The sequence below is a fragment of the Desulfuromusa ferrireducens genome, from assembly GCF_055389805.1.
Genome location: NZ_AP042415.1, coordinates 3,106,685 through 3,222,027, shown reverse-complemented (window position 1 = coordinate 3,222,027; position 115,343 = coordinate 3,106,685). Strand labels below are relative to the sequence as shown.

Sequence of the window (115,343 nt, the reverse complement as noted above, 5' to 3'; positions counted from 1 at the left end):
CAGGGGCTTTGTACTAACTTAGAAATATCTAGTTAGCAATCGTAGTAGAGTGCGAACTCTTCCGGACATGGACGCATCCGGACTGGATCAACTTCTGCTTCCATCTTATAGCTGATCCACATCTCGATAACGTCTTCAGTGAAAACGTCTCCCTTGAGCAGGAAGTCATGATCCTTCTCTAGATTAATGAGCGCATCTTCCAGAGAAGTTGCGACACAAGGGATGTCCTTGAGCTCTTCAGGAGAGAGGCCATAGATATCTTTATCGAGCGGCTGACCTGGATCGATCTTATTCTCAATACCATCAAGACCGGCCATCAACTGAGCAGCAAAGGCGAGATAGCCGTTAGCTGCGGCATCAGGGGTACGATACTCAACCCGCTTTGCTTTCTCGTTGTTGGTAACCGGGATACGCAGGGAAGCGGAGCGATTACGGTTGGAGTAAGCCAGATTGACAGGAGCCTCAAAGCCAGGCACCAGACGCTTGTAGCTGTTAGTGGTCGGGTTAGTAAAAGCACAAAGGGCCTTAGCGTGCTTCATGATGCCGCCGATGTAATACATGGCCATTTTGGAGAGTCCGCCATAGCCGTCACCAGCAAAGAGGTTCTTGCCGTCTTTCCACAGGGATTGATGGCAATGCATACCAGAGCCGTTGTCATTGAAGACTGGCTTAGGCATAAAGGTCACACTCTTACCATTACGGAATGCAACGTTCTTGATGATGTATTTAAACCACTGCAGATGATCACCCATAGCTAACAGGCTGTCAAAACGCATATCGATTTCGATCTGGCCACCGGTGGCAACTTCGTGGTGACCACATTCGATAATCAAACCAGTGTCCTGCAGGACAGTCATCATTTCATTACGCAGATCGACCATGCTATCGGTCGGAGCGCAGGGGAAGTAACCTTCTTTGTGACGCGGCTTGTAACCCAGGTTAGGAAACTCTTCGCGACCGGTATTCCAAATACCCTCAACAGAATCAACCGAATAAAAAGACTCGTTGGTGGTTGAGTTATAGCGCACGTCATCAAAAACGAAACACTCAGGCTCAGGACCGAAGTAAGCAGTATCGGCAAGACCAGTTGACTTCAAGTAAGCTTCGGCCTTCTGAGCGATGAAACGTGGGTCACGGCTGTAACCTTCACGGGTAATCGGATCGATGATGTTACAAATCAGACTCAGCGTAGTCATCTCAACAAACGGATCGATCTTGGCAGTAGTCGGATCAGGCATGATCAGCATGTCCGAATTGTGAATCGGCTGCCAACCACGAATCGAAGAACCGTCGAAGCCAATACCCTCTTCAAAAATCTCATCACTGAACTCACCAATCGGGGTGGTGAAGTGCTGCCAAATACCGACAAAGTCGAGGAATTTATAATCGACAAACTTAACATCATTTTCTTCTGCAAATTTTACTACATCAATCGGGGTCATCAGTCTTTTCTCCTTTGAAAGTCTTTTTCATGCAGAATTTATCTGCAACACAAACATAAACATAAACATAAACATAAACAAACTAGAGCGCGTCTTCGCCCCGCTCACCGGTACGAATTCGCACAACTTCATCAATTGGAGTTACAAATATTTTGCCATCCCCGATACGACCGGTTTTAGCTGCTTCTTCGATGCTACTAACAACCTGTGCGACCTGGTCGTCGGAAACAATGATTTCCATTTTGATTTTAGGAATAAAATCGACAACATATTCGGCACCACGATATAGCTCAGTGTGCCCTTTTTGACGACCGAAGCCTTTGACTTCACTCACGGTAATTCCCTGGATTCCTATTTCGTTCAGGGCTTCTTTGACTTCGTCCAGTTTAAAAGGCTTTATAATCGCCTCAACCTTACGCATATCAGCTATCCTCCGCTATTAAACTTAGGTTTGGCCGGAACTTACGCGGTAATTCCCGACACCAATCGACAAATTAGTTGCAAAGAGCTTGCCACCCACCTCAACCATGAGATGCTACCATTTTAAAGCTATATTTCAAGTAGATACAGGATCTATTAAATCTGACGACGGTCGCTGCAAATATTGATCGATGACGATACGCACAAAAAAAAGGCAAACAATGTGCATGCTGCACAATACATAAGCACTAGCCGCGATCAAAAAATGGACTTTTCGCCGTAACAGACAGGGGGATTCCGTACGCAATTTGAATGTCAGTACCTAGAGTTTTCAAAACGATAGCAGCTTTACCTGCGGAGTACATGACTCGATTGTCGATTCTTAGATCAGCTGCAATACTAACGGCAGAACCGACTGCAATACCCAAATCGCCAACATTAAAACTGCAACAACCACCAGCAGCCAGCATGGTGGCACAATCATCAAAACCACAAAAACCACATCCAGGAATTTCGAGCGGTTCCTTGCGGGTGCCAAGCAGGACCAACAGTTGAACAGCATCGACGTTGTTGGCATCGCGATGGAAAAATGGCAGGTTCTGCTCGTCACCGATCTGTCGCATCTGCCTGGCAATGGCATCCTTTTCGGCTCCGCTTACAATCGCAGTCGTCAGCAGATCTTTACCTTTGCCCTTAGGCGCTGTTCTGGCCGCCATACAAATCTGTCGCGCCGCAGACAATAAACCTTCAGCTTCAATTTGATGATCGAGCAACAACATGGCAATTCCTAACGAATAATTAAAACAGAAAGGTAAAAAAGGAGACTAACCATAGTATCCCTACCATTTAACTGCAAGAAAAACTAGGCAACGCTAATCAAGCGGGTCGATATTCCAACACAGAGAGACTTTCAACATGAAAGGTCTGAGGAAACATGTCGAATGCCTGACTAGAAAGCAGATGATAACCGCCAGCCAACAATGGCTTAAGATCCCTTGCCAGGGTTTGTGGATCGCAGGAAACATAAATAATTTTGGCGATTGGTCGTTGTAATAATTGCTCAACGACCGCGTAAGCACCGCTGCGTGGCGGATCAAGGACCAAGAGATCAAAATCGGTTGTAAATTTCTGTAATGCCTCCTCGGCAGGCAAAGTGTAAAAATCAACATTATTAATACCATTCTCTACGGCATTTCGTTTTGCCATATCAATCGACGGAGCAAAATCTTCCACCCCACAGACACCCTCCGCCTGACGAGCTAAGGGCAGAGAAAAGTTTCCCATACCGCAATAGAGATCGAGTATTTTCTCTGCCCCGGTAAGTTGTGCAGCATCCAAGACGGCTGATACCAAGCGCCGGTTTTGCGCGAGATTGATTTGTGCAAAACCGCCAGCAGCATAGTTAAGGTGAAGTGCCGGCTGGTCAACCTTGATTTTCAAATCACCATGACCGTGAACCTTAATCAGGGATTTTTCTCTACCAGTGCGAATCAGAAGACCGAAACTGAACTGCTCGGCTAAAGGCCTTATCAGCGACGCCAAGTCAGCCGCTTGCGGACCTCGATAATGCACGACCGCACGGGTCGCCATTTCATCATCGATAGCCAAGTCAATTTGCGAAATATGCTGGGCATAAATACTGGGTGCGATTTTTTCTCGCAGTCGAACCAACAACTGATTCAGCCCTGGTGCCATCAGCGGGCACTGATCGATTGCGACAACAAAGCGGCTTTTTGGCTTAAAGAAACCGGTAATAAAACCAGCGGCAGAATTAAAACACTTCACTTGTACCCTGCTGCGGTAACCGAATTCTTCGTCAGAAGGAACAATGGGCTGCAAAAACTGTGGATCGACTCCCGCCTGCCGTGTCAGGGTATCGGCAAACTGGCGTTGTTTCCAATCAAGCTGCTCAGCATACGGTAGTTGTTGCCATTGGCAGCCACCGCACTGTTCAGCAACCGGACAAGGAGCTGTCCGGCGCTGCGGTGATGCCTGCAAAATTTCAACAACTTCCGCTTCGGCGTAGTTCTTTTTTTCTTTGGTCAGCCGAACACGAACGACATCTCCCGGAAAGGCACCGGGGACAAAGATCACCCGCCCCTGCTCTCGAGCGATGCCGTTTCCACCGTTAGCAAGTGATTCGATCTGTAACGGTCCGATCAACAGACCGGTTGTTTTTCTTTTTATCAATACGCTACTCAGGTTGTCTTTGGTTTGAGGTTGTCGGTATCAAACTTCAGGGTGGCGAAGTAATCTTCGACGCTCTCTTCACGACGAATCAACTCGACACTACCATCAGTGCGCAGCAGCAACTCTTTCGGCCGCAGGCGACCGTTGTACTGAAAGCCCATCGCGTGACCGTGAGCACCGGTATCATGCAGCACCACCAAGTCACCTTCTTCTATCGTGGGCAGTTCGCGTTGAACGGCAAATTTATCGTTGTTTTCGCACAGAGAGCCGACCACGTCATAGACCTCAGTCCCACGCTCAGCCTGATTGTCTTTAGCGATGACATCAACATGATGATAGGCATCGTATAGTGCGGGACGCATCAGTGATGACATGCAGGCATCAACCCCAACATACTTGCGATAGGTCTCTTTCTGGTTGATGGCGGTGGTGACTAAACATCCGTGCGGACCGGTCATAAAGCGACCACTTTCCATATACATCCGTGGTGCATAGCCATGCTTTTGACGAAAAGCGTCGAACTGCGCGATGATCTCTTGCGACATTGCGTCAATATCAAGAGGCTTTTGCTCCGGCTGGTAGGGAATGCCGAAACCGCCGCCAATGTTGACGAATTCAAAACGGATTCCTAATTCAGACTCAACCAGCTCACTGATCTCCAGTACCATCCGCGCGGTTTCAACCATGTAAGTGTAGTCAAGTTCATTGGAGGCGACCATGGTATGCAAACCGAAACGCTTCGCGCCACGATCCCGAGCCATACGATAGGCATCGACAACTTGCTCGTGGGTCACGCCGTATTTGGCCTCGACAGGATTTCCGATGATCACGTTCCCTGTGCGCCGCGGACCAGGATTATAACGGAAGCAGATCAGCTCCGGGAATTCAGGAACCTTATCGATCAGCGAAATATCATCCAGATTCAAGACGCAACCACCTTCGGCAGCAGCCATCTGGAATTCAACCGGATCGGTATTATTCGAGGTAAACATGATGTCTTCACCTCGAGCACCGAGTTCGCGGCTCATAAGCAGTTCCGGGATCGAACTACAGTCGGCACCAAAACCCATTTCGAACATCAATTGCAGGATTCGCGGGTTCGGCAATGCCTTGACGGCATAATACTCACGAAAACCCTCGATGGCGGAAAAACTCTTCTTTAACGCTTCACCGGTAGCACGGATGCCGGCTTCATCGTAAATATGAAAGGGAGTTCCATAGTGATCAGCCAATTGATCGATGATCGGGTAGAGACGATCCTGAAATCCTTGTGACATGGGCATGACAATAACTCCTAAATAATTGATTTAGCGATTCAAATCTATTTTTCTGGTTTCTTTAATTGTATTGAGAACGATATGGGTTTGGGTGGATTTAATCCCAGGAAGCGTTGTCAATTCATCGCGAATAACAACCCCCAATTCTGCATTGTCGGTGACACGTAACTTGAGCAAATAGCCATCCACACCGGCAATCTGATGAACTTCCTGAACACCGGTAACGCCACTCAAGCGTGTCGCCAATTGCTCATCTGCTGAGACACTGACCTGAACAAAGGCCATCAGCCCCTGGCCGAATTCCTTGGGATTGAGGCGAACTTCGTACCCCTCAATAAAACCCCGCTCCTCAAGCTTGCGAATACGTTCGAGGACCGCCGAAGGAGCCATGCCGACCTGACGAGCGACCTCAGCATTGGGAATTCGCGCCTTTTCCTGAAGTATCAGCAGAATCTGATGGTCAATATCGTCGATTATTCTCTTAATATCCATATTGTTAGAATGTTATTCGCATGGCCGGAAAATGTCAACTTTACAAGATAGCAATGTCAGCAACATGGAAGATGATACGAGAATATTTGCAGAAGCTGGTGATGAACCCTTCAATTAGGCAGCTGAGATCATCTGGGTAATCAGGTAGCCGTTATAAGTGAGATAAACCATGACTAGTGCCGCCCCTTCCCAGCGATTAATCCTACCTGCCCCGCGAATTCCAATCCCGAAGACAAACAAGGCCAGAGTCAGTCCAATCATTACAGTAGAGTCACGCCAAAGGACTTCCGAGGCGACCTGCATCGGGTGAATGGTCCCAGCGATACCAACCACCGCAAGGGTATTAAATAGATTGGAACCGATCACATTACCGAGGGCAAGATCGTGTTCCCCTTTACGGGTCGCCGCAAGAGCCGATGCCAGCTCAGGCAAGGAAGTCCCGAGGGCGACCACGGTCAAACCAATGATCAGGTCACTGATGCCAAAAGAACGCGCGATCTCGACCGCGCCCCAAACCAGGATACGAGAGCTCAACACCAACAAAAGCATGCCGACAATCAACCAGGTGATCGCTCGCTTCAGTGGCATCGGTTCGATCTCAAGAGTCACATCAACATCGGCGGACAGAGTGTCCTGACGATGCCGCATTCCCTGCCAGATTGACCAGCCCATCAAAACGGCAAATAAGCCGAGAAGGATCCAAGCATCCAGGCTGCTGATATACCCATCGACAAGTTGACTAACAGCAAAGACGGTCACCACGAGCAAAATCGGCAACTCTTTGCGCAGCAAACTGGATTTGACGGCGATCGGACAGATCAGCGCAGTTAAGCCAAGAATCAGTGCAATATTTGAAATGTTTGAGCCATAGGCATTGCCCAACGCCAGGCCAGGATTGCCCTGTGCTGCTGAAAAAGCAGAGACCACCATTTCGGGAGCCGAAGTACCAAAACCGATGACAACCATACCAATCAATAACGTCGGCATCCCCGCGTGCAAAGCAGTTGCGGCGGCACCATCAACAAAGCGATCAGCACTCCAGACCAACAAAAGCAATCCGCCAACCACGGCAATAACAGCGAAAGTGAGAGTCATAAATAATCCTGAGAGAAAACATTGATAATTGTGCGTACGAAAGATGACATAGACACGTTTGCGCTACAATTTGTCAAGTAAAAGGGAGAATCATTGGCTTATAAAATATTGGGGGCAACCTGCCACAGTTCTTGCGTCAAAACATCACAAGCGGTCAAGCTTCCGTTATAACCAGCGCCGGTATCAAGATTGATTTCTAATCGATCAAAATATGGCACCGCAACCGGGGTATGACCATGAACGACCACCTTATCCCACCGCTTATCAGCTTTCCAGAGGGGGGATCGCTCCCACAAGAAAGTCCGGTTGTCAGTTTTTCTTCCTGTTATGTCGTCTGGATCAACCCCCGCATGAACGAACATGAATTGTTGATAGTGAAAAAAGAATCTGGTTTGCCGAATAAAATCAAGATGGGCTTGCGGGAGTTCAGAAAGAACGCGACAGGGATCAATTGCGCTTTGTTTTGCATCATAAGCAGACAGGGTTTCTCGGCCGCCGCAGGAAACAAAAAAATATATTGCTGCTGGCAGACCGTTTATCTGCTTCAAGAAAAAATCATTCAGCCAATTATTTTTGCCATTTCCTTTCTGCTCGGCGGCACCTATCGCATCCAACAACATCTGTTCATGATTGCCGCGCAAAAAAATCGTGCGTGGAAACTGCCGCTTAAAACGGATAAACAGGTCCAAAACCGCAGGAGTATCTGGTCCGCGGTCAATATAGTCACCGAGAAACACCAACTGATCATCGGGCCGAGGAGCAATCTTCGCCAACAATGCTACCAGCAGCTCAAAATGCCCATGAATATCTCCGACCGCTATCAGACGAGACATATTTCCTCTGTCGTCAGCCCTTACTTTCCGGCCAGAGTCAGTTTTAACGCCAACAACACAATGGGCGTCGCATGCAGCAGTAGGTCAAAGATATCAACAGAACGGACAAGCTGACCGTTCAGCAATAACCGCACCTTCTCAAACAGGTGCGGTTCGGGGACAAAAGGCGCAGCACCAAGCAATACCGCCGCCGGCAGCAGAATCGCATATGGAATATTCTCTAAGAACTTCATATAACCTAAAACAAAGCAGTCAACGTAATAAAAACTCTTAACAGGTCTCGGATAAGTTCATCCCCTGCTGCTGGTCAGTCAATAGGACTTACTGAAAATCGTTTTGTGGCAAGCAGGACAAGGCGGAATTTTCACTGTCGATTTAATATGCACCTCTTTTCCGCAGCCCTTACAAGTCAACGTGCCCGGGCTCGTAACTTCGCCAGTCTTAAACTCCAGAACCTGCTCCGATTTTCCAGCCAATTCATTTAATGCGTCGGATGCGGTTCTTAACAAACGAGACAAACCGCTCTGCATTCCAGCAACAAGCCGATGAGGCTCGACTGCATTTATAACTGAATCTCGCGCCTGCTGAGCTTTCTTTCCAACCTCAGTAAGATCACGACGCAGGAAATTGCCGACTTTCTCAGCCTGATCACGCGTATATTCCCCCCCGGAGGTCACTTCATCCCCGGCTTTCTTTAGCGCTTCATCAAGCGTCTTACGCCCTTCCTGCAGAATTTCTGCAGCACGATCAGCTAATTTTTGGTAGAGACCAACATCCTCGTGCTCTTCTGTATTTTTCTTATCTTCTGTCATGACGAACCTCCTGATTTATTTGCAACGAACAATCACTAATTGATCTGTCCATTTTATCAACTCCTGGCCAGTACTCAATCAATGTCATTACGAAGTCATCACAATAAGCTAAATTAAGCTACGCATTGTGCAGCAATCTGAAAATGCGCTATAATGGCCTCAACAGCTGATCAATGCTGTTAACCCGAGCAAAGGAGGTCGCCTATCGAAGCTAAACCTGATCCGATGTGCTTATGGTACACCCATCTGGTGGCGAAAGCTTGCCGGACAAACCCGTGATTAGGGTACGTAGATAGGTAAAACGAAGGCCCGCGAAAAACTATGCGGGCCTTACATTTTTAGGCGTGACCAAACAATCAGTTTTGAGCAAAAATCAAGAGTACCCCTGATCCTCTCCAGGGGCCGATTTCATCAAAGCGACGGCTAGAATTGCAAAAGGCCCGAGTATTGCTCCAAGAACGGACCACAGCAGGACACTTCGATTCTTGCCTTTAGCCAAAGAGCCGGCAGCAGCAGCGAAAATTGCAGAAACAATAAAATACTCCACAACATCCTCCCTTTTTATCCTCTTGCACAGTCTAACTTTTCAGTTTTCAGTTGGCGGGAAACTTATCACCCACCTGTCCACCACTTGTAGGCAAACGTCCCAATTGCACTCAGCACCACCATTTCCAAGATGAACAACCAGAGAACAAGTTTTTTCTTCCCCTTCCGTTGGCGAAGAGTCTCAGGCAACAGACCATTAAAGTCACTGGACATATTATCCCAAGCTTCCTTAAATACGCTGTCACGTTGTTTTTTCTTGGTCATAACGAAATCCATAAGAAAATATGATTTTATCATTATAGGGACAGAAGTAGAAGTTGAGTTTCTAATCTGAGAGATGACAACAAAGAAGGCAAGCTCTTTTCAGCCGAGATGGATAATCTCAACACCTGGCGGGTGAGATTCACAAAAAACGCAGTGTATCGGTAAAAAGGGGGAAAACATACTCTGACCGGACTCAATCGCGGAGGAATAATTTTTACGATCGAGAACGACTAAATTGCGTAACGATAATTCCTACCACAAATAAAATCGCCGAGACACCCAAGCCGGTATAGAGCGGCGGTAAAAAATCAAAATGAAACACTCCGGCAATAATTACACAGGTCGGAGCGATAAAGATCGACAGAGCGCCGAAGTGGCGTAAATTGTAGCGACTGAGGAAAATCGCAAACAGCAGTGGAAAACAGAGGGTGGCACCACGCAATCCCATCGACAAGAAACTCCAGTCCATTATTGCCGACCCCAGATTGAACAGCAGCAGGACAAAGGCAACCAACACGATGATCGATGTAAGCCCTCTAAAAAGCAGCAGTTCGTTGCGTTGAGCTACGAGCCAACGCTGTAAAACATCAACCCTGAGAGTCGTCGCCACACCCAGCGCCAAACCGGATGCAGTGCCAACGGCGGCAATCAGTAAAGTCGCAAAAGCAACCCCGGAAAGTGCCATCGGGAAGTTTAGCGATATGAAGGTCGGCAAGGCCAGAGCACTCTCCAAACCCGGGGAACTCTGGCGCATGTAGAGACCGACCAGCACACCCAACAAGCCGAGGGGTGGTATCATAACGGCACTGAAAAACGCACCACGACGAGCACATTTACCATCGTTGGCAGAAAAGATCGCCTGCAGGTAGGTTTGAGTGGAAATTACTCCAACCAGCATTGAGAGCAGATCGGACACCCCTTCCCTGACCCCATAGCCAAACAGGCTGAACCAGGGGAAATCTGGAAAACTTGTTCGTAATGCTTCCCAGCCACCGGCCTGATGCAAAGCCAGCAAGCCAGCGCTAATCATGGTCAGGTAGATCAAAAACATCTTGATAAGACCGGTCACCCCGGCGGCCTTCATCCCGCCACCGAGCGTGAATAGGACCACCAGAAAGGCGGAAATTGCAGCACTCCAGAGTAATGACAGGTCAAACAGTACCGCGAGAATGGCGCCACAGGCTAACAGTTGCGCGACAATCTGAATGAACATTCCTAGCGCGGAAAACAGACTGGCGGCAACCCGGGCACGCTCACCGTAATAGCGGGAAATAAACTGCGGAATGGTTTCAACGTTGCTTTGTCGCAAAGGGATAGCGAGGAACAGCGCGAGGAACAAACAGGCCAGCCCCGCTCCAAGGGTAAACCACCATGCTGACAGACCGTAAAGAAATGCCAATTGCGCAGTGCCAATGGTCGAAGCACCACCAACCAATGTTCCGGTAATCGCGCCGGAAACATGCCAACTTCCTGCCTTGCGACCGCCGAGGGAAAAATCTGACCCAGTTAGCGCCTTGGATTTTCCTCCCCATGCAAAAAAGAGGATAACCAGCAAAGTAACAGAAAAGGCAAGCAAAAATGAAGGATCAGTTCCCAACTAAAATTTCCACACCAGAAAAGAGACGTTATCAATAACTGACAAATCAAGTACGGGAGCCGACAAAGACTCACGCTGACAATTTAAAGTGTCGCAAAAACCTTACGAGCAGCATCTACAGTCCGATCGAGATCGGCCTGACTATGTGCGGCGCTCATAAAACCGGTTTCAAACTGGGACGGAGCCAGATTGATTCCCGCTTCGAGCATGCCTGAGAAATAGCGTGCAAATAGTCGGGTATCGCTCTTTAAAGCGGCGGCAAAGTTATTGACCGGTCCGGGATTGAAAAAGAGTGTGAACATTCCGCCGATCCGCTGCCAACATGTTGACAAGGAAGAACCTGCCGCAACTTCAAGCAGACCATGTTCCAAGTAGGCGCTCTTCTCTTCGATCAGGTCGTAAAAGCCTTCCGCTTTGATCAACTTCAAGGTGGCAATACCAGCACTCATCGCCAAAGGATTTCCGGACAGCGTGCCGGCCTGATAAACATCACCTTCCGGCGACAAGCAATTCATGATTTCCCGCTTTCCACCAAAGGCACCGACTGGCAGACCGCCACCGATGATTTTGCCGAAAGTGACCAGATCGCCACGAACTCCAAAACGCTCCTGTGCTCCACCGTAGGCGACCCGAAAACCGGTCATCACTTCATCAATTATCAGCACAATACCGTTTTGGTCACAAAGCTGACGCAAACCTTCGAGAAAACCGGCAACAGGCGGCACACAGCCCATATTTCCTGCAATCGCCTCAACGATAACACAGGCAACCTCATCTTGATTTTCAGCGATCAGTCCGGTCACATCAGCGAGATCGTTATAGGTCGCCGTCAGGGTATGCTTGGCAAAATCAGCCGGCACGCCCGGAGAGGTCGGCACCCCCATGGTCGCCATGCCGCTACCAGCTTTGACCAACAGACTGTCGGCATGACCATGATAACAACCTTCGAACTTTACGATTTTGTCACGACCGGTGTAGCCGCGCGCCAGACGAATTGCGCTCATGGTCGCCTCGGTTCCCGAGGAAACCATGCGCACCTTTTCGACGTTGGGATAGGCATCACAAACCAGCTCAGCCAGCTCAATTTCGACTTCCGTCGGCGCACCAAACGATGCTCCCGAAGCTGCTGTAGTTTGTATTGCCTCAACAACTTTAGGATGGCAGTGACCAAGAATCATCGGCCCCCAGGAACCGACGTAATCGGTATAGACATTGCCGTCGACATCATAAACCCGACAGCCTTCGGCCCGCTTGATAAACAGCGGCTCTCCACCGACCGAGTTAAAAGCACGAACCGGACTGTTGACTCCGCCGGGGATACTTTTTTGCGCCCGAGCAAAGCATTCTGCTGATTTTATATGTTGCACGATATTACCTCTCTGCTAACAACTAAAAATGGCGTCTTATCACACCGAAGCGCGCAAAAAATTATCCAACCACTGATCTTGATTTTCTTGATTGCGCAAACGAACGAATTTGACCAGATCGACCAGCCGATTAGAGTAGCCCCATTCGTTGTCATACCAGGCGATCACCCGCACCATATTGTCACCGACAACGACGGTCGACGGCGCATCGACAATCGCCGACGCTGGATTGCCGGTAAAGTCTTTTGAAACCAGCGGCACCTCACAGTACTCCAGTATCCCGGCAAGGCTTCCTGCCGCCGCTTGCTGCATGGCCGCATTGACCTCTTCGGCAGAAACCGGGCGCTCGGTTTCTACAACCAAGTCGATCAAAGAGACGTTCGGCACCGGAACGCGAACTGCCATGCCGATCAACTTCCCTTCCAATTCGGGCAAAACGGCGGTCACCGCCTTAGCAGCACCGGTGGTAGTCGGAATAATCGACTGACCGGCAGCACGGCCGCGACGCAAATCAGCCTGCGGAACATCATGGATGACCTGTCCGTTGGTGTAGCAGTGCACGGTATTGAGCAGCCCCTTGACGAAACCGAACTGCTCCAATATTACTTTGGCAACCGGAGCCAGGCAGTTGGTAGTACAGGACGCATTGGAGAGGATGCGGTGCTCATCAGGAAGATATTGCTCCTGGTTGATACCCATGCAGACGGTCAGATCGGCATCACGGGCTGGAGCACTGATAATCACATTGGCGGCGCCGGCCTGCAGATGCTTTTGCGACTGCATTCGATTGGTATAGCGCCCACTCGACTCGATGACAATGTCGACATCCAGTTCGTGCCACGGCAGCTTTCTGGCATCCGGCTGGCGAACAACCCGGACGTCTTTGCCGGCTATCGTAAAGAAATCCTCTCCGATCTCGATATTTTGACTGAAGCATCCATGTACCGAATCGTAACGCAGGAAATGCACCAGAGTCGGCACATCAACCAGATCGTTAATCGCGACGATTTCAATCTCTGCGTGATCAAACGCAGAGCGAAAAAAAGCCCGGCCAATGCGACCAAAGCCGTTTATGGCAACCCTAACTGGCATGAACTAATACCTTTTATATGTGATAGTTAACAGGTCATTCTTAATGCAAAGAATTGACTTGCATGCTTGTGACTATTTAAGGATATCGAGCTTCTTCCGCAACAATTGTGAAATGCTGACACCTGATTTTCGTGCTTGCTCAAGCAACACATCCCGCTCTTCATTATTAACCCGGAAAGAAATAACAAACTCGCTTGCTTTTTTACTTTTCATGAACTTTTCCATTCACCTACAAAGATTGTCTTGTCCGCGACCAATGAACTCAGTCGAGAATTCCTTCTAACTGCGGTTCGAATATTTCCCAAACCCGCATCTCCAGTTCGGCGAGAAATTCCGGGCTGGTGATATTCGGCAACTTGATGTTCGGGTTCGGATCTTCATGCACTTCGGCCGGCAGACAGAATTCAGCCTTGCTGTAACCCTGGCGCAACTCTAAGGCCAGACCGCGCAAGAAGGCCCGATGGACGGCACCTCGGATCGCATCGGTCGTTACCTCAAAACCGAACTCGCTTTTCAGGCAATCGACGACCATTTCGGTGCCGATGCCTTTGGCGATATCGAAGAATTTACACAGACCGATCATGTCAAAGCCGACGATATGCAGCTTGTCTTCGGTAATCCCTTTGACCCAGGACTCGATATCCGCCTTGCCTTCGCGGGTTAACAGGCCGTAGGTCCCCATCGACATGTGGCCACCGGCAATCGCCCAGGCGTAACCTGGATTGGTTTCCGGCTGGTAGGCGGCAATCTCCAAACCCTTGACGTGATATGCGTAGGAGGTCTCGCCGCAACTTTCCGACAGACGCATCGAGCCTTTGCCGATTTCCGGCAGTCTGCCCTCCCCGGCTTCGATAATCAGCTCGCGCGCCTTTTGGTAATCGTCAAAGGTCGCGCCGTTGAGAATCGGTTTTTCTGGATGACGCTGGTTGTAAGCCATCGCATAGGAGATGGTGACACCAAGGGAGATGGAATCCATGCCGTAATTGTCGCAAAGTTGAATAAGTCGGGCAGCCTGACCGGCTTCGTGAATGCCGATGTTGGTACCGAGCAGGTTGAGCGGCTCGTAATCGAACTTGGCCAGAAACTCACCACGGCTGCCATCGGCGTTCTTTTCGGAGATATTGTTATGGCAGGTGATGCCGCAACGGTAGCAAGCCTCGGTCTTGATATCGTAGTTGGGCTCGACGTTCTCGCGGAACAGCTGCTCGGGGATAGCGTTGCCCTGCGGCCGGAAGTTATTGACCGGCACGGCGTGGAATTCCTGCAGTACGTCGTAGGCGGCCCAGGTGCCGCCACCGCCGCCACGTTTTAAGGGCTGGATACGCGCCGAGCCACCACCTTTGACGACATTGAGATTGACCTTTTTGACCGCTTCGCTGAGCTTGCTGACTTTATCTGTACTCTGCGCCACCAGGGCGAGAATATTCTTGTAGCCCATCAAAGAACCCATACCGCCACGTCCGGCGAAACGGCACTTGTCTTCCTTTGATTTGAGCTGATTTTCCGTCGACAGGGCGACTGCGCCCATGTAGTTATTCTGCCAATTTTCACCGGCCTGACCGATGGCGGCAAAGTGAGCGTTATCGTACTCTTTTTGCAGCGCCATGATCTTGTCGTGGGTCGAAAGGCCAAGCAGATGCTCGGCCGACTTCAGTTCGACATGCGGGCCGTCGGCGGTCTCTTTGATTACCGCGTACAGCGGTTTGTCGGAACGGTTCTCGAAGATCAGCTCATCGAGTCCAGTCCACTTGAACTTGGCGCCGAATTTACCACTGCCGGTCGCCCACATCGCCGCCGGCAATCCCGCTTTTGAGCCCTTGATCGGACTGTAACCGGAAAAATAGGTACGCATGGCGGTCATAGCACTGCTGCCGGTCAGCAGACCAGTGTTGACAATCAACGGGTTCTGGTCACAATAGGCAGCCTCAATTTTGCGTTGCGCCAGATCCTGAAAAGAGCGGCCGAAACCACCGAGCACATCTTCCAGGTTGCGGCACGGCACATCGGCATAAACCATCTCGCCAGTGTGCAGATCAACGGTGCAACGTTTATAGGTGACCGCAGCAGGGTTTGCGGCAGGATCAGTTGTGGTAAAATCCATAAAAAAACTCCTTCAAATTCAATAGACATTTAGGCGACCCACGGGTCGCCCCTACAAAACCAACAAGAGGCTCGGTAGGGGCGAGGCATGCCTCGCCCGCATGTCAGCAGAAAAAATCGATAGCTTCAGTAGGCAAGGAAGCAATTAGCCACCACCCAAAATCGGCAGCAAGGCCAGAGTATCCCCTTCGCTGAGCGCATCTTCGATGCGTGCGTGCAAACCGTTTATCAGCAGCGTTCCCAAAGATCGCCGGGGGATCTGCAGCTGGTCGACAATTTCAGCAATTTTGGTGCCGACAGGGTACTCTGCTTGTTCTTCTTTAAAACGATCGGTACGAAAGGCCCCGATAAGCCGCACCTTCACCTGCATACCATCACTCCCTTGCTGGACTGTCACAAAGATTCCAATTGACCCAAATGCCCTTCAATCATCTCCATGTAGCTGGCCTCTTCATTACTTTTGTAAATCATCGAAGATGCTATTTCGCTGGCCAGGATCGCATATTTGATTTTTACCGGCAGCTGATCGATGCGATTGCGGAACCGGCCAGTTTTGCCGATCATACGCGGCAGATGCAGCAGGATGGCCTTCCGATAAAGCGGTTTATCACACAGCTCCGGATTGTTCTGGAAAAAACGGAACAGGCGAGAATAATGTTCGTTGATCTCCGTACTGATAGCCGCAGAAACCTCGGTGTAGAGAACCGGCGCCTGACAACGCTGAGCACGGCGGAAGATCAGCTCCGCCTCGTCTTCGGCGCGACGATTGAGAATATCGATAACGTCGGATACATACTCGGCCTTGTTGGCAAGAAACTCTTTTTCGGTCAGCATCAGGTTGGCAAGGATCTCGTACGAGGACGAGATAACCCCGCACTTATTGGCCGAAGCATCACGTAGGATGACAACGCCCCGTTGCTGCAGCTCAATCCGTGCATCAGGGGTAATAAAGGAGTTAGCGCCCTCAACGATAATCTTTGCGCTTGGCACCCCTTTTTCATCGAAGAAACGTGCGCTGTTATTGCTGTCGATGGTTTCCGGACGGCCACCGGCAGGAATAAACAGATCGGTGCTGACGGTGAACATCAGCTGGTTGTATTCGCGATAAAACTCATCATTGGTCACCCACTGTTCTTCAACACCTGCGCCGGTGGCGACCATCTTCTTGAACAGAGTGCGCAGTCCGTCCTGACGAACCTGATTGCGATAAAGCAAGAAACCGCCCGGATGCAACGCTTGTGGGTCAAACCAATCGATGTCCTGTTGCAGGACGATGTCGGCTAACGCCTGATGATCGGCGCCTTGTGGGTCGTAGAAAGCACCGCTCCCATCGACAATCATGCAGATTTTAACCTGTGGGCAACGCTCCAACATCAACTGCATGGCATTGCCAGCGACATCGCCATTCGGTCCACCGGTCAACTTTACGGTGAAAGGATCATTGTGCATGTCGATGCCGAACTTGCCCATTGCCACTTCAGCGAAACGCACGACCCCGGCCGAGGTCACGCCGAATTCCTTGTGATTGATACCGACCTTCTTGCTCGACATGATACCGGTGCCAAGCAGATAGCCACGCCGTACCGCCTGTTTGGCAATCAGCTCAACCATGACATCGTGCATGTTCTCATCCGGGCCCAGTTCGATCGGCTCGTCCTCGCCATAATAATCAACGACACGCGGATCCTTGGCGCGACCATTCTCGGTGACAAAGATATCGAAAAAAGCATTGATAAAACCGTACTGCAGCTTATAGAGACGAGGAATCAGCATCTCTTTATCGAGGTTGCCGCCGGCATCAAGGACCGCAACCATCTTTGAGCCACCCTCGTAGATATCCTTATTTTTCAGATGCTGGGTGTGGGCGAGGACGTAATTCTCCTTGAACACCGTGTTAGCGGCAGTAACATAGTCATCGCGCCCTTGGGTAATCAGGGTTCGCCAGCCACCACGGGCGATATCGGAGAAACCGATATGATAGCCAGTGCCGTAACGGCCATAAAAGAAGGTGACGCGAAAGGGGCGCTCCGGCGGCAAGTCGGAAATAAAATCGCCACCAAGCTGCTCCAGATAAACCGGATCGAGGCGAAACGCCAGAGCATGTTTCTGCGGTACGAAGAAATTGGTTTTTAAGGTATTGCGAATAAAGATCAACGCACAGTTGAAAATTCGCCGCCGATATTTATCCAGAAAACGCCGACCGGTATTGTACTGCTCGATCAGCTGCTCAGTTTCGACCAACAGCTTGGCATATTCTGCGTCACGCTGCTGCTGGGCAGGATCAAACCGGACGCGGAAAAGTTTAACCAATTGAAAAGCAATGTCGGGATGGTTATGGAAGGCCCGCATCACCCCTTCCAGATCATAACTGTCAGGGTGGGTGTGCGCCATATTGGTGTGACAGAAACCGACCATAGCACAAACCAGCGATGCGTCGGTGCCACTGGCCAGCCCGGTCGGTACCAGCTCGCGATAGGTCTGCGAACAGGAGCGTAAAATCTGAGTATTATACAGTTCTTCCTGCAAGAGACCGTAGAGATCCGAATCTTTATCGATCCGCTCGCCATCAACAGTGGTGACGTAAAATGAAGACAGAAAATAGGGATGGGTGCCGTTACTGATGGTCAACCCGTAGGCTCGCTCAACCGAAACCTCGAGCCGCTTGAAAACCTCCATCACCTGAGAGAGAAAATCTTTCTCAGGCGGGTTGCCGACACCAAAGAAGAGCCGTGATTCATTCTCCAGCCCTTCACTTTGGTCAGGCACTTCCAGATCAAGATAAATCCCATCGTGGACCCGCGTCTGCTGATAGATCCAAAGCATCCGGGCAACCCGGCGGGCCGGCGAATCCAGAACATAAGGCTGATTATTCAACCAGAGGATCGACAGTAATTTATCGCGCTGAGCATGATCAAACTCAGGATAATAGGCTTTCAGGGCAGCGCTTATCTGCTGCTTTATCTTCAGCGGAATCTTCGGCGCTTCGGCATCGGCGATCTCGCGATGCTTCTTGCGGTCAAATTCATATTTTTGAATTCCGAGGAACTGCTCAGTCCCCGGCAGCTTTTCTTTCGAATCGGTAAATTCGGCAAATGAGATCTGTTTTGCCTGCGCTATCTGTAGACTCTCGCAAAGTGATCCGGGCTTATTCAGTCCCGCCAGAATAAGAGTTTTCTCGCGGTCAGCAAGAATCATCCGCCGGTTGTTCTTTATCCCGGTCAAGCCATAGGCCAAAGTCGCCAGCGCATCCTTTTCGTCCTGCATGGAAACGAAAAAATAGGGATGCATTTTCTCTTTTAGCCAGAGCAGATTGTCATTCATCTGCGCATACTTGTCATTGATTGACTGCAAAAAGTCTGGACTCTGTAACTGAATCTCATTTTCGATGGTAGCGCTGCTTGCGTTACTCATTTTGAAAGCTCCTCTTTCGCCTTGAATGATAGCCCGTAAATGAAACCTGAATTTCAGCGAAGAGAACGAGCATAAGGCGTGCCAGCAGTATACGCTTTGGCAAAGAAATTCGTTAAGCAGGACAAAGGCGATAGGAGTGACGGCTGAAAACCATTACCGCAAATGGATTTATCGCTATTTTACAGTCAGTTACGACGGCCAATAAATATCGTCAACGTGGCAAGAAAAACAACGATGGAATTGATACGCAGCCAGCAGACCAAACCAACAGCCGCAAACAGCAAAAAACGCCAGTCGACGCGGATGCAGTTCTGCATTCGTATCGACTGGCGCAAGTTGTTCTGAACGATAATTGAGGCTTTTCAGGAAATTCCGTAACGCTTTAACTTGCGGGCCACAGTCGATTGATTAATACCGAGCGCGTCGGCAACCCGATATTGATTTCCATGTTCCTCCATCGACTCGGCCAACAAAGACCGCTCAAAACTATCCATCGCCTGCTGCAGAGTCAAACGTTCGGTTGGCAACGCCCCTTTCGAGGCATTACCGGCAATCCTTTGCGGCAGATCCTGGATATCGATGACATCACCATCGGACATAACCAGAATACGCTCGCAGACATTCATCAACTGGCGGACATTGCCCGGCCAATCGTAAGCCAGCAGAACATCCATGGCCGCTCCGCTTATACGCTTATCAATGCCATTGCGCTGACTGAAGAGCTCGACATAATGCTGAATCAGCGGGACGATACAATCTCTGCGCTCGCGCAGCGCCGGAATAGTCAAGGGGATAACATTCAGACGATAATAGAGGTCGAGACGAAATTCCTTTTTCTCAACCATCTCTTCGAGATCACCGTGGGTGGCAGCAAGAATCCGCACATCGACCTGCTTGGCCTTGGTGCTGCCCAGCCGCGTCACCTTGCCATCCTCCAAAAAACGGAGCAATTTCACCTGTGATGAGAGTGGCAATTCGGCGATCTCATCAAGAAACAGGACACCGCCATCGGCAAGCTCAATATGGCCTGGCTTGGCTGCCTGAGCACCGGTAAAGGCACCCTTTTCGTGGCCGAACAGCTCCGACTCAATCAGCGTTTCCGGTATCGCACCACAGTTGATCTTAATCAGCGGTTTGTCGGTCCGCTTCGAACGCATGTGAATCAGGTCAGCAAACAACCCCTTACCTACCCCTGACTCTCCGAGAATCAACACCGAAGAATCGGCCTGACTGACCTTCAACGCTTGGTTTAGCGCCCTGATCATAGCCGGACTCTTGGCGATTATCTTGGTTGAGGCAAGTTCAGCCTGCTGCATCTCTAAAATCTGATGCTGGAAATGACTACTGATCGCCGCCTGCTCCTCCAGTTTGCGCTGCATCTCGTCCATTTGCGTAATGTCGCGCTCACTGACAACAATCTTTACCAACGTCCCTTCATCATCAAAAATCGGCGTGCCTGACTTGATCAACTTACGCCCTTCCCTGGTCGAGCAAAGAAAGCTGACCGCTTCTTTCTTTTCGATCACCTCCAGGGAGGCAGAGCGTTCAATCAAGTCGGTCTTTACCAACTCATACATATTGCGGCCGATATAATCCTCTGCCCGAATATTGTTAATCCGCTCGGCAGCAACATTAATGCGCAGCACATTCGCCTGACCGTCGAAGACCCAGAGACCTTCATAACAGGAATCGATTATGACCGAGAGTTCCCTGGAAAGTTCCTTAAAATCACGCATTTTCCGCGCAATAACTTCAATGTCAGTATTCTCGGAAAAGACACAGATCGCGCCGAAAACCTTAGAACCAGAAAGAATCGGACTCACGGTGACATGAAATTCATGCCCTTCTTTCAGCACCGCAAGTTCGGAGCGCGGAGTTTTATCCCGCAAGGTCGCCTCGACCTGAGCCCATAATTGCGGGAAATGGTCAACCAGAGAACTACCGGGATGAATATCCAAATTCTGCCTGATAACCCGGTCAGATAAGAGAACAGCACCTGCGTTGTCGACCGAAAGTACGCCATCACCACCAACATTGCTCTGCGTCTGATTAAAGGCATCTCGGTGCTGCAGATGATCTCGTTGCAGCTCAGCGTTACCTGTCAATTCCAAACCACCAGCCATATTTAACAATCCTTTTTCCAAAGCCCAAAAATCACAACCCAACAATTCCATTTTGCATCGACACATGCAGTTGCGAATCATATAAGCATGGCAGCATCAAAAATTCAAGCGGCGCAACATTTCATAGCAAAACCAGTCTAACCAATCTGACATTTAACGGCATAAAAATCGACAAAAACAATAGACGAGATCTAAAAACTGCATTACGATTGTGCGGATGAAAAGAGACCTACTATTTGACCATCAACCCGGCGTTGACTTGCGCAAGGAAAAAGCACTGAGAATGATTTCTGAGGGCTGCAGCCATGCCGAGGTCTGCCTGCAACTTCAGGCCAGCCACAACACACTGACCAACTGGATCAAGTCCGGACTCCCCACAGGAGATCCCGATCTCGACCAACTCTCGCTGGTTGACGGCTTGAGCGAGCGTGAACGCCAAAGCGGATAAATCCGGATAAGCAAAACGAAGAAACCTACCAGCCATCCCCACCCAGCAACTGCCCCACAAAACCCAACATTTCCCCCTCGAAACAAAGTGACAAAAAAAGCGGTGCACCCTCGGGCCAGCATTGCCGCCCCCAAAGTACACCGCTTATTCGTGTCAACATTTTGCCTGTTGAACTACCAGAGACTTAGCCCAGGTAACCGATCAGCAAAAATCCGATACCGGTCAGACCGGCACCCAAGAAACCGTACGGCATCTGGGTCACAGCGTGACGATAGTTATCGCAACCCGAAGCGGCAGAACTGAGAATGGTCGCATCGGAGTAGAAACAGATGTGGCTGCCCCAGACACCGGCCGAACAGACGGCACCGATGCAGACATAAGGGTCAGCACCGATAGCAACCGCCAAAGGCACAACGATCGGCACGGCGATGGCGTACATGCCCCAACTCAAGCCCATGATGAATTCAGTGATGCCGAGGACGATAAAGACGATCAGTGGCATCAGTTCCGGAGTCATGATGGTTTTTGCGCTATCGATGACGAAAGTCATGAAGCCGATCTGCTCATTGACATTAGCGAAGGTGAAAGCCAGCACCACCATCAACAGCGGGAAGAGCATGTTCTTGATACCGCTGACACAAGCGTCGAAAAACTCTTCCGGTCCGAGAATACCCTGGGGGATGTAGAGCAGGAACATGAACGCTACAGTGCTCAGCACACCCATCTGCATGTCGATATCAAAATAGATGGTCGAAGCAATCAAAAACGCGATCGGCAAGAAAAAGTTGATGATCTTCGGTTTCTTGACCGTCGGTGACGGGCCCTCGCCATCACTGATATCCATCTTCTCCGAACCGGGAGGAGCAAGAATACCGTCCTCCTTAGCGCGTCGTTCCGCTTCCTTCATTGGTCCGATGTTGGGGACAATCCCCAGAATGACCAACAGCACCAGAAGAACGGCAATCCAGCCATAAAAATTATAGGGGATGGTCTGAATGAAGTACTTCAGCCCTTCACCTTCGGCGGCAGCCCCAGACTGCTCGAGCAGACTGGCGATATAAACCGCCCAGGTGGAGATCGGGATCAGCACGCAGACCGGCGCGGCGGTGGAATCGACGATATAGGCGAGTTTTTCGCGGGAAACACCGTGTTTATCGGTGATCGGCGCCATGCAGGAACCGACCGTCAGGGAATTGAGGTAATCGTCGATAAAAATGACGAGACCGAGACACCAGGTCCACAGCAGGGTGCTTTTTCTGGTTTTCGCCTTGGTGGCGACCCAGTCACCGAAAGCGGCGGCGCCGCCACCCTTCTGAACTAGGGCGATAATACTGCCCATTACGCCGCAGACGATGAACAACCACTGGGTGTCACCATCGGTCAGCACGCTAACCAGAGTCTCATTGACTTGCCCGAAGAATTCCAGCTTGTAAGCCATAAAGAAGGCCAGCAGCGAGGCCAGGGTCAGGCCTTCGAGAATTCGCTTGGTGTAAAAGATAAAGGCCAGCAGAAAGATCGACGGAATCGCTGTAAGAGCGCCGAAGCTTTCCACTTCCGCCGGGGTCAAAACGGTAATAAGTACAAAAGCGATGGCCAGAACGATATACTCGATCACGGTTCTCTTGACCGAGGTCGGCTCCATTTCCGCGCCGACCTTTTCTAGTGTTTCTTCACTTCCATAACTCATACTACTCTCCTTCCACGGAGTATAATGCTTACCCCGCGACAAAACTTACTCCAAATCCACGACAGGAACCAGCTAAACATTCCCGTCAGCCGTTGTTGACAACAGCCACGTCAATTTCTTTGCCGATCTCAGGTTGCCCCGCCCGGCAACAAGAGATCAGAAACTGAAAGTGATGTTCAGGCCACCAACAAACTCATCGTCAACGCCTTCGTCTTCGGCATCATCAGACAGGGCATCCGAAAAAATAGCTTCACCAGTCAAGCTCCAGTTATCATTTAAGACATAGTCGAGAGTAGCTGTGGCTTCGTAGTTGTGGAATGCGGAGTAATCACCAGCAAAGTAACTCTCCTGGTTGTAGCTGACCAGTGCCCCAAAAGTCAGAGCGGTCTTTTCGTTCAGCTCAAACCCATGACTTGCGCTAATGGTATAGAAAAGCCCGGCCATCCCGTCATCACCAGGAACGTCCCAACCGTAGGTGACATAAACTTCCGGAGCAAACAGGACATCAAAAGCGACTCCCACATAGGCCTCATTCTCTGACTCATTGGCATCATCTGCAAAGCTGTAGGTATAGTGACCGGTACCCAGGCTCACGGAGGTAATTTCCCCCGCGCTGAAAGTGTAATCGATATAGAAATCGGTCTCGTTGACCCCACTGCCATAATCATCAGTGGCGCTGAGTTGCGCGTTATTCCAGACGCTGAGGGTAAACCCGTAAGCGCTCAGATCCATGCCGCCCTGAAGGACAGCCTTACCATCACTGTAATCAAAACCCTTGGACAGATACTTGCTGTAGACACCGACATAGGCATCACCTTCAACTTCGATGGCAGCTGTCGCAACAGAAGTCCAGCCGACCGCCATGGCCAGCAAAAAAGCCAGCACAATTCCAGTTCTTCTCACCTGATACATTTCACAACTCCTTTGAAAATGGGAGAGGTTAAACCCTCGCTATAGAAAGAAGAGCCTTGCCTAGCCGAGACCTTTTTTCAGCTGGGCTGCCCTCATTTGCACGTTGCTTCATCTGCATCCCCTTGAGTTTGATCAACTCAGGGGTCTTCTCGGTAAAGACCAGCGCACCGGGGAAACATTCCTTAACGCAGGCAGGATCACCACCGCAGTTGTCACACTTGGCAGCGACATTTTTCGCATCCAGTTCGATCATGCCGTAGGGGCAAGCAGCGACACAGTCACCGCAGGCGGTACATTTATCCGCGTCTATCACCACCACATCGTCGGCATTGCGCGAAATGGCAGCGCTCGGACAGGCCTTGTGGCAAGGGGCGCCCGGACACTGAAAGCAGACGCTCGGCGCCGCGAACCCTTTATGCGGAAAGTTGTTAATCTGAATCCGAGCCTGGGTCGGCGCAAACCGTCCGATCTTCATGGCCGAACAGACGTAGGCGCAACGGCCACAACCGGTACATTTATTCTGATCGGCAAATAGCGCTTTACTCATAGATTTATTCCTCCCGTCCTTAAAGTTGATCCAGGCCCAGTTCAGCCAACTTGGCTGCTCCGGGCTGTCCCTGTTCGTCCCAACCACGCTGTTGGTAATAGGACTGGAGGGCGGCAGAGAAATCTTCCGGATTAAAAGTCCGGCCGGCGTTCGGTCCCTTTTTCAAAGGATTCTTCAGCACCTTTTCCGGCAGACTGTCGTCCTTGACGCCAAACCCGTTGCGCTGATTAAACAGTCGCGACAGAGTCCAGATCCGCTCTCCGGCCTGATCCAGCTCAGCGGCAGTGACTTCCTCACCAAGGCCCACCGATAACAGATCGGCGGTAATTCCGGAGTTGACCGAGCCCCAGAAATCGCAGTAGCACATCGACCATTTGATGGCGTTGAAGTTCTGCCCGGCAATGACATCCTTGATCTGTGTTTCGATATCGAAGGGGGTTTCAGAGAAGATGGTAAAGGCGCGCAAGTGACAGGCACCGCGCTCGCTGGTGGCATAAGAGAGCCCCATGCCATAGTTGCCGCGCGGCTCATAGGCCGGCATCTCCAGCCCCTTGACCTCCATCGAGAGATCGGCGCAGTGATATTTTTCAGCCAGTTTCTTGGCACCCATGGCCAAGTCGCGACCACGCTCGGTCGACAGGGTGGCGATCTCGTCAACCAGAGTCAGATATTCCTGGGCATCGCCGAACTTGATACCAAAATCGTGGCGGCCGCTCTCGGTCATCTCCATCGCCATACTGATGGTGCTGCCACAGCTCATAGTGTCAAGGCCCAGATCATCGCAGACGCGGTTATACTTGATGACCGCTTCCAGATCGTGGATCTCGCAGTTGGTACCACCCAGGCAGAGGGTTTCGTACTCCGGCCCTTCAACTTCTGCCTCACCGATGCGGGTGAATTTACCGCAGGCCAAGGGACAGCCGGCGCAGGCACGGTCGGAGAGCTTGGCCGCCTTGATGGCGTCGGAATTAAGACTGTCCTTCTGCTCGCTGATCCCGGCCGTATAATTTCTGGTCGGGTGGATACCGAGCTCGTTGGTCGCATCGACCAGCACCGCAGTGCCGTCGCTCTGCGCCCAGAGGTTGTCTTCGGTAAATAGGTTTTGGGTTTTATGGTGTGTGATGCGCTCGATAAACTTCGGCATGTCAGCTACCGCGACAGACTGGCTGCCCTTACAGATGACTGCCTTGAGATTTTTCGAACCGAACAGAGCACCGGTGCCACCACGCCCAAACTGACGGTAGGACTCGGAACCGATCATGCTGTAAGTGATCTGGTTTTCACCAGCCGGACCGATGGCCAGGGTCTTGGCGCCGATCAGACCGACTTCCTCTTCGAGACATTCTTCGGTTTCGAAAATCCCCTTGCCCCTCAGTTCACTGGCATCTTCCAGCGTCACCTGATCGTCAACGATCTTCAGATAGACCGGCGAATCAGAAGCACCCTTGATTATCAGCCCATCGTAACCGGCATATTTAAGTTCTGGACCGAAGGCGCCACCGACATTACTGGTGAAGATAGTTCCGGTATGGGGGGATTTGGACACCAGACTCAAGCGTGAAGTCAAAGGAACCAAAGTACCTGAAAACGGCCCGGTCATAATCACCACGGCGTTATCGGCCGAGAGCGGATCAACTTCTGGTTGAACTGCATCCCAATAGTAACGTAGCGCCAGCCCCCAACTTCCCCAGTACTGCCGGATCCACTCCTGGCGCAGGGGTTCGGTGCTGATCTCCTTCGTGGTCAGATCAACAACCAGAAGCTTGCCTGCGTAAAGATTCATGCTTTTCTCCTTCGTTCATGGCGAACTCTAGAACCCTGTATTACTCAGGAATTCAGAGGTAAAAAAAGCCGGTCAACGACAAACATGTTGTCGCTGACCGGCTATCGTCATTTAGGCAATATCCTTAAAGGTGTCCTCGAGGCGGTTGAGAATCTCGTCGATCAACTCATAGGGGATGTTCAGCGCCGGCTCAATACGGATCGCCTTGGCGTTGGTCAGGGTCCCAGCGGTCAGCACCTTGCGGTGATAGAGGCCGGAGGCAACCTTGTAGCCGGTCTCGTCGGTAACGAACTCCATAGCGATCAGCAAACCCTTGCCACGGTAACCTTCGAGAACGGTCGGGTACTTGATCTTCAGTTCTTCCAGCTTGGCCATGATGTAGTCACCCTTCTCGGCAGCCTGACGTGGCAGGTCTTCCTTGAGCATGACGTTGATGTAGGCCAGAGCAGCGGAACAGGCCAGCGGGTTACCACCGGTGGTCGAGGTATGCATGAATGGGTTCGGCTCCATCACTTTCCAGATTTTCGGCGAAGCAACAAAGGCCGCCATCGGCATCACGCCGCCACCGAGGGCTTTACCGAGGGTCATGATGTCTGGAACCACGCCCCAGTTATCGACGCCGAACAGTTCACCGGTCCGACCGAGGCCAGTCTGGACCTCATCAGCGATCAGCAGGATGCCGTAACGATCACAGATCTCGCGAACACGTGGCCAGTAATCGGCTGGCGGTACCACTGCACCTGCTTCACCCTGAATCGGCTCGGCGATAAAGGCGGCAATGTCGTCACCAACCTGCTCACAGATGGACAAAAGCTGCTCAAGGGCGTCAGCATCACCAAAAGGAACGTGACGGGTGTTACCCAAAAGCGGCATCAGCGGCTTGCGGTAGCAAGCCTTGCCCATCACCGACAGAGAACCGAGGCTCTTGCCGTGGAAGGCGGCGGTGGTAGAGATGAAACCGGTTTTTCCGGTGTAAAACTTGGCTAACTTCAGCGCACCCTCAACCGCTTCGGTGCCGCTGTTATTAAAGAACATGTACTGCAGGTCGCCCGGGGTCAGGTTGGCCAGCACCTTGCCGAGGTGAGCACGCAGCGGGTCGAGCATTTCCTGAGTGTACTGGGGACTGCGATCGAGCTGAGCCTTGACCGAAGCAACGATCTCCGGGTGACGGATACCGGCAGAGTAGATACCGAAACCACCTAAGGCATCAATAAACTCGCGACCCATGGCGTCTTTAATCAGCGAACCCTGCCCTTTCCATTCGATGGAAGCGAAGTCGCCAGCCTCGGTGACCGACTTGCGATACTCGAGAAAACCTTTATTGATGTAATTGGCAAAGTTTTCGGTCGTTTCGGTGGTCAACTGCTCACGATCTTGTTGGGTCACCTGCTCTTCAGGCTTGGTGATCAGATCAACCATCCGTCCCGCTTCGGCACCGGCAAAACTGATATTACGAAATTCAACACGCTCATTTGCCGTTGCTTCTGCTAATGACTTATCTCCACCGTCAGACATTCTTTTCTCCTTTAAATCATGATGTTTACGGAATCTCTGCCTGCTTGACTGCAAGCGATTTCCGCTATGAATGGACACCTTAAAAACACAATAGCGTTCTATTTCCTCTGTCCACTTGAGCATGAGCCATGCCATCAAAGAAAAAGAGCGCCGCCAGACAGGCGAAAGGGAGTGGTAAATTTACAGCAGAAGAAGACAGCTTAACCAAACAGGAGAAAGGACTTCAATTCAGTCACTTAAAGATTCTTTAGGCTTCTTATCTCGATAGAAATAAAAGAGTTTATCGAACTGATAAATTTTCTTTTTTTTACTTCAATAAACCACAGGTTTGGATATTTCCAAGCAGCGCAAAAAAGATGCAACCATGCATTAAGGAACGAAACGGTAACGCAGATAAATAAGCATCCAAACCTAAACATCAGCGGACATATTCGAGGCCAATCGCTACACGACCCAATAACAAGGCAATAGACATAGCGACTAAGCTACGTTTGAGTTACCCTGAACAAGAAGCCGTAAACGTCAACGACTCACCGCGACAACCTGAGATTTACAATTCTGACAGACAAAGATTGCATTGAAATCGTATACAAGTCCGACAATTGCTGGACGATGGAGTGAAAGTAACACCTATTGATTCCACAATGCATCGACAATGCGTTACGGAATCACAATGACCACCATTATCAACCCCGCCCAAACCTTCCAGCACGAAACTCATTTCCACAAAATCAGCTAGTTACCGCCCCTATTACGATTTATGTACGCATTGGTACGTTCCTTGATCATTAGCCATCTCTTCAAGTACCAACCTGCTGAATACGGTTTGCTGCGAACCATTCGCGCTGGTCGGTAATCTACGGCTCTACAGTGGCACCTTAAATGATCAATTAATTGTCTCTTAATAACCAATGAAAGCGACTCACGGAAAATGTCTGCAGTTAGCGATTTTCTCGAAAACAGTGCCACCGACGGGCGGCTTTCCATCGCCTGCCAAGATGAGGCCATGTTGCGCTTTTCGTTGAGTCACGCCGAAATCGAACGTCAATCGCTGCAAGCCGCACTCCTGCCAGTGCGCTACCAGCGCAACAACTCAACCATCAGCGTCGCGCAGCAACTGAAGCTGTTTTCCAGCCGAGTTGCCGTGGTCGGCTGTGGCGGGCTGGGCGGCTACATCATCGAAGAACTGGCCCGACTGGGAGTCGGTGAGATCACCGTCATCGATGACGATGTTTTCGAAGAACATAATTTGAATCGCCAACTATTTGCTCATCCCCAGGTCCTTGGCCAGGCCAAGCCAACGGTTGCCGCGCAACGGATTAGCGAGATCAACCCTGCGGTCACGGTCAAACCGATCACACAGCGATTTACCGGCACCCTGAACTCTGAGCTGCTCGCTGGAGTGGATGTGGTTGCTGATGCGGTCGATAACGTCAGCACCCGCCTTGAATTGGCACAAACCTGCCGGGAGCTGAACATCCCGCTGGTGCATGGCGCGATCGCCGGTTGGTACGGACATATCTGTACCGTCTTTCCCGAAGACCGATCGCTGGAAAAGATCTACCGCAACTGGCAAGGCGGAGCAGGAATCGAACAGGAATTGGGCAATCCAGCCTTTACCCCAGCAGTGATCGCCAGCCTTGAGGTTGCCGAAATCTGCAAAATCCTGCTCGGCAAACCGGGACTGCTGAGAAACAGAAAACTGACCATCGATCTCCTCGCTATGGAAATCGAAGAGGTCCCGCTCTAAACAGCAGAGGGAAAAGGTCGATAATCTCTTTCAGTAACGAAGCGCAGACCTGCTGTTGAGGCGCAATAAACCGGTCGTCGCACGTTGGACCAGTAATGGCTACAGCTACCAGGCAAAGGGCTCAATCAGCTCCCTCGGCCAGGACCATGTCTTTGTCACGCTGGCGGAAACCGTCGGCAGCAACGCGCAATTCAAAAAAGGAAAACAGCTCAGGATTCCACGCTTTGCCGACCAGACCCGCTGGTCATCACGCAACGGTGTACAGCTGATCAATAGAAACGAGTCAGGCTAATCGAAACCAATTGCATTGGGCACCGCTGCCACGAGCAAGCATCAGGCAGAACGGTCATTCAACAAAAAAATAGAGGAGATAAAAATGCTAGATGGAGATCTCGCACCAAAGACAGGTAACATTCGCAGCAATAAGTCCCTGACCCTGCACGCAAAAAAAGAGAAGTACGTTGCCAGAGGGATTTCAAGCCTGGCGCCGATTTTTATTGAAAAAGCCGACGGTGCCATCCTTGAGGATATCGACGGCAACAGCTACATCGATTTTTACGGCGGCATCGGTGTCATCAATGCCGGCCACTGTCCGGAGACGGTCGTAAACGCCATCAAAGAACAGGCGGACAAGCTGCTGCACAGTTGTTTCATGGTAGGCATGTACGAGCCCTACGTGCAACTGGCGGAAAAACTCTGCCAGATCACACCCGGCAAGCACGACAAAAAAGCGATGTTCGTCAACAGCGGTGCCGAAGCGGTTGAGAATGCCATCAAGATCGCCAAGGCCTACACCAAACGGCCCGGCATCATCGCTTTTGAAGGCGGCTTTCACGGTCGCACTCTGTTGACCATGACCCTGACCAGCAAGGTCAAGCCGTACAAACACGAATTCGGCCCTTTCGCCCCTGAAGTTTATAAGGCACCGGCCGCTTACTGTTACCGCTGCGCCTACAAGTCGAGCTACCCGGAGTGTGGCATGCACTGCCTGGAGCACTTCGAGCGCTTTTTCATCTCTGAGGTCGATCCGGAGAATATCGCCGCTATGATCATCGAGCCGATCCAGGGCGAAGGTGGTTTCGTCGTACCGCCGAAGGAATTTCTCGTCGGCCTGAAAAAAATCTGTGAAGAGCACGATATCGTCTTTATCGCCGACGAGGTGCAGTCCGGCTTCGCCCGCACCGGCAAAATGTTTGCCTGCGAGCACTTTGACGTCGTTCCTGACCTGATGACCTTGGCCAAAGGGATCGCCTCTGGGATGCCGCTGTCTGCCGTGGTTGGCCGCGCCGAAATCATGGACGCACCGACCGCAGGCCGTATCGGCGGTACCTACGGCGGCAACCCGGTGGCCTGCGCCGCCGGACTGGCGACCATCGAGCTGATGGAAAAGGAAGATCTGTGCAGCAAAGCCGAAGCGGTCGGCAACAAGATCGTTGCGCGCCTGAAAGAGTTGCAGCAGCAGTATCCGCAGCTCGGAGACATCCGCGGCCTCGGTGCGATGGTCGCGGTCGAACTGGTCAAAGACCCAGCAACCAGAGAGCCGTTCAAAGCGGCCGTGCCGGTGATTATCGAAGAATGCTTCAAGCGCGGTGTGCTGACCATGGGTGCCGGCATCTACGGTAACGTGGTGCGATTTTTGCCACCAGTGGTGATCAGCGACGAACAGCTGAACAAAGGCTTGGATATTTTCGCCGAAGCGCTTGAGATCGCGCTTAGCTAACCGGCTGATGTTACTGGCGGGCGGAATTGTATAGCGATTCCGCCCGCCGCTACGTAAAACAGGGTAATTCGATGAGCCAAGGGATAACTATTCACAGCCAACCGGCGGTGAGCGAATCAATCTCAGTAAAAAAAATCGTCAGTCCTTATCAGTCGATCGAGATAAAGCGTCACGCCAGTTACGGTCACCTGCTGGTTATTGATGACGACCTGCAGATTGCCGAATCGGATCACGCTTACGGCAAAGCGATGGTTGCTCCGCTGCTAGAACTCGATCAGGTGGGACGGGTGCTGATTATGGGTGGCGGTGATGGCGGCGTACTGCAGGAATTGCTCAAGGCGGCTGACACTTTCGGCTGGCCGTTACACGAAGCAGCGATGGTCGACATCGATGGCGAAGTTATCGAGACCTGCCGGAAACACCTGCCGCGCTTAAACGCTGGGGCCTTCAATGATTTAAGAACTAAAGTGTTGATCAAAGATGTCTTCAGTCACATCAAGCAGCAGCAGGGACTTGATGCCGTGATTTATGATCTGACGATGAATCCAGTTCGCGAAGGACAATCGCGCAGCGAGTTTATTGCCGAAACACTTAAGGACATCGCTATCAGCCTGCGGCCTGGAGGATTACTGAGTATGCAGTGCTGCGGCGAAGGAAAAATCGGACCACTGCTGGGCAAAGAGAATCAACTGTTGCTCGACGAGATCCGCTGTCAGGTCGACCACTTTTTTATCCAACGTCAGGAACAACAGGTGGCCGTGCCTTCATACCATGAAGACTGGACCTTTCTCAGTGCCCATAAGCGCTAAAGCAATCAAGCCCAAGTTAACCGCGAGGATAGTCCGGACCATAGCACCATCTCCGCACCCACAGTTCACACAATGCAATGGCACCGCAGAGACATAGCGTCCTGCGGTGTATTTTTAATCCCAAGGAGAAACCACATGTCGAAACGTCAAGAAGCCCTCGATTATCACAGTAAGGGGCGCAAAGGTAAGATCGAAGTTATCACCACCAAACCCTGTGCCACCAGTCGCGATCTGTCGTTGGCATACAGCCCCGGTGTCGCTGAGCCCTGCTTGGAAATTGAAAAAGACCCCAATACTGCCTACGAATATACCGCCAAAGGCAATCTGGTTGCGGTTGTCTCCAACGGCACCGCGGTGCTCGGACTCGGCGATATCGGTGCTCTGGCCGGCAAGCCAGTCATGGAAGGTAAAGGCGTGCTGTTTAAAAGCTTCGCTGATGTTGATGTCTTTGATATCGAGCTGAACACCAAGGATTCTGATGAGCTGATCCGCACCGTCAAGCTGCTCGAGCCGACCTTTGGTGGTATCAACCTGGAAGACATCAAAGGGCCTGAGTGCTTCTATATTGAAGAAGAGCTGCAGAAGATCATGGATATCCCAGTCTTCCATGACGATCAGCACGGTACAGCGATTATTTCGGCGGCTGGCATGGTGAACGCCGTGGAGATTATCGGCAAGAAGATTGAAAAGTGCAAGATTGTCGTCAACGGTGCCGGTGCCGCCGGCATCGCCTGTGCCAATCTGGCGATCACCATGGGGATCGACAAGAATAACGTCATCCTCTGCGATACCAAGGGCGTTATCTACAAAGGCCGCACCAACGGCATGAACGACTACAAAGAGCGCCTGGCTGCCGACACCGAAGCAAGGACTCTGGAAGAGGCGATGGTCGATGCCGATATCTTCTTCGGTGTTTCCGCCAAGGGTGCCTTGACCACCGATATGCTCAAGTCGATGGCCAAAGATCCAATCGTTTTTGCCATGGCCAACCCCGACCCGGAAATCACCCCTCCGGAAGCCAAAGCCGTACGCAGCGATGTCATCATCGGCACCGGTCGCTCCGATTACAACAACCAAGTTAACAACGTGCTCTGCTTCCCATTTTTGTTCCGTGGTGCCCTCGACGTTCACGCCAGTGCCATTAATGACGAAATGAAACTGGCTGCGGTTCACGCTCTGGCCGCGCTGGCCAAAGAGGACGTCCCCGATTCAGTGCGTCGTGCCTATGCCGGCGAAGAGATCAAGTTCGGCCGCGAATATGTTATTCCAAAACCCTTCGATCCTCGGGTGCTATTGCACGTTGCTCCCGCTGTTGCTCAAGCAGCAATGGATTCCGGCGTCGCCCGTCGTCCGATTGAGGATATGGACAAGTACCGCGAGCGTTTAGAAGCGATGCAGGGTCGTTCGAAAGAGATCATGCGCACCATGATCAACAAGGCCAAAGCGGATCCGAAGCGTTTGGTCTTCCCTGAAGGCGACGAGGAAAAAATCCTCCGCGCCACTCAGGTCCTACTCGATGAAGGAATTGCCCAGCCGATCCTGCTCGGCAACCAGCAGGAAATCCTCAGCAGAATAGATGAACTGGGTCTGGAATTAGAGGGCGTAGAAATCATCGATCCAGAAAAATCTGACAAGCGCTGCAACTACATTGACGCAATGTTTGAAAAACGTAAGCGCAAGGGAGTCACCCTCGCGGAAGCTAAAAACAAAATCAAAACCAACCGTCATTACTACGCTTCGATGATGGTCGAGATGGGCGATGCCGATGTGGTTCTGGCTGGCATCAATCACCACTATCCGGAAACCATTCGCCCTGCCTTGGAAATCATAGGCAAAAAAGAGGGCCTGTCAAAAGTCCACGGCCTGTACATGATGGTGACCAAAAAAGAGACGGTTTTCTTTGCTGACACCACCGTCAACATGGATCCGAGTGCCGAGGAAATGGCCGAAACCGCAATTCTAACTGCGGAAAAAGCCAAACAGTTTGACGTCGAACCGAGGATCGCCATGCTTTCCTTTTCTAACTTCGGCAGTGTCGACCATCCACAGTGCCAGAAGGTAAGAAAAGCCACAGCCCTGGTCAAAAGTCAGGCTCCAGAGTTGACCGTCGACGGAGAGATTCAAGCCAATGTCGCCCTCGATCCGGAACTGACCGCCGCCCAATACCCCTTCTCACAAATCAAGGGTGACGCCAACGTCTTTATCTTCCCTGACCTGAACTCGGGCAATATCAGCTATAAGCTACTCAACAAACTGGGCGGCGCTGAAGCGATCGGGCCGATTTTGATGGGAATGAAAAAGCCGGTTCACATCCTCCAGCGCGGTGACGATGTATCAGACATCATCAACATGGCGGCAGTCGCCGTGGTCGATGCGCAGGAAGCTGCTGAAAACTAAACCAGCGCCTGAACCGGAGTTACAGAAGGCTCTGTTCGCGAATTGATCAGATTGCTTGAATCTCAGCAATAATTCGCGGACAGAGCCAGTTTTTTTATTGGCTCCGTTGGTGAGTTATTGCTGATGCCAAAATTCCTAAGGATATGTGCGAACCTTTTGATAGGATATTTGAGGTTCGGATTAAAGGGTGGTTGCCGAGTTGAGCCTATTGCGGCCAACGCTCCATAGTTTTGGCACAAGGTGGGTGGAGATCATAATTTCCTATATTTGCGAATGCAAGACTCGAACAAAAATTACCACAAAGAACTTTCTGCTATTTTTAAATTGTGATAAAATGGGTCGTAAATTGATTTCTCTTTTAAGTTTGATGCCTTAACATACAAAATGAAAAGGAGTTGTCAAATGGAAAGAGATCTTGTTTATGACACGATTAGAAGTCATCAACGTTTTTCCGGAAAGCCTCGCGCATTGGTCTTGGTGCAGGACGAGGACGACAATCTGCCTTACCACATTGTTCAGATTGGCAATGGCGGACTCTCCTTCCGTTACCTAGGGGAAAAACTAAACTATTCGGGAATTTCCAAAATAAGCCTCTATCACGAAGATCAGCTCATTGTCGATTCAATCCCGGCTAAACCGGTCGCGGATTTCCGTATTCGCGACGATTATTTCGTGCCGGTTCGTTGCCGTTGCGTATGTTTTAAAGAACTGGCAGACGAGCAGAAGCAAACTTTGGACTATTTTATCCAGAACTATACTGTCGCGTAGCTCTGGATGGCGATTTTTGTTGGGTGTTGAGTATTCGAGAAATCACCATCCGTAAGACAAAAAAGGGATTCCGGCCCGATAGACTGTTGGCCGCATGAATCCGGAAACTATTTGGGGCGACTTGGCTACGAAATGCCCTGGTTTAGCCGATCCGCGGTTGATGAACACCATAGTTTTGAGACAGGCATCCGTCACATCTTCCACGATTTAATTCTAACCACACCCAGAACTGATCGTGAATAGTTAACGCCTGCAGTTTGTTTATTTATGGTGGTTTGAGTGGACGCTATTTGAAATGAATTTTCTGAACACCTTCTATTTTTGCGAGATCCTTACTTAAGGCTCTACCAATTTTGTCGCTGTGTTGTGTTAGGACTAACCTATAGAGAATGCTGTTTTCAATAATGTTTATGTCAGCTTCAATACTGGAAATGCGCAATTTCCGCTCTGAAAAAACATATTCAAGTCGGGGGTAGATATCGGGTTCCGCTGTTACTGTTACATTGAGATGTAAATAGCGATCTTTTTTGAATTTCGGTTCCAGTTTTTTGAGAATGAGCAACGAAAACAAGGCTACAAAGGTTGCTATCGTTCCCGCACTTACCATCCCCATACCGAAAGCCATACCGATGCCTGCGACCATCCATAGGCAGGCTGCAGTAGTCAGCCCGCGGACATTAAAACCCTCTTTAATAATGACTCCCGCACCAAGAAAACCAATACCTGTGATAATTTGGGCTGCGGCTCGACTGGGATCAAGACGAACTACTCCAGTCGCAGAGAGATCTCCATATTTAAGGTAAAATGCCTCGGACAGAATCATCATGAGACAAGATCCCGCTGAGACCAGTAAGTGTGTTCGTAATCCCGCAGGCCGACCGTGCTTTTCCCGCTCAAAACCGATGACCCCACCGGCCAATGCTGCCAGCATAATCTTGAGAAAGACCACCAGTTCGTAACTATCTAAAAGAGTTGCAGAAAAAAACATAGGGATTCCTGTACGGTAAAGGGTTAGTAACTGTAGCATCTTCTTGTGCGGCCCCAACAGAGAAAATATCTGCTTAAATCATTCGTTGGCATGACAATGCTGTGTACAAACACGAGGAGAGGTCACGGAAAAAACGGTGGAATGGGTGGAGCGATTGAAGTCGTGACTTATGGCAGGACATTTAATGGGAAAAACAAAGACAGATTGGCCTGTCACAGGGGGAATTGTCCAAAACTAGTGACTTAAACCTCACCCTTCTATTTTGAAACACCAAAATCGGCCCTTTCGCTTTACTGTGATTTCAATAGGTTAGCGGAAGGACCTTTTTGTTACGGACTTTCGAGACGATCCAGGGGAGAATAGTTGTGTAATACCGGATAGGTATGAAGTTGAGTGGGGCCGGCAGGTAATGATTTTGGTTGAAAGGGCTTCTGAATCGGATATCTGGACGGTTGGATGTCGATCAGTTCCATACTTTTGAGACAGCCATCCCGTCACATCTTCTAAATTTTGACAATTGTTTTCAACCAGCCATATGTATCCCTGCGAATGAGCGATATTTAACAAATCCAGTACTGACCGACTTTCAGATCCATAAAACAACCCAGGTCAATTTACGAAACGATTTCATCAGAATAGGCAAATAGGAAATGATGCCGACCTGTCTCTGTTTAGTGCTCTGAAAAGGCCCATACCCGTAGCATTCTTCTTGAATTAGTGTATATTAATCGAACGTGGTCTTGGGGCAGCTTAGAAGTGTGATTCTGTTACTCTACGCTTCTGTTTTAGATTATTACTCGTATTTGCCAACAAAAGGAGAATGCTGATGCACTTACTAAAAAATGGATTGGTTGTAGCGTTATTGTTGCTGGTGACGGTTTTTTCCGGGTGTATTCCCACTGGACAACCATTCGCACCAATCAAGGAGATGACTAACGACCAAGCAGTTATTTATCTCTATCGCCCCTTCAATATGGTTGGTGGGGCCAGAATGTACACGATATGGGTCGATCAACAGGAGATGGGGAAGCTTTCCAATGGAGCTTACGAACCCTTTGTCGTTGTCCCGGGTACTCATACTGTAGAACTGAAAGAGGATGCAATGCTGCGCAAGGGATATGAATTTGAAGTCACCGTGCAGTCCGTCGCCAATGGAACCAGTTATTTACGTTTTGGCAGTGAGTGGGCAGGTGGCAAGGCTGACCTAAAGACAGTTGATGCCTCAATAGCAACCCCCGATCTCGAAAAGTGTAAAAATTACTAAGAGAACCCTTGTGAAGATACTTCACTGGTAATCTGGTTATAGATTCTGGATAGAGAGAGCTTCTCTCTACCCCCTGTTGCCCCGGAAACTACCAATACCAGAACAAGGCGAGTCTCGGCCTGCTTAAACAGGCTGAGGCTTTCATACAAAGTTAATCACAATGCATTCCTGTTTGAATTAAGGAAAAATCGTACAATTTCGACATCAAAAACCAGAATTTTACTTCTGGAAATGGATTTTGGGTCGATTCCTTCTGGGGATGGTATGGGTCACGGACCAGATGTTGGCTCCGGCGAATGGAAGTCTGTTATTGAGTTCAAACTCGGCATCCGGGGCAATCCGAACATCCCAGATCGTAATAGTCCAGAATGGTGCAACGATATCAATGCTTCCATTAAAAGTAGATGATCCTAACCAACCACTGAAGCGGACTAACCGATGCTGTAGTGGTTCGGTAGAAGGTTTCTACTCAATTGAAAGTTTTCGGGCAGCCGCTTACGGGGAAAGGCAATCTTAAATATGGTAACAAAATGAAAACAGATCCTAGCTGGGGCTTTTTCGTTTTTTTATCTCGAATATAGTAATTGAGCCGGTAAGATTGTCTCGCTGCGGGGTAGCTCAAACTTTAGCAGGATCTTTGCTGAATACGGTGACGTTCACATCGATCTGAGTGGTGAGAACACTGAGTTTTTTGAGTGCGTCCTGTCGCTCCAGCGAGGTGTGCCAGACATGGGGCGTCATGCCGAGAAGTTGCTGGATGGACTCACCCTGGAGATCGAGGGTGAACCGAACCCGCTCTTCGGAGATGCGGCGGAAGTGGCTGGCCAGCTTATCCACGGGGGCGAAGGGTTGTGGGCGGATCTGATCGTAGATCAACTCGCGCAGGGATAGCAGGTGATCAGGGCCGGTTGTCGTAACCACCAGAGGGGCGTTGGCCTTGAGGACGCGGGCATACTCAGCGGATTCGAACAGAGTAAACAGGGCAGTCATGCCGTCGAGTGAGCTATCCGAAATGGGGATGCGGGCGGCGGAGGCCACCACCCATTCGATACTTCGACTTCGCTGGTTGGCGGTTCTAATCGCCTCCTTGGAGATGTCGATTCCCATCCAGTCGGCCTGTTGACCGTTCGCTTCCAGTGCCTCTTGCATAAAGACAGTGTAGTAGCCTTCGCCACAGCCCATGTCGAGAAGGCTGCCGCTGCCCCCATCCAGGTGCGACAACAGTGATCGGGTCACCGCTTCTGCAATGGGCTGGTAGTAACCTGCGTTAAGAAACGCTCTTCGGCCCCAGACCATGGCCTTATCGTCGCCGGGTTGCCGGCTTTTCTTGTGCTGGACGGGGAGCAGGTTGAGGTAGCCCTGACGTGCTCGGTCAAAGCGGTGCCCCTGCCTACAGGCAACATTTTTCTCATCGGGGGCAAGGGGTTCCTGGCAAAGCGGGCAAAGTAGCATCATACGGTGATCCTCATGGCTGTGAACTGTTGAGCACCAAATCGGACACTCTACATGCCGTCAGGCTTGGAGTCAATTCAGCCACCGGCTTCGCTTTCCAAGAACGAAATAAGCCTCAGTCCAGATAAACTGACTGAAGCTTTGTTGCCCGTCCCAACAAGACGCTCCTAGACCTGATATAGCTCCAAGGTAGGTAGGCACGTCAGAGCTATATGACAGACATAAAGGGCTATTTGCTGCCGCATACGCTACAGCGAAAATTCGGAGAAAAAATAAACCTAAGAGCGATCCATATTCCCGCGGTGAAAAGACCCAGAATTAAATCTCCGCCGCCTATGGGCTTCACACGGCGTTTAAATTTTGTTTTCTTACCACAAGCCTTGCATAGCTTCTTTATGGATTGCGTTCGATGCATAAGCCCTCCTGTTGAGATAACATATTTTGCTGTGAATATATTTAATCATATCTTTTGAACTTGTGCTCTGGATTCCTGAACATCGGCTGAAAAGGATTTCATGAGTTAGACACAACTACTTCCAAAAATCTCTCAGCAAAAGTTCCTTATTTGAATCTGTGAATTGATAGTTAAACCTCATAGTATTACTACTCACTTGATCAACCTCTTCTGTGAACATCCCTATTTGAAAGCCAGTAGGGTTTAAACCTTCTAATAACTTGTAAACCTGGGCATTAACTTCGTCAGGGGTTAAGTGCCGATTATTGATTTCAGATTTCATGTTTCTTGCGTACAATGAATTCTCACAAGGACGAATAGAGAGTAAGGTCAAATAATTTATGTCAATGTTATGTAATAGCTCCAGAGTGCCAACAACGTGCTCTTCTGATAATCTCAAGCCACCCACCCCTGGCATTAACATCGCGGACACTTCGATTTCAGCTTCAACCAACATCTTCGAAGCTTCAATCATTTCATTGCGTGTGCAATCCTTACACACATAATTTAAGACGTCATCAGCCCCACTCTCCACCCCCCAGTAAAGCATGGAAAAACCCGCTTCCTTAAGCATTTTCAATTCGGCAACAGACTTCTTCAATATCGAAGCAGTCCTGCCATAAAGTGAAATCCTCTGCGGGCGAAAGATGCCACTCGCATAATTTAATGATTCCAGTAATAAATCGGTATCAACCCCTAACGAGTTCCCACTGCCAATAAACAGCCTCTGAATCCTTGATTTTTCAGAACCTATAGAGTCAGCAACCCTATCTGTGTGTTCTCTGAACTCGACAAGCGATTTCGTTACAGGGTCCATCCCAGAATATTCAGTGCAGAAAGTGCACCTATTATAATCGCACCCTGTGGTTAACTCTAAACGTAAAACATGAGATTTTCTCTCAGAAGGAGGCGAAGACAAACTATGAGAGCTAAACAAATTAACATTCCTATAGGTCTCATCCAACTTAGGAGCAATAACGGAAAAGATTCGGCTAGGAACACTAATAAAATCATCACCTTCAGTTTTTATGAAACCTTCTTCAACTAAGAATTTAACCGCGAGGTTCGCCGCAAAAGAATAAACCGAAGAATCAATACTGGATCTCATAGTCCTCAGTATGGAATCATTGTAAAAATATTGGGCAACGCCACTAAAATCTTGATGTCTATCTAGAAGGCTATCAACGGTTAAAACCTGAAGTTCTTCATCAGGGATTTCCATTGAAGGCATATTTACGCCATAACGCCCAGCACTGGAGTAAAACCTAACCTTTGAGACACCATCTGATTTTGCTGTGATAAAACCTTCACTTCCAGGCTTAACATAGCTAGCATCACTATCCAGCCTCACACTAACCCTGGCACCTTTTTCTAAAGTGGTAAAATCATCAATTTTTATGTATTGAATAAAAAGTGGGAGCAAATAATTTTCAAACTCGCGGCAAGACATGTATCTTAAACTATCATCATGACAATCGATTTCATGATTTATTCTGGCTGCTAAATCAAGAACAACATTTTCTATAACTCCATACCTGTCATTTGATTTATCAAAAAGTGACTCTATGCCATCAAAGTAAGGCAATAAGCTAGAAATGCCATGATTCGTAAATTTACGAATTAATTTATCTTGGTTGACTCTCTGACCGTCAACTTGTCTTAACATCCACAATAATTCATTATGACTAACAAACATATGTTCACTGCTCGACAATATTTTTAAATAAATTAGATTTTTGCTAAAAGGTGAAGAAATCAAGTTTCACAATACAATACTATTATTAACAGATGAAGCGATAATAGTTGTGTCCGATATCGGCATTGGTACGATATCCCGAAATTTCATCAACATATCTTGGACCTACCAGTATGCGAATATTCCAGGAGCCTAGGAGGGACGGGCATAATTTTATAAGTACCGCAAATTTCCAAACTAGCCCCCTCCCCCGATTTGTCGGTCCCAGATTTCAGTATTTCCATGTCTCATCATATGGTCTCCCCCCTTAGGCAAGTTCTTTGTGAGGAATGAGAGGGACAAGCTTGATGGGAAAAGCTGTTTTATTCTGGCTAGGTAGGCTTGTTGTCGCATCGATCCGGATACCCTTTTACTCGATCTGCCCACAAAACCAGCCGACCTGCCCATTCCCCCTCCACAAGCGTTTGGTTTTGGGATGGCATCGGCAAACGAATTGTCAGGATCATCCGATGATGATATCAACATTGTATTGACTTGGCTGTCCGTGTTAAGGTCACTTATCTTATACGTTTGTGCAGAGATAATTTGTTGGACGAGATTTAAAGTTAATCAGTCACGAATATGCCACGCAGACAACTTATGGTTGCGGGGTGTTTTATTTTTACATAGATATTGTTTGCACAACAAAAAACGCTCCCACAAGGGAGCATGGAGTTAAAAATGGCTGAAGGTACTGTTAAATGGTTCAACGATGCAAAAGGTTTTGGTTTTATCGAGCAGGAGAGTGGCGATGATGTGTTCGTTCATCATTCCGAAATCCAGGGCGAGGGCTTTAAATCTCTAGCTGAGGGCGACCGTGTGGTTTTTGATGTCACCCAGGGCCAAAAAGGGCCTCAAGCATCTAATGTTCGAAAATAATAGAAAAAGTTACAACCGCTAAAACCCTCAAGAGCCCTACGGTCAATCCGTGGGGCTCTTTTGATTTAGGTTCAATGGCTCAATCATAACAAAGAAGGTATTGAGGCCTGCTCACATCTCAACTGGCATAATTTTGAGATGAAGTCGCGAAGGGGACCTGGGCCACAAATCCATCCCCCTAAACCAGTCAACGACGTATCTCAATCATTGTTTTAGGTTAAAATCTCGCCATCTGCTCATTCGAACGATTTCCTCTTTCATAACCGCTAGGTTTTTCTTTGCGAATTGCCGGCGAGTCGATAAGATCTTGCGTTATGGAGAAAATCGAAACAACAGCAGCAGCGCCACCGCCCAAAGGCATCCATTACGGCTGGGTCATCGTTCTGGTCGGCACCCTAACCATCGTCGCCTGCCTTGGGTTGGCCCGTTTTGCCTTCGGAATGTTATTGCCCTCGATGCGAGAAGCCCTGGGGATGTCGTATGACGAGATGGGACTGCTTGGGACGGCAAACTTCGCCGGCTACCTGGTCGCCGTCGGAATGACCCCCCTGCTACTCCGCCGGCTAACTCCACGCAAACTGATCGCCGGCGGACTGATGATGATCGCCGTCTGTATCTTTGCTATCAGCGCCTGCAACCGTTATCTCCCGGTACTGATCCTCTACACTCTGGTGGGAGTCGGAAGCGGTCTAGCGAATATCCCGCTGATGGTTCTAGTCTCCTACTGGTTCCGGCGGGATTGCCGTGGCCGGGCCGCCGGCCTGATCGTCATCGGCAGCGGCTTCGCTATCGTCTTCTCCGGCTTTGCCATCCCCTATTTCAACATCCATTTCGGAGTGAACGGCTGGCGAGCCAGTTGGTTTCTGATTGCCATGATCGTACTGGCAATCGCTGCCGTTGCCGCTATCCTAATTCGCAACAACCCGGCAGAAAAAGGGCTGGAACCGGTTGGCAGCAAAGAACCAATTGTCTACGATTCGGCTGAAACTAAGGGACGCTTCACGACCGTACAGATCCTTGCCCACCTGGGTGTGCTCTACTTTGTTTTCGGTGCAACCTATGTCATTTACGGCACCTTCATTGTTACGACCCTGATTGAGGAATACGGCTTCGCTGAGGCAAGCGCCGGTCATTTCTGGTCGTGGGTCGGCTTTTTCAGCCTTTTTTCCGGGATTGTTTTCGGCACGCTCTCCGATCGGATCGGCCGTAAAGGTGGGTTGATGACCGTTTTCGGCGTTCAGACTCTAGCCTACCTGTTCGCCGGATTAAAGCTGGGCACAACGGCCATCTTCTGCTCAATAGTTCTGTACGGCATCGCTGCATTCGCCATCCCAGCGATCATGGCGGCAGCGATCGGTGACTATCTGGGCAAAGCCCGAGCGGCGGCCGGCTTTTCGATCATCACCTTCTGTTTCGCCATCGGCCAGGCCCTGGGTCCGGCAGTGGCCGGCGTAGTGGCCGAAACAACTGGCACCTTCACCGGCAGCTATCTCGCTTCGGCGGCCCTGACAGCTAGCGCCGTCATCCTCGCGCTATTTCTTCCCAAACCTTCTGGGCAACTCTGACGCCAAATCTTCATGAATCCCCCCTAGTGCCTTGTAACTCTTAAAGTGTCGCAAGATTGCGAAGGGATTTGGCGTACCAATAAGGCGTGACAAAGGGCGCATAGCACCGCTATGCAACTGAAGTCCCAACGCAGGTGGCGCGTCAAACAACAAGCAAGATGCGACGATTTAGGGGGTACAAGGTACTAGGTCAGGAGACAAGTTGCCAACTGAACGTACTCGAATTGCGGGAATCCTAGAAAAGCCGCTGGCCGCTCATCGTCACCGTCATAGGTCAAATCCTATTTTCAAAGGTGCCTATTCCCTTGGGGAGCCCACATCCGCCTCAGGTTGACATTTTGCCATCCGCACCTAATCTTTATTCAATGTCACTGCATTCTAAAGAGGAATCAAAACCACATCGGAGGAGGTTGCCTATGAAAACCATCAGACAGGTACTAGAAGCTAAAGGGAACGAAATTTTGTCCATCAGCCCTGACCGATCGGTCTATCATGCGGTGGAGATCATGGCCGAAAAAGGGGTGGGATCGTTGATTGTGCTGGAGAAGGGAAAGGTCGTTGGGCTTGTCTCCGAAAGAGATTATGCCCGCAAAATCATCCTCAAGGGGCTCTCGTCGCCCAAGACTCCGGTCCGCGACATTATGGCTACCCGAGTAGTTTATGCCCGGCCTGAACTGACCATCGAGGAAGGGATGGCGCTAATGACCGACAAGTGTTGCCGTCATCTGCCCATCATGGACAAAGGCCAACTGTTGGGCGTTCTTTCGATCGGCGATCTGGTCAAAGCCTCTCTTGCCGAGAAGTCGTTTCTGATCGATCAATTGGAAAACTACATTACCGGGACATTCCCCGAAGCCGCTTCCTGATGGGGTAATTTTTTCAACACACAAGGCCTGCTTAACCGAATGGGCCTTGTGTATTGTTTTCTGGGAAAACCCGGCTATGCAGTAAATGATTAGAATTTATCTTCCACTAATTAATCAGACACAGAAAAGCTCTTCTGGCGATCGGAAGGGCTGTTTGAATCGCCTCACAGGGAATCGATCGTTGTGAGTTATAAAAACTGTCTTCAGGAAGTTTCCTATTCTGGATCGTAAACTGTTTTTTTGCTACCTTCAGAATCGGGCTTTCGCATTTATGGCGGCCTTATTTCGATCTGGTCAATTGTCAAAAGCAGTTACATGTGAAAATCCCCGCCATCTACTCTTTCGAGCGATGCATCCTTTTGTTCCTCGTTTTCGGCGACAATGGCCCGGTTATGTCGGGACAATCTCTGTTATAATTTTGGTCACATCTTAGCCCCTATTTCCATGTCAAGGAGTCCACCGATGTCGTTGTTGAAACAAACTTCCCTGATTTTCGCTACCGTCCTTCTCTGTCTTCCCCAGTTTGTTCTGGCTGTTAGTCATGAGCATGACGGAAACAATGCGAAACCGGATGCTGAACATGCTCACCACATGAAACCGCTGACCACTCAAGGGGTCCAACTTTCCGCCGACCTACTGGCCTTGCTCAACAAGGAGATGGGATTGATCCAAGAGGGTATGATGAATATGGTTCCAGCTATCGCGGCTGGTGAGTGGGGCAAGGTGTCGGCCATCGGCCAGAAGATCAAGGCGAGCTTTATTCTCAAGCAGAAACTGACAGATGCACAGAAAGAGGAATTGAATCAAGTGCTTCCGCAGCAGTTCATTGAAATGGACATGGATTTTCACAAGTCGGCGGGAATGCTGGCCCATGCCGCAGAAAAGAAGAATGCGGATGTGGTCAATTTCTACTTCTACAAGATGAACACTGCCTGTGTTTCCTGCCACGGAAAGTATGCAGCAAGGCGCTTCCCTGGGGTAACTAATGGCGGCGATGAGGAGCATCAACACTGATTTCGTTCGAAAGCCAGTCACAAAGATAGTAAGATTTAGCCGTTATCGAAGAACTGCAAAGCATTACCCGTGAGATTGACGACCTCACCAAGGCGGTTTTGGATACAATCACCCTGGAAAAAGCCCTCAATAGATCACGTCTTCGGGCCAAGTTCTCCACACCCGAATAGTCAAATCCCACCAAAGTAAGGGACTTGGCGTGATCAAATCGATCAGGAAGTAAAGACCTTTGAAACAACCAATTGCTACAGAATCTGAAACCGGCTGTGAAACCGCTACAAAAATGGGCAAGATCGGCGACCGTCCCTACTGGGCTCTGGTTCTGTCTATTCTGATCAGGGCCGCACATCAAGTTGGGGCAGCAATTTTTCTTACTGTCTATCTTCTCGAACTCATTCCTGAACCGCCGGTGATCTTTACCGTTGTAGCTCTGGTCACTGGCGTCTTGTTGGTTATCACTGAATGGTTGCGCCATCACCAAATTTTCAGAGAGTTCTCAGGTATGATCACCACTTCAAAACTCATTCTTCTTGGCGCTGCATATCATGGATTTCTGCCGATGCAGGGCATCGTGCTACTCGCTTTTGTCATCGCCTCGGTTGGTGCCCATGCACCGAAAAAAGTACGCCACCGCCTGCTGTTTTAAGCACCAACCCCTGCGACTCAAGCGACCGGAAGCAACCGACATCCTTGACGATGCAAACCTCAATATTGTTCTTAATGACAAGATGATTCTGGCCGGAGAAGACCAGACCGAAATTCCTGACGGTAGCGAGATCAGCCTGCTCTCCTACGTTTTCGGGGGCTAAGTACCGACTAGCAACAGGAGGACTTTTTAGAGCAACAACTGGTGTGTGGTTGGTCAAACAACATCTCTTCGATGTTAGCGTCAAAAGACTGCTCAAGCTCAGCGATAATCGTGCTGAACTGGCTGGCAGCAAGACCATTTTCACAGGCAGGACAAGTGGAATAAGTTTTTTTGAACCAGCTCAGCGCTTCATAAATAGATGCGCCACAACAGGGACAGTCCAAGGCTATCTTTGGATCAACATGCAAGGTTTTGTTCTCCCAGTGTTCAGATTGCGGAAACTGCTGATACTCACCATAGCAGAAGTTAACTCACTTTGAATATGGCTGTTTCTGCCGACCTCATTTCTTCCCAGCAGCATAATCGGTATATTCTGCAATATAATATTCAGCCGATTCACTCCCCAACATAACCGCATCGCGCCCCTGCATCGTTTCGATCCAGCCCAGCAAGTAATCGAGATGTTCAGGAATCCTCAGCCCCCGATAATGCTCCAGCACTGCCCAGCGCTCAAACCAGGGATAGATGGCGATGTCGGTCAGTCCGACCTGCCAGCCAAACCAATAAGGCCCCTCTCCTTTACGACGCTGTAATTCCCCATCCAAGACCGAAAGCACCTGGATCATTGGCTCAGTAACGCTGCTCTGGTCCTCTTCCTGTTGTGCTTTGAGCAAGCGATAGAACAACGGAACAAAGCTCGACCCGGCATAATCGATCCAGAGCCGGGCCTCAGCTCGTTGCTGTACGGTCGTCGGCAATAGCGGCGGTTCGGCACAGCATTCGTTGACGTACTCATTGATAACCAAGGATTCGTGCAACAGAAAGTCTCCCTGCCGCAATGCCGGTACGGCACCAGCAGGATTGACCTTCGAGTACCAGTCCGGTTTATTACGCAGGTCGATTTCGATCAGGGTGAAAGGAAGGTTCTTTTCCATCAACGCCAAACGGCTACGGTGGGCAAAGGGACAAACCCGGGCACTGAACAGTTCGATGTTTTCCATAGCAGCCTCCATGAGCAGAGAAACATAACTCAGGATAACATTTTTGCCCCACCTCTGGCCCCGTCAGCGAAGGAAAAACTATGTAAAGAGGGACACTCCCACATTGATACAGAAGCGCAGCCAATGGAAGAGTTTCCGCTGAACCGGTTTTGCCCGCCGCCAATCAAGACCGACTGCGTAAAAGCAGATAACGGAGCGTGTACCAGAGAAGCATGATCAGGGCAATCAACGGCAACGCCGGGATAAACAGACCGGTCAGCTGCGCCAGCACCGTTGCGACGAACAACGCGACCACCGATACCGGCAGGTAGAGACCGATCCGCCCTTGGCGCGCCAGCGTTTCACCGGACGCTCCGAGCAGATTGTCGTTGACCCCGTGGCGACGGGCAACGATGGCGAAGAAAACGACGATAATCCAGTCCGAGATACCGAACACCGGGGCCAGGCCGATAGAACCGGGGAACACCAGCTTGATCAGCACCATGTCGATAAGCGGCGGCGGCCCCACCGGGGCCAGGTAATACTCTTCGATCTGCCGGGTGAAAGCGGCGGTCGGACCGTAGAGCCAACTGGAAAAATCGGCCAGGGTCATTGCTATACCAATCGGCACGACCTCCCAGAGCCGCTGAACATAGCGGGCCAGAGCCGCGCCAATGAGGGTCGCGACCAACAGCAGCAGCCCCGACTTGATCACCGTCAACAGCGACTGCCAGGAACCACCCAGAGGCAGTTGGTTGATCAGCCAGACACTCAAGCCCAGGGTGAACCCCCAGAAGAGATAAAAGCCGCGGCTGCGTTCTTCGGGGTGCAACAACAGAGCAGGCAGCAGCAGTTGCGCGGCGGCGTACAGTTGCAAGGCGATAAAGCCGGCGGACCACAAAGGAGTCGCCGCTTCAAGCAGTCGCCCGGTCGACCAGAGGCCGTAGATGGCACAGCTCCACAGCAGGTGGCTGGCGATCAGCAACAGGATCAGCCGCCGGTTTGGTCGGCTGAAGGTGGTGAAAGAATGTAGCAGCATGGGTCGGTTAGGCCTCGGCTTTTAGGATAGTTGAACTCGAAAGTGTAATAGCGGCGGGTTTTATATGCAAGTTGCCAATGCTTGGGTCAGTTATCTATGGCTTTGCTAGGCAGGCAGCAGGAATCATTCAGTCCGTCGGCGCACCGATTAAAAAGGACGCCCTGTTAGGGGCGATCTTTTTTAAATTGGTGCAATCAGGGGGGGACCCGAATGGCACTAGTTTAAGGGTAGGCACCAGCAAAACCGGGACTGTCCCCGCGCCGTTTCACTTTGAGGGGGCTGTCCCAGGCTTTTGCGATGCGAACCGCCACATTTTCAAGGCTCGTAAACATCTTGGGACAGCCCCCGAAGGTGCTGGGGACAGTCCCGAGTTTACTACAAAATTTCTTAAACCAGCGCCATTCGGGGGGTGACCCTAGTTTTCTCAAAAAGCAGGCAAAAAGGGGCCACATCTGTGGAGACGCGACCCCTTTTGCATTTTCCCTGTTGATTTTTAAATTACATAAAGCTACGCCCAGATTTCTTCATCGGTGGGAACCGTTCTGTTTTTTTTCGGATAACCGACCCTTGAAATATTGATCAAGTGCTGGTAGTCGAGATTTTCCGAGATTGAATTGTTTCCCCAGGAGCCGCAACCGAGCGTCGTGGTCGGCGCAAAACCATTAGACAGACTGCCTCCGGCTGTTGTCGAACTCGGTTCATTGACGACAAGACGGCTGATAGGAAGTTCAATGCCAGCGGCTTCGATGTGTTTATCATTATTTGAATGAATAGCTGCCGAGTGGCCGGCACCTTCGATAAGAAGATTCTTTTTGGCGATGGCAATGCCCTCAGCAAAAGAATTGTATTTAAAGCTGACCATAACGGGGAACATCTTCTCTTTACGCAAGATGTCATCGTCTTTATCGTTCGAACGAAGCAGGATGACTTTTGTGTTTTTAGGGATATTTACTCCCGCAAGCTCACCCATTTTGGCCACGCTCTGTCCAACCGCAGCGACCAAAAGATGTCCGTCTTCAAACAGCGCCGTTCTGAATTTATCGACGATCGCTTGATCATCGACATAGAATGCGCCATTCGTTTTAAATGCGGCAATAACTTCCTCATATCTATCTGCCGGAGCAATAATCGACTGTTCTCCAGAACAGATGATGCCATTATCAAATTTACGACCGTAGATTACTTTTTGTGCCGCGTCGTTATAGTCGATGTCTGTGTCGATTAATACCTGAACGTTTCCCGGTCCGACGCCATAGGATGGTTTGCCACTGCTATATGCAGCTGCAACCATTGCGGGACCGCCTGTTGCCACAAGCACATCAACAGACTTCATAAGCTCCTGAGTTAACGGGAGTGATGGCTCTTCGATACACTGGATAAGATTTTCCGGCGCACCGAGTTTTGCGATTTTTTCTTTTATCAGGAGGGTCGTTTTACACGTGACGGCTTTTGCCCGTGGATGCGCTGCGATAATGATCGCATTCCGCCCCTTGAAGGCAAGCATGGTATTACACATGAGGGTTACAACGGGATTTGTGGTGGGCATTATCGCTCCAACAATACCCTTGGGTTTGGCGACGAACACGAGACCTTCGCTCTCATCTCGGTCGATGATCCCAACTGACTTTTTATCTTTCAAATGATTCCAGATGACTTTTGACTTGCCTTTGCATTTAGCCACCTTGTCTTCGTAGACGCCCATTCCGGTTTCTGCAACAGCATCGTACGCAAGCTCCTCGGCATGGTCATAAACAATTTTCGCAACGGCTTTAACTATTGCATCCACACCTGTCTGATCAAAAGATTCAAACGCATTTTGGGCAATGCGTGCTTTTTTGATCATTTCGTCAATTTGGATTTCCCCAGACATCTCACACTCCCTTTCAATATACGAACGCGCCCAGCGAAACACAGGCTCCTGTTTCCCTTTGTTCCCTTGCGCTTCTCACTGATCTGATATTTCTTACCATATATCTTAACGTGAGTGTGTAACTATTAATGTTAATCAGAAATACTTTTACAGGTTTTTGTTTCTGCGTTTGGCGTCGAGGCAGCTTGTCAGCAGTTGAAGCCATTTGAGAGAATGTTCCGTGGGGAGCCGAAAGGGGACGCTGTTGACAAACTAGGGACAAACCAGGGAAACTCCCCATATTTCCAAAATCATGCAATTACTGCATTCCTAAAAGATCACCTAGTCGAACCTTTGCAAAAGTACGGTATGTAGTGGTCAACTAAAGAATCAAACGGGCAGGCTTTAAAACCTGCCCGTTTCAGGTTTTATTATTTGCAGAACTGGGGTCCATCGTGGTTCAAATTCCAATGACAACCACAGCAATCGAGGGTCAACTCTTCGGTAATGAACTTTTGTGGGACGTTCACATCACTTGGAACCGGAAGGAACTGATATTTTGCCCATTCTGACTTCGCATAAACACTCCCAACAGAGAACAACACTAGACCACAGACCAAAAACAGAACCACTTTTTTCATGTTTAGTCTCCCCTTAAAATTCAGTAATTTGCCGACAAGAAAGGACCCACCGAAGGTTACCGATTGTCAACCAGAACCATTTAGCTCCAAGGTATAGATTGAAGCTAAAGTTGCCGTCAATATTTCCCTCGTAAAAAGAGTGACTTTGATCGCGTAATATTTTCTCATAAAAGTCAAAACGGTCCAGACGGCTGATGCCATCCAGACCGCTTTAGATGCTAGACCCAATTGAGCCACGATTGACCGGTCAGTCCTGACCCGGTCAATCAGCAAGCCCCTGCACCCTCCCGACCTGACCGTCCTCCAACCTGACCTTAATCCCCCGGGAATGAAACGGTGACTTGGTCAAGAGGTCCTTGACGATCCCCTTGGTCAGCTTACCTAAGCGCTGGTCAGCTGGCCCCGCCACCCAGAAGCCCGAACAGCAGCAGCATGATGAGGGTCTGAATAATCCAGCCGATCACGCACACGCCCACAGCCCGCAGGGTGCTCGTATAATCCAGCGCCTGCCGGACCGCGACCACCATGGCCACCAGCATCCAGAGGGATGCCAGCGCAAAAATGATCGGTCCCAGCCCTGGGATGATCCCCAGAACCCGAATCAGGCCGGGAGAACTGGAAAATCCGGTGGTGCGCAACAATTGCCCGAGATCGGCTTCGGTTTGCGGTTCGGCTAGAAATCTGGTACCGATGAAGTAGGTGAGCCAGGCCCAGATGTACCAGCTGCCAAGGGCGGCAAGGGTTCCGAGCAGAATCCCACCAAGACCGAGGTTCGCGATACTTCCGATCCCGGCCGCCAGACTGGAAAGTACAACCACCCCCATGGCCTGAGGCATTGCACTCTGGTCGGCTTCGACCTCTTCATAAAAGGGAACGTCTAATTTCGCTGCACGCAGCATCCGCGTAGTAAAAGGGTTCATTGTCACTCCTTTGGTTGGTTGATGATAAAGATGGAATATGGCCAGACCCTGTCACACTCAGAAACTTAAGGCAACATGACCGCCGGCCGCCTGACCCGGTCAATCAGCAAGCCCCTGCACTCTCCCGACCTGACCGTCCTCCAACCTGACCTTAATCCCCCGGGAATGAAACGGTGACTTGGTCAAGAGGTCCTTGACGATCCCCTTGGTCAGCTTACCTGAGCGCTGGTCCTGCTTGAGAATGATCACCACGGCAAGCCCGGGAGTGATCTCCGATCTATTCTGTCCATTCATCGTTTCGACTCGTCTCTTGTTTGTGGTTCAATTCGTGGCCAATAGTCCCCTGACCTGTTTATTTGCGCTTCAGAGGGTGAGGCCCTTATCCAGACACCATTTGCGTAGCAGCTCTTCGATCCGCTGCTCTTCAAAGAGATCCCAGAGGTCGAGCAGGTGGAGGCGGCGCATCAAATCCTTCACATTGCGAAAGGCCCCGGAACGGGTAAAGATCGCCTGTACCTGCGGCACCTCCGATTGAGCATGGGTATTGAAGAACTCGAGCATCAGTCCCTTCCCCGGATCGAGATCTTGCCTGCGGGGGATGAGGAGATAGTCGGGGTCGTTATCGGCCTCGGGTGGAGCCTGGTCGAACCCGGCTTCAACCGAGGCAAGAAAGACCTTACCGGTGACGCGGTGGACCATCGCCCTGCGGTCACCTGGTTGGCCGTTACTGATGTAATTGAAAGCGTCTTCTATCGTGTCGTAGGACATGCTGGCTCCTTAGGGTAGAAGTTCTGCTGATTGATTCCGGGGAGTGAATCCTACCACGCCGCGTAATGACATAGGGGTCGCGTCTACACATTCCACATTATGGAAGAAATCAGGATTCCCACGACGACAGCGCCGATTTAAAAAAAGACCGCCCTTATTGGGGCGATCTTTTAAAATTGGCGCAATCTGGGGAGTGACCCGAATGGCGCTAGTTTAAGCAATTTTGTAGTAAACTCGGGACTGTCCCCAGCACTATCGGGGGCTGTCCAAAGAGTTTACGAGCCATGAAACTGTGACGGTTCGCACCGCAAAAGCCTGGGACAGCCCCCTCAAAGTGAAACGGCGCGGGGACAGTCCCGGTTTTGCTGCATCCACCCTTAAATTGGCGCAATCTGGGGACTTTCCCTTTTTCTCACATCAACGGTTATGAGCAAAGCCTGGACCAACTTTATCGCCGCGGTTTCGACCGAGGCAGAATCCTGAGAATTGTTGACGGTGTTAGTTGGTTGCGTCTTGGCCGAGAAAGCTGCCCATAAAAATAGAAACAACGGAACCGGGGTCTTTTTGCAGCTCAGCCAATAGGGTCGCCTCTTCTTCAGGGCTTACTTCCTGATCGAGTTTCTCTTTTACGCCGGGGGACATATTTTGATCGGCCCAATCCTTCATTTCACTTTCGGATTTATCCGAAAGCGTTGCAAAAGCTTTGGTGATGATTTCGAGTTTGGTCATGGATTTTCCTCCTTGTCACCTAACAGGGATTAAGTGACACCGATACACCTCTGTATTGAAAACAGCCCTGTTTTACCAATTACCTAAAGGTAACGCAAATGGAAACCATAAGTGTATTAGCCGAAAACATGCAAAAAAGCTATGGATGCCAAGGGGCTGAATGCCTTTAAGGGGACGGGCACCGGAAGTAACGGTGCCTGTCCCCTTAAACCTCTCCTGGCTGACATAGGATCTCCGAAGACATGAATCGCAACCGATGTGGTCCTTTAGTGCAGGCAGGCTGGTTGACTATTTCCCGGGCAAACTAGAGACATCCATGATAAGTAAAGTCAATGGATGTCTCTAGCTTCACTTTCCTATTTTTTCCGAACGCGGAAGTTTTTATCTATGCAAAGAACCATTGAATTACTGGCGCCAGGAGGAGATGTTGATTCCATCAAGGCTGCAATCGCAGCGGGTGCGGATGCTGTCTACTGTGGCCTGAATAACTTTAATGCTCGGAATCGGGCAACCAACATCGAAGTTAAAGATTTAAATGGGATTTTAAATCTGGCCCATCGGAATAACTGTAAGGTTTATCTGACGATAAATATCATCATCGTCGAGAATGAATTCCGGGCGCTGGTCAATCTGCTGAATAAACTGGTCAACACCAGTATTGATGGCATCATCGTTCAGGATTTAGGTCTATTTTATCTGTTAGCAAAACATTTCAAAAATCTCGAAATCCATGCCTCTACCCAGCTAACGACGCATAATTCTGGCCAGATAGAATTTCTCCATAAACTGCGCGCCAGCCAAGTAAATCTCTCCAGAGAGTTAAATCTTGCTGAAATAGCAGAGTTGACTTCGGTTGCGCATAATAACCGGATTAAAACTGAAATATTCGTCCAAGGCTCCTATTGCCTCTCGTTTTCCGGGCTTTGTTATATGAGTTCTGTGCTGGAGGGGAAGTCGGGCAATCGCGGCAGGTGCAGCCAGCCATGTCGAGATGAATATCTAACGACGCCTGCGGGTAAACACTTCCCCTTAAATCTCAAGGACAATTCGGCCTATTTTGATCTGCCGGAAATCGCGGCAGCCGGGGTTGATTCCATCAAGCTCGAAGGTCGAATCAAGAAGTTTCATTACGTTTATACCGTCGTCGAAGCCTGGCGGGACCAGCTTGATCGGCTCTATCAGAAGCATAAACAAAACGATGCGTACGGTGCGCTGCAAAAGGTGTTTAACCGGGACTTTTCCAACGGCTTCCTGAAAAGCAGGCTCGATAAAGATATGTATATCGACAATCCTCGGGATAATTCGGCGCGCCATTTTTCAGCAATAGCTGGCTGCTCAACTGAGGAAGGGGTTGAGAGATCCAAACAGGAACTGCACGCGCTAAGAACTGAGATTATCGTCGCCGTTAAAGACAGAATTAAACCTTTGAGTATAGAAAAACTACCCCTGGATTTGGTCATTGCAGGAACCGTTGACAACCCGTTAACTGTAACGGTTAAAACTGCCGAAGGCTCATTTAACTTCTCATCAGTGGCTCCGCTGATCGATGCCAGTGCATACTCCTTAAGCCTGAACAATCGCGATCAAAGGGATGAGAAATCAACAGCGCACCACCAGCGGCCCGCCAAAAAAATATCCATTAAACCTTTGACTGAAGAGGTTTTTTCAAAGAAATTCAACGCAATAAACGACACTGAATATGCGCTTCGGAAAACCGAACTAACCGGTCTCCAAGCCGGCCTGTTTATTCATTCGAGGGAGCTGACCTCGATAAGGGATAGAATTATTTCTGCCCTGAATGGTGCAACGCAAACGGTTGAACCGGTGACCATTCCCCGTTTGAAAAAAAACGACCGGGCAAAGGTTAAACCAACCCTCGCCGTACTGATCTCCTCAGCAAAGCAGCTAGCCGCCTGCACCGAGAATTCGGCTGAGATCTTCTTTCAGCTTCCCAGTTGCTTTAACGGGAACAATTCCGAGCTTGTCGATCTATTTCTGAAAAACAAACAACTAACCCCCTGGTTCCCTTCGGTTCTGCTCGGCAATGACTATGATGCGGCGCTAGATATTCTGCAGCAGATTAAGCCTCAACGGATCGTAACAAATAACAGCGGCATCGCTTATGAAGCCTTTAAACAGGGGATTAAATGGATCGCCGGCCCTTACCTGAATTTGGTGAATTCCTTTAGCCTGATCTGTTTAAAAGAAACCTTCAACTGCGGTGGCGCATTTATTTCGAATGAAATCAGCAAGCAGCAGATAGCAGCCATCGTCAGCCCTGACAACTTTGAGCTCTACTACAGTATCTATCAGCCACAGTTACTACTGACCAGCAGACAATGCTTATTTCAGCAGGTTAGCGGCTGTGAAAAAGAGCTGATTGACGGGGATTGTCGGCAAAGTTGTCATAAGTCCACATCGATTACAAATTTGAAAAATGAATCTCTTCGGCTAACAAAGACCAAGGGCGACTATCATCATATTTATAGTAGTGACAATTTTTTTAACCCAGGGATCGTTACCGACCTGCCGGGTGTTTTTTCCAGTTTTCTGATCGATTTAAGGGACGTCGATCAGAAAATCAATACGGCGATAGACCGCGCCAGAATCATCAAATTATTTATCAAATTTCTAGCTGGCGATCCTCAGCCGATAAGCGAACTAAAACAGCGACTACCCCCAACAACTAACGCGCAATACAAAAATGGGATCTGAGAAACCCTCAACTCCCTAGATTTAATCGCTCGCTGCGCTTCGATTAACACGACGACGGCGCACAATTAAAAAGGTGGAAAATAATGGGCAATAACAGACTTCCTGAAATTGGTTTTCTAAGATTGTCACAAATCATAGGGAACCCTAAAGCAGGTCCGCCAATACCACCAATCATACCGGTATCAAAAACAACTTGGTGGCAAGGGATTAAAACAGGAAGATTTCCAAAAGCGATAAAACTCACGGAAAGAACGACGGTATGGAGGACTGAGGACATAAGAAAGCTAATAGATAACCTTAAACCTCATGACTGACAACGCTGCTATTGCAAAGGAAATTATCGTAGCAGGGACTTCTCCCCTGCCCTATTTTTCCTAAGGCAAAGTAAGACCCCGCGGCAGGCGTCAAGGTAGTTGTCGCTTCAAACTCATTCATGCAGTTTCTGATCTCAGGGCCTATTCGGAGGTCTTTTTTCGTTCCGGGGTGAGTCGAACAATATCGATTAGATTCCAGTTACTACCCCTCTTCTGGCATTCAGTGGTGAAACGGTGCCACACAGGACCAGAAAGATCGGAATAGCCCCCAGGGGCTGACGATTGCCAGAACTCCAACCAGAGACTTGATATACAAGGTGTATTCAGAGGGGGCTGTTATGAAGTGGTAAGTCCTCTAGGCTGAACCCACTTTTGAACAGGACCAGGCAGGCATCGACGACTTGAGGGGCGTAATAATGGCCCTTGTGTTTTTTTATTTCATCTAGAGCAAAGGTAATTCCGTTGGCAGGCCGGTAGGGACGATAGGACGCGGCAGCTTCAACAACATCAGCTACGGTCAGGATGCTGGTTTCCAACAGTATCTCAGCGCCTTTTAGACCCAATGGGTAGCCGCTTCCATCTTGGTGTTCATGATGTTGTTGAACTATCCGGGCAATCGGCCAGGGGAATTCGATCCCTTCAAGGATTTCATAGCCCGTTTGCGGGTGGATTTTGAGAAAGCTCTTTTCAATGGCTGACAACTTTCCCGGTTTGCTGAGGATTTCAACCGGAATGGAAATCTTGCCGATATCGTGAACAATAGCTGCAGTGTGAATGCCATGGATCTGCTCTTCGGGAAGGCCCATTCTTTTCGCTATGGCGAACGCCAACCGGGCAACCCGACGTTGATGCCCAGCGGTGTATGGATCCCTCTTTTCAACCTCAGAGGCTAGAGCATGGATGGTTTCATCAAAAATTCTCTGCGATTTCTGCAGACTCTCTCGCAGTGCTTCTTCCATCCGCTTGCGTTCGCTGATATCTTTGATCACGGCCATGAGACCAAAAATGCCCCCAGCTTCGTCCCGCAGCGGTGCCGTGGAAATGCTGATCTCTACTTGCGAGCCATCCTTCCTGCTCACACGCATATCCATGTCGGTGTAAACCTCTCCAGATAGGGCACGATTTCGCAACTGCTGGAATTCTTCTTCCCGTTCCTCTGAAATAATTGGGTTGGTTCGACCCAATATCTCCTGCTCTTCCCAACCAAACAGACGCTCGGCTGCCAGACTCCAAATCAGAACTGATCCCTCCTTATCGACGGCGAAGATTGCCAACGGTGACCCCTGTAACAGTGCCCAGAGGGTCTGAAGCCCAATTTTTTCTGCGGTCATTCGCCGAGTTCTGGTCGATTCCTGAGGCATGCGTGCTCGTTCCCAAATTTTATTCTGGTCCACTTTTCCTCAACTAAGCTTAGCGCTTACCAGCTAATTTGCATCCCTCTTCTCCTCACTGCCCCATTATTCAGGAAATCAGATAGAGGTGACAACTACGCTGACACATAGGGTTGTCATTCATTTACGAGATTATTGAGGTAAGATGTCAAATTAACCTTGCGATGGGTTAGTTCGAGTTTACGTCGGATACTTTCCCGATGTCGATTAACTGTCGCGGGAGAAATCCCTCTTAAATTGGCTATTTCCTTAGTCCCCAAACCATTTTTAACCATGTTACAGATCTGAAGTTCTACAGGGCTAAGCTTGCCCATAACTACTTGGCTCCCTTCAACAAAAGGGGTAACGATGTCCGATAGATTTTTTTTAAGTAATGCCAAATACTCCTGTTGACTAGGATTCATTTCCGTTTGCAGTGCATAAAGTATCGGCGTGATGATTTTATCGATCTTGGCCTGTATCGACCCTCCAAGCATTTTCTTTTCTTTCTGACTCTGCACCAATGAGTCGTGAAGGGCAGCATTAGCATCTTGCAGCGCCTGGCGTTCAACCTGAAGTTGCCTTTGGGTACTTATCCTTTCAGCCGCTTTGGCAATGCGATTACTAATGGCATCAATCAGTTGTCGCTCTTCTTTAAGAAACGGACCTTCATCCAACTGCGGCCTCTTTTTGAGGTAATGGACCTCAACAACTCCCTCATTAAAAGTTGAGATCATAATAGGAGCTTTCTGCCGCCACTGAGTTGACCTGAAATTGCTCGACTGAAAAGTTTGCTCCCGAAAACGGATTCTTGCACAAGCGATTTCTGGATATTGCCAGGATCCAGGAAGGAGGGAAACAGTGCCATGCAGGATGGTATCAAGCGAATTCTCATTGCGCTCAATCAGCTTTGTCAGCCTATAAAGGCAATCAAGCTCCTTGACCCGTTCACGTAATTGAGATTCTAACTGGTTTTGAGCATTAACATCATGCGCTTTCTGCAGCGATTGCAGTTGAGTACGCAAAGACTCAAATTCTTCACAGATTCCGACAGGACATTGCCCTCTTTTTTTCATTGTTTCTCCTCTCAGATCTTCCGAGCAGAACCCCTATATTGCATATGCATTATATGTGTAACATGATTGTATTTACGTTGAAAGCGCTTAACCATAGACTTCAGGTAAAAGAAGTGGATTTACAGCTCTGATTAGTTCTCCAATAACGGGCGGCTGATGGCTACCAACGTCCGGGAGCTTCAGTCGGGGCAACTTAAAATTCGGCGATCTAAGTAGAGGCATGTTTATCAGCCATCATTTGGTGGCGAAACCACATCCAGAGGAGGCTCTGAATCGAAATGAAAACTGAAGGGTTGATTAATCTCTCTCAAGCAGTGGCACACGGCAACCTACGCCGGGTCAAAAACTTCAATTCGGAAAAACAGGGCATTGTCGTCAATGTCAATGGGGATGGGCTGACAGTCAGTGTCGGTTCGAGCACTGAAATCTGGGACTACAACGATTGTGAAGAGATTGCTTGGCAATAAGATAACGTGAAGCCCACGGGTAAAAGTCCGTGGGCTTTTTTTAGTCTCTGCACAAAGTAAGGATTTCTATTCATATTTTACGTTTCTTTCTTGGCTTGCCTGGAATGGATTAATAAAAGAGAAGAGGGATGATGATCGACAACCTATTTAACCTCAGCAATTTTGATCGGAAATTATCGACCGGCATGGCTGTAGAGGCTAGCTGGTGCCAAGGTGGTTTCTTCTATAGTGGAAAAGCGACCATTGTTAAACTTCACCGAGAAAGCGTTGAGGTGAAGCTACTGTCTGTAGTTGGTGCCGAAGAAACTCACTTGATCGGCAAAACAATTGAGTTGCCAAGGTTCAAAGATCAGACGCGTTGGTCGTCTCGCAATTGCATTCTGCCTATCGATAAAAAAGTCTTAAGGCGACCTTCCTGAACTTTGCTGGATCTAATTTAAATTGTTCCCAGCACCCTAAACACTTACGATTTTATCGCGCCGAAACTGTTTTCCAAGCATTTGATAGGAAGAATCGCCCACAATTTATTTACCAAAAGACCTAGTTTTTGTACGATTATTCCTGTAAATGGCGATATTCAAGACATGCTCGGCCTGTCCAACCTTCCGACCTGTATTTCAATGCGGAGCAATTTTCGAGAAGTTTACGATTGTTTGTCGGGTTTGGAGCAAAAACACCCACGATCAACTTCCGAAAAGCCTTGATGTTTAGAGGTGAAAAGAGATGGCCACCGCCAACCAGTGGTCATCTCTTGTTCATCGTGTAAACTATTAAATGATTACGTTGTTTTCGTTCGCAGGAGTCTATTGCTTGACGAGGTGTTTGCAATGCCATTGAGAATCGATGTTGAGTTGAAAGATGGGGCTGTCTGTCTGATGGGAAAGAAAGCCTTTAATGTATTTCTATCCCTAGACAAAGTCGCCAAATTCAAGCGGTCGAATGGTTGGATTGATGTTGGTGAGGGGCCGCAGAGAGACTTGGGAAAAGACAGAGATTTTAATTTTTTTGCTGAACGCAGGGGATTCTTTTAAAGCTCGCGTGCAGCAAAGACCTCAAATATTCATAACCACATAGAGACAGGTGTCCTTTTTATTATAGGTCACTCCTTTAAACACGCGAAACCCGCATGATTAACAGATCATGCGGGTTTCTTGGTTTGCTGCATTAATCAGACATATTTGGCTGGCGCTCTTTGTAGATTCGATATACCGATGAACGGCTAAGGCCATAGAACTCAGCGAGTTCCTTTTTGCTTACATCGGGGCTTCCATAGTCCTTGATAAGCTGATTGATTTCTAGTTCTGTTAATTTTGCTGGGGCTCCAAACCTCACACCGTTGGCAAGTGCTTTTTCTCGCCCCTCCCTGGATCGTTCCCTTATGATCTCCCTCTCGAATTCACCAATGGATGTCAGGATATTGAATTGCAGTCGCCCGTACATCGTTGTCGTGTCGATCCCCTGATCAAGGACGACAAGATCAACATTCTTCTCCGTCAGGCGAGTAATAATCATCGCCATATCGACAACGGAGCGAGCCAGTCGATCCAGCTTGGTCACAACCAAGACGTCATCATCCCGAACGAAATCTAATGCCTTCAAAAGTTCTGGTCGTGATGTCGTCGAAGAGGCGGATGCTTTCTCAAAATAGATTCGATCACAGTCTTCCAGCTTATCAAGCTGAACATCCAGCTTCTGTCCGGCACTGCTAACCCTCGCGTAACCAACTCTCATTCCCATAACAACCTCCATTGATACTGGTTTCTGACAGTCCACCCAGGGTGTGGTGCAAGAGGATTATGGTTTGAAGTTTATCGAATAATCTATTCAGGGGGTAAGGTAGGTTACTGGAAATGGCCATTTATCAGACACCCAAAAGAAGCTCTTCCGGAAATCAGAAGGGCTTTTATCCTTTGTCGTTAATTTCTCTTCTACTTTCCACTTACTTCGTACTTTGATTGCACAAACCCATTATCCCATGTCTGGGTACTTAAATGACGCAGCCTGACATCTTCTTGCAGCTCTCCAAACAAAGGCAGACCTTGACCGATCAACAGGGGCAACTGCGTTAGGGTGATTTCGTCCACGAGACCGACACGAAGAAAGGCCTGGATGACGGCCCCGCCATCGAGATAGATACGCCGGAAACCCTCCTGGAGGAATTTCTCAATAAGCTCTTCAGGCGAGGAAGCATCAACTCTGACCCGGTCCCGCAGGTCTTCGGGAACCTCCGTTAAACTCTTGCTGAGCACGATGACCGGCTTAGATCCATAGGGCCAGTCGCCGAATGACAGAACTTTTTCGAATGTATTCCGACCCATGACTAGGGCATCTACCGAAGAGAAGTGTTCTTTGTAGCCATAGTCTTCGCCCTTTTCCGAGCTTTCAATGCTTTCCAGCCAATCGATACTCCCATCTCGCCTGGCAATAAAGCCATCTATACTAGTGGCGATAAAAACGGAAACTTTGGTTTTTGTTACTGAAGCCACAATTTACTCCTTATATTGATTGCGCCAGCAGACATTATGCGCTGGACTTGGTTGAAGAAAACAGAGTTGCCTTTATCAACCGATTCATGTAAATTCTACACTGTAGAATAAATAGATAACAGAGGTCAGAATGAGCGTCAAGCAGAAAAAAAGAGGTCGTCCGGGTCGGGACAGCGACAGGTTAAATCGCGAAACAATCGTCAGCGCTGCCAAACAGTGGCTGTTGCAGGAAAACAAAAAACTCAGTATTCGCGCCCTTGCTAACCACTTAGAAGTCGATCCAATGGCGATATATCACTATTTTGCCAATAAGGCTGCGTTACTTGAGTCCATTACGGTTTCAATCATGCGGGATGTCTATATGCCTGGTTCGGGCGATAACTGGAAGAAGGAAGTGACGCAACTTTGTGGCAGCTACTTGACCCTACTGCGAGATCATCCAGGTTTACTTGAAACACTGCTCTCTATGGGGGAGACAGTCGAAGCCCCAGCCAATGTCTTCAGGGAACGATTTTACCTGGCAATTGCTCCCCTGGGGTTAAGGGATGAGCATAAAAAAGCCGCTTTGGATTTACTCGTCGATTATCTACATGGCTTCGCATTGGCGCTACAATGCACAGCAAATAAATCCAATCTGGAGCTTTCTGCTATGGAGGAGTCGCTAGCTCTTTATTTGCGAGCGCTTCAAAGAGAAGCGTTAGAATCGTGAAGAGTTATTGGGCGTGTTTCAAAAGTCACCCTCCATAGAACGTGAAAAGCCCATGATTACCAGATCATGGGCTTTTCTTGGAATGGGGTACATATCGAACACTGCGTTACTGGAAGTGTCGACTTACAGTAATGTCAGATCTAGCCACTCTCCAGACCCAAAATTAGATATGGAGCAACTTCCGAGACGTTTTGCTCCGGTTAGCACTTTCAGACTGAAATTACCCTCGCTCTATGTCCAACAAGTCGACACTTGTCGGAATCTGGCGCTGACTCTGCCGGTCAAACTTACTATTTTGAAAAAGTCGAGTAGTCCCTAGTCAACTATCCCGCAGATTTGATAACAATTGAATTCAGAAGATCCTCCATCTCAGACAAATCCTGAGAAGCGCCAGCAGGTGCTGTGTAGTAAAGATAGAACCAGTATTTGTCAACAAAACCAATTAAGCCAATGAACCTCTTGGCCTCATCATGTTTTACAAATTCAGCATCAACGCGGTAGGCGTATTTCGACCCTTCGATTTTGACCTTGTGGGATTTCTGTTTTACCTGGCTCAATCCTTCTTCATGTTCGAGTTCTTCACCGGTGTATTTTGCGGAAAGGGCGATTGATCTTTTTGATGGGACCTTGTCGTCTTTTTTTAAGGGGCTGAAGTCGATCTCCAGGTAGGATCCGGTCTGCTGGTTAAAGATAAAGAGTTCGTTGGCTTTGAGCTGAACTTCGGCTGCCTTCTCCTTGGATTCGATCCCACGCTGTATAAATCTTTTCATCATGTTGTCGTGGATATGCTTGGCTCTTTCCACAATGAGAAAACGCGGGGCAGTTTCGGCGGTCTGCCAACGGATGCTTGGTAACTCAAATTCAAAAGTTAGATCCCGCATCACCTGGTAGGATTGCGAATAACCGTTCAGAGGGAATAAGATCAACGCAAACAATATGAAAAATAATCTTTTCATTTTTTATCTCCTTACAGCGACCCAGACTAAATCAGGGAGATACGGAGAATATTCAGTTAAAGCTGTAGACTATTCAACAGTTTGAAGCGCTATTTCCTTTCTTCATTCATCTTGATCATACGGGCAAACTTGACCTTCATTCCGGCCAGAATTTCATCGTGGCTGGCCCCTGCGTCCTGCCAAAGAAAAGCCAGCAACGCTTGGCCATAACAGATATTGCAGGCGGAGGCGTGATCATCGTAGCCATTGTTGAGTTTGCCATCCTTTAAGAAGCAGGCCAGCAAATCACGATGCCCCATCGCGTCGCAAAAACAGTAACAGGGAATTCCCTGATCGATTGCCGAAGCATCAATCTTGCCCAGCAATTTCGGTGTAACAACAGCGACACGATACCCCATCTCAATGGAATCATTGAGAAATGCGTAGTCAGGAAAGTTGTATTGATCCCAGTCGTGGTCCGGGAATTTCTGCTCCAGCAGTTCCTCGGTAGCTTCAGTCAATTGCGCCATCTTCATTTTCATAATCTGGTCGTAGCGTTGCTGCTGGACGTTGTCCATGGCTACGGCTGCGATTGGAAACAACAGGATCAAGACCAGTAGAATCTGCATAGAGCGCTTCAGCATTTTTTCTCCTTACGGCCACCAGGTTTAAAATGGCAGCACCAGTTGCCAGTTCGGTCCTCGCATAAATAGGCCAACGAGGATCAATACGATCTGACTAACTAAGAGCAAGGTAAATGCCAAGTTCCAGCGCCAGCGATCCGGGGCAAACCACTTGCCGCCACAACTGCTGCTGCGATCAAGAAAAGGAGCAGCCAGCAGAAACGTTGCCAGCAGCACCGGAACAACGATTCCGCCGATAACGGCTGAATAACTGACCAGTTCCTGGAAGCCGACAAAGTACCAGGGGGCTTTGGCCGGATTCGGTGGATGAGCGGGATCGGTGCGTTCGAAGATCGGGGCATCGATGACCAGGGCTAAGCTGATCAGAATCGCTAGGACAGACATCGCCGATGCGGCCTCAAGTCGATAAAGCCAGGGCACGGTAGGCAGATGCTGTTCGTCTTTGCTCTCCGGGAGAGCCAGTCCGCCATCCTTGCGCACGCGCCAGAGATGGAGTGAGGTAAGGGTTAATAAGAGAAAAGGGAGAATGCCTGCATGCAGAGCAAAGGATCGCGCCAGGGTTTCTTGGCCAACTTCATGTCCGCCGAGCAGGAAGCTCTGCAATGTCGGACCTAATATTGGGAAATATCCAGCCAGACTTGCCCCGACCTTGACGGCCCAGTAGGAGATCTGATCCCAGGGCAACAGGTAACCGGTGAAATTCGCGAAAAGTACCAGCACCAGCAGAATAAGGCCGTAGATCCAGTTCAGGCGGCGCTGCTTGTAACTCCCCATCAGAAAAATTCGGCTCAGATGCAGAACGGCAAGGATCAGCAGGGCATTTGCCGACAGGTAATGCAGATTACGGATCAAGCTCCCAAAACGTAAGGTGGTGCTGATATGCAGAATCCGTTCATAAGCTTGGGCCTGATCAGGTACGTAGTAGAGGAACAAGGTGAAGCCGGTGACAAACAGGGTGCCGAGACAGGTCAGTGCTGCGATTCCAAAACCGCAGGTTGTTAGTGGATGCAGTACCCGACGACGAACCTGACCGACATGCAGATGGTCAAAAAAATTACGCGCCTTACCACTCACGCCGTTTCTCCATTACTTTTCCCCAGGGACTTCCAGGTCGGTTTCTTTAGTTCCGCGACCGACTGAACCCATATTTTTCCGTTATTGATTTTGATATCGTGCCAGAGGAGCGATCGGGTTGCCGGACCGGAGTAGACTTCACCCTGCGGGCCAAATTCACTGCCGTGGCAGGGGCAGAAAAAGCCCTCGTCTACGACATTTAGCAGGCACCCCAAATGGGTACACTCCAGGCTGACAGCAGCAATCGCCTGATTACGCACCAACAGAGCAACCCCCTGTTCCGGAAAGGGGAAAACTCCTTCATCGGCCAACTCTTTCTGCAGGGTCAAGCTGCGCCAGTGGGCAGAGGAGAACCGTCCGGAAGCCAGCCAGACATCGAGCAGGATTGCGGTAATCCCGCCCCAACAGATGGTCAGCCCACCGATCAGCAGGCTCCGCTTGAGAAAACTGCGTCGTTCCGGTTTGGCACTATTCTGCATTCTGTGACCTCGACAGTCTTCGGACTTTGCCGACCAGCCCCCAGAGTTCAGCCGCTTTCAATGCCTGTTTATGGGCCGGCATGGCCGTTCCCGGAATGCCATCAAGAATCGCCCTGGCAACCCGCTCATCACTGAGGGTAGAAAAATAGCGACTGTTGGTCAGGTTGCGCGGACGCGGCAAATACTGCAGCGATTCGCCTCCCTTGCCGTTGCCGCTGATGCCATGACAACGCGAGCAGCGTTCTCGGAACAGGTCGTCAATGGTTTCCTCAGACAATGCTAAACTTTGCTCTGGTAAAGGTGTGAGAGCGATCTTGTCGGCGGCATCGATGCCGATAAATGCCTGGAAGATCAGGCCAAGCACTTGCTCACGCTGCTCAGCCAAGAGGATCTTTTCGTAGCCTGGCATCGAGGTCCCCGGAATACCGTTTTCGATACTCGCTAGTAAGCGCTTATGATCAACCTGTTGAAAAAATTGAGCGTTGCCGGTAAACGCACGGGGAAAGTTCGCCAGGTTCGGTTGAATCGGGCCCAGGCCATTCCCCTCGGCAGCATGACAAACCTGGCACAACCTCATAAACAGTTGCTTGGTGGGTTCTTCGTTCCCCATCTTTTTTGCCAGCATCAGGGACAAATTTTCCGGCGCAACGGCCTGCGTACTCAGATAGTCGACCAGGACGGTCTGCTCTTCCTTAGACATGGCAACCCGTGGCATCACCGCCCCCGGAACGTAACGGGCAGGGTTATCAAGAAAACCGGAGAGATAATCCTGGTCGCGCTGTGAACCGATAAAGCTCAGATCAGGAGCGATCCGGCCATTGACCTCGCGAAACTGATGGCAGGCCAGGCACTGTTTCTCGTACAGCAGCCTTTCCCCCTCGGTAAGCTTACGTCCTTTCGGAGCGAGACTGATGGCAGGCAGCTCTACCTGGCCGGCCTGTATCTGCATCATTGTCGCGTAGAAAGGCTGTTTGATGCGGCTTTTGAGGAAATAGGCGATCTCTCGTGCCTGCCCTTTCGACAACGGAAAACGGGGCATGATCGAGTTGGCGAGATTTGCCTTCGGCTCACGGATGGCCTGCTGGATCAGATCAAGCCCCAGCAACGATCCGATATGACTCAGATCTGGACCATAGCGCCCTCCACGGCCAATCCCGGCAATATGATGGCAGGTGTTGCAGCCCTTGGCGATGAACCTTTGATAGCCTTTCCAGGCTTTCTCGGCCCCTGCCAGTGGACCAACCAAATGGCACTGAAAGCAACTGGCCTGGAGGTCTTTCCCCTTAAGGACACTGCGTGCACCAAGTACCTGAAGGCCGTGTGAGATATCGGCATCCAGAGCCATTCCTTCGCCGAGATGGCAACCAGTGCAGCCGAGTTTTTCCCATTGGTGAGGTCTTATATCCGGGTGGCCTTCGACTGCTTGTTGCGAAAGATCAGGGGATGGTCTGCTTCCTTCAGGATGGCAATAGGTACAATGTTCCCGAACAGGTCCTCCCCCCAAGTTGATGGTCAGGTCAGGAATAGTATGATGCTGTTGAAGAGGATGTTTTACGAAAGACAAGTAAATGGCGAGCAACACAACAGCAGAGAGAACGACAATCGCAGCAGCGAAAAACAGATTTATCCATTTTTTTTGTGACCCCATAAAATACGCCGCTCTGAAAAACTGTTAACTTTGCAAGAGAGAAAACCCATGAAGCTGTGACTTATACCAGCAAGATCAGAACCGAATCTGCAGACCCGCACCCCATTGGTATTCACTGTGCCATTGTACTTTCGCCGACATGGTCTTGTTGATGAGATAGGAAACACCGATGGCCGATTCCCACTTCTCTTCTGTGTCGTATTCAACCTCGCCGACAAGCCCAATGCGTGGTGTCAGTTCAAATTCTTTTTCGAGAACGATCCTTGCTTCGCCATCAGTGGCGACAAAAGCGCTCGATTCCAGGTTGAGTGGCAGCAGATAGTGAACACCGATCAGCCCTCTTTCTTCCTCAACAGCTTCCCCTAATTCGCCGTCAACCAGTTCACCCTCAAAGTTGCCGCCAGCAAACAGGCTGAAAAAACGGTTGATGCTACGTTCCCAAAGTAAGAAAGCTTCCCACTCGGTCTCTTCGACCTCCTGCCAGCCGACCTCGACTTCGGCCCTCAGGATGTTGCGGGTATTGGACAGAACAGCCATCCCTTCAAACATGTTACTCAACAGGTCGACTTCTCCCCAGGCATACCAAGAATCTTTGTAGAGTCCGGGACGCAGATCCACAAGTTCTTGCGGCAGGTCAAAGTTTTCATAGTGGACCATGCGGGCCATGCCGGCTTTCATGTGGTACAGCAGGTGGCAGTGGAAGAACCAGTCGCCTACCTCATTGGCTTCGAACTCAATGACGGTGGTCGACATGGGGGCAACATCGACCGTGTGTTTCAGTGGGGAATAGTCACCCTGACCGTTGACCACACGGAAGAAATGGCCGTGAAGGTGCATCGGATGGTGCATCATGGTGCGGTTGATCATGATAAAGCGAACGACTTCACCTTCACGGATCAGGATATCGTCCGCTTCGGACAAGGCCTGATTATTCAGGAACCAGACGTAGCGTTCCATATCGCCGTCAAGGGTAAGGCGCACCTCACGGATCGGGGCATCTTTTGGCAGTGCTGTGGACCTGGTCGCACGCAATCTCTCGTAAGGGGGCCACGGCCGGGCCGGGCCCATACCATCGACGGCAACAGCTTCGGCAGCAGAGATATCGGTGGCCAGCGGACGGAAAACCCGGCCATACTTTTTTCCGTTACGCATGGAATCAGTCGGCATAGGCTGCTCTTCGTACGACTTGGTCTGGGCCGATTCGGCTTTTGGACTCATATCATGTCCAGTGTGCACTGAATCAGCAGGATCTTCCCCGAAGAGAGATTCCAGCTCCTGTGTCTCTTCTATACTCAGTGGTTCACTTTTCATCATGCCGGGCATAGCGTGGCCACTGTGATCCATTGTTCCGGTCGAGCCGCCCATATCATGCATGTCATGACCGCCATGATCCATCATCATCCCGGGCTGATCAAAACGACCGGCATTTACGTCTGCGTCGGGCATCCCCATCACCCCGGAAGGGGTCAAAGCGAAGATGTTTTCGAGGCTGGAATGACCCATGCCGGCGTAGAGATCCGGCAGCGGCAAACTTGGAGCGGGATGCGCCTTTCCCTGTCCAAGCCAGATGCTGGCGAAACCGGAGCCGTCATGGGCTGTGGCGCGCAGCTCCCAGCGCCCTGATTCAGGGATTCTCACCAGAACATCATAAGTCTCGGCTACGCCGATCAGCAGCATTTGTTCATCGACCGGTTCAACATCCTGACCGTCCGCGGAGATGATCTGCATTGGACCGCCGGAAAACTCCAAGTGAAAGAAGGTGGTTGCCGAGCCGTCGATAATCCGCAGGCGTACCAGCTCTCCCGGCTCTGCAGCCAGAGTGATTTCACTGGCCCCGTTAGCGAAGAAGCGATCATAAGCGACATCGGCGATATCCATCGCCGGCATCCGCTGCAACTCGCGGGTAAAGTATTCCCCAAGTTTGCCGGCACGCGCAGCGCCGAAGATGCTTTGGGCGCTCCCTTTCTCCAAGGCATACCACTCGCTGCCGCGCTTTAAGGTTCTAAGCACCTGATGCGGATCTTCGTCGGTCCAATCGGAGAGGAGAACCACATGATCACGGTCTACAGCAAGCGACTGCTGCTGTGGTTCGATGACGATCGACCCGTAGACCCCGCTTTGTTCCTGCAAACTGGTGTGGGAGTGATACCAGTAGGTGCCGTTCTGGCGGATCGGAAATTCGTAGGTGAACGTGGTGCCAGGCGCGATCGGCGGGAAGCTGATCAATGGCACTCCGTCCATGCCGGGAGGAACCAGCAGGCCATGCCAGTGGATCGAGGTGTCGACTGACATCTGGTTATGAACCTCGATACGGGCCAGATCGCCTTCGGTAAAACTCAGGGTCGGCCCCGGAATCCCGTCGTTGATGGTCATTGCCGAAACAGTCTTGCCGGTATAGTTGACCTGCTGTTCGGCAACGGTCAGTCGATACTCGACAGTTTTGGCCAGGGACAAAGATGAAAAGCCACTTCCGGTCAGAATGATTGCCAGGATAAGAACGCTGAACCTTGCCATTTTGTCCCCCCTACTCATTTTTTTCTTAGTGGTGGCCATGCCCCTTGGTTTCTGCAGCACCTTCCTGCTGTAAATGCAGAATGTAGTTCACCAAATGCCAGCGATCGATCGGGTCAATTTGCGAAAATCCAGGCATCCCGGTCTTTCCTGAACCGTTGCCGATAATCCAGTATTTTTCACCGGGGCCATAGATGGCGCTATGCTTCTTGTCGAGGAAGTTTGCCGGTGGAGTCGACATTGCTGCCGCCGCAGGGCCTTTACCGTCTCCGGCTTTACCGTGACAAACCACGCAGCTCTGTTCAAAGAGTTTTTGTCCCTGCTGCAGAGATTCTTCGTCAGGAACAATCGGCGTACGCTGCATGACGCGGTACTCTTCGGGAATTTTATCTCTTAAGGCATACATCTCTTTCATGTGCTCAGACATCACCTTGCCTGCCTGATGTTTTTCCGTCCCGTGAGCGAAAACAGCTTGGCTAAGCAAAAACGCAAACAAGGCTAGTGTTACACTAGATACGACATAAGCTTTCAACCCCATGATTCCCCCTTTCAATATCAGGCTACACGTAGCGACTACATCCGTTCGATGACTGCTCTTAGTTTCCCCTGAATTTCTTCGGCAATCGTCTGCAGCTCAGGGTTTCCAATTGCCTGCATCGAAGCAAGCGGATCAATGGCCGCCACCTCAACGGAACCGTTTTCCAACTCTTGGACGATGACATTGCAGGGCAGCATGGTGCCAATGTGAGGTTCGGCTTGCAGCGCCCGGTAAGCATAGGGCGGATTGCAGGCCCCAAGGATACGATACTTGCGAAAATCGACATCCAGCTTGTTTTTCAAGGTGTTTTTAACGTCGATCTCGGTCAGTATGCCGAAACCTTCTTTGTTCAACTCTTCGGTCACAGACTCGATCGTCTGCTCAAAATCCATCTGAACTTCTTTATTGAAAAAGTACGTCATTTAAGCTCTCCTCTGCCTGAATAATTATCCGTTCCGCAGTCTATACTGTACTGCATTTAGTTCCTTTTTCACCTCTATCGAAACCACATGCTAAATTCCTGCTATGGATGCAATACCCCATCAAATTTGTCCTTTGCCCGCTTCAAGTGAGGGATAAATGCGGGGACCTTCTGAGCATATTCGGTATATTCAGGATCGAACTCTGCTCGAACCAGTCTTTCTTCCTGCTTGGCCAGCCGCAGATAGATAACCACCAGCACCGGAAACATCAATAATGTAAGCAGGGTCGGCCACATGATCAAAAATCCGACCATCACCAACATAAATCCATCGTATTGAGGATGGCGAACCACGGCATAAGGTCCGGTAGTTGCCAATTTTCCCTGCTGTTGCGCGGCATGCAACACCTGCCAGGCTTTGTAGACAATATAAAATCCGGCCGCGATCAACACATTGCTTAGCAGGTGGATGGGATTCAGGTGCGGGTCCATCTCAAAATCAAAAATAGTCTGCCAGAGATGGCCGCTGCCATGAGCAAAAATATCAGTCTGCGGGAACGTACTCTGCAACCAGCCGGAAAGGAGGAAAATCGTCAGCGGGAAACCATACATTTCGACGAACAAGGCGACGATAAAGGCGGAAAACGCGCCGAGCGACCGCCAATCGAGTTTGGTCTTCGGCTTGGTGAAACTGAAAGCAAAGATGATGAAAATTGCGGAGTTGATAATCACCATCGTCCATAGTCCGTAAGCGGGAAGAGATTCGTTCATGATTCAACCTCCCTTCAATGTTACTCGTTAGTTCTTGTCCTGCTTCTCGCCATGACCTCGATGCATAAATACGTGCATCAAGGGGCATAACAGCAGAATCAGAAATGGAAGAGCATTGATGATTTGTGGTTGATACTCTGGAAACAGGAAGTAGATTGCCCCGCCAGTTAAGAGCGCTCCTATCATCCATTTACCACAGTGGCCTATCCCGGAAAGTTGGTTTGAAGTTTTCATGACAGCTCCTTTTTCTTGCAGGATCAGCTATCGTCTAGTCCATGGCCGGTTTCAAGTGCGTCGAGAATCGGGCAGTCACTGGTCGGTCCGTGGCCATCACAGCTTTCCTCCAGTGTTTCGAGAATTTCTTTAATACGGGTCAGATCGAGAATTTTCAATTCGATAGCTTCGATCTTCGCCTCGGTCTGTAATTTGACATCTGCCTTGGTCGCTGTTGAATCATGTTGCAGGGAGAGCAGTTCCTTGATTTCCCTGAGGGTGAACCCCAGGTTTTTGGCCCGCTTGATAAAGCGCAGGCGGAGGATGTCGCGTTGCGGATAGATCCGATAGTTCGCTTCGGTCCGAGCCGGCGGTTTGATTAGACCTTCTCGCTCATAGAAACGCACTGTCTCAATCCCGAGCCCTGCTTTCTTGGCAACTTTGCCGATCGTCAAACCGTTCATCGTGACTCCTTTGTCTGTCTCTATGACTTACCTATACCCTAAACCCTATAGCACACTACAGAGTCAAGGGCTTGTCATAATACTGGTGCTTTAAAGCGTCTCAACCTGACGGCATTACCAACCACGGTCAGCGACGAAAGCCCCATCGCAGCAGCGGCGAACATAGGGTTCAACAGGAGGCCGAAGGCCGGAAACAAGACACCGGCCGCTACTGGTATCAGCAGGGTGTTGTAGGCAAAGGCCAAAAACAGGTTCTGTTTGATATTACGGATAGTCGCTTTGCTCAGGGCGATGGCAGTGACGACTCCAGTCAGTTCGCCACTGATCAGCGTGATGTCTGCTGCCTCGATGGCGATATCGGTACCAGTCCCGATGGCGATACCGACATCAGCCTGGACCAGTGCCGGTGCGTCATTGATCCCATCACCGACCATGCCGACAATCTTCCCTTCAGCCTGGAGCTGCTTGATCTCTGCGGCCTTCTGATCTGGCAGAACTTCCGCCAACACCTGGTCGATACCGACAGAGCGGGCAATCGCTTCGGCTGTCTGGCGGTTATCTCCGGTCAGCATGACAACCTTGAGGCCCAACTTGCGCAGCACCTTGATCGCTTGCGCAGAGTTATCCTTGACCGTGTCAGCAACAGCGATGATGCCTGCGGCCTGCTTGTCGATAGCAACCAGCATTGGGGTTTTCCCCTCGCGGGCCAATTGAGAAATCTGCTCCACCAATGGTTGTACAGAAATTTCATGTTCAGTCAGCAGTAGCGGATTACCGAGCAACAACTCACGTCCTTCGATCTGTACTTTGATCCCCTTACCGGGGATGGCTAGAAAATCACCCAGGCCAGCCAATTCTAGCTGGTCCTGTTCGGCCCGTTTGACAATCGCTTCACCGAGAGGATGTTCAGAGCCTTTTTCCGCTGAAGCAGCCAAACGCAGCAGCTCAAGCTCATCGAACCCTGCAAGTGGCAATATGTCTGTCACTTCAGGCTCACCCTTGGTGATGGTGCCGGTTTTATCCAGCACAATGGTGTCAAGCTTGTGGGTCGTCTCTAGCGCTTCACCACCCCGGATCAAAATCCCCGATTCCGCGCCACGACCAGTTCCGACCATAATCGAGGTCGGCGTTGCCAAACCCAATGCACAGGGGCAGGCAATAATCATCACCGCAACGAAGTTCAGCAAAGCATAGGTCAGAGCTGGCTCAGGGCCAAAGACCAGCCAGATAACGAAGGTGAGTAGGGCAACCAGGATGACTGCCGGGACAAAATACGCGGCGATAATATCGGCCAGCCGGGCTATTGGCGGCTTGGAGCCTTGCGCCTCTTGAACCATGCGGATGATTTGGGCGAGCATGGTGTCCTTACCGACTTTGGTCGCCTCGAAGCGGAAGCTGCCGGTCTTGTTCATCGTTACACCGATCACTTCATCTCCGACCTGCTTCCCCACTGGGATTGACTCGCCGGTCACCATCGATTCATCGACCGACGAATTTCCCTCAAGAATGATTCCGTCGACCGGAATCTTTTCGCCTGGACGTACGATGACTGTATCGCCGATTACCACATCCTCAATCTGCACTTCCAGTTCCTGACCAGCCCTGATCACTCTTGCGGTTTTCGCCTGTAGACCGACCAACTTCTTGATCGCTTCAGAGGTTTGTCCCTTGGCTCTGGCTTCGAGCAGACGACCCAACAGGATCAGAACGATAATCACTCCTGCGGTATCGAAATAAACCTCAGACACCAGACCTTCAGCGACAAAGAGTGATGGGATAAAAGTAACCAGAACGCTGTAAAAGTAGGCAGCACTGGTTCCTGTGGCTATCAGGGTATTCATGTCACTGGTTTTGTTTTGCAGCGCTTTCCATGCCCCGCGATAGAACTGCCAACCGACCCAGAACTGGATCGGGGTTTGAATCAACAATTGCAGAAGAAAGTTATTCTGCCTCGACAGGGGTAGCAGATTTTCCAGACCCAGATTTTGCCAGTGGACCAGGATGAAAAGCGGCACCACGAGAGACAGCCCGAGCAGAAACTTGCTGCGTAATTTTTTGAACGCCTGCTCTCTGGCTTGCTGTTCTCCGGCCACAGGATCTTCTAGCCGAGCATCCTGGACTTCGTAGCCGAGCGCTTCGATGGCCCGGACCAGATCGTCACGCGCAACCTGTCCGCTGGTAAATTCGACCGTGGCGATCTCGCTGGCAAAATTGACCTGGGCATAGCTAACCCCAGGAATCTGTTTCAGCGATTTTTCGATCTTGGCGACGCAGCTGGAACAGCTCATCCCGGAAATGGCCAGTTCGGTTTTTTCGGTCAGGATATCTGCCCCTGCAGCGTAAACTGAGTCGGTTCTGTATGTCTGAAGGCTCATCTGTTTCCCCTTTCATGCTCGCGATCCACCTGTCGTTTCTGACTTAAGGCAAGCATAAACCCGGTACCATACTTCAGGGTCAAGGGTTCTGTTTCCATTTTTTTTGCCTGTTCATCCTCTAACGTCTTTAAAGCAGAAAAGGGGCTAAGGCCCCTTTTCAAAGTATTCCATTGGCGACTCAACCAGAAAAATATCGGAAAATCCTCTACATCACCTAATTGACGAATTGATGCAAAAAGACCCGTTTAATCCCGCCTGCAAGCGACGTACTGATTTCAAACCGGTATGTTCCTTTCTGCGCAAGGGTTATATCGGCACCGAAACCACCGTCCATGGCCAGAAGAGTCACCGTTTCAACAATTTTTCCAGCTGGCCCCACTACAGTTATTTCTGCAGATCCAGTCTCTATAGGACTGCCAGAAACAGTCTCAGCAAAAGTGACCATAATATGATGCGTTTGTTTCAGGCCGTAGCGAGTCATCAATTTTCGGACATCATTCAGGTAAGCAACACTTTTAACTCCATCAACCTTAGTGGCTCCGAGCATATATTTGGCCCCAGCAGAAGACATGCCGGGCAGATCTGAAAGCTCTTGCGACTGCCATTGCTCATTTTGCTCCCCAGGGAAGCCCAGAGCTGGAACTGCAATCAAAATAGCTAGCAGGAGTAACATTGTTGCTTTCATTTTCGCTCCTCGATCGATCTGGTGTCAGTCATCTGTCTTTTTAAGTTCCGGATGCCTCTTAGTGACACCTGGGTGGTGTACTGCCAAAGCTTTTTTCATTTTCTTTTGCCAGTCTCTCCAGAAGACGTGCGATCATGCCTTTACTCTTTTTCTGCTTCAGGTTCTCGATGTCGCAACAACTCCCATTTCGCTGCTTTGGTCCGTGTAAATCTAAGTTGCTGGTTTTATGAACTGTTTCTGTTCTCATGTGCTACCTGCCCTAGTCCCAATGGCTAAGTTTTGTTTGACGCTCAGCTTTTACGGATTATTGGAAAAGCTCTTCCAGCTTTTCTGAGCTTCCGCCTGAATTCGCTTTTTCGAGCTGCTCTTTGGTCAACACTTTGCGAGCATCACTCAGTGCTTTTAGCTGGCGAACCTGAATATCGCCTTCAAGCTTCTGTGATTTACGAATCAACTCTTCAGCATCTTTCAAAGACCAATCGTTGCTATCCAGCAGATCGGCCAGTTCCAGTCGGGCAATTTTTGCTTCAGCGGAAGTGCGAATGTTCTCATTGCGGGTACCTGAGCGGATTGCTTTGAGTTTGGCAATTTGATCTTCGGATAGCCCTAGGTCTGCTTCCTGGTCAAGAAAGAAGGATTGAGAACTTTGACAGGCCATCTTCCCGGAACCATGCATCCCGGAACCGTGCATCCCGGAAGACGAACTCGTTGCTGCAGGCTGTTTTTCTCCAGGATGATGCCCTTCATGATCGGTGGCAGCAATGCTCATGCTAGCGACCATCATCAGAAAGGAACCAACCAGAACCATTACCATCATTGTTTTTTTCATGTCATTCTCCTTTGGCAGGCCAATTTCTTATCATTCTTTTTAACAATTACTACAATGCGTGTGCCAACATGGAAGTCCTATTAAGTTCAGATAGTTAGGGGTTTTGCTTTTTGTCTGAAAGTTGTGTTTTGCACAATATTCTACACAGTGACAAGATTATTCGCCGCTAATGGTTTCTGCCGTTAGTGGCTCATGCTTATTCTTTTTTTGCCTAGTCAGAGGGATTAGATGACCGAACAGATATTATTGATCGATGATGATGCTTCTTTGCGGCGGGTTACAGAGTTCAATCTGGAAAAAGAAGGCTATCGAGTGCTGACAGCCGCCAATGGAGCGGAAGGTATCGCCTCATTCAAGAGATATCGTCCGGCCCTCGTGATTACCGACGTTAAGATGCCCGAAATAGACGGATATGAGGTCTTGAATCAGGTGTTAGAGCTAGAACCGGAAACACTCGTCGTCATGGTCACCGCTTTCAGTTCGATCGAACTGGCTGTAACTGCAATGAAGAATGGAGCATACGACTATGTGACCAAACCGTTCAGCCGGGATCAGTTGAATATTGTCGTTGCCAAAGCTCTTCAGTATCGAAAGCTGCAACGGGAAAACTCCAATCTGAAGGAGACATTAGGGGGGAATAGCGGCCCACAGCAGATCATTGGCACGTCACGAGCGATGCAACAGGTGATGCAGCGGGTGGCAAGAGTTGCTCCTACCAATGCTTCAGTATTGATAAATGGTGAGAGTGGAACCGGCAAGGAGGTGATCGCCAAAGCCCTTAATCGCCGTGAATTGTGCAGCGATCCCCCAAAATCCGATCGAAAGCGAGCTGTTCGGACACATCAAGGGTTCATTTACCGGCGCGATCAAGGACCGCAAAGGTAAATTTACCATAGCCGATGGTGGGACCCTGTTTCTTGATGAAATCGGCGAGCTTCCTATCGATTTACAACCCAAGCTGCTACGAGCCCTTCAGGAGCAAGCTTTTGAACCGGTCGGAGGGACAACTCAACAAGTCGATGTACGGGTGGTCGCCGCAACCAACCGCGATCTCGAAGAAGCCATGGAAAATGGAGAATTCAGGGAAGATCTCTACTATCGCCTGGCGGTTGTACCGATGGAACTGCCACCGCTACGCGAACGAAAAGAAGATATCCCACTGCTTCTCAATTTTTTTCTGAAAAAACAAAAAGGTGAAGTAGGTGTACGATTTTCTGAAGAAGTTATCAAATTTCTAACAAGTTACAGTTGGCCAGGCAATGTCCGTGAACTAGAAAATGTGGTCGAACAGATGTTAATATTTCGGCACCGAGACTTGCTGCAAATCGCAGATTTGCAGCAACGTATTCGTCGACCAGCAGCACGTGGCGATAGGATCCTTAATTTTCCAGAAGACGGATACCCTTTGGAAACTCTAGTAAAAGAAGCCGTCGAAGAAGCGTTGAACCGCTGTAATGGGAATAAGACGCAGGCCGCTGCTTTTTTGAAAATTCCACGGCATATTCTGCAATATCGGCTTGAAAAGTATGGTGTTAGCAGCCCTTAGAAACTTTTATATACCTAAAGGTCTTCTTCTGGAGGGAGAAATCGGTACTATAAGTCACCCCTTTAAACACGCGAATGGCCCATGATTACCAAATCATGGGCCATTCTTGCTTTGCTGCATTAATCAGACAGTTTTTACTGGAACCGGCGATATTCTATACGCACTCGACCAGGCTAACTTTTTCAGCCACCTAGGTCATGGCTAATCTGACCAATTTTTAGACCTATAATTCAATCCAAAACAACTTCCGAGACCTTTTCGACTGATTTGAGTAAAAACAACCTCTGTCAACGTCCGACAATTCGGCTCTTGTTGAAATTTACGTAGGCCTTGAGCCTATTTCCATGTTTCTAGAAATTAGGTTGACATCTATTTTAGATTGGGCTTAACATAGAATCCATGAAACACGAAGACGCTGCAAACAGATTGGCTGAACTCGGGAACACAACCCGCCTTGCAATATTTCGCTACTTGGTCAAAGCAGGCCATGAAGGAGCCCCGGTTGGCCAGCTCCAGAAGGAGCTTGAGGTTCCTGGGTCGACCCTTTCACACCACATTTCACGATTGGTGAGAGTGGGTCTTATTAAGCAAGAAAGAGAAAGTAACGTCCTTCATTGTTTGCCACAATATGAAGTTCTTGCTGAGCTGATTGAGTTCTTGCAGTCGGAATGCTGCTCGGGCGTAGAGGTGACTAAAGGCTAAAGGTAAATAACAGTAAGGGTAATCCCCTTTTTTTAACTACATATTTCGATTATCCCAGAAATAGGGTAATGGAGAAGTCATCATGAATATGGAAACAATCATCCCCATGGCAAAAGACGCTTTAGGCTTCTTTGCCTTCACCGTCACTGAGCTTGCAGTTCTTTTCATTGCGATCAGCTTCATCGTTGGGATAATCCAGGAATTTGTCCCACCAGAGAAAATCAAAACTCTTCTCTCTGCCCGAAAAGGCCGTGGCTATTTTATAGGAGCCGGGTTGGGTGCTTTGACTCCTTTTTGCAGTTGCTCCACAATCCCGATCATGGTGGGCCTGCTCAAAGCACAAGCTGGGTTTGGCCCAACCATGGCCTTCCTCTTTTCTTCACCATTGGTCAATCCCATCATCGTGGGCCTTTTCTTCATGGCATTCGGTCTGAAGGCTACCGTCGTCTACTCGGTTTTGGCTTTGTTGATGGCGGTATCAATCAGTGTGGTGCTGGAAAAACTCAATTTTAAACGATTCGTCAAATGGGATGCTTTGGACAATAACCAGGAAAGTTGTTGCAGCAAGCCGGAAGCAGAACCTAGTAAAGAGCAAATTATGTCGTCTGACTGCGGATGTAGTCCACCGATCGTCCCTGAACCCGCCGTCGCCTGTTGTGTTGCAACGGGAAGTGCACAGGTGACCAACTATAGGAGCGTTGCGTCTTTCAGGGCTAATACTGCCGTCATTGGTTCTGGACGTTGGGCACGAATTTTAAAAGAAGCTGTAAAGCAGTTTCAGACATTTCTGCCTTACATTGTTTTCGGAGTGGCTATCGGTGCTGTGGCCTACGGGTTCGTTCCAAAAGAACTGATTGTAAAGTACGCTGGCCCCGACAATCCTTTCGCTATTCCGATCGCTGCCGTTATCGGGGTTCCTCTTTATGTACGGGTTGAAACGATGATTCCGATCACAGTTGCACTTATGGGTAAAGGAATGAGCATGGGCGCGGTCGTTGCTTTGGTCATCGGCGGGGCAGGAGCAAGTATCCCTGAAGTAGTCATGCTCAAGCGTATATTCAAAGGTCCTATGCTTGGTGCATTTCTGACGGCAATCTTCTTCATTGCTGTTGTTGCAGGCTTGCTATTCAATACAGTTTTATAAGTGTAAAAAAATTCCAAATGGTCATGATGTCCGATAAGCCACCCCTTTAAACATACGAAAAGCCCATGGATACCAGATCATGGGCTTTTCCTGTATTTGGGTACTTATCAAACACTGCGTTACTGGAAGTTGCGACTTACAGCCGACAGTAACCGATTGTTTTGCCGTTTCTCTGCCCTATAAAACAATCCAGAACAACTTCCGGTACACATTCGACTGATCGATAATTTCGGGCTTAAATCACCCTCGCCCAATGTTCGATAAGTGGGCATAAATCGGACAACATTTACTGCAATGCGCTTCTATGGATTTTAACAACACAAACCTTTTTGATGCTGGCGCGTAGCGGGTCGTGCCCTACTCCAGATAGCCGAGAAACTTCTCCCGAGCCATTGGGACCGGTGCGCAGCAGTGGTTCGGTCAAACGGCGCGGCGAGTGAACGGTATCCTGATAATGATTCATTTTCCCGCAGAGGAAGCCACGGGTGTAGGGGGGCTCAGGATCGCCGCTGACTTTGATGGCGCGATCATCTTCCACCTCGACCAGCAGGCCGCAGGCATCGGGACAAACCGAACGTTTCATTTCAGCAGGCATACTGACTCCTGGCGTTATTGGTGGCTGGTGATTCGCACAGGTCAGCAGAATACTACAAAACGGTCTTCTGGCCATCAGTGAATAAATGACCGGTTCTTTTGCAGAGCGAGACAAGCATGAGCATCAAAGGGACTTCAATTAAAACTCCCACCACGGTGGCTAATGCCGCGCCAGAGGATAATCCGAACAGCAGGATAGCGGTAGCTATCGCCACCTCAAAATGGTTAGAGGCACCAATCAATGCAACTGGTGCGGCATCCTGGTAGGAAAGTTTCAACCACCGGGCGAAGACAAAATAACCGATGGCGAAAATAAACAGGGTCTGGATGATAAGCGGAATGGCAATCCAAAAAATCGTCAGCGGATTATTGATGATGACTTCCCCCTTAAAGGAGAACAGCAGAACCAAGGTCAGCAGCAACGCAGTAATGCTGATCGGGGTCAGCCAATGGAGAAACTTGTCGTTGAACCAGTCCATACCTTTGGATTTAATGATCCATTTTCTCGACCAGTAACCGGCAATTAAAGGGAGTGCGACATAAATTGAGACGGAAAACAACATCGTTTGCCAGGGCACCGGCATGGAGTTTACATTCAGCAGCAATCCGCCCAGCGGGCCATAGAGAAACAGCATCATCAAGGAGTTGATCGCCACCATCACCAGTGTTAAACCGTCATTGCCTTTTGCCAAGTATCCCCACATCAGCACCATTGCCGTACAGGGGGCAATCCCCAGCAGGATCGTCCCGGCAATATAGCTGCGCCATAACTCTACTTCTTCGCCATTTGCCAGGATTTCTGTGCCTGGCAAGAAATCCTTAAACAGATAGCCCAAGAAGAAATAGGCGATGGCAAACATGGTAAATGGTTTGATCGCCCAATTTATAAATAGCGTCAGCAACACAGGTTTGGGGGTTTTTGCCGATTTCATCACCTGCGAAAAATCAATTTTGACCATGATCGGATACATCATGAAAAACAGGCAGACAGCGATGGGAATAGAGACTTGGTAAAGCGAAAAATCATTCAGTCTGGTGGCGACAGCAGGAGCTGCTTTGCCCAAAATAATTCCACCGATGATGCAAAGTAATACCCAGACGGTTAAATAGCGCTCAAAAATGGATAACTTTTTCGTTGATTCCTTGCTCATCATCTGCCCCCTTGGTTCTGCTGAATGTTAATAAAAAAATCACCGGCAGCTGGCGGCGTCTTTTTGTGCAAGATACTGGTTCAGTTCTGCCAGATCAGTTTCAGCATGTTGCTGCTTCAGCATCTGGGCGAGCAGGCTTTGCCAGGAAGTTCTATCCATGATCTGAAGCTGATCTTCCAGGCGGTAATACATCCAGATCCCTTCGCGCCGGTCCGCGATCAGGTCTGTGTTGCGCAAGTAGGCAAGATGACGGGACACAGTCGACTGTGGTAATTGTAAGACCGCCATCAGGTCGCAGACGCAAAGTTCACCATGGGTTAGCAACGCCAATATGCGCAGTCGGGTTTCGTCGGACAGCGCTTTAAATGTATGGGCAAGTTTTTTCATAGCGGCATCGTATCTGTTTATGCGGATACGTGTCAACGGTTAGCATTCAGTATTGTCATGAGTCAAGCATTCAGAGGATCGTGGTTTATATTTATAGCCTTACCCGTTGGCCTTGTGTGGCAGCTTGATAGCGGCCGCTGAGAAGCCGTTGATTCCCTTTGGTGTCTAGTGAAGTGGGGTAAGTCCACAACTCTTTGAATTTTTATGAGTAAATTTATCAAAACTTAGGATATTTGAAAGAATGAGCGGGTTAATCGCGGCCGACGGCAGTGTCCTATAAATCACCCTCTGCAGTACGCGAAACACCCACGATTGCCTGATCGTGGGTGTTTCTTTGAATAGGGTACATATCAAACACTAACTTACTGGAAGTTGCGATATTCAAGACATGACCGATCTGGCCAGTTCCCGACCCCATGATTCAATGCGGAGCAACTTCTGAGACGTTTTCGGCTGGTCGTCAGATTGGGGCAAAATGACCTTCGATCTACGTCCGAGAAGTCGACACTTGTCGGACTCGGCCCTTGCATAAAGGGGGGAGACCATATATGAGACGATGAAACGAAGTAGCCCCTGCGTAGGCTAGGGCTCTGTTTTGTTACAACTTTTTGGTAACTTGTTATGGCAACTTAGTATTCGAGTACTGCACGGGATTGTCATTCTCGATTCATCTGCTAGGCTTTTTCGTAAAAAACGTTCAATGCATCAAAGATCCGGCATGGCAGGCTAAGAGTGAAACGATTGAAAGGCCACGAGAATGAAAAAAACTTGTCTTGTTCTGGCTATATCAACAGCCTTGATGGCGCTACTAATTTCCTGTAGCACGACACCTATAAATATATCGCGATGGTATACACCTGAGCAGGTCGCTATCGGCAAGCCTCTTTATGCAACTCACTGTGCAGGCTGCCATGGTGAGAATGGCGAAGGCGCTCCGAATTCTGACACTCCTTTGCCTAACGGCTCATATCCTCCGCAACCCTTGAATGGCTCCGGCCATTCCTGGCATCATTCATTGACCGATCAGGAAGAGACCATTGAGATGGGTGGTAGGCATCCCGGAGCAACTATGCCCGGTTTTGCAGAGGTGTTAAACCATGAAGACCGAAAAGCGGTGATTGCCGCATTTCAAAGCTTCTGGGGCGATCGAACTTACATGGAATGGTTAGGGCGTGGTGGGGTTGACTAAGAACGGTTGATAAGCTTCGCGTAAAATGAATGTTTTTTTCCTCAAGACTTACTATTTTTGAGATAGAAGAGCCTTATGACTACACCCAGCCGACATAATCGGCTGAGGCTAAATTTGTTCTGGGAATAGTGAATAGTAATTGTCGCTAGCGTTAAGAAACCTGCCCCCATCTTGCAGTCAATTCTCCAGACTCTACGGGCCGTCCAAAAAAATAACCCTGGCCTTGTGAACAACCTTGAGAGCGCAAGAAATTGAGCTGAGCATCAGTCTCTATCCCTTCGGCAATCGTCTCCAAATCCATACTTTTTGCCAAAGCGATAGCTGCTATGGCGATTGCCATATCGTTTCTATCATTGGGGATGTCACGCACAAAAGCACGATCAATTTTAAGCTTTGAAATGGGAAACTTTTTCAGATACGCCAATGAGGAATAGCCAGATCCAAAATCGTCGATTGCCAATGTGATGCCCATATCAGCGAGCTTCTGCATGGTGATGATGGCCGTGTCAACATCATCCATCACCATGCTTTCGGTGATTTCTAACTCCAGATTCTGGGGCTTCATCCCGGTTTTTCGCAATACGCGAGACACCGTAGCAACTAAATTCCCCTGCCGGAACTGGCGCGGCGAGAGATTGACAGCCATTCGAAAACTCGGAAAGCCTTGTTCTTGCCATTTCATATATTGCAGGCAGGCGGTTTTAAGAACCCACTCCCCCATCGCAACGATCAGTCCGGTTTGTTCTGCCAAAGGAATAAAGTCCTTCGGTTGAATCAAACCGCGATCGGGGGTCTGCCAACGAAGCAGCGCCTCTACACCGACCAGTTCTTCCGTATTTAGATCGAGTTGTGGTTGATAGTGGAGAATGAGCTGTTCATCTTCAATGCAGGTGTGCAAGCCTCTTTCCAGCTCAAGTAATTCGTGGGCCCTGGCATTCATTTCCGGAGTATAGCTCCGATAAGTAGCCCCTCCCTGCGCCTTGGCGCGGTACATCGCGACATCAGCGTATTTCATCAGTGTTTCAGCATCGGTTCCATCGACAGGGTAAAGACTGATGCCGATACTCATAGATAAGTAAAAGGGTTTTCCTGCAAAGAACAGTGGAGCCGCCATGCTATCTATGATCTTTTGCGCTAACAATGAAACATGTTTTGTATCTTTAACTTCTTCAAGAAAAACTACAAACTCATCCCCACCGACGCGAGCCAAGGTGTCAGAATGACGGACCAAAGCTCTCAGCCGTGCCGCAATTTCAATCAGTATTTGATCACCTGCGGCGTGGCCGATGGTATCGTTTATGGTTTTAAAACGATCCAAATCGAGAAACAGCAGTCCGGCCTGATGATTGTAGCGAATGGCTTTTTCAAGCCCATGCACGAGACGATCGCCCAGCAAGGTTCGATTAGGCAGTCCGGTCAATGGATCGTGATGCGCCAGGTGGTTTAAGTGCTGTTCCTTCTCCCGCAACTTTTCTTCCGTCACCCGGTGCTCTTTAACTTCGCGACAGAGTTGTTTATTTTGTTGGTTAAGTAGATGGGTTCTAGAGTGAACACGCTCCTCAAGCTGTGCGTGCTCCTGCCGTACCCGAGCCTCATGTTTTTGTAGCTCGTCGAACATTGAATTAAATGTCAGCACCAGACTCGTGACCTCATCACCCTGAGGGGACACTGCGTTGATGCCAGTCAACTGCTCTCCGAATGACTCAGCCCTCTGCCGGAGTCGCTTTAAGGGACGCAACAACCATCCGCCCGCCAATGAACTGACCAGCAAGGTCGTGGTGAGAATGATAAGTGTAACCCACAGTGTCTCTTGACGCTGACCTACTAGCAACTGCTGCGCAGGACGGAGATCTTCTTCAATCACCAGGCAAAAGACTTCATCCGCAACCCGAAACATTTGGTAATAGTAGAGCAGCAATCCATCGTCCGACTGGATGATTTGAACCTGCTCTTCTTCCAGTATCTGATTGATTAGGGATTGATCGAAAAACGGCTTTGAAACAGCGTCCGCACCTCCCGTCTCAGCCTGAACACCATCATAATTGAGCAGGAATATATCTGTTTCGACAATCGCCTCAACCCGCTCCAGCAGGTCAACAAGATTAACCGAAACCATCAGGACACCGAGCACTTCCTGATCGGATTTAACTGGAGCCAAGGCTCGAACTTCCCAGTGGCCCGCATGCTTCGTGGTTATCAGCAATGACTCCCCAGCAAGAGCCTCATTCACTCCCCAGCTAGTTAGAGATAGCGCAAGGTGGTCTGACTCAGATTGATATATCAACGAACCGTGTCGGTTAATCAGAGAGAGATTTCTCTCTTCACCTAGGTCGCTTGCAAGTTGTCCCTGTATTTGCCGTAAGGCATCAGCATTTGATCCGGCTTGCCGTAAGTTGGATAAACTCAATGTGGAGTTCAGCTCCATCGTCACGGACGGTTGCTCGGCGAGAGTGTGAGCCAAGGCCATCATCTCATCGGTCTCTTCGGAAAAAATATTCGCGCACAGGCGATAGCTGTTGGCAGCCCTATCCTGCTCACGCAGCAGCAAGCTCCTTTCCAGAGCGTTACTCTGAATCAGATAAATCGAAACCGAAGTCCCGAGGACTGCAAGGGCCAACAATAGACTCAGGGGGAATTTCAGACTGTGGAATCGCTTCAAGGCGGTCCCCCAAAAGGAATCATCCCGCCTGCTTCGATAATCGCACGGCCTTTTTGTGACTTGATAAAGTTGATGAATTTTGTGGCTTCCCCTGAGGTTTTTCCTTCACGGGAGACAAAGGCATACTCTGATGCCATGGGATAATCTGAAGACTTGATACCTTCTACAGTGAGGGGCAGGCCGGTTAGGGCAACAGCGTGAAACCTTCTCTCTGGACCCAGCAGTGATGAACGCGAAAGAAAACCGATGCTGTAGGTGTACTTATTTAGTAACTCGACCATTTCCGGGTCATGATGGACGATCTTTGTATCGGGAGCGAATTTCAGTGCAGCAAATGGTGACAGGTGACGACGAATCAGAGTCAGCGAGGAATCTCCTTCCTGTCGGCCAATAACCCTGATCGGTTGGCTACTGCCATCTTCAAGTTGCCAACTAACAGTTTGCCCGGCGAAGATTGCGGCAAGTTGTTCTACGGTAAATTCAGTTTGTGGCACCTTAGCACCAACAGCGAAAACGATAGCATCTTTGGCAAAGGGAAGGAGTTCCAGGCCGGTGTTCTTTTCCTCGGGACGTAACGATCGTGCCACCCGACCTAAAACGGCTTCTTTGTCCTGAACCGACTGAATACCGCCATTGCTGCCGGTTGTATCGGGGATGACAACTTTGAAGTCCGGGCCTGTTGCATTGAAACCCGCCGCCAACTGCCGAAGCAGGTCTTGGCAGGCACCGGTGCCAGGGATCACCAGTTCCCCAGTATCGAGCTGTTGCTCCTGTGGGGAGCACCCTGCAATAACCAGCAATGCAAAGAGAAAAAACAAGGGTAACCATTGAATTGTTAGCGAACGGGTTTTCATTGAATCTAGCTCCTCCCCTGCCTGCGGCGGCCAGGACCATCTAATTCATTGATTGTGGCACTTCGGATTGAACCACTGCCCCCTGCGTTTCTGAAAGTGCATAGGTTCTGACGGGCCTAAACACCTTGGACAAAAGTACATAGTTTTGAGCCAGCTGAAATAATAAAGAGGTGGACAGCATTGCCCCCCCCCCAAAAAACATTAATGACAGTCAACTTCAACAAATACCAGATGTTGTCATGGTAAACAATAAAATTAGTTGGGAAGGGAAAAACGTTTTCCCACTATGGCCTTTAAAGGGGTCTTTGAGCTGAAATCCTAAATTTAATGCGCTATCAGAATGCAGCCCGTTCAGCATAAGGTTGTGGTCACCTGAGAGAAAAATCGCCTTATTGCCTTTGAGGGTAGTTTCTAGCAACTGCGGAAGGCAGGGAGCTAGCAATGCAGCACATTCAGGTATGCGACTATCAAAACTTAGACGTTATGAAAGGTGACCAGCGTAACCGACAAATACCTTCATTTCGTTTCGCAAATATCCTGCCAAAAAGGGTTTTCATATATCCATAGGAATTTTGATGGGACCGGATGTCTGATAAGTCACTCCTTAAAACATACAAAAGGCCCACGGTTACAAGATCGTGGGCCTTTCTTGTAGTCGGGTATTAATCAGTCACTGATTTACTGGAAGTGGCGCCTTACAGTAACGTGCAAACTGACCGGCATCTTGATCCATCATTCATTGGCGAGCAACTTTCGAGACATCCATGACAAGTAATTGAGTCAATAACAAACGGAGCTTCCCCCTCAACTGGCATCAGAGCCCGCGAATGTTATAGTTTTCAAGTAAAATAAAAAGGTACGATCATGGTCCGGACTAGAGTAAGAAATGCATAAGCTTAGATACGGGGATTTGAATGCGCAAAGCACTATTGATTACCCTTCTCGTCAATATGTTTATACTTCTGCCGGCCATTTTTTTTGCGAGCTATCAGTTAGATAAACATCTACTTGACGAACAACGAGTATTGTCAACAGACGAACTCAGTCAGTGCGCAAATACTCTCAGCAGGGCAATTCAAAAGCGTTTTGCTTTACTTGAAGGTTTATCCGCATTCGTCATTGCCAACCCGAGTCAAGAACAGCTCGACGCTAAATTTGAAACCTTTGCCTCTGCGCTCCCGTCAGGTGTTGGTGGGATTCGTAACTTTGTTTTGGCTCCCGATGGTGTTAACAGCTACGTTTACCCTTTGAAGAGGAACGAACTAGTCCTCGGCCATAACCTGATTGCTGATCCTCGTCCAAATGTCAGAGTCGATGTGCAACGAGCTATCAGGACACAGAGAATCACGTTGAGCGGACCTTACGAGTTAAGACAGGGCGGTCTCGGCTTCGTAGCTAGGAAAGCTGTTTTTCTGGGAGAAAAATTTTGGGGGTTTGTGTCCATGGTTGTGGATATCCCCCCTCTCTTGGAAGATGCGGGCCTTGGTCTGCCATCAGAAAAATCGGACATCAGCCTCCGTAAAAATGGAGGGGAATACTTCTATGGCGCAGAGCGGGTCGTTGCTGATAGCGCAATTTCACTACGCATTAATTTGCCAGACGGCTTCTGGGAAATAGGAGTAGCAGCAAACAGAGAATTGCTGCCACAGTTTGAGAAACAACAAACCATATTCAATGGGTTTGCTTCTATCTCGTTAGTATTCCTGAGTTTACTTATCTATACGATTGCCAATCGCCAGACTTACCTTTCTGAAAAAGTTAAAGAACAAACCAGTGACTTAGAGGAGAAACTTATTGCACAACGGCTTGCTGAGGATGACCTGCGCGATGAGAAGAATCGCATAAAAACCATTCTTGACTTGGTTGGAGACCCAATATTCGTCAAGGATAACGACCATCGTATTACCGTCGCCAATCGCGCCTTCTATGACCTTTTTTGTATGGATGAAAGCAGCGTAATAGGCAAAACCCTTGTTGAAGCTGTTCCGGAAAATGAGAGGCAACATTTTCTCGAAATCGACCGGAAGGTTCTCGATACCGGGATGCCCGACCTGCGAGAAGAAGAACTCACGGTGAAAGGCTGCACACGGACGATCATCACAAGGAAAATACGCTTCATCGATGAATCCGGGGTGAAATGTATGGTGGGCTCAATCCATGACATTACCCAACGCAAGTTGGCGGGAAAAGAAAAAATCAAACTCGAAGGCCAACTCCACCAAGCCCAGAAAATCGAATCTATAGGCCAACTGGCCGGTGGCATCGCCCACGATTTCAACAATATTCTGGCCGGACTGTATGGCAACCTCTCTTTGGCCAAAGCCAGTCTGACTAAGTCTCTGCCTGACCACCCCGGCTACCGCTATCTCGAAGCAGCCGAGAGATCAATGAATCGGGCGACCGCCCTAACAAATCAGTTACTCACCTTCGCAAAAGGCGGCGTACCAACCAAAGAGACCCTTAGCCTGAGCCATCTGATCGAAGAAGTGGTTTCGTTTACTCTGTCCGGAAGTAACGTCAAACCCATCATAGACCTACCAGACAACCTGTGGCTGGCATTTATTGATCAAGGCCAAATTCAGCAGGTGCTTGGCAACCTGACGATCAATGCCAAACAGGCCATGCCCGGTGGGGGAGAGTTGCAGATTACGCTCGAAAATACTGAGGTTTTAGATAATCAACTGCTGGGTCTGGACGGGGGGAATTATATTAGGGTCACTCTAGCCGATAACGGCACCGGCATAGCTCCCGAGCACCTTGAGCGTATTTTTGAACCCTATTTCACCACCAAACAGGCCGGTAACGGACTCGGGCTGGCCACGGTCTATTCCATCATCACAAAACACGGCGGACACATCAGCGTCGCCTCACAACTCGGCCAAGGAACAACCTTTACCCTTTACCTGCCCGCGGCCAAAAATCAGAAACTGCCCCCAGTGCCCACCGTCAGCGTCACAGCTCCCCTACATCAAGCCGCCCGTGTTCTTGTCATGGATGATGAAGAGATGATCTGTAACATTGTCAAGGCCATGCTGGAAGAAGCCGGACATACAGTTGAGGCAGTCCCTGATGGCGCGCTGGCGCTCGATCGCTATCGCCAGGCATTGGAGACTGACAGCCCGTTTGATCTGGTTATCCTGGATTTGACCATCCCCGGCGGCATGGGCGGTAAAGAGGTTGCCGAGCAGATCCTGGCCCTTCATCCGCTAGCCAAGATCATTGTTTCAAGCGGTTATGCTGATGACCCGGTTAGGGCGAATTATGCCGACTACGGTTTAAGGGCCTTTGTTCCGAAGCCTTTTGAACTCGGTGAATTGATTGATACTGTGAGCAAGGTCTTTATGAGTGACTCCGCTTGAGAGTTTTAACTGGGTCGATAATCCCAAATGTCACCCTCTATAGAACGCTAAACGCCCATGGATACCAAATCATGGGCGTTTCTTGCTTTGCTGAATTAATCAGACATTTTTTACTGGAAGTGGCGATATTCAAGACATGTTCGATCAGGGGTACTTCAGGACCCATAATTCAATATGGAGCAACTTCCAGAACACATTCCCGTGGTCGACAAAATTTGACGTTGAACCACTCTCGTTCAACGTCCGATAAGTCGACACTGCCCGGACTCAGCCGGTCAAAACTTACAAGTTTTGAGACTGGCAAATGTCTATTGGCCTTGTGGCGATTCACTCGGCATGACCTGCGTAACTGTTGCGGGGGGACAAGCAATGAAATTGCAATAGGGAACGCTAATGATATAATGCAGGCATAGGTAGTAACGGTTTCATTATTAAAAACAGGGGGGGCGGGTGGGTTTATGCTGCTATGTGTTGAGTACCTGAATGGCAATCATGGTTTTGTGACTGGGCCAATGTTGACATCCTTGATCGAAACCAGATTGATTACGAAATTCATGCGGTCTGATGGTTGGATTGATATTGATTTGCCGCAAGTTCGCAAGGCTGACATACCAATAAATCATAAGGACCCGGAGAGAAGATCGTACCTAAGTGCAGACCCCTACAGCCTTGTTGATTCAGATTCACTCTTTTAGCAAACATCGAGTAGCCCAATGCGGCTCTTTGACCTGATTCGAAGCCGCCATTCCGCTATGTAGATCAGAGCGACAGCTATCTTAAAAACTTACTACTTTCTGACTAACGGTCATAGGATTGCAGGAAAAGACCCCCGCCGAATCTGGGAGCCTTGAATAAATGATTCAAAAATAGAAATTTACTAGAAAGACAAAACACTGTGATCTTGGCAGTTCCGTCGCGCTATCTCCTTCTTCTGAGCGTTCGTCAAGGCACATTGGATCATCCCTTGTGGCAGCCTTACATCTTTGTAGCGGAACCGGCAGGTCGAACAGATAACTTTACGCATACAGCCCTCCTTCTCAAGTTTTTTAACAGCGCCAAGTCAATTGTAAACAGTGTTTGATAGATAGCAAGCTTTCAGCTATTATTTGCTTATGTTTTCATTTCTCCTTCTCTGAATAATACGGCGCTCGTGGCATGAACCTTATTGTTTTTGGTGTAGGTTTAGGACATTGAAGCCTATTTGGGCGCAAATTATTAGCAATGAAATCACTCAAGTCTCAATTGCCAGCCAGCAATAACCGTGTTTATTTTGGTCGATTTGCTTTGGGTGATGAGAGGATCGATTCAACCAAATACCCTTTCCCATGAAGCGACCATCTCACAAGTTTTGAGACCCGCCGCAGCCTAGATTTACTAATTGATCTGGGAGGGGTGTAATAGTCGCCAGATAGCTGTATAATGTAGGTGTAGGATGTTTTAGATTCGCTAACCCCAGCAAGGAGGTTTGCCTATCGAAACTACGCCCGATCCAATGATGAGTACTACACAGCAACCGGCGACCATTGAGCGCCGGAAGAGCCCGTGACCAGGGAAACTCGCAGAATAGTTAGAAGGCCCGCGCGGCAAGTGGCGGGCCTTTCACTTTAGGCTTTGTCAAAATTTAGACGTTTTGGAACAGGAAACCCGCCGGAAATTCTCCGACGGCTTTTTTAAATGTAACCTGATTAAATACGCAAAACGCCCACGACTACCTCATCGTGGGCGTTTCTTTAAATAGGGTACATATCGAACATTACTGGAAGTGGCGATTTCCAGTAATGTTCGATTTACGCAAGTTTCAGACCCATAATTAGATATGAAGTAACTTCCGAGACGCTTGCCCCAGGTTGACGCTTTCGCGCTGAAGTAACTCCTGCGCGATGTTCCACAGGTCGACACTTTCAATAATCCGGGGGGAGCCTGTCTGTCAAAACTTACTACTTTTCAGAATGATCTAGAATGTGCGGATTATTGTACTAAAAAGTTAAATCCTAACTTTTGAAATGCAAATGGCCACCCCGCGCTTAAGCTGGGTGGCCATAAAAAATTGTGGTTTAAATAGCGTGATTATCATGGAATTTTGACGATTGCTCTGCCTCTGTTTTTTCCTTCCAAGATAAGGCCAATACGCTCTTCGAGCGCTTCCAGAGAGGGTAATTCGGTAGTGATCTTTTCAAGACGGTCAAGCTTCCAATCAGAGGCGATCTTGTTCCAGACCTTCATGCGCATATCGACCGGGCAGTTCACTGAGTCGATGCCAAATAGAGTGATACCATTTATGATGAAAGGGAAGATCGAGGAGTGAAGTTCGGCCGCCCCGACATTGCCGCAGCAGGTGACTGACCCACCGTACTGGGTTGTTTTGATCGCCGTTGAGAGGATGTTGCCGGCAACTGTATCTATGGCCCCGGCCCAGCGTGGTTTCAGTAGTGGCCGACCACTCTGATCATCAGCGTCTTCAATACTGATCACTTCTTTGGCCCCGAGTTCAAGAAGATACTCCGCTTCATCGACAATGCCGTTTACCGCAACCACGTCGTAACCACTTTTCACCAGGATTGATAAGGCGATACTGCCCACACCACCTGTGGCCCCGGTCACAAGGACAGGCCCTTTGTCCGGAGTTACTCCACTGTTGATCAATTTGAAACATGACAGGGCTGCGGTAAAACCTGCGGTACCATAGACCATGCTCTCGCGTAAAGTTAGGTTCTCCGGTAGTTTGACGACCCAGTTCGCAGGAACCCGGACATACTCGGCATAGCCCCCGGAGGTGTTCATGCCCAAATCATAACCGGTAACCAGGACCTGCTCTCCCACCCTAAATTCAGGGCTTTTGCTTTCCGCCACCACACCAGCGGCATCAATTCCTGGTGTATGTGGATATTTCCGAGTAACACCCTTATTCCCTGATGCCGAGAGTGCGTCTTTATAGTTCAGAGATGAATATTGAGTGTTGATCAGCACATCTCCGTCCGGCAAATCATCAATCTGTCTTTGTTTGATCTCGCGAGTGAACTGTTTTTTCGCTATTTCGGTTACGACCATGGCCTTGAAACTGATATTTTCCATGCCATTCTCCTTAAATTGACGCGAGGTTTGACCTGTTGTCATTGACCCGACAAGACGTTTAAACTTTAACATAAACCGGATTACCGAATCGACCCTGGCTACTCGAACACTTTAAACTTTGTCAAATTTCCTGATCTATAAAACAACGCAGAGCAACTTATGAGACGCTTAGCTCCGGCCAGTACTTTCAGGCTGAAATCACCCTCGCTCTATGTCCAATAAGTCGACACTTGCAGAAATTAAAACATTGCGAACCAACAAACTAAACAGCCCAACCATTTCTGGCGGGCAGTTTAATTTGTTGTTGGGGGACTTTAGCAATTTGCCTGTGTCTGCTTGACGACGATCGGCAGATTGCGTTGCTAACAATTATTGATACGCGCCAGACGAATAATGAAGTTCGTAGCTGTGGCTGTAGATTTCCAAAATATTACCGAACGGGTCTTCCATATAGATCATGCGATACGGCTTTTCTCCCGGGTAGTAGTAACGCGGTGCTTTCATACGACGTTTACCACCTGCTGCAACGATCTTTTCGGCCAATTCCTCAACGTTGGGATCTTGTACCGAAAAATGGAATACGCCTGTTTTCCAGTATTCGAAGTTATTCTCAGGGTTAACCTGGTTTTTGAATTCAAACAGCTCGACACCAATGCGGTCACCTGTTGACAGATGGGCGATGCGAAAGCGTTCCCAGCCGGGACCAAAGACATCGGTACACATTTCACCGATCGCACTCTCGTCTTCAACAACATTGGTTGGTTCCATAATCAGGTACCAACCAAGAACCTCGGTATAAAATTTTACTGCCGCCTCTAGGTCAGGGACTGAAATGCCAATGTGAGAAAAGGTGCGTGGATATGGATTAGTCATACTCAACTCCTTGTTTAAGTGTTTATGTTGGAGTCATTATAAATAAACTTCTTGAAAATTAAAAATTATCAAATATTATCTATATGATAACTAATAGTTATGGATGGAGTTTCAGATGATTAACCAACAATGGCTACACACTTTCCTTATTTTGGTCGAGGTTGGCCACTTCACCCAGACGGCTGAAAAGCTCTATATGACTCAGCCAGGGGTCAGCCAGCAGATCAAAAAGCTGGAGGCGCAGGTTGGTGTTGCTTTGTTAAATCGGGTCGGTAAGCGGTTTGAATTGACCCGGGAGGGGGAAACGCTCTACCGCTTCGGTTGTCAGAGAAAGCAAGAGGAAGAGCAACTGTTCGGTGAATTACAATTTGATGACGAACACAAAGGGGAATGCCGGATTGCCTGTTCGGGGGCGATGGCAACCTTTCTCTATCCACATCTATTGAACCGGCAGAAAGACCACTCCGGACTCGCGGTCTCTATTGAAGCGGCCCCTAACTACCGGATTGTGGAAGGGTTGCTGGGAAATACCATTGATCTAGGACTCGTCACTCAACCAGCTCCATCGACTGATCTGACGTACGAGGCGCTCGGCTTTGAGTCTCTATGTTTGGTACTGCCAAGCACCTATGCTGCCCAGACCCCCAGTTTTGAAGACCTAAACGCACTTGGTTTTATCGATCATCCCGATGGTGCACACTATGCTGACCGCCTGTTGAGCGCCAACTTCAAGGGGGCTTACCAAGGTTTAAGAAAGATAAAAAAAACCGGTTATATCAATCAACTCAGTCAGATTTTAATCCCTGTCTCTGAAGGGTTGGGCTTTACCGTCCTGCCGCAGACGGCGATCTGGCAATTCGAATGTCAATCATTGCTTTATGTGCCTAACCTAAATGATCCTATTCGTGACGAATTGTTTTTGGCCAGGAAAAGATATCGTACATTGCCCAAGCGGTATGATTGGTTCATCAAGAAGATAACGGAGCTAATCAGCGTGAAACTATCGGATAATACCGCCTTATAGCAGAACGTTTTATGTGTTTTTCAGACCCCTTTAAGCACGCGAAAACCGCATGATTACCAGATCATGCGGTTTTTTTGGTTTGCGGCATTAATCAGACAGTCTTTATGGGAAGTAGCGATTTGTAAGACATTCTCGACCCAGCCACCCCTCCCCTCCAGACCCATAATTAGATATGGAGAAACTTCCGAGACGCTTGACTGTGACCAGGTTGGCATTTTCGAGCTCAAGTAGCCCCTGCTAAATGTTCTACAAATCGACACTTGCAGGAATTGGACATTCCAAACTTACTACTTTTGCGAATTGAATTCGGCTGAGAGCTTTTTTCTTTAATTTGAAACCGGGACGGGAAATCGTGGTTTTTCAAAATGCCTGGACTTTTGGCAGAAACTTTCCGCTTTGCTAAGCAACCGGAAACTGGCTAGTCAGCAACAATCCAACCTTATGACATGACATTTGCGAAACTCCAGGCCAAGACGACTCTGATTTCAGGTGGTTAGCCGGATCGGCAGCCTGGTTCTGGCCGTTCCAAATGTCCTGTCGCTACCTTCTGCCCTAAAATCTGCCTAAATTCCCCTGCCTGAATGGCTAAGTTTTGCAAATTGCAATGAATCAGCCGAGTGTGCGGTAAATCAGGGATCGTAAAATGAATAGTACCCTCTCTCTAGACGATCTAAACTGGATGGGGCACCTTTCCCGAATTCTAGAATTTATGGTTGGATAATTGATCTGCCATTCCACACATATTGAATTCCTTACTATCTAAGATATGATTTCAATAGTTTTATGCTACTGCGTTTTCTGCCTTTTGCGGGGAAAGCTGAAAATCTGTGATGTTTACGCACAGCTTGTTTTCAAGGGGGCATTTAATGAACAAATTCCTGATTTAATTATGTTGGGAATTATTGTGAGGGTCGTGATGTCTACAATAACTCAATGTGCTTCACTTCGAACCCGGCTTTTCTTATTGATTGTCGTCCTGATGTTTGCCAGCAGTTCTGTGGTATTGGCAGCACCGTTGAAAAAGTCTGGTGAGGTTCAAATCGGCCTGCTGTTTGATATCGATAATGAAACCAGAGAACGATTTGTGACCCAGCTCCGCCAGGAAGTCAGTAGCTTGCTTGGCAATCAATATACGATCAGCCTCCCGGAAGAAAAGCGCCGGACCTCGGGCTGGTCACACGATAGTGTGGTAGAGAATTATCGGGCACTACTGGCCGATCCTCAAATTGATATCATTGTTGCGGTTGGCGCGCTGAACTCAGCGGTACTTGCTCAACACCCCAGCTATCCCAAGCCTCTTATCTTGTTGGGAATCCTCGATTATTTTCTGCAGCAGATCCCGTTGACCACAGATAAAAAATCGGGCGTTCACAATCTGACCTACATTCTGGAATCGCGTGAATTTGGCGCTGATCTGGACTCTTTTTACGGAATTTTCCCTTATCAAAACCTGACCGTTGTTACGGATAAAAAACTAACGGCATTGTTGCCGAATCTCGATAAGTTACTGACTGCCTTCATCGCGCAAAAAGGCAGTCAAACAAAAATCATCACCTATGATGGTGATATCGATTTATTGCTCAACCAGTTTCCAGCTGATGCGGACGCGGTCTTTTTCGGTGGCCTTTATGCGCTGAGCGATGCCGAAAAGCAGAAGCTGATCGATCATGTCAAACAACTGAAACTTCCCAGCTATGCCTTTCAAGGGGTGATTGATGTCAAACGTGGTGTTTTGTCCGGGTCTGCCCCGGAAACCGACCTGCAGAAACTCAGTCGCCGAATCGCCTTAAATATCGAACAGATTCTCGCCGGTATTGATCCGGCAGCTATGCCGACCCTGCTGAGCTTCGAGCGACGCCTGACCCTGAATATGCAGACCGCCAAACAGATCGACTTTTCCCCCACCTGGGAAACTCTGGCCAGTGCTGACCTGATTGACCAAGATCAAAGCCATAGCGACCATGACCTTGATTTTAAGACGGTGGTTGCGCAAGCGCTGCAGGCCAACCTTACCCTGGACATCGAGCAACTCGCGGTAACCTCGGCGGTGGAGAATGTTGCCCAAGCCCGGGCGGTTTTACTCCCCTCACTTAACGCAGCAGTTTCTGCAACCCGGGTCGACGAAAACAGCGCCGCGGCATTCCAGGCGGAAGAGACTTTCGGCGGGTCGTTAACGCTCGACCAACTGCTTTACTCAGAGGGAGCACAGGCCAATCTGGCCGCGCAGAAACATCTGCTGAAGTCATCTCAGGAAAAGTACCGGGAAGTGCTTTACGATACGATACTCACCGCCGGGCTGAATTATTTGAATATCCTGCAGGCGCGGTCTGTCGAACGGACCAATCGTAACAATTTGGAACTAGTGAAGAAAAACTACCAGGTGGCAGAGTATCGCCAGCGGGTCGGCTACGCGGGAGCGGCGGACGTCTTCCGTCTGAAGAGTGAAATGGCGACAGCCACCAGCAATCGGCTTGCGGCACAAAGCACTCTGAGCCAGGCCAAGATCGGGCTGAATGAATTTTTGCGTCGCCCCCTCAACCAGGAGTTCAGTCTGCAGGACGTTGATCTTGCAGGGGACATGCTGAAACGCTATGGCGGTGACGAGATTCGTGCGGCGGTCAACACCTCGAAGGCCCTGGAAAAATTAACCCAATTTCTAGCTTTGGAGGCAATGGCCAACATGCCGGAGTTGCAGCAGATCAGGTCGAATCTGGCTGCTCAGGAACGGTTTCTCCTTAGCAACCAGCGACAGCGCTGGCTGCCGATCCTTAGTTTGCGGGGGAATGTCGATGAGGTGCTGGCTCGGGACGGGGTCGGTTCTAACCTGTTGCCTGATAACGAGACCAGTTGGAATCTTAACCTGAATGCCAGTTGGGAGTTGTACGCTGGCGGCGCGATCAACTCTGAAGTCCGGCAGGCAAGAGCCGAGCGGAATATATTGCGGCAACAGCTTCTCAATGCAGGACGTTCAGTGGAATTGGCTCTGCGTTATGCCCTTCTCGACTTGCGGGTTAAATCGGCAAACTTGAAGCTGACCAAGTCGGCGGCTGAGGCGGCACAAGAAAACTATCGACTGGTCCAGGATGCCTATGCGCAGGGAACCGCAACCATTACAGCCTTGCTCGATGCCCAGAATTCGGCCTTGGCCGCGGAACAGTCGGCAGCAAATTCTGTCTATGATTACTATGCCAGCCTGCTTCAGGTCGAACGGGCGATGGGAAGCTTTTCGATCACCAGTTCACTTGAAGATCAACAGGCCTTTTTACTCCGTTTCCAGAAATTTATGGACTCACGCTAAGTCTTAGCAGAGTCATGGGATGCTGATGAAAAAAATGCGCACATTTATCGGGTTGTTTCTGCTTTTGTCGCTCAATCTTCTGGTCGCCTGCAGTAAGGAGGAGCCAACGGCTCAAGAAATCCTCCGGCCGGTTCGTTATCAGCTGGTTGCAAAAGGCAGCGATCAGAAGATCCGTTCCTTCTCGGGGGTTTCTGTTGCTGCGACGGAAACCAAGCTCAGTTTCCGGGTCAGTGGTTCTCTGCAGACGCTTCAGGTCAAGGCGGGGCAGATGGTGCAACGGGGCGATCTGATCGCTGCGCTGGATGATCGTGATCTGCAGCTGAAATATGAAGAGACCAAGGCGGCAGTGCTCAATTCTCAGGTGCAGGAGAATAACGCCCAGGCAAACTTGGCGCGCATCCGGGAACTGTACGAAAACAATAATGTTGCGCTGAGTGAATATGAACAGGCGAAAAACAATTATGCCTCGGCCAAGGCCGACTACGCCGCGCGGCTCAAACAGCTCGATCTGGCGAAAAGCCAGCAGCAGTACAGTCAGCTATTCTCACCGATGACCGGTGTCGTGACTGAGGTCCCGGTGGCAAAAAATGAAAACATCAACACCGGGGAAGTGATCGCGGTTATCTCTTCGAGCAAGGATATTGAAATCCGGGTTGGAGTGCCGGAGGCCTATATCTCGGATATCCAGTCCGGCGTTGCAGTCAGCGTGCAGTTCTCTTCCCTGACGGAGCAAAAATATCCCGGCGTGGTGACCGAAGTCTCTTATGTCGCCGCTGATTATTCCACCTTTCCGGTGACGATCCGCTTGGATCATCCGGATGCCAGACTGCGTCCGGGGATGGCCGCCGAGGTCAACTTCACTTTTGCCGGAGGTGCCAGTGACACCCTGAAGGTTTCCAGCAGCGCTGTTGCTGAAGATCAGGCCGGCAACTACGTTTACCTGCTAGGGACAACGGATCAGGAAAATGTTGCAATTATTGAACGCCGGACGGTAGTGGTTGGCGAATTGACCCAGCAGGGATTCGTGATACGAAACGGCCTGCAGGAAGGTGACGCGGTTGTGATTTCGGGGGTCAGCAAAATCAGTGCAGGCATGAAGGTGCGGTTTGACAAAGCCTCTCCCGCCAAGTGAAGCGAAAGAGATTATGAATCTGACGGAACTGGCCATTAAGAATAAAAGTCTGTTTTTCTCCCTGCTGGCGGTGGTGCTGTTACTTGGTGTGACGACCTTTAACGATATGCCGCGCAATGATATGCCGCCCTTTATGATTCGGGCAGTCAGTATCGTGACCAGTTTTCCCGGGGCCTCACCCGAACGGGTGGAACTGCTGGTCAGTGACGCCATCGAAAAGGTGGTGCAGGAGGTCCCTGAGGTCGATTTTATAACCAGTGAATCGCGAACCGGTCTCTCTATTGTCACCGTCAGTATCAAAGAAGAAGAATTCAATCTGCAACCGATATTCGATCGGATCCGTCGCAAAGTCGAAGGCTTGGAGAGTTCCCTGCCAAGCGGGGTCAGACCGGAAATCAATGATGAACTAGGTGATGTCTTCGGCATCCTGATCGGTTTGACTGCGGACGGCTATTCCTATGCCGAGCTGAAAATAATCGCCGATGAGATCCGCGATGGTCTGATTAAAATCCCCGATGCCGCCAAGGTTGAAATTGTCGGCGATCAGCCGGAGCGGATCTACCTCGAATTTGACAATGCCCGGCTGGCAGAGCTGGGGCTATCGAAAACCGCGGTCGAAAAGTTGCTTGCCGGGACCAATATCCTTTTCTCCGGGGGGAATATCCGAATTGATGATGAGCGGATAATTCTCGAACCGAGCGGAAGTTTTGAGTCGGTTGCTGATCTGGAGCGGATGCTGCTTTCCAGCAGCAGCGATGATCTGGTCCGCTTGGGTGATATTGCGCAGGTCCGGCGCGGCTATGTCGACCCACCCAAAAGTCAGGTGCGAGTGAACGGAGAGCGCGGTATCGTCATTGGTGTCAATCTGAAACAGGGGGGCAATATTGTCCAACTCGGCCATCTGGTTGATCGGCAGATCGATGACTATAAACAGGTCTACCCGATTGGGGTTGAATTCCGGCGCTCATTTTCCCAAGACCTGGTGGTGGATAAATCGGTCAGTGATTTCACCGCCAACCTTCTGCAGTCGGTGCTGGTCGTGCTGGGAACCATGCTGGTTTTTCTCGGCTTGCGAACCGGCCTGGTTGTCGCCAGCCTGATCCCTTCGACAATTGTCATGACCATCCTGCTGATGACCATCCTTAAGGTCGGCCTGAACCAGGTTTCGTTGGCGGCACTGATTATTGCCCTGGGGATGCTAGTCGATAATGCCATCGTCATGGCGGAATCGATGATGGTGAAAATGGAGGATGGTGAAACGGCGACAGCTTCGGCTATTGCCTCCTGCCGTGAACTCTCGGTCCCGTTGTTGGTTTCCTCCTTAACGACTGCAGCAGCTTTTCTGGCTTTTTTTCTGGCGGCGTCGACCATGGGAGAGATCATGGGGCAGATCTTTCTGGTGGTGACAAGTGCACTGCTCTGCTCCTGGGTCATGTCTCTGACGGTGATTCCACTCTTGGGGATTCTGTTCATTCGCGTCACACCGAAAGCGGAGCAACTCAAATCTAAAAAAGGGGCCTTCGAGCAGGCGCAGGATATTTATGAGAAGTTGATCCGCTGGTGCCTCAAGCGTCCGGCGGTTCTGCTGGTCAGTGTGGTGGTGCTGTTCATGATTTCACTCTGGGGCATGGGTTATCTCCCCTTCGTGTTTATGCCGGACAGCGACAAGACGGTTGTTTCGGCAAACCTTGAACTGCCGATCGGCACGGCAATCGAAAAAACCGATCAGGTCGTGCAACAGATTGAAGGTTTTATCCGAGATGAACTGACGACCTCCCCCGAGCGTTCGGAAGGGGTGGTCAGTTGGTCCGCTTATGTGGGCGAGGGGGCACCGAAATATGATCTTGGCTATTCGCCCCCGGAAGCGAACTCCTATTCGGCGCATATCCTGCTCAATACCACTTCGGATGCATTCAATCAGGTTGTCATCGAACGTCTGGACAGCTATTGCTTGAACAATTTTCCCGATTTGAAGGCGGTCGTCGATCGTCTCAAGACCGGCGGGGGTTCAGCTGATCCGGTCTCGATCCGATTGACCGGGAAAAATCCGGAAATTCTTGATCCGATCGTCACAGCTGTGAAAGAAAAGCTCCGCCAGTTGCCAGGCAGCAAAAATGTCGCGGACAACTGGGGAATGCGGGTCAAAAAAATCGTCGTCAGAATCGATCCGCTCAAGGCACAGCTGGCGGGTATCACCAACCAGGACGTCGCCCTGTCTTTGCAGACCATTCTGACGGGAGCGGATGTCGGTGATTATCGGGAAGGTGATCAGGTGATTCCTATCATCATGATCAACAGTGAGCGCAAGGACCTGAGCATCGAACAGCTCGAAAGCCTGCCGATTAACAGCCAGGGAGGAGTGGCAAATGTCCCCTTGAAGCAAGTTGCCGATATCGACCTGGTCTGGCAACCGGCTAAGATTCTGCGCCGTGATCTTTACCGGACCGTCACGGTGACATCTGGCTTAAAAACTGGTTACACCGCCAAGGATATTACCGAGCAGTTGATACCCTGGTTGGCAGAGCAGCAGCAGAATTGGCCGCCCGGTTACAGCTTTAAGCTGGGTGGGGAGGCGGAGGACAGTGGCAAGGCGATGAGCGCCGTGGTCGACAAGTTGCCCTTGTCCTTCTTCATCATCGTCCTGTTGTTGATCGGCCAGTTCAATTCGGTGAGAAAAGCAGGAATTGTCCTGCTGACCATCCCTCTTGGCCTGATCGGCGTGGTTGGTGGATTATTACTTGCCCAATCCTACTTTGGTTTTATGGCTTTCCTGGGGATCATCTCGCTGGCGGGGATCGTTATTAATAATGCCATCGTTTTACTCGACCGGATTAAGATTGAAATAGACGAATACCACCGGGAACCGGGAGAAGCAATAATCGCGGCGGGCCTGCAGCGGTTCCGGCCGATTATTCTGACCACTGCTACCACCTCACTCGGCCTGATCCCGCTTTGGTACGGTGGAGGGCTGATGTGGGAACCGATGGCGATCAGTATCATCTTTGGACTACTGTTCGCTACCGTGTTGACTCTGTTGTTCGTGCCGACCCTCTACAAAATTTTTTATCGGGTGAAGGTGTAAGAAATCTTGTAAATTTCCTTTTTAAATACGCAAAAAACCACGATTACCTGATCGTGGTTTTTTCTTGGAATAGGCGATTTACAGTAATGCCCGATCTAACCACCCCTTCAGACCCATAATTAGATATGGAGCAACTTCCGAGACGCTTTTCTCCGGCCAGCACTTTCAGACTGAAGTCACCTTCGCTCTATGTCCAATAAGTCGACATTTGTTGGACTCGGCCGGTCAATACTTACACCCTTTTGGACCAATGGGTCATTTATTCAATCTACCTGACAGGGCCACTTGAATTTCGGCTTTTCGGTCCGAGAGCAACTCCAATATATTTCTCTGCAGGGCTTGATTTATGACCACAACGGTGATATTTATAAATCATAAGTTTCGACATCGAAACATTTTGGAGGTCCGATGAAATACAAACAACTCCCAGCGACTCAGCGCCACGCTCTTAATGTCTATGTCAAACTGATGCGTGCCACAAACCGTGCATCGAGCGATATTCACCGCCACCTGAAGCAAGACAATCTCACCCACAGTCAGTTCGCAGTGTTAGAAGCCCTGTTCCATCTCGGCTCCCTTTCCCAAGGGGAATTAGGCCAGAAGATCCTCAAAAGCAATGCCAACCTCACGACCGTCGTCGACAGCCTAGAAAAGAAGCAGTTGGTCATACGGGATCGTTCAGCGAGTGATCGCCGAGTGGTTACAGTGACCTTGACTGCCGAGGGGAAGGAATTAATTGCTAGGGTTTTCCCCAGACACGCTGGAATTGTCACCCAGAAATTTGCAGTGCTGTCTGATGAAGAGCAAGTTCAGCTCGGAGCCTTGCTGAAGAAGCTTGGACTGGGTGGATAATTTCCCCCACTTGTATGATGTCGATTTTTTAAACAACTCGACAGACGGATCATCGAAAGGACAAAGAGATGAATCACATTCTACATAAGGTCGACTCACGCGGCTTGGCCGATCACGGCTGGCTGGTCAGCAGACATACTTTCAGTTTCGCCAACTATCACAATTCCGAGCGGATGAACTTCGGTCTGTTGCGAGTCATCAACGATGACATCGTCAAGCCGGAGATGGGCTTTGGCACTCATCCTCACGAAAACATGGAGATTGTTTCCATCCCGTTTGCTGGTTCCTTGTGGCATCAGGACAGTATGGGGAACAAACATATTATCACCGCCGGTGAAGTTCAGGTCATGTCGGCAGGCTCTGGCCTGACTCACTCAGAATTCAACAACTCGGAGCAGGATGATGTCAATTTCCTACAGATCTGGGTTTTTCCCAAAGAGAAGAACATCATCCCGCGTTACGGCCAGCAACTGTTCGCAAAAAAAGACCGCCAGAACCGCTTTCAGATCCTGGTTTCACCGGATAAAGATTCCGGCGCGGTCTGGATCAATCAGGATGCCTGGTTTTCAATGGCTGATTTCGATTCTGGAACATCTCTCAGCTATCAAAAACACCGGGCGGAAACGGGCCTCTACTTTTTCGTCATCAGTGGACAGGCGGAGATCGACGGCCATGCTCTTGAGCAGCGTGATGGTCTCGGCCTGACGGGCGGAAACGACGTACAAATCAGCGCACAGAGCCAGGCAGAACTGCTGTGCATTGAAGTTCCAATGACATAACTAGGAGGAAGAGATGGATACATTGAAGGTGTTCGGCATTTGCGGCAGCCTACGTAACCAATCGACCAATCGGGGTCTGCTGCGCTACGCTCAAGAACATATCCCTGCGGGGATGGAAATAAACATTGCCGATCTTTCCGAGGTGCCCTTTTATAACGCCGACCTCATAAAAAGGCCAACTGCCGTGCAGACGCTATTGACCGAAATTGACCAAGCCGACGCCCTGCTGCTGGCCTGCCCGGAATACAACTACTCTCTCGCCCCAGCACTGAAAAATGCTTTGGATTGGGCCTCGCGGGAACCTGACAATCTGATGTTGAGTGGGAAGCCGGCAGCGATTATGGGGTCCGGCGGCGGTATGGGGACTTCGCGTGCGCAGTATCACCTGCGTCAGGTGTGTGTTTTTCTCAATCTACACCTGTTGAACAAACCAGAGGTTTTCTGCAATGCCTTCACTGGCAGCTTTGACGCAGAAGGTAACCTGGTCGATGAAAAAATCCAGGAATTGATCATTGAGCAGCTTGAAACATTACAGAAGTGGGCGCAGCGATTGCGTGCTTGAAGTGAGCAATGCTTCGAAAGAAAAGGAGCAGATTTATAGCAAATATTCTTGCACAGTCACTCCTGAAAACACGCGAATCGTCCACGGATACCAGATCGTGGGCGATTCTTGCTTGGGTGCATAAATCTGACAGTTTTTACTGCAATGCGCGACATACAGTAATGCCCGATTTGGCTGGCTTTCAGACCCATAATACAATGTGAAGCAACTTCCGAGACGTTTCTGGCAATCTGACGATTCGAGCTGAAACCACCCATGCTCATTGTCCAATAAATCGACACTTGTCAGACTTGGCCGGTCAAAATACATTTTGAAAAATTGATTAGATCGTCTATGAAGTCATTTCTCAAAACTGTCCATTGCTTGTGGGGAGATTCACTACAAGCAACCTAGTTTTCAAGTGAATCTCGTTTTTGGCTAACATGACTATTCTTTATATTCAAGAATATCTCCCGGTTGGCATTGCAGGTGCTTACATATCTCCTCCAATGTTGATATGCGAACAGCTTTAGCTTTTCCTGTCTTTAGTATTGATAAGTTTTGTTCAGTAATTCCGATCAACTTTGCAAGCTCAATAGACTTCATTTTGCGCATTGCTAGAACAACATCAAGGTTAATAATTATTGGCATGAGAACTCCGGCTAGACGGTTAGATGTTGTTCTTCGGTAATAATACGTCCCTCATCCATGACCCATGCAATAACAATTACAATACCTGCGACCAGAAGATTTGTGAATTCTGAGGAGCCAAAGCTCACACTAACAACTCCTTGTCCTGGAGGGTTTCCGATTGAAAACAAGATGCTTTTGGCGGATTCATAAAGCATTGACAATAAAACCCATGACAAGAGAGCTTTAGACGTTTTTTTAAAAACACTGACATGTTCAAAGGAAAAGAACACACCCTCCATATAGAGGGAAAATAGACGACTAATGTTCATTAGCCCATATATCAAAGCAGAAAGAGGAAGTAAGCTAATAGCGAACCCGATTAGCTGTAATTTTATCGGCAAATGATTAGGGACTAATGTCGTGGAGTCAACATTTACGGTGACTAGCGTTTTGGGTAGAATGTTTATAAACACCCAATAACCAACGTAATATACAGGGCTTGCAGCAAGCATCAAAGAAATTAACAGATGAAATTTTTTACTGAATTTTTTAATTTTTGACAAATTGTCCATGGCGGTTCCTCCTGAATGATTGATTAAGATGAACATAGCAGGAGATTAGCCGTCTTTCAGTAATTAATTATCGCAAAACGATAATTAATTACTGAAAGAGACCCATGGCCTGCTAAAAAACAATGGTCGTGTTAGCGGAGAGGAAGCGCTTTTCAAGGGGCAGTTGTGAGTTATTGTCCCTAGATGAAGCTAGACTCCACTCCGGAACAAAATACAAAACGGCCCAACCATTTAGAATAAGGTTGGGCCGTTACTATCTTGCGGATGGTGCTTAACGTGCCTATTGATCAGAAATCGACAACCTCACCGCTAAAGCAGCACTGGAAGATTCTCTTCATCTCTTCTTGAGACGGCTGTCGAGGGTTGGTGCCGGTACAAGGGTCATCCAGGGCATTTTGCACCATGCTATCAAGCTTTACCTCCCAGATATTGGCATCGAGACCGTAAGCTTGAAAGCTTTCTTCAATACCCACACGTTGCCTGAGACGATCAAGCTCTTGCGCAAAATCCTCAGCACTCTCCTTGCCGAGAGCTTGAGCTAACAAGCGGTACTTGTCAGTATTGCGGCTATTGAAGCGGACAACATTCGGCATCAAAATAGCGTTGGCGCGGCCGTGAGGAATATTGAACATGCCACCAAGCTGATGGGCGATTGAGTGAACAATGCCGAGAATCGCGTTAGAGAATGCCATTCCAGCCAGGCAGGAGGCATCATGCATCGCTTGCCGCACTTCCAGGTTCTGACCATCTTCATAGGCGCGTGGAAGATTGGTGAATATCGAGCGAACCGAATCGATGGCCAGCGCATCGGTATATGGACTTGCCAATGCAGCAACAAAGGCTTCGACATCGTGGGACAGCGCATCCATACCAGTATCGGCAGTGACGTTTGCAGGCATGCTGACGGCCAACTCGCCATCGACGATGGCAATGTCTGGGCAAAGTTCATAAGAGACCAAAGGATATTTGATCCCTTTTGTCGTATCGGTAATAACAGCAACGCAGGTCGCCTCGGTACCCGTTCCACTGGTGGAGGGGATCGCGACAAAGCGTGCCTTGTTGCGTAGAGGCTTAATGGTAAAAGGCTTGGTGATTTCCTCGAATGTCGCTTCGGGATATTCATAAAAGACCCACATCGCCTTGGCCGCATCGATTGCAGAGCAGCCTCCCAGACCGATGATCAGATCCGGTTTTTCGCGGTTTAGAATTTCAACACCACGCATGACGGTTTCGACAGAGGGATCAGCTTCAACCCCTTCGAAAACAACTGAAGCGATCCCTGCTTCCTGTAAAAGTGTAATGGTCTTTTCAAGAAAACCGAAGCGTTTCATAGAGCCACCGCCGGTGACGATAACGGCCTTCTGACCGCTAAGCTCCTTCAGGTTATCCAGAGAACCCGCTCCGTGAAATGTTTGCCTTGGTACAGTGAATGATGCCATGAAAATTTCTCCCTTTTTGTGCAACACAGATATCTGCTAGTTGCGTGTTTACTGTTTTTGTGATGGACGGATTCTATCCATTTCTGACAAAATGATAATCAGGCTTTTTTGTAAAATATTATTACCGAGGAGTAACAATGGCTAAGTGGGCAGGAATAGAAGAGTTCGTTGCCGTCGCAGAAACTCAGAGCTTTACTGCTGCCGCCAAACGGCTTTCAGTCTCGACTGCTCATGTCAGTCGGCAGGTCACTACTCTTGAAGAACGACTGGGAGCCAAGCTGTTTTATCGCACCACCCGCAAGGTGACAGCGACGGAAGTGGGTTCGACCTATTATCAGCACTGCCGACAACTTCTCGATAGTCTGGAAGAGGCCGAGCAAGCGGTGACCTCCCTCCAATCCACTCCACGCGGTAAACTGCGATTGACCTGTTCCGTTGCCTACGGTGATCGATTTATCGCTCCGCTGGTCAATAAATTCGCCAGTGAGTATCCTGACTTAAGCGTGGAGATGGTCTTTACCAATCAAATAGTGGATTTGGTGGAGGAAGGAATAGATTTGGCGATCCGCTTCGGGCAACTGAGAGATTCTTCGTTGATTGCCAGAAAACTGGCACCACGGGCTCTCTATGCCTGCGGCTCACCGCAATACTTCACTCGTCATAGTCCGCCACAGACCTTGAAGGATCTAGCCAAGCAAAATTGCCTGCTCGGGACACTCGACTATTGGAGCTTTTCGGAGAATGGCAAAAGCCACACCCTCAAGGTCGGTGGCAAATGGAGTTGCAACAGTGGTCCGGCGTTACTCGATGCGGCACTACGCGGAATTGGCCTGGTTCAGCTCCCCGATTACTATGTTGCTGAACACCTGCAAAGCGGGGCCTTGATCTCGGTTTTGGATAATTATAGAGAGCCTGAGTCGGCAGTTTGGGCCGTCTATCCGCCCAATCGACATTTATCCCCCAAGGTCAGGCTGCTGGTCGACTTCCTACACCAACGAATCAGCAGCGATCCGATCTATCAGTACCAGAGCCCCCAGCCGATCCCTTAAGTTAAATAACCAAGAACAGATTTTACATAAGGACCTTAGCGAGAAAGGACAGATTCATGCCTTCTGCCAACCTGGATCACCTTGTCATAGCAGCGGCCTCTCTGGAGCAGGGAACCGAGTACCTTCGAGAAACACTTGGCGTGGAGATGCAGATAGGAGGGCAGCACACCAGTCAAGGAACCCACAACATGTTGCTAAAGCTGGATCTAGATCGTTATCTAGAGGTGATCGCCATAGATCCTGCGGGGAGCAAACCTAGCCAGCCCAGATGGTTCGAATTAGATTCTCCAGAAATGCAGGCAAAACTTCGTGAGCGGCCCAGGCTGATTACCTGGGTGGCAAGAACTGATGATATCCACGCAGCAGTTAAAAGAAGTAATATCGATATCGGGCAGGTTCGACCAATGAGTCGTGGACAATTGAACTGGCAGATAACTATTCCCCAGGATGGTGCGTTGACTTTCGCAGGACTGGTTCCACCAATCATCGAATGGGAATTCGACCAGTCTCCCGCGAACAGACTACAAGAATCGGGATGTCGCTTAGTCGCGTTTGAAGGCTACCACCACAATCCAAGCTTATTGAAAGGCGTCATAACGTCCCTAGGTCTTGGACATGAGATAGACATCAAAGAGGCCAGTACTGAAGCAGAGGAAGGGCTGAAAGCACAGGTAGCTACGCCCAATGGACTAGTCGTGTTTGATTGAACATGTTGTCATTCCTCCAAGGGAATCATGACAAGTTGGGGGGGCGGCGTCCCATAAGTCACCCCTTTAAACACGCGAAAACCGCACGGATACCAGATCGTGCGGTTTTCTTGATTTTCGGCATTAATCAGACACTTTTTACTGGATCCCGCGATATTCAATGAATGGCCGACCTGGCCAGTTCTCCTGGATTGGGTCTTTTGTTGTTTAGTGGTCGATAGGCTTTCCACCGTATAATGATTCTCTGACATTGACTGGTTGTGGTGGGAGGGATGTAGCTTTTTTGTGCTGTAGGGGGACATTTCCTGATGACAATATATCTGCCATCAAAGTGATCTGTAGTCTCTTTTCTACAGCGTTATCTCTTATTATTTTTGACCACAAATTCATACATGTAACATCTTGAGAGGGACTTCTAAGTCTACTCAAGATCCTCAAGATGACCATGGTTTCCAATATTAAATAACACAGAACATAAAAAAGCTCAGAACAGCGAAGAGGGGGGCTCGGTTTGCAGTATTTAGCGGTCATCTTTTACTGGAAGTGGCGATATTCAGACCATGTTCGAACCGACTGACATTCTGACCGCCAAAACAATACTGAACAACTTCCAGGACCGTTTCATCTAGTCGGTACTACCGAGTTGAAATCGCACCCGATCAGTGTCCGGAAATACGACACCTGTTGGAATCAGGGCCTTGGGATTTTTTCCCGAGCCCCTCACTACAACTGCCGGCACTTACTTCGCCCCTAAAATAAGTTTCAACTCCTTGCCAAACTGGCAAACAGATCAACTTCATCGTGCCGACCAAGCGTCTGCAGTACCTCTAAGGCTTCTGGTTTTAAGGAAAAGATAGATATGGCATCCTACGGTATACTTATCGAGCAATTTTTTGTGGAAGATTAGGTGGGCACGGTTGGGAACCACCTCTACAAGAGGGTAATTAATGAAACTTAGCCGTAAAATATATTTATATTTCGGAAGCTATATTTTTCTGGTCCTGCTGATGTTCATGGCGGTGAATTATTTCGTCATCGAGAGGACGTTGCATAGGAATGCCCGAAAAGAACTTCGCGAGGTAGCTGAGTCGGTAAACACTGCTGCCGAGACGATGCTAGATGCGGTGATTCGGAATTATTTACGCGGCATCGTCGAGCAGGACTTTGTCGTGCTTGAGCGGCTCTATCAGCAGCAGCTAGCGGGAACGTTGACCGAGCAGCGGGCGAAAGATGCATATCAGGACTATGCTTTGAGTCGAACCATTGGAGACAGTGGTTACATTGTTGCCTTGCGGCCCGAGGAGTCGCGCATCATGATCGATATTCACCCCTTTTCTCGCGGAACCGATTGTGCGTTTAATCAAGGTTGCCAGGATTGGGTTGCCCAGAAAAATGGTTACAACGAATATCACTGGCAAAATCCAGAAGATGAAACGGCCCGTGATAAGGTCGGTTATTTCCGCTACTTTGAGTCTTGGAACTGGGTGGTGGGGGCGACCTCCTATCGGGATGAATTTACCCAACTGGTCAATATTGAGGATTTGAGACCACTGATTGAGTCTTTCAAGGTTCTAGAGCGGGGCTATTTTTTTGTGCTGGATGAACAGCTGAAAGCGCTGATCCACCCAGAGATTGAAGGGGCGGAGGGTTCTGGGGTACAGAATGAAAAAGGCATCTATATCGCTCAGGAGATGATTAAACACCTGGATGATTTTTATTACTACGATTGGAAAAACCCTTCTGACCAGAAGGCAGAGAAGAAATTTGTCTATGTAAAGAAGCTAAAAAACTTCGACTGGTATGTTGCATCCTCCGGCTATGTTGATGATATTACCGCCCCGATCAGCCAGTTGATGTTGGTCAGTTATGTGCTGATGTGTTTTGTCGCTGGAATGCTGGTGCTGTTGACGGTTCAGTTCAGTCGCAGTTTGACGCGCCCCCTGAACGCGCTGATCGGCGGATTGGATGCGTTTTATCGTGAGCAGAAGGTTTTCGAGATGCCGTTCCGGGCTGTGACTGAAGTCGAATCGGTCGGGCGTGCGATTGAATCTTTGACCCAAAATTTGGTGAGCGCAGAGGAGGAAAAACTGGATCTGCTGACACAACTGGACAGTGTTATCAATTCGATGCCTTCGATGCTGGTCGGCGTGGATGATCAGGAAAAGGTCATTCTCTGGAATGAAAAAGCCGTCGAGTATACCGGTCTGTCCCGGAAGGCTGCGTTGCAGCAGCCGCTGGAATTGGTGTTGGGCGACTGCGCTGAAATTCTAAATAAAATTAAGCAGGCACTTAAGTTAAGTCAACATTTCAATGGTTCCTGTCGGGTGGTCTCGGAAAATCAGGCCGTCAAATTCTTTGATGTGACCCTTTATCCGCTGCCGGCAGGTTTGCAGGCGGCCGTGATCCGTATCGATGATATTACCGAGCGGGTACAGATGGAAGAGTCCATGCTGCAGAGTCGGAAGATGGAGGCGATTGGCCAGCTTGCCGGTGGCGTTGCCCATGACTTCAATAATTTGCTGGCTGGAATCCAGAACTCGGCATATCTGTTGGAACGGAAGCTAGCTGGTCATGAAAAGGCGCAAGACTATCTTAAGATCATTAAAGACGCTTCGCAGCGGGCTGCGGACCTGACGCGGAAGCTGCTGACCTTTTCCCGGAAGAATGCAAAGGTTTCGACGCAGATTCATGTCCACAAGGCGCTTCATGAAACAGTCGAGATTCTCAGGCGGAGTGTGGATAAGTCGATCGAAATAAGGCTCGATCTTCAAGCCGAGAACGATGTGGTGGTCGGTGATTTGTCGCAACTGCAGAGCACCTTTTTGAATCTGGGGATTAATGCCTCCCACGCCATGCCCGACGGTGGAATGTTAAGGTTTGGTTCCTCGGAACGTCAGTTGCTATCTACTGAGTGTGACCAGCGGTCGTTGGCAATTTCTCCCGGGCGCTATCTGCAAATCGAAGTAGAAGATAACGGTGAAGGGATCCCGCAGGAGATTTTCGATAGGCTCTTTGAGCCATTTTTTACCACCAAAAAACAGGGCCAGGGAACTGGCCTCGGTTTGTGGTCCGCCTATGGTGCGGTCGAACAGCATGGCGGGGATATCCAGGTCGCCAGTGAGGAGGGTGAGGGAACAGTATTTACCCTTCTGCTGCCTTTGTCTGAACTCGCCTTGCCCCGCCCAGAGCATGGCCCGGGAGCTGTCATTTCCGGTTCTGGTACCATTTTGATGGTGGAAGATGAAGAGATCCTCCGCGTCTCAACCAAGGAGATGCTGGAAACGATGGGCTATAGGGTTCTACTCGCTGTGGATGGCCAAGAAGGTCTTGAATTGTACCGGCAGCACCAAGCTGAGATTGACCTTGTGCTGCTTGATATGATTATGCCTGGGATGGGCGGACGTGAATGCTATCAGGAATTGCGGAGACTCGACTCTGTGGTCCCTGTCGTCTTAGTTTCCGGGTTCGCCAAGGAAGGCGATTTACAACAGGGTCACGATGCAGGGGGGCGTTTTCTTGCCAAGCCCTATGATGCCGCAACGCTCAGCAGGACGGTTGCTGAAGCCCTCGGTTGAGAGCATGTCCATTTGAGGTTGCCAGCACATTCGTTCTGCTTTGTCTGCCTAATGGACTTTCTTTGAATAAGCCGGTGGGTATCTCCTTGGCAAGGTCTTAAGAGATGTCTTGAATCGAACACCTTGGGAAATTATAAAGCCTATTGCCTTACCATTTATAGAGCACTAGACCGCTGGTGACTCAATACACGGTTCCCAGAACTCACCCCTATAAACACGTGAACCGCCCACGATTACCAGATCATGGGCGGTTCTTGGAATAGGGTACCCTATCAGACATTGGTTTACTGGAAATGGCGAGATTCAAGACGGGCTCGATCTGGCCGACTCTCTGACCTGTAAATCAATGCGGAACAACTTCCGAGACAATTTCGGTTGGTCGATATTGTTGAGCTGAAATTCTTCGATCAGAGTCCGATAAATCGACACTTGCAGGATTCAGGGCTGGTGGTTGTCGGTCAAAACTTACAATTTTTGCGAAAGGAGCCCGCTCGCTCCGAAACTCGTTCCCAAAAGTGAAATTCTGATTTTTTGTGAGCCGAATCTGTGCAATTTATCCTTAGATCCAGCAGGATCACATTATGAAATAATTTGCAGGAAAGCCTCCGCCCGCATGAACAGGTTGAGGCTTAATTTGTTCTGGAATGGGTCAGCTGTAAGGCACATTCAGCAAGAGTAAGTATCCCCCAGCAAAGCCGGGGCTTTAATTGTGAACCGCTCAAATCGGTTGGTTCAAACCATGGGCAGCCTGAAGGCTTTTTCCTTACCCATCCCCCAGGCAGGACCTAGCCCGGAAACTCGGCAAATCAGCCCACGTCCGTTGGGAGTGTCAGCTCTTTCACCACGGCCCGATCCCGCCCAAGATGCTTTGCCTGATAGAGAGCTTCGTCAGCTGCCTTGATCAACTTGCAGATGCCGGAAACATGCTGAGGATAGGTTGCAATGGCAATCGCACCGACACTGACCGTGACAACTTCAGCAATGTCCGACTGGGCATGTTCCTGTCGTAGGTCACGAATGCCCGAGCAGATATTATCAGCAATATGCTGCACCCCTTCCAAATCCGTCTCTGGAAGCAGAAGCAGGAACTCTTCGCCACCGTAACGGACAACCAGGTCACCGGGACGATGAGCTAGAGCCACCAGCGCATCAGCAACTCGTACCAGACATTCATCCCCCTGCGGATGACCATACTGATCATTATATTTTTTAAAATAGTCGATATCAACCATCACCACCGACAAGGGCCTGCCGGTGCGACTGGCGCGCAAAAGTTCTTCCTCGGATTTTTCGTCAAAAACCCTGCGATTGAAGAGGTTGGTCAAGGCATCGTGAGCAGAGAGCTCCTCTAGTCTCTGATTCGTTGCCTCCAGGTCACTTTTTACCTGTTCTAGTTCCAGTACTTTTCTGTCCAGGATGTTGGTTTTTTCTATCAATTCAAGCTTCTGAAAATACATGTCGACAAAAATCCGGATCTTGCCGAGCAGAATTTCCGGTTTGAGTGGCTTAAACAGATAATCCACGGCGCCACTTTCATAACCCTGAAACTGGTAATGATCCTCTTTGCTGATGGCAGTGACAAAGATAATCGGAATGTCCCTGGTGCGTCTATTGCCACGCATCAACTCGGCGGTCTCAAAGCCATCCATGCCGGGCATCTGCACGTCAAGAATGACCAGGGTAATCTCGTGCGAAAGCAGCATTTCCAGAGCCATTTCTCCCGAACTTGCCTTAACCAGGGCTGTTTCCGGCAAATCGATAATGGCTTCCAGAGCGAGCAGGTTCTCCTCAAGGTCGTCAACGATCAGAATCTTTGCCTTTCTATTCATGATCTTTTCCTGTCGCAGCGATGAGCGAGTTCAGCTTTCCGGCAATTTTAGCAAGTGGCAGAATGGTGTCGACCTCGACGGCGTCCAGCGCCGCCTGGGGCATCTCGGGATACGCCGCATCGCCCGGATCCTGGACAATCGCCAAGCCACCGTACTGCTTGATAATTTTCAGCCCCGCACTCCCGTCAGCGTTGGCCCCGGTCAAAACTACTCCGATCAGCCTAGCCCGATAAATCTCCGCAGCCGATTCAAACAGGACATCGATTGATGGTCGCGAATAGTTCACCTTCGGGTCCGCAGACAGCGCAAAACTCCTGTCGGCCTCAATCAATAAATGATAATCGGGCGGACAGAGGTAGACGATTCCCGGCCTGATCGACTCTTTTTCTTCCGCTTCCTTGACCGACAGCTGCGAGACTTCATTTAACAGACTGATCATGCTGTCGTTAGCTTGTTTCGGCAGGTGCTGCACAATGATAACCGCAGCGTTTAAATCGGCAGCCAAGCCACTAAGAAGTGTCTGACTGGCGTTAAAACCTCCTGCCGAGGTGCCGACAACAATCGCCCGATAACTGCTATGCATGTCTCGAACTACTGCCTCCCGGTTTTTTTATATACTTTTTCGCTTGCGGATATCGTCTCAAACAGCGCCGCATTCGCATTGAACTTGAGCGACTCCTTAGAACCAAGACAGAGGATCCCCCGGTAACAGAGGCTGTCAGCGAACAGCTTGACGACACGATCCTGCAACTCCTGGTTGAAATAGATCATCACGTTGCGACAGATCACCATGTGCATTTCGCCAAAGACGGTATCTGTGGCCAGGTTGTGATCAGAGAAAACAATCTGCTCCCGAAGACCCTTGCTGAGAATGATCGAATCATAGGCGGCCGTGTAATAGTCGGAAAAATCCTGCCTCCCGCCAGCAGCAATATAGTTAGCGGTGTATTCCTTGATCAGTTCGATCGGAAAGATTGCCTCCTTGGCCTTCTGCAGCACGCGGGCATTGAAGTCTGTGGCATAGATCTGGGCCTTGCCATAGAGCCCCTCTTCCTTGAGCAGAATGGCCATCGAATAAACCTCTTCGCCCGAGGCACAACCGGCGTGCCAGATCTTGACGAACGGATAGGTCTTCAGGGCCGGGACAATCTCTTCCCGCAACAACCGGTAAAAGGAGGGGTCACGAAACATTTCGGTAACGTTGATCGAAAGCTCTTTCAGCACCAGGT

General features: G+C 49.5%; 100 protein-coding genes and 3 pseudogenes (1 of these 103 cut by a window edge). 36 read left to right on the top strand and 67 right to left on the bottom strand.

The features are described 5' to 3' along the window. Positions 1-32 precede the first annotated feature (32 nt). From glnA to ACZ5PT_RS14360, 19 genes are all read right to left on the bottom strand, one after another. Positions 33-1,442 (bottom strand): type I glutamate--ammonia ligase, encoded by a 1,410-nt coding sequence (gene glnA, locus ACZ5PT_RS14450; protein ID WP_464263735.1) that lies wholly within the window; start codon positions 1,440-1,442, stop codon positions 33-35. Positions 1,443-1,524: 82 nt separating this feature from the next. Then, on the bottom strand, positions 1,525-1,863 hold the full coding sequence (locus ACZ5PT_RS14445) for a P-II family nitrogen regulator (protein ID WP_464263734.1): 339 nt from the start codon (positions 1,861-1,863) through the stop codon (positions 1,525-1,527). 247 nt (positions 1,864-2,110) lie between these two features. Then, positions 2,111-2,641, bottom strand: coding sequence for a ferredoxin domain-containing protein (locus ACZ5PT_RS14440; protein ID WP_464263733.1), 531 nt, complete (start codon positions 2,639-2,641; stop codon positions 2,111-2,113). A gap of 97 nt (positions 2,642-2,738) precedes the next feature. Next, a complete protein-coding gene (gene rlmD / locus ACZ5PT_RS14435; protein ID WP_464263732.1) occupies positions 2,739-4,052 on the bottom strand; it encodes a 23S rRNA (uracil(1939)-C(5))-methyltransferase RlmD in 1,314 nt (437 codons plus the stop codon). Positions 4,053-4,060: 8 nt separating this feature from the next. Then, positions 4,061-5,335 carry a diaminopimelate decarboxylase gene (gene lysA / locus ACZ5PT_RS14430; RefSeq protein WP_464263731.1) on the bottom strand — a complete coding sequence of 425 codons (1,275 nt, stop codon included), beginning with the start codon at positions 5,333-5,335 and terminating at the stop codon, positions 4,061-4,063. Positions 5,336-5,359: 24 nt separating this feature from the next. Further along, positions 5,360-5,821: an Lrp/AsnC family transcriptional regulator gene (locus ACZ5PT_RS14425; protein WP_464263730.1), complete on the bottom strand. Its 462-nt coding sequence runs from the start codon at positions 5,819-5,821 to the stop codon at positions 5,360-5,362. A gap of 114 nt (positions 5,822-5,935) precedes the next feature. Next, positions 5,936-6,916 carry a calcium/sodium antiporter gene (locus ACZ5PT_RS14420; protein ID WP_464263729.1) on the bottom strand — a complete coding sequence of 327 codons (981 nt, stop codon included), beginning with the start codon at positions 6,914-6,916 and terminating at the stop codon, positions 5,936-5,938. Between the two features lie 98 nt (positions 6,917-7,014). Continuing rightward, the gene (locus tag ACZ5PT_RS14415) at positions 7,015-7,749 is read right to left on the bottom strand and encodes a metallophosphoesterase family protein (protein ID WP_464263728.1); all 735 of its coding nucleotides are present in this window, start codon (positions 7,747-7,749) and stop codon (positions 7,015-7,017) included. A gap of 20 nt (positions 7,750-7,769) precedes the next feature. Continuing rightward, entirely contained in the window at positions 7,770-7,982 is a 213-nt protein-coding gene (locus ACZ5PT_RS14410; protein WP_464263727.1) for an RND transporter, read from the bottom strand. A 78-nt stretch (positions 7,983-8,060) separates the two neighbouring features. Next, positions 8,061-8,561, bottom strand: a complete 501-nt coding sequence (locus ACZ5PT_RS14405; RefSeq protein WP_464263726.1) for a zinc ribbon-containing protein — start codon at positions 8,559-8,561, stop codon at positions 8,061-8,063. A gap of 612 nt (positions 8,562-9,173) precedes the next feature. Next, positions 9,174-9,371 (bottom strand): hypothetical protein, encoded by a 198-nt coding sequence (locus ACZ5PT_RS14400; RefSeq protein ID WP_464263725.1) that lies wholly within the window; start codon positions 9,369-9,371, stop codon positions 9,174-9,176. A gap of 214 nt (positions 9,372-9,585) precedes the next feature. Beyond that, entirely contained in the window at positions 9,586-10,968 is a 1,383-nt protein-coding gene (locus ACZ5PT_RS14395) for a sodium:solute symporter family protein (RefSeq protein ID WP_464263724.1), read from the bottom strand. A gap of 83 nt (positions 10,969-11,051) precedes the next feature. Beyond that, a complete protein-coding gene (gene hemL, locus ACZ5PT_RS14390; RefSeq protein WP_464263723.1) occupies positions 11,052-12,335 on the bottom strand; it encodes a glutamate-1-semialdehyde 2,1-aminomutase in 1,284 nt (427 codons plus the stop codon). Between the two features lie 39 nt (positions 12,336-12,374). Then, positions 12,375-13,427: a type I glyceraldehyde-3-phosphate dehydrogenase gene (gap, locus tag ACZ5PT_RS14385; RefSeq protein ID WP_464263722.1), complete on the bottom strand. Its 1,053-nt coding sequence runs from the start codon at positions 13,425-13,427 to the stop codon at positions 12,375-12,377. Positions 13,428-13,499: 72 nt separating this feature from the next. Beyond that, entirely contained in the window at positions 13,500-13,640 is a 141-nt protein-coding gene (locus ACZ5PT_RS14380) for a plasmid mobilization protein (RefSeq protein ID WP_464263721.1), read from the bottom strand. A gap of 49 nt (positions 13,641-13,689) precedes the next feature. Continuing rightward, complete coding sequence (locus tag ACZ5PT_RS14375) at positions 13,690-15,528, bottom strand: aldehyde ferredoxin oxidoreductase C-terminal domain-containing protein (protein ID WP_464263720.1); 1,839 nt, start codon at positions 15,526-15,528, stop codon at positions 13,690-13,692. A 144-nt stretch (positions 15,529-15,672) separates the two neighbouring features. Then, positions 15,673-15,924: a MoaD/ThiS family protein gene (locus ACZ5PT_RS14370; protein ID WP_464263719.1), complete on the bottom strand. Its 252-nt coding sequence runs from the start codon at positions 15,922-15,924 to the stop codon at positions 15,673-15,675. Next, positions 15,921-18,938, bottom strand: a complete 3,018-nt coding sequence (locus tag ACZ5PT_RS14365; protein WP_464263718.1) for an NAD-glutamate dehydrogenase domain-containing protein — start codon at positions 18,936-18,938, stop codon at positions 15,921-15,923. Before ACZ5PT_RS14365 ends, ACZ5PT_RS14370 begins: the two co-directional genes overlap by 4 nt. Before the next feature lie 362 nt (positions 18,939-19,300). After that, the gene (locus ACZ5PT_RS14360) at positions 19,301-21,061 is read right to left on the bottom strand and encodes a sigma-54 interaction domain-containing protein (RefSeq protein WP_464263717.1); all 1,761 of its coding nucleotides are present in this window, start codon (positions 21,059-21,061) and stop codon (positions 19,301-19,303) included. A 217-nt stretch (positions 21,062-21,278) separates the two neighbouring features. On the opposite strand from ACZ5PT_RS14360, the gene ACZ5PT_RS14355 reads away from it, so the two are divergent. Next, complete coding sequence (locus ACZ5PT_RS14355) at positions 21,279-21,509, top strand: hypothetical protein (RefSeq protein WP_464263716.1); 231 nt, start codon at positions 21,279-21,281, stop codon at positions 21,507-21,509. A 184-nt stretch (positions 21,510-21,693) separates the two neighbouring features. Here the strand turns inward: ACZ5PT_RS14355 and ACZ5PT_RS14350 are convergent, their stop codons facing one another. From ACZ5PT_RS14350 to ACZ5PT_RS14330, 5 genes are all read right to left on the bottom strand, one after another. Continuing rightward, the gene (locus ACZ5PT_RS14350) at positions 21,694-23,196 is read right to left on the bottom strand and encodes a Na+/H+ antiporter NhaC family protein (protein ID WP_464263715.1); all 1,503 of its coding nucleotides are present in this window, start codon (positions 23,194-23,196) and stop codon (positions 21,694-21,696) included. A gap of 156 nt (positions 23,197-23,352) precedes the next feature. After that, positions 23,353-24,108: a TorF family putative porin gene (locus ACZ5PT_RS14345; RefSeq protein ID WP_464263714.1), complete on the bottom strand. Its 756-nt coding sequence runs from the start codon at positions 24,106-24,108 to the stop codon at positions 23,353-23,355. Positions 24,109-24,136: 28 nt separating this feature from the next. Next, positions 24,137-24,655 carry a 4Fe-4S dicluster domain-containing protein gene (locus ACZ5PT_RS14340; protein WP_464263713.1) on the bottom strand — a complete coding sequence of 173 codons (519 nt, stop codon included), beginning with the start codon at positions 24,653-24,655 and terminating at the stop codon, positions 24,137-24,139. Positions 24,656-24,674: 19 nt separating this feature from the next. Further along, the gene (locus ACZ5PT_RS14335; RefSeq protein WP_464263712.1) at positions 24,675-26,438 is read right to left on the bottom strand and encodes an aldehyde ferredoxin oxidoreductase family protein; all 1,764 of its coding nucleotides are present in this window, start codon (positions 26,436-26,438) and stop codon (positions 24,675-24,677) included. Positions 26,439-26,549: 111 nt separating this feature from the next. Beyond that, positions 26,550-27,953: a putrescine aminotransferase gene (locus ACZ5PT_RS14330; protein WP_464263711.1), complete on the bottom strand. Its 1,404-nt coding sequence runs from the start codon at positions 27,951-27,953 to the stop codon at positions 26,550-26,552. Positions 27,954-28,884: 931 nt separating this feature from the next. On the opposite strand from ACZ5PT_RS14330, the gene ACZ5PT_RS14325 reads away from it, so the two are divergent. From ACZ5PT_RS14325 to ACZ5PT_RS14300, 6 genes are all read left to right on the top strand, one after another. Further along, positions 28,885-29,703: a HesA/MoeB/ThiF family protein gene (locus ACZ5PT_RS14325; protein ID WP_464263710.1), complete on the top strand. Its 819-nt coding sequence runs from the start codon at positions 28,885-28,887 to the stop codon at positions 29,701-29,703. Positions 29,704-29,758: 55 nt separating this feature from the next. Continuing rightward, positions 29,759-29,995, top strand: coding sequence for a hypothetical protein (locus ACZ5PT_RS14320; protein ID WP_464263709.1), 237 nt, complete (start codon positions 29,759-29,761; stop codon positions 29,993-29,995). A gap of 84 nt (positions 29,996-30,079) precedes the next feature. Further along, positions 30,080-31,423, top strand: coding sequence for a 4-aminobutyrate--2-oxoglutarate transaminase (gabT, locus tag ACZ5PT_RS14315; RefSeq protein WP_464263708.1), 1,344 nt, complete (start codon positions 30,080-30,082; stop codon positions 31,421-31,423). Positions 31,424-31,494: 71 nt separating this feature from the next. Continuing rightward, the gene (locus tag ACZ5PT_RS14310; RefSeq protein ID WP_464263707.1) at positions 31,495-32,232 is read left to right on the top strand and encodes a spermine/spermidine synthase domain-containing protein; all 738 of its coding nucleotides are present in this window, start codon (positions 31,495-31,497) and stop codon (positions 32,230-32,232) included. A 135-nt stretch (positions 32,233-32,367) separates the two neighbouring features. Beyond that, the gene (locus ACZ5PT_RS14305) at positions 32,368-34,629 is read left to right on the top strand and encodes an NADP-dependent malic enzyme (protein ID WP_464263706.1); all 2,262 of its coding nucleotides are present in this window, start codon (positions 32,368-32,370) and stop codon (positions 34,627-34,629) included. A gap of 402 nt (positions 34,630-35,031) precedes the next feature. Continuing rightward, positions 35,032-35,397, top strand: a complete 366-nt coding sequence (locus tag ACZ5PT_RS14300; protein ID WP_464263705.1) for a hypothetical protein — start codon at positions 35,032-35,034, stop codon at positions 35,395-35,397. Between the two features lie 286 nt (positions 35,398-35,683). On the opposite strand, the gene ACZ5PT_RS14295 is transcribed toward ACZ5PT_RS14300, so the two are convergent. Next, a complete protein-coding gene (locus ACZ5PT_RS14295; RefSeq protein WP_464263704.1) occupies positions 35,684-36,385 on the bottom strand; it encodes an MgtC/SapB family protein in 702 nt (233 codons plus the stop codon). Between the two features lie 826 nt (positions 36,386-37,211). Between ACZ5PT_RS14295 and ACZ5PT_RS14290 the strand changes: the two genes are divergently transcribed. Further along, positions 37,212-37,649 carry a DUF2846 domain-containing protein gene (locus tag ACZ5PT_RS14290; protein WP_464263703.1) on the top strand — a complete coding sequence of 146 codons (438 nt, stop codon included), beginning with the start codon at positions 37,212-37,214 and terminating at the stop codon, positions 37,647-37,649. A 618-nt stretch (positions 37,650-38,267) separates the two neighbouring features. On the opposite strand, the gene ACZ5PT_RS14285 is transcribed toward ACZ5PT_RS14290, so the two are convergent. Further along, positions 38,268-39,104, bottom strand: a complete 837-nt coding sequence (locus tag ACZ5PT_RS14285) for a putative RNA methyltransferase (protein ID WP_464263702.1) — start codon at positions 39,102-39,104, stop codon at positions 38,268-38,270. A 527-nt stretch (positions 39,105-39,631) separates the two neighbouring features. Further along, positions 39,632-41,251 carry a radical SAM protein gene (locus ACZ5PT_RS14280; RefSeq protein ID WP_464263701.1) on the bottom strand — a complete coding sequence of 540 codons (1,620 nt, stop codon included), beginning with the start codon at positions 41,249-41,251 and terminating at the stop codon, positions 39,632-39,634. A gap of 720 nt (positions 41,252-41,971) precedes the next feature. On the opposite strand from ACZ5PT_RS14280, the gene ACZ5PT_RS14275 reads away from it, so the two are divergent. From ACZ5PT_RS14275 to ACZ5PT_RS14250, 6 genes are all read left to right on the top strand, one after another. Then, positions 41,972-42,169, top strand: a complete 198-nt coding sequence (locus ACZ5PT_RS14275) for a cold-shock protein (RefSeq protein WP_464263700.1) — start codon at positions 41,972-41,974, stop codon at positions 42,167-42,169. 314 nt (positions 42,170-42,483) lie between these two features. Then, positions 42,484-43,734 carry an MFS transporter gene (locus ACZ5PT_RS14270; RefSeq protein WP_464263699.1) on the top strand — a complete coding sequence of 417 codons (1,251 nt, stop codon included), beginning with the start codon at positions 42,484-42,486 and terminating at the stop codon, positions 43,732-43,734. Between the two features lie 416 nt (positions 43,735-44,150). After that, a complete protein-coding gene (locus ACZ5PT_RS14265) occupies positions 44,151-44,600 on the top strand; it encodes a CBS domain-containing protein (protein ID WP_464263698.1) in 450 nt (149 codons plus the stop codon). A 462-nt stretch (positions 44,601-45,062) separates the two neighbouring features. Beyond that, positions 45,063-45,614, top strand: a complete 552-nt coding sequence (locus ACZ5PT_RS14260) for a hypothetical protein (RefSeq protein ID WP_464263697.1) — start codon at positions 45,063-45,065, stop codon at positions 45,612-45,614. A 229-nt stretch (positions 45,615-45,843) separates the two neighbouring features. After that, positions 45,844-46,260, top strand: a complete 417-nt coding sequence (locus ACZ5PT_RS14255; RefSeq protein WP_464263696.1) for a hypothetical protein — start codon at positions 45,844-45,846, stop codon at positions 46,258-46,260. Then, complete coding sequence (locus ACZ5PT_RS14250; protein WP_464263695.1) at positions 46,223-46,423, top strand: hypothetical protein; 201 nt, start codon at positions 46,223-46,225, stop codon at positions 46,421-46,423. The genes ACZ5PT_RS14255 and ACZ5PT_RS14250 overlap by 38 nt, the downstream gene beginning before the upstream one ends. A gap of 340 nt (positions 46,424-46,763) precedes the next feature. Here ACZ5PT_RS14250 and ACZ5PT_RS14245 read toward each other — a convergent pair whose 3' ends face one another. The 8 genes and pseudogenes from ACZ5PT_RS14245 to ACZ5PT_RS14210 form a co-directional block, all read right to left on the bottom strand. Next, entirely contained in the window at positions 46,764-47,423 is a 660-nt protein-coding gene (locus ACZ5PT_RS14245; RefSeq protein ID WP_464263694.1) for a glutathione S-transferase family protein, read from the bottom strand. Between the two features lie 163 nt (positions 47,424-47,586). Further along, entirely contained in the window at positions 47,587-48,441 is an 855-nt protein-coding gene (locus tag ACZ5PT_RS14240; RefSeq protein ID WP_464263693.1) for a hypothetical protein, read from the bottom strand. A gap of 508 nt (positions 48,442-48,949) precedes the next feature. Further along, positions 48,950-50,311 carry an aldehyde dehydrogenase family protein gene (locus ACZ5PT_RS14235; protein ID WP_464263692.1) on the bottom strand — a complete coding sequence of 454 codons (1,362 nt, stop codon included), beginning with the start codon at positions 50,309-50,311 and terminating at the stop codon, positions 48,950-48,952. A gap of 882 nt (positions 50,312-51,193) precedes the next feature. After that, positions 51,194-51,328: pseudogene (locus ACZ5PT_RS14230) on the bottom strand (YwbE family protein); the annotation flags it as partial. Beyond that, positions 51,324-51,851, bottom strand: a complete 528-nt coding sequence (locus tag ACZ5PT_RS14225) for a hypothetical protein (protein ID WP_464263691.1) — start codon at positions 51,849-51,851, stop codon at positions 51,324-51,326. The pseudogene ACZ5PT_RS14230 and the gene ACZ5PT_RS14225, both read right to left, overlap by 5 nt. A 99-nt stretch (positions 51,852-51,950) precedes the next feature. Further along, positions 51,951-52,145 (bottom strand): YwbE family protein, encoded by a 195-nt coding sequence (locus ACZ5PT_RS14220; protein WP_464263690.1) that lies wholly within the window; start codon positions 52,143-52,145, stop codon positions 51,951-51,953. Positions 52,146-52,214: 69 nt separating this feature from the next. Beyond that, complete coding sequence (locus ACZ5PT_RS14215; protein ID WP_464263689.1) at positions 52,215-52,619, bottom strand: UPF0158 family protein; 405 nt, start codon at positions 52,617-52,619, stop codon at positions 52,215-52,217. A 498-nt stretch (positions 52,620-53,117) separates the two neighbouring features. Next, the gene (locus ACZ5PT_RS14210; RefSeq protein ID WP_464263688.1) at positions 53,118-53,348 is read right to left on the bottom strand and encodes a hypothetical protein; all 231 of its coding nucleotides are present in this window, start codon (positions 53,346-53,348) and stop codon (positions 53,118-53,120) included. A gap of 387 nt (positions 53,349-53,735) precedes the next feature. Between ACZ5PT_RS14210 and ACZ5PT_RS14205 the strand changes: the two genes are divergently transcribed. Next, positions 53,736-56,063, top strand: a complete 2,328-nt coding sequence (locus tag ACZ5PT_RS14205; protein ID WP_464263687.1) for a peptidase U32 family protein — start codon at positions 53,736-53,738, stop codon at positions 56,061-56,063. Between the two features lie 637 nt (positions 56,064-56,700). On the opposite strand, the gene ACZ5PT_RS14200 is transcribed toward ACZ5PT_RS14205, so the two are convergent. Then, entirely contained in the window at positions 56,701-57,708 is a 1,008-nt protein-coding gene (locus ACZ5PT_RS14200; RefSeq protein WP_464263686.1) for an HD-GYP domain-containing protein, read from the bottom strand. A gap of 176 nt (positions 57,709-57,884) precedes the next feature. Then, on the bottom strand, positions 57,885-58,823 hold the full coding sequence (locus tag ACZ5PT_RS14195) for a helix-turn-helix transcriptional regulator (RefSeq protein ID WP_464263685.1): 939 nt from the start codon (positions 58,821-58,823) through the stop codon (positions 57,885-57,887). 278 nt (positions 58,824-59,101) lie between these two features. Between ACZ5PT_RS14195 and ACZ5PT_RS14190 the strand changes: the two genes are divergently transcribed. From ACZ5PT_RS14190 to ACZ5PT_RS14180, 3 genes are all read left to right on the top strand, one after another. Then, positions 59,102-59,290, top strand: coding sequence for a hypothetical protein (locus tag ACZ5PT_RS14190; RefSeq protein ID WP_464263684.1), 189 nt, complete (start codon positions 59,102-59,104; stop codon positions 59,288-59,290). Between the two features lie 128 nt (positions 59,291-59,418). After that, positions 59,419-59,709, top strand: a complete 291-nt coding sequence (locus ACZ5PT_RS14185) for a hypothetical protein (RefSeq protein WP_464263683.1) — start codon at positions 59,419-59,421, stop codon at positions 59,707-59,709. A gap of 408 nt (positions 59,710-60,117) precedes the next feature. Next, positions 60,118-60,321 carry a hypothetical protein gene (locus ACZ5PT_RS14180; RefSeq protein WP_464263682.1) on the top strand — a complete coding sequence of 68 codons (204 nt, stop codon included), beginning with the start codon at positions 60,118-60,120 and terminating at the stop codon, positions 60,319-60,321. Positions 60,322-60,454: 133 nt separating this feature from the next. Here the strand turns inward: ACZ5PT_RS14180 and ACZ5PT_RS14175 are convergent, their stop codons facing one another. Together ACZ5PT_RS14175 and ACZ5PT_RS14170 are read right to left on the bottom strand one after the other, a co-directional pair. Then, positions 60,455-61,027: a recombinase family protein gene (locus ACZ5PT_RS14175; RefSeq protein WP_464263681.1), complete on the bottom strand. Its 573-nt coding sequence runs from the start codon at positions 61,025-61,027 to the stop codon at positions 60,455-60,457. A 191-nt stretch (positions 61,028-61,218) separates the two neighbouring features. Next, complete coding sequence (locus tag ACZ5PT_RS14170) at positions 61,219-61,776, bottom strand: dihydrofolate reductase family protein (RefSeq protein ID WP_464263680.1); 558 nt, start codon at positions 61,774-61,776, stop codon at positions 61,219-61,221. Between the two features lie 130 nt (positions 61,777-61,906). Between ACZ5PT_RS14170 and ACZ5PT_RS14165 the strand changes: the two genes are divergently transcribed. After that, on the top strand, positions 61,907-62,485 hold the full coding sequence (locus ACZ5PT_RS14165; RefSeq protein WP_464263679.1) for a TetR/AcrR family transcriptional regulator: 579 nt from the start codon (positions 61,907-61,909) through the stop codon (positions 62,483-62,485). A gap of 323 nt (positions 62,486-62,808) precedes the next feature. Here ACZ5PT_RS14165 and ACZ5PT_RS14160 read toward each other — a convergent pair whose 3' ends face one another. The 15 genes from ACZ5PT_RS14160 to ACZ5PT_RS14090 form a co-directional block, all read right to left on the bottom strand. Further along, positions 62,809-63,441 carry a hypothetical protein gene (locus tag ACZ5PT_RS14160; RefSeq protein WP_464263678.1) on the bottom strand — a complete coding sequence of 211 codons (633 nt, stop codon included), beginning with the start codon at positions 63,439-63,441 and terminating at the stop codon, positions 62,809-62,811. An 89-nt stretch (positions 63,442-63,530) separates the two neighbouring features. Next, positions 63,531-64,064, bottom strand: a complete 534-nt coding sequence (locus ACZ5PT_RS14155) for a PCYCGC motif-containing (lipo)protein (protein ID WP_464263677.1) — start codon at positions 64,062-64,064, stop codon at positions 63,531-63,533. 24 nt (positions 64,065-64,088) lie between these two features. Then, complete coding sequence (locus ACZ5PT_RS14150) at positions 64,089-65,138, bottom strand: cytochrome b (protein ID WP_464263676.1); 1,050 nt, start codon at positions 65,136-65,138, stop codon at positions 64,089-64,091. Then, a complete protein-coding gene (locus tag ACZ5PT_RS14145; protein WP_464263675.1) occupies positions 65,135-65,617 on the bottom strand; it encodes a QcrA and Rieske domain-containing protein in 483 nt (160 codons plus the stop codon). Before ACZ5PT_RS14145 ends, ACZ5PT_RS14150 begins: the two co-directional genes overlap by 4 nt. Then, positions 65,607-67,265: a c-type cytochrome gene (locus ACZ5PT_RS14140; RefSeq protein ID WP_464263674.1), complete on the bottom strand. Its 1,659-nt coding sequence runs from the start codon at positions 67,263-67,265 to the stop codon at positions 65,607-65,609. The genes ACZ5PT_RS14145 and ACZ5PT_RS14140 overlap by 11 nt, the downstream gene beginning before the upstream one ends. A 75-nt stretch (positions 67,266-67,340) precedes the next feature. Further along, a complete protein-coding gene (locus ACZ5PT_RS14135; RefSeq protein ID WP_464263673.1) occupies positions 67,341-69,779 on the bottom strand; it encodes a multicopper oxidase domain-containing protein in 2,439 nt (812 codons plus the stop codon). Between the two features lie 25 nt (positions 69,780-69,804). Continuing rightward, positions 69,805-70,203 (bottom strand): c-type cytochrome, encoded by a 399-nt coding sequence (locus ACZ5PT_RS14130; protein WP_464263672.1) that lies wholly within the window; start codon positions 70,201-70,203, stop codon positions 69,805-69,807. A gap of 146 nt (positions 70,204-70,349) precedes the next feature. After that, a complete protein-coding gene (locus ACZ5PT_RS14125; protein ID WP_464263671.1) occupies positions 70,350-70,736 on the bottom strand; it encodes a DUF302 domain-containing protein in 387 nt (128 codons plus the stop codon). Positions 70,737-70,837: 101 nt separating this feature from the next. Then, positions 70,838-71,506, bottom strand: a complete 669-nt coding sequence (locus ACZ5PT_RS14120) for a methyltransferase family protein (protein ID WP_464263670.1) — start codon at positions 71,504-71,506, stop codon at positions 70,838-70,840. A gap of 27 nt (positions 71,507-71,533) precedes the next feature. Continuing rightward, positions 71,534-71,740: a DUF2933 domain-containing protein gene (locus ACZ5PT_RS14115; RefSeq protein ID WP_464263669.1), complete on the bottom strand. Its 207-nt coding sequence runs from the start codon at positions 71,738-71,740 to the stop codon at positions 71,534-71,536. A gap of 23 nt (positions 71,741-71,763) precedes the next feature. Further along, positions 71,764-72,183 carry a heavy metal-responsive transcriptional regulator gene (locus ACZ5PT_RS14110; RefSeq protein ID WP_464263668.1) on the bottom strand — a complete coding sequence of 140 codons (420 nt, stop codon included), beginning with the start codon at positions 72,181-72,183 and terminating at the stop codon, positions 71,764-71,766. A gap of 74 nt (positions 72,184-72,257) precedes the next feature. Further along, on the bottom strand, positions 72,258-74,558 hold the full coding sequence (locus ACZ5PT_RS14105) for a heavy metal translocating P-type ATPase (RefSeq protein ID WP_464263667.1): 2,301 nt from the start codon (positions 74,556-74,558) through the stop codon (positions 72,258-72,260). A gap of 214 nt (positions 74,559-74,772) precedes the next feature. Continuing rightward, positions 74,773-75,243: a hypothetical protein gene (locus ACZ5PT_RS14100; protein ID WP_464263666.1), complete on the bottom strand. Its 471-nt coding sequence runs from the start codon at positions 75,241-75,243 to the stop codon at positions 74,773-74,775. A gap of 58 nt (positions 75,244-75,301) precedes the next feature. Further along, complete coding sequence (locus ACZ5PT_RS14095; protein ID WP_464266746.1) at positions 75,302-75,379, bottom strand: LDCC motif putative metal-binding protein; 78 nt, start codon at positions 75,377-75,379, stop codon at positions 75,302-75,304. Positions 75,380-75,547: 168 nt separating this feature from the next. Beyond that, on the bottom strand, positions 75,548-76,072 hold the full coding sequence (locus tag ACZ5PT_RS14090; RefSeq protein WP_464263665.1) for a hypothetical protein: 525 nt from the start codon (positions 76,070-76,072) through the stop codon (positions 75,548-75,550). Positions 76,073-76,300: 228 nt separating this feature from the next. Here ACZ5PT_RS14090 and ACZ5PT_RS14085 point away from each other — a divergent pair. From ACZ5PT_RS14085 to ACZ5PT_RS14070, 4 genes and pseudogenes are all read left to right on the top strand, one after another. After that, positions 76,301-77,443, top strand: a pseudogene (locus tag ACZ5PT_RS14085) (sigma 54-interacting transcriptional regulator); the annotation flags it as partial. A 34-nt stretch (positions 77,444-77,477) separates the two neighbouring features. Continuing rightward, the gene (locus ACZ5PT_RS14080; RefSeq protein ID WP_464266745.1) at positions 77,478-77,618 is read left to right on the top strand and encodes a helix-turn-helix domain-containing protein; all 141 of its coding nucleotides are present in this window, start codon (positions 77,478-77,480) and stop codon (positions 77,616-77,618) included. A gap of 399 nt (positions 77,619-78,017) precedes the next feature. Then, positions 78,018-78,320 (top strand): ArsR/SmtB family transcription factor, encoded by a 303-nt coding sequence (locus tag ACZ5PT_RS14075; RefSeq protein WP_464263664.1) that lies wholly within the window; start codon positions 78,018-78,020, stop codon positions 78,318-78,320. Between the two features lie 82 nt (positions 78,321-78,402). Further along, positions 78,403-79,464 (top strand): permease, encoded by a 1,062-nt coding sequence (locus ACZ5PT_RS14070; protein WP_464263663.1) that lies wholly within the window; start codon positions 78,403-78,405, stop codon positions 79,462-79,464. 364 nt (positions 79,465-79,828) lie between these two features. Here the strand turns inward: ACZ5PT_RS14070 and ACZ5PT_RS14065 are convergent. From ACZ5PT_RS14065 to ACZ5PT_RS14055, 3 genes and pseudogenes are all read right to left on the bottom strand, one after another. Further along, positions 79,829-80,059, bottom strand: a pseudogene (locus ACZ5PT_RS14065) (molybdopterin oxidoreductase family protein); the annotation flags it as partial. A 52-nt stretch (positions 80,060-80,111) separates the two neighbouring features. After that, the gene (gene arsB / locus ACZ5PT_RS14060; RefSeq protein WP_464263662.1) at positions 80,112-81,209 is read right to left on the bottom strand and encodes an ACR3 family arsenite efflux transporter; all 1,098 of its coding nucleotides are present in this window, start codon (positions 81,207-81,209) and stop codon (positions 80,112-80,114) included. A 39-nt stretch (positions 81,210-81,248) separates the two neighbouring features. After that, positions 81,249-81,596 (bottom strand): ArsR/SmtB family transcription factor, encoded by a 348-nt coding sequence (locus ACZ5PT_RS14055; protein WP_464263661.1) that lies wholly within the window; start codon positions 81,594-81,596, stop codon positions 81,249-81,251. Between the two features lie 757 nt (positions 81,597-82,353). Here ACZ5PT_RS14055 and ACZ5PT_RS14050 point away from each other — a divergent pair. Then, positions 82,354-82,785 (top strand): c-type cytochrome, encoded by a 432-nt coding sequence (locus ACZ5PT_RS14050; RefSeq protein ID WP_464263660.1) that lies wholly within the window; start codon positions 82,354-82,356, stop codon positions 82,783-82,785. A 151-nt stretch (positions 82,786-82,936) separates the two neighbouring features. On the opposite strand, the gene ACZ5PT_RS14045 is transcribed toward ACZ5PT_RS14050, so the two are convergent. Together ACZ5PT_RS14045 and ACZ5PT_RS14040 are read right to left on the bottom strand one after the other, a co-directional pair. Further along, complete coding sequence (locus ACZ5PT_RS14045) at positions 82,937-85,333, bottom strand: bifunctional diguanylate cyclase/phosphodiesterase (protein ID WP_464263659.1); 2,397 nt, start codon at positions 85,331-85,333, stop codon at positions 82,937-82,939. Between the two features lie 107 nt (positions 85,334-85,440). Beyond that, entirely contained in the window at positions 85,441-86,298 is an 858-nt protein-coding gene (locus ACZ5PT_RS14040) for a substrate-binding domain-containing protein (protein WP_464263658.1), read from the bottom strand. Between the two features lie 914 nt (positions 86,299-87,212). Between ACZ5PT_RS14040 and ACZ5PT_RS14035 the strand changes: the two genes are divergently transcribed. Together ACZ5PT_RS14035 and ACZ5PT_RS14030 are read left to right on the top strand one after the other, a co-directional pair. Further along, the gene (locus tag ACZ5PT_RS14035) at positions 87,213-89,657 is read left to right on the top strand and encodes an ATP-binding protein (protein WP_464263657.1); all 2,445 of its coding nucleotides are present in this window, start codon (positions 87,213-87,215) and stop codon (positions 89,655-89,657) included. 458 nt (positions 89,658-90,115) lie between these two features. After that, the gene (locus tag ACZ5PT_RS14030; RefSeq protein WP_464263656.1) at positions 90,116-90,352 is read left to right on the top strand and encodes a GSU3473 family protein; all 237 of its coding nucleotides are present in this window, start codon (positions 90,116-90,118) and stop codon (positions 90,350-90,352) included. A gap of 1,375 nt (positions 90,353-91,727) precedes the next feature. Here the strand turns inward: ACZ5PT_RS14030 and ACZ5PT_RS14025 are convergent. Further along, a complete protein-coding gene (locus ACZ5PT_RS14025; RefSeq protein ID WP_464263655.1) occupies positions 91,728-92,729 on the bottom strand; it encodes a YhdH/YhfP family quinone oxidoreductase in 1,002 nt (333 codons plus the stop codon). 369 nt (positions 92,730-93,098) lie between these two features. Further along, positions 93,099-93,602 (bottom strand): lactoylglutathione lyase family protein, encoded by a 504-nt coding sequence (locus ACZ5PT_RS14020; protein WP_464263654.1) that lies wholly within the window; start codon positions 93,600-93,602, stop codon positions 93,099-93,101. Positions 93,603-93,717: 115 nt separating this feature from the next. Between ACZ5PT_RS14020 and ACZ5PT_RS14015 the strand changes: the two genes are divergently transcribed. The 7 genes from ACZ5PT_RS14015 (at position 93,718) to ACZ5PT_RS13985 (ending at position 104,331) form a co-directional block, all read left to right on the top strand. Further along, entirely contained in the window at positions 93,718-94,626 is a 909-nt protein-coding gene (locus ACZ5PT_RS14015; protein ID WP_464263653.1) for a LysR family transcriptional regulator, read from the top strand. Positions 94,627-95,542: 916 nt separating this feature from the next. Beyond that, on the top strand, positions 95,543-97,924 hold the full coding sequence (locus ACZ5PT_RS14010) for a TolC family protein (protein ID WP_464263652.1): 2,382 nt from the start codon (positions 95,543-95,545) through the stop codon (positions 97,922-97,924). Positions 97,925-97,949: 25 nt separating this feature from the next. Then, the gene (locus tag ACZ5PT_RS14005) at positions 97,950-99,056 is read left to right on the top strand and encodes an efflux RND transporter periplasmic adaptor subunit (RefSeq protein WP_464263651.1); all 1,107 of its coding nucleotides are present in this window, start codon (positions 97,950-97,952) and stop codon (positions 99,054-99,056) included. Next, positions 99,031-102,138, top strand: coding sequence for an efflux RND transporter permease subunit (locus ACZ5PT_RS14000; protein ID WP_464263650.1), 3,108 nt, complete (start codon positions 99,031-99,033; stop codon positions 102,136-102,138). The genes ACZ5PT_RS14005 and ACZ5PT_RS14000 overlap by 26 nt, the downstream gene beginning before the upstream one ends. Positions 102,139-102,546: 408 nt before the next feature. Next, entirely contained in the window at positions 102,547-102,990 is a 444-nt protein-coding gene (locus ACZ5PT_RS13995; RefSeq protein ID WP_464263649.1) for a MarR family winged helix-turn-helix transcriptional regulator, read from the top strand. A gap of 68 nt (positions 102,991-103,058) precedes the next feature. Then, complete coding sequence (locus ACZ5PT_RS13990) at positions 103,059-103,769, top strand: pirin family protein (protein WP_464263648.1); 711 nt, start codon at positions 103,059-103,061, stop codon at positions 103,767-103,769. Positions 103,770-103,782: 13 nt separating this feature from the next. Further along, positions 103,783-104,331 carry an NADPH-dependent FMN reductase gene (locus ACZ5PT_RS13985; RefSeq protein WP_464263647.1) on the top strand — a complete coding sequence of 183 codons (549 nt, stop codon included), beginning with the start codon at positions 103,783-103,785 and terminating at the stop codon, positions 104,329-104,331. Positions 104,332-104,757: 426 nt separating this feature from the next. Here the strand turns inward: ACZ5PT_RS13985 and ACZ5PT_RS13980 are convergent, their stop codons facing one another. The 3 genes from ACZ5PT_RS13980 to ACZ5PT_RS13970 all read right to left on the bottom strand — a co-directional run bounded on the left by ACZ5PT_RS13980 (position 104,758) and on the right by ACZ5PT_RS13970 (position 106,954). Next, the gene (locus ACZ5PT_RS13980; protein WP_464263646.1) at positions 104,758-104,961 is read right to left on the bottom strand and encodes a helix-turn-helix domain-containing protein; all 204 of its coding nucleotides are present in this window, start codon (positions 104,959-104,961) and stop codon (positions 104,758-104,760) included. A gap of 11 nt (positions 104,962-104,972) precedes the next feature. Continuing rightward, positions 104,973-105,515: a DUF2975 domain-containing protein gene (locus tag ACZ5PT_RS13975; protein ID WP_464263645.1), complete on the bottom strand. Its 543-nt coding sequence runs from the start codon at positions 105,513-105,515 to the stop codon at positions 104,973-104,975. 287 nt (positions 105,516-105,802) lie between these two features. Next, positions 105,803-106,954 carry an iron-containing alcohol dehydrogenase gene (locus ACZ5PT_RS13970; protein ID WP_464263644.1) on the bottom strand — a complete coding sequence of 384 codons (1,152 nt, stop codon included), beginning with the start codon at positions 106,952-106,954 and terminating at the stop codon, positions 105,803-105,805. A gap of 137 nt (positions 106,955-107,091) precedes the next feature. Here ACZ5PT_RS13970 and ACZ5PT_RS13965 point away from each other — a divergent pair, with 137 nt between their 5' ends. The 3 genes from ACZ5PT_RS13965 (at position 107,092) to ACZ5PT_RS13955 (ending at position 112,285) form a co-directional block, all read left to right on the top strand. Further along, positions 107,092-108,003, top strand: a complete 912-nt coding sequence (locus ACZ5PT_RS13965; RefSeq protein WP_464263643.1) for a LysR family transcriptional regulator — start codon at positions 107,092-107,094, stop codon at positions 108,001-108,003. A gap of 56 nt (positions 108,004-108,059) precedes the next feature. Beyond that, positions 108,060-108,710, top strand: a complete 651-nt coding sequence (locus ACZ5PT_RS13960; protein WP_464263642.1) for a VOC family protein — start codon at positions 108,060-108,062, stop codon at positions 108,708-108,710. Between the two features lie 947 nt (positions 108,711-109,657). Further along, positions 109,658-112,285: a cache domain-containing protein gene (locus ACZ5PT_RS13955; RefSeq protein WP_464263641.1), complete on the top strand. Its 2,628-nt coding sequence runs from the start codon at positions 109,658-109,660 to the stop codon at positions 112,283-112,285. Positions 112,286-113,091: 806 nt separating this feature from the next. Here ACZ5PT_RS13955 and ACZ5PT_RS13950 read toward each other — a convergent pair. The 3 genes in view from ACZ5PT_RS13950 to ACZ5PT_RS13940 are tightly spaced (at most 8 nt apart) and all read right to left on the bottom strand, a layout consistent with a single transcriptional unit that may run on beyond the window. Next, entirely contained in the window at positions 113,092-114,114 is a 1,023-nt protein-coding gene (locus ACZ5PT_RS13950; RefSeq protein ID WP_464263640.1) for a GGDEF domain-containing response regulator, read from the bottom strand. After that, positions 114,107-114,697: a chemotaxis protein CheB gene (locus ACZ5PT_RS13945; RefSeq protein ID WP_464263639.1), complete on the bottom strand. Its 591-nt coding sequence runs from the start codon at positions 114,695-114,697 to the stop codon at positions 114,107-114,109. Before ACZ5PT_RS13945 ends, ACZ5PT_RS13950 begins: the two co-directional genes overlap by 8 nt. Positions 114,698-114,705: 8 nt before the next feature. Continuing rightward, positions 114,706-115,343 carry the 3' portion of a CheR family methyltransferase gene (locus tag ACZ5PT_RS13940; protein WP_464263638.1) on the bottom strand. The gene runs 202 nt beyond the window's last position, so the window shows 638 of its 840 coding nt (coding positions 203-840); the start codon falls outside the window, past its right edge; its stop codon occupies positions 114,706-114,708.

Coding starts and splice junctions, on each gene's coding strand:
- ACZ5PT_RS14305 (WP_464263706.1), top strand. CDS start 32,368: ATGTCGAAACGTCAAGAAGCCCTCGATTATCACAGTAAGGGGCGCAAA.
- ACZ5PT_RS14310 (WP_464263707.1), top strand. CDS start 31,495: ATGAGCCAAGGGATAACTATTCACAGCCAACCGGCGGTGAGCGAATCA.
- ACZ5PT_RS14205 (WP_464263687.1), top strand. CDS start 53,736: ATGCAAAGAACCATTGAATTACTGGCGCCAGGAGGAGATGTTGATTCC.
- ACZ5PT_RS14425 (WP_464263730.1), bottom strand. CDS start 5,821: ATGGATATTAAGAGAATAATCGACGATATTGACCATCAGATTCTGCTG.
- ACZ5PT_RS14050 (WP_464263660.1), top strand. CDS start 82,354: ATGAAAAAAACTTGTCTTGTTCTGGCTATATCAACAGCCTTGATGGCG.
- ACZ5PT_RS14410 (WP_464263727.1), bottom strand. CDS start 7,982: ATGAAGTTCTTAGAGAATATTCCATATGCGATTCTGCTGCCGGCGGCG.
- ACZ5PT_RS14440 (WP_464263733.1), bottom strand. CDS start 2,641: ATGTTGTTGCTCGATCATCAAATTGAAGCTGAAGGTTTATTGTCTGCG.
- ACZ5PT_RS14130 (WP_464263672.1), bottom strand. CDS start 70,203: ATGTCTGAGCACATGAAAGAGATGTATGCCTTAAGAGATAAAATTCCC.
- ACZ5PT_RS13985 (WP_464263647.1), top strand. CDS start 103,783: ATGGATACATTGAAGGTGTTCGGCATTTGCGGCAGCCTACGTAACCAA.
- lysA (WP_464263731.1), bottom strand. CDS start 5,335: ATGCCCATGTCACAAGGATTTCAGGATCGTCTCTACCCGATCATCGAT.
- ACZ5PT_RS14070 (WP_464263663.1), top strand. CDS start 78,403: ATGAATATGGAAACAATCATCCCCATGGCAAAAGACGCTTTAGGCTTC.
- ACZ5PT_RS14235 (WP_464263692.1), bottom strand. CDS start 50,311: ATGTCTGGGGAAATCCAAATTGACGAAATGATCAAAAAAGCACGCATT.
- ACZ5PT_RS14125 (WP_464263671.1), bottom strand. CDS start 70,736: ATGACGTACTTTTTCAATAAAGAAGTTCAGATGGATTTTGAGCAGACG.
- ACZ5PT_RS14010 (WP_464263652.1), top strand. CDS start 95,543: ATGTCTACAATAACTCAATGTGCTTCACTTCGAACCCGGCTTTTCTTA.
- ACZ5PT_RS14095 (WP_464266746.1), bottom strand. CDS start 75,379: ATGATCGCACGTCTTCTGGAGAGACTGGCAAAAGAAAATGAAAAAAGC.
- ACZ5PT_RS14210 (WP_464263688.1), bottom strand. CDS start 53,348: ATGACCAAACTCGAAATCATCACCAAAGCTTTTGCAACGCTTTCGGAT.
- ACZ5PT_RS13980 (WP_464263646.1), bottom strand. CDS start 104,961: ATGCCAATAATTATTAACCTTGATGTTGTTCTAGCAATGCGCAAAATG.
- ACZ5PT_RS14190 (WP_464263684.1), top strand. CDS start 59,102: ATGAAAACTGAAGGGTTGATTAATCTCTCTCAAGCAGTGGCACACGGC.
- ACZ5PT_RS14040 (WP_464263658.1), bottom strand. CDS start 86,298: ATGAAAACCCGTTCGCTAACAATTCAATGGTTACCCTTGTTTTTTCTC.
- ACZ5PT_RS14350 (WP_464263715.1), bottom strand. CDS start 23,196: ATGAGTTATGGAAGTGAAGAAACACTAGAAAAGGTCGGCGCGGAAATG.
- ACZ5PT_RS14225 (WP_464263691.1), bottom strand. CDS start 51,851: ATGAACCCTTTTACTACGCGGATGCTGCGTGCAGCGAAATTAGACGTT.
- ACZ5PT_RS14340 (WP_464263713.1), bottom strand. CDS start 24,655: ATGAGTAAAGCGCTATTTGCCGATCAGAATAAATGTACCGGTTGTGGC.
- ACZ5PT_RS14380 (WP_464263721.1), bottom strand. CDS start 13,640: ATGAAAAGTAAAAAAGCAAGCGAGTTTGTTATTTCTTTCCGGGTTAAT.
- ACZ5PT_RS14055 (WP_464263661.1), bottom strand. CDS start 81,596: ATGAAAAAACTTGCCCATACATTTAAAGCGCTGTCCGACGAAACCCGA.
- ACZ5PT_RS14005 (WP_464263651.1), top strand. CDS start 97,950: ATGAAAAAAATGCGCACATTTATCGGGTTGTTTCTGCTTTTGTCGCTC.
- ACZ5PT_RS14405 (WP_464263726.1), bottom strand. CDS start 8,561: ATGACAGAAGATAAGAAAAATACAGAAGAGCACGAGGATGTTGGTCTC.
- ACZ5PT_RS14120 (WP_464263670.1), bottom strand. CDS start 71,506: ATGAACGAATCTCTTCCCGCTTACGGACTATGGACGATGGTGATTATC.
- ACZ5PT_RS14090 (WP_464263665.1), bottom strand. CDS start 76,072: ATGAAAAAAACAATGATGGTAATGGTTCTGGTTGGTTCCTTTCTGATG.
- ACZ5PT_RS14270 (WP_464263699.1), top strand. CDS start 42,484: ATGGAGAAAATCGAAACAACAGCAGCAGCGCCACCGCCCAAAGGCATC.
- ACZ5PT_RS14245 (WP_464263694.1), bottom strand. CDS start 47,423: ATGGAAAACATCGAACTGTTCAGTGCCCGGGTTTGTCCCTTTGCCCAC.
- arsB (WP_464263662.1), bottom strand. CDS start 81,209: ATGAGCAAGGAATCAACGAAAAAGTTATCCATTTTTGAGCGCTATTTA.
- ACZ5PT_RS14140 (WP_464263674.1), bottom strand. CDS start 67,265: ATGGGGTCACAAAAAAAATGGATAAATCTGTTTTTCGCTGCTGCGATT.
- ACZ5PT_RS13965 (WP_464263643.1), top strand. CDS start 107,092: ATGGCTAAGTGGGCAGGAATAGAAGAGTTCGTTGCCGTCGCAGAAACT.
- ACZ5PT_RS13950 (WP_464263640.1), bottom strand. CDS start 114,114: ATGAATAGAAAGGCAAAGATTCTGATCGTTGACGACCTTGAGGAGAAC.
- ACZ5PT_RS14110 (WP_464263668.1), bottom strand. CDS start 72,183: ATGAACGGTTTGACGATCGGCAAAGTTGCCAAGAAAGCAGGGCTCGGG.
- ACZ5PT_RS14335 (WP_464263712.1), bottom strand. CDS start 26,438: ATGAATCTTTACGCAGGCAAGCTTCTGGTTGTTGATCTGACCACGAAG.
- ACZ5PT_RS14030 (WP_464263656.1), top strand. CDS start 90,116: ATGCTGCTATGTGTTGAGTACCTGAATGGCAATCATGGTTTTGTGACT.
- ACZ5PT_RS14200 (WP_464263686.1), bottom strand. CDS start 57,708: ATGACCGCAGAAAAAATTGGGCTTCAGACCCTCTGGGCACTGTTACAG.
- ACZ5PT_RS14165 (WP_464263679.1), top strand. CDS start 61,907: ATGAGCGTCAAGCAGAAAAAAAGAGGTCGTCCGGGTCGGGACAGCGAC.
- ACZ5PT_RS14365 (WP_464263718.1), bottom strand. CDS start 18,938: ATGAGTAACGCAAGCAGCGCTACCATCGAAAATGAGATTCAGTTACAG.
- ACZ5PT_RS14250 (WP_464263695.1), top strand. CDS start 46,223: ATGCACCGAAAAAAGTACGCCACCGCCTGCTGTTTTAAGCACCAACCC.
- glnA (WP_464263735.1), bottom strand. CDS start 1,442: ATGACCCCGATTGATGTAGTAAAATTTGCAGAAGAAAATGATGTTAAG.
- ACZ5PT_RS14290 (WP_464263703.1), top strand. CDS start 37,212: ATGCACTTACTAAAAAATGGATTGGTTGTAGCGTTATTGTTGCTGGTG.
- ACZ5PT_RS14375 (WP_464263720.1), bottom strand. CDS start 15,528: ATGGATTTTACCACAACTGATCCTGCCGCAAACCCTGCTGCGGTCACC.
- ACZ5PT_RS13960 (WP_464263642.1), top strand. CDS start 108,060: ATGCCTTCTGCCAACCTGGATCACCTTGTCATAGCAGCGGCCTCTCTG.
- ACZ5PT_RS14295 (WP_464263704.1), bottom strand. CDS start 36,385: ATGTTTTTTTCTGCAACTCTTTTAGATAGTTACGAACTGGTGGTCTTT.
- ACZ5PT_RS14215 (WP_464263689.1), bottom strand. CDS start 52,619: ATGTCCTACGACACGATAGAAGACGCTTTCAATTACATCAGTAACGGC.
- ACZ5PT_RS14195 (WP_464263685.1), bottom strand. CDS start 58,823: ATGAAAAAAAGAGGGCAATGTCCTGTCGGAATCTGTGAAGAATTTGAG.
- gabT (WP_464263708.1), top strand. CDS start 30,080: ATGCTAGATGGAGATCTCGCACCAAAGACAGGTAACATTCGCAGCAAT.
- ACZ5PT_RS14240 (WP_464263693.1), bottom strand. CDS start 48,441: ATGCTGCTACATTCTTTCACCACCTTCAGCCGACCAAACCGGCGGCTG.
- ACZ5PT_RS14220 (WP_464263690.1), bottom strand. CDS start 52,145: ATGAATGGACAGAATAGATCGGAGATCACTCCCGGGCTTGCCGTGGTG.
- ACZ5PT_RS14360 (WP_464263717.1), bottom strand. CDS start 21,061: ATGGCTGGTGGTTTGGAATTGACAGGTAACGCTGAGCTGCAACGAGAT.
- ACZ5PT_RS14280 (WP_464263701.1), bottom strand. CDS start 41,251: ATGTTTGTTAGTCATAATGAATTATTGTGGATGTTAAGACAAGTTGAC.
- ACZ5PT_RS14100 (WP_464263666.1), bottom strand. CDS start 75,243: ATGAAAGCAACAATGTTACTCCTGCTAGCTATTTTGATTGCAGTTCCA.
- ACZ5PT_RS14420 (WP_464263729.1), bottom strand. CDS start 6,916: ATGACTCTCACTTTCGCTGTTATTGCCGTGGTTGGCGGATTGCTTTTG.
- ACZ5PT_RS14260 (WP_464263697.1), top strand. CDS start 45,063: ATGTCGTTGTTGAAACAAACTTCCCTGATTTTCGCTACCGTCCTTCTC.
- ACZ5PT_RS14355 (WP_464263716.1), top strand. CDS start 21,279: ATGAAAAGAGACCTACTATTTGACCATCAACCCGGCGTTGACTTGCGC.
- ACZ5PT_RS14445 (WP_464263734.1), bottom strand. CDS start 1,863: ATGCGTAAGGTTGAGGCGATTATAAAGCCTTTTAAACTGGACGAAGTC.
- ACZ5PT_RS14155 (WP_464263677.1), bottom strand. CDS start 64,064: ATGCTGAAGCGCTCTATGCAGATTCTACTGGTCTTGATCCTGTTGTTT.
- ACZ5PT_RS14015 (WP_464263653.1), top strand. CDS start 93,718: ATGATTAACCAACAATGGCTACACACTTTCCTTATTTTGGTCGAGGTT.
- ACZ5PT_RS14025 (WP_464263655.1), bottom strand. CDS start 92,729: ATGGAAAATATCAGTTTCAAGGCCATGGTCGTAACCGAAATAGCGAAA.
- ACZ5PT_RS13945 (WP_464263639.1), bottom strand. CDS start 114,697: ATGCATAGCAGTTATCGGGCGATTGTTGTCGGCACCTCGGCAGGAGGT.
- ACZ5PT_RS14325 (WP_464263710.1), top strand. CDS start 28,885: ATGTCTGCAGTTAGCGATTTTCTCGAAAACAGTGCCACCGACGGGCGG.
- ACZ5PT_RS14135 (WP_464263673.1), bottom strand. CDS start 69,779: ATGGCAAGGTTCAGCGTTCTTATCCTGGCAATCATTCTGACCGGAAGT.
- ACZ5PT_RS14020 (WP_464263654.1), bottom strand. CDS start 93,602: ATGACTAATCCATATCCACGCACCTTTTCTCACATTGGCATTTCAGTC.
- ACZ5PT_RS13955 (WP_464263641.1), top strand. CDS start 109,658: ATGAAACTTAGCCGTAAAATATATTTATATTTCGGAAGCTATATTTTT.
- ACZ5PT_RS14145 (WP_464263675.1), bottom strand. CDS start 65,617: ATGCAGAATAGTGCCAAACCGGAACGACGCAGTTTTCTCAAGCGGAGC.
- ACZ5PT_RS14285 (WP_464263702.1), bottom strand. CDS start 39,104: ATGATGCTACTTTGCCCGCTTTGCCAGGAACCCCTTGCCCCCGATGAG.
- ACZ5PT_RS13970 (WP_464263644.1), bottom strand. CDS start 106,954: ATGGCATCATTCACTGTACCAAGGCAAACATTTCACGGAGCGGGTTCT.
- ACZ5PT_RS14160 (WP_464263678.1), bottom strand. CDS start 63,441: ATGAAAAGATTATTTTTCATATTGTTTGCGTTGATCTTATTCCCTCTG.
- ACZ5PT_RS14035 (WP_464263657.1), top strand. CDS start 87,213: ATGCGCAAAGCACTATTGATTACCCTTCTCGTCAATATGTTTATACTT.
- ACZ5PT_RS14400 (WP_464263725.1), bottom strand. CDS start 9,371: ATGACCAAGAAAAAACAACGTGACAGCGTATTTAAGGAAGCTTGGGAT.
- ACZ5PT_RS14105 (WP_464263667.1), bottom strand. CDS start 74,558: ATGAGCCTTCAGACATACAGAACCGACTCAGTTTACGCTGCAGGGGCA.
- ACZ5PT_RS14185 (WP_464263683.1), top strand. CDS start 59,419: ATGATGATCGACAACCTATTTAACCTCAGCAATTTTGATCGGAAATTA.
- ACZ5PT_RS14180 (WP_464263682.1), top strand. CDS start 60,118: ATGCCATTGAGAATCGATGTTGAGTTGAAAGATGGGGCTGTCTGTCTG.
- ACZ5PT_RS14275 (WP_464263700.1), top strand. CDS start 41,972: ATGGCTGAAGGTACTGTTAAATGGTTCAACGATGCAAAAGGTTTTGGT.
- ACZ5PT_RS14300 (WP_464263705.1), top strand. CDS start 35,032: ATGGAAAGAGATCTTGTTTATGACACGATTAGAAGTCATCAACGTTTT.
- ACZ5PT_RS13990 (WP_464263648.1), top strand. CDS start 103,059: ATGAATCACATTCTACATAAGGTCGACTCACGCGGCTTGGCCGATCAC.
- ACZ5PT_RS14415 (WP_464263728.1), bottom strand. CDS start 7,749: ATGTCTCGTCTGATAGCGGTCGGAGATATTCATGGGCATTTTGAGCTG.
- ACZ5PT_RS13995 (WP_464263649.1), top strand. CDS start 102,547: ATGAAATACAAACAACTCCCAGCGACTCAGCGCCACGCTCTTAATGTC.
- ACZ5PT_RS14330 (WP_464263711.1), bottom strand. CDS start 27,953: ATGTCTGACGGTGGAGATAAGTCATTAGCAGAAGCAACGGCAAATGAG.
- ACZ5PT_RS14175 (WP_464263681.1), bottom strand. CDS start 61,027: ATGGGAATGAGAGTTGGTTACGCGAGGGTTAGCAGTGCCGGACAGAAG.
- ACZ5PT_RS13975 (WP_464263645.1), bottom strand. CDS start 105,515: ATGGACAATTTGTCAAAAATTAAAAAATTCAGTAAAAAATTTCATCTG.
- ACZ5PT_RS14075 (WP_464263664.1), top strand. CDS start 78,018: ATGAAACACGAAGACGCTGCAAACAGATTGGCTGAACTCGGGAACACA.
- gap (WP_464263722.1), bottom strand. CDS start 13,427: ATGCCAGTTAGGGTTGCCATAAACGGCTTTGGTCGCATTGGCCGGGCT.
- ACZ5PT_RS14345 (WP_464263714.1), bottom strand. CDS start 24,108: ATGTATCAGGTGAGAAGAACTGGAATTGTGCTGGCTTTTTTGCTGGCC.
- ACZ5PT_RS14265 (WP_464263698.1), top strand. CDS start 44,151: ATGAAAACCATCAGACAGGTACTAGAAGCTAAAGGGAACGAAATTTTG.
- ACZ5PT_RS14115 (WP_464263669.1), bottom strand. CDS start 71,740: ATGAAAACTTCAAACCAACTTTCCGGGATAGGCCACTGTGGTAAATGG.